General features: G+C 69.9%; 111 protein-coding genes, 3 tRNA genes, 2 pseudogenes and 1 riboswitch (1 of these 117 only partly in view). Of the genes and pseudogenes, 41 read left to right on the top strand and 75 right to left on the bottom strand.

Annotated elements, in window-relative coordinates; genetic code table 11:
- Positions 1–55: 55 nt before the first annotated feature.
- The 3 genes from AHOG_RS03505 to AHOG_RS03495 form a co-directional block, all read right to left on the bottom strand.
- A complete protein-coding gene (locus tag AHOG_RS03505) occupies positions 56–658 on the bottom strand; it encodes a Uma2 family endonuclease (protein ID WP_157736611.1) in 603 nt (200 codons plus the stop codon).
- An 86-nt stretch (positions 659–744) separates the two neighbouring features.
- Complete coding sequence (locus AHOG_RS03500) at positions 745–1,344, bottom strand: TetR/AcrR family transcriptional regulator (protein WP_093944110.1); 600 nt, start codon at positions 1,342–1,344, stop codon at positions 745–747.
- A 155-nt stretch (positions 1,345–1,499) separates the two neighbouring features.
- The gene (locus AHOG_RS03495) at positions 1,500–2,456 is read right to left on the bottom strand and encodes an acyl-CoA desaturase (RefSeq protein WP_093940075.1); all 957 of its coding nucleotides are present in this window, start codon (positions 2,454–2,456) and stop codon (positions 1,500–1,502) included.
- A 422-nt stretch (positions 2,457–2,878) separates the two neighbouring features.
- On the opposite strand from AHOG_RS03495, the gene AHOG_RS03490 reads away from it, so the two are divergent.
- From AHOG_RS03490 to AHOG_RS03475, 4 genes are all read left to right on the top strand, one after another.
- Positions 2,879–2,949, top strand: a tRNA-Gln gene (locus AHOG_RS03490).
- 74 nt (positions 2,950–3,023) lie between these two features.
- Positions 3,024–4,760 carry a GGDEF domain-containing protein gene (locus AHOG_RS03485; RefSeq protein WP_093940074.1) on the top strand — a complete coding sequence of 579 codons (1,737 nt, stop codon included), beginning with the start codon at positions 3,024–3,026 and terminating at the stop codon, positions 4,758–4,760.
- A gap of 268 nt (positions 4,761–5,028) precedes the next feature.
- Complete coding sequence (gene glmU, locus AHOG_RS03480; RefSeq protein WP_093940073.1) at positions 5,029–6,552, top strand: bifunctional UDP-N-acetylglucosamine diphosphorylase/glucosamine-1-phosphate N-acetyltransferase GlmU; 1,524 nt, start codon at positions 5,029–5,031, stop codon at positions 6,550–6,552.
- Positions 6,549–7,529 carry a ribose-phosphate diphosphokinase gene (locus AHOG_RS03475; protein ID WP_093940072.1) on the top strand — a complete coding sequence of 327 codons (981 nt, stop codon included), beginning with the start codon at positions 6,549–6,551 and terminating at the stop codon, positions 7,527–7,529. The genes glmU and AHOG_RS03475 overlap by 4 nt, the downstream gene beginning before the upstream one ends.
- An 82-nt stretch (positions 7,530–7,611) precedes the next feature.
- On the opposite strand, the gene AHOG_RS03470 is transcribed toward AHOG_RS03475, so the two are convergent.
- Positions 7,612–8,907 (bottom strand): Nramp family divalent metal transporter, encoded by a 1,296-nt coding sequence (locus tag AHOG_RS03470; protein WP_093940071.1) that lies wholly within the window; start codon positions 8,905–8,907, stop codon positions 7,612–7,614.
- A gap of 532 nt (positions 8,908–9,439) precedes the next feature.
- Here AHOG_RS03470 and AHOG_RS03465 point away from each other — a divergent pair.
- From AHOG_RS03465 to pth, 3 genes and pseudogenes are all read left to right on the top strand, one after another.
- Positions 9,440–10,060, top strand: a complete 621-nt coding sequence (locus AHOG_RS03465; protein WP_093940070.1) for a 50S ribosomal protein L25/general stress protein Ctc — start codon at positions 9,440–9,442, stop codon at positions 10,058–10,060.
- A 132-nt stretch (positions 10,061–10,192) separates the two neighbouring features.
- Positions 10,193–10,420: pseudogene (locus AHOG_RS30205) on the top strand (DivIVA domain-containing protein); the annotation flags it as partial.
- Complete coding sequence (pth, locus tag AHOG_RS03460) at positions 10,421–11,041, top strand: aminoacyl-tRNA hydrolase (RefSeq protein ID WP_376700071.1); 621 nt, start codon at positions 10,421–10,423, stop codon at positions 11,039–11,041.
- Positions 11,042–11,863: 822 nt separating this feature from the next.
- On the opposite strand, the gene AHOG_RS03450 is transcribed toward pth, so the two are convergent.
- On the bottom strand, positions 11,864–13,120 hold the full coding sequence (locus tag AHOG_RS03450; protein ID WP_093940067.1) for an FAD-dependent oxidoreductase: 1,257 nt from the start codon (positions 13,118–13,120) through the stop codon (positions 11,864–11,866).
- Positions 13,121–13,189: 69 nt separating this feature from the next.
- Between AHOG_RS03450 and AHOG_RS03445 the strand changes: the two genes are divergently transcribed.
- Positions 13,190–13,804 carry a PadR family transcriptional regulator gene (locus tag AHOG_RS03445; RefSeq protein ID WP_093940066.1) on the top strand — a complete coding sequence of 205 codons (615 nt, stop codon included), beginning with the start codon at positions 13,190–13,192 and terminating at the stop codon, positions 13,802–13,804.
- A 911-nt stretch (positions 13,805–14,715) separates the two neighbouring features.
- Here AHOG_RS03445 and AHOG_RS03440 read toward each other — a convergent pair.
- The gene (locus AHOG_RS03440; RefSeq protein ID WP_093940065.1) at positions 14,716–16,530 is read right to left on the bottom strand and encodes an ABC-F family ATP-binding cassette domain-containing protein; all 1,815 of its coding nucleotides are present in this window, start codon (positions 16,528–16,530) and stop codon (positions 14,716–14,718) included.
- Positions 16,531–16,619: 89 nt separating this feature from the next.
- A complete protein-coding gene (locus tag AHOG_RS03435) occupies positions 16,620–17,855 on the bottom strand; it encodes an MFS transporter (protein WP_093940064.1) in 1,236 nt (411 codons plus the stop codon).
- A 456-nt stretch (positions 17,856–18,311) separates the two neighbouring features.
- Here AHOG_RS03435 and AHOG_RS03425 point away from each other — a divergent pair, with 456 nt between their 5' ends.
- Positions 18,312–19,571, top strand: coding sequence for an MFS transporter (locus AHOG_RS03425; RefSeq protein ID WP_093940062.1), 1,260 nt, complete (start codon positions 18,312–18,314; stop codon positions 19,569–19,571).
- A gap of 20 nt (positions 19,572–19,591) precedes the next feature.
- Here AHOG_RS03425 and AHOG_RS03420 read toward each other — a convergent pair whose 3' ends face one another.
- The 4 genes from AHOG_RS03420 to AHOG_RS03405 form a co-directional block, all read right to left on the bottom strand.
- On the bottom strand, positions 19,592–20,557 hold the full coding sequence (locus tag AHOG_RS03420) for a 4-(cytidine 5'-diphospho)-2-C-methyl-D-erythritol kinase (RefSeq protein WP_093940061.1): 966 nt from the start codon (positions 20,555–20,557) through the stop codon (positions 19,592–19,594).
- 280 nt (positions 20,558–20,837) lie between these two features.
- The gene (locus AHOG_RS03415) at positions 20,838–21,677 is read right to left on the bottom strand and encodes a MetQ/NlpA family ABC transporter substrate-binding protein (RefSeq protein ID WP_093940060.1); all 840 of its coding nucleotides are present in this window, start codon (positions 21,675–21,677) and stop codon (positions 20,838–20,840) included.
- Between the two features lie 185 nt (positions 21,678–21,862).
- A complete protein-coding gene (locus tag AHOG_RS03410; protein ID WP_093940059.1) occupies positions 21,863–22,549 on the bottom strand; it encodes a methionine ABC transporter permease in 687 nt (228 codons plus the stop codon).
- Positions 22,546–23,565 (bottom strand): methionine ABC transporter ATP-binding protein, encoded by a 1,020-nt coding sequence (locus AHOG_RS03405; protein ID WP_093940058.1) that lies wholly within the window; start codon positions 23,563–23,565, stop codon positions 22,546–22,548. Before AHOG_RS03405 ends, AHOG_RS03410 begins: the two co-directional genes overlap by 4 nt.
- Positions 23,566–23,762: 197 nt before the next feature.
- A riboswitch (SAM riboswitch) is annotated at positions 23,763–23,854 on the bottom strand.
- A 729-nt stretch (positions 23,855–24,583) separates the two neighbouring features.
- On the opposite strand from AHOG_RS03405, the gene AHOG_RS03400 reads away from it, so the two are divergent.
- Together AHOG_RS03400 and AHOG_RS03395 are read left to right on the top strand one after the other, a co-directional pair.
- The gene (locus AHOG_RS03400) at positions 24,584–25,792 is read left to right on the top strand and encodes an NAD(P)/FAD-dependent oxidoreductase (RefSeq protein ID WP_093940057.1); all 1,209 of its coding nucleotides are present in this window, start codon (positions 24,584–24,586) and stop codon (positions 25,790–25,792) included.
- Positions 25,792–26,727, top strand: coding sequence for a sigma-70 family RNA polymerase sigma factor (locus tag AHOG_RS03395; protein WP_093940056.1), 936 nt, complete (start codon positions 25,792–25,794; stop codon positions 26,725–26,727). Before AHOG_RS03400 ends, AHOG_RS03395 begins: the two co-directional genes overlap by 1 nt.
- A gap of 182 nt (positions 26,728–26,909) precedes the next feature.
- Here the strand turns inward: AHOG_RS03395 and AHOG_RS03390 are convergent, their stop codons facing one another.
- The 9 genes from AHOG_RS03390 to AHOG_RS03350 all read right to left on the bottom strand — a co-directional run bounded on the left by AHOG_RS03390 (position 26,910) and on the right by AHOG_RS03350 (position 31,492).
- Positions 26,910–27,431, bottom strand: coding sequence for a hypothetical protein (locus AHOG_RS03390; protein WP_093940055.1), 522 nt, complete (start codon positions 27,429–27,431; stop codon positions 26,910–26,912).
- The gene (locus AHOG_RS03385; protein WP_157736610.1) at positions 27,424–27,993 is read right to left on the bottom strand and encodes a hypothetical protein; all 570 of its coding nucleotides are present in this window, start codon (positions 27,991–27,993) and stop codon (positions 27,424–27,426) included. The genes AHOG_RS03390 and AHOG_RS03385 overlap by 8 nt, the downstream gene beginning before the upstream one ends.
- 31 nt (positions 27,994–28,024) lie before the next feature.
- Positions 28,025–28,561: a hypothetical protein gene (locus AHOG_RS03380; RefSeq protein ID WP_093940053.1), complete on the bottom strand. Its 537-nt coding sequence runs from the start codon at positions 28,559–28,561 to the stop codon at positions 28,025–28,027.
- Positions 28,558–29,241: a polymorphic toxin type 50 domain-containing protein gene (locus AHOG_RS29240; protein ID WP_211290519.1), complete on the bottom strand. Its 684-nt coding sequence runs from the start codon at positions 29,239–29,241 to the stop codon at positions 28,558–28,560. Before AHOG_RS29240 ends, AHOG_RS03380 begins: the two co-directional genes overlap by 4 nt.
- Positions 29,241–29,492: a hypothetical protein gene (locus AHOG_RS03370; RefSeq protein ID WP_093940051.1), complete on the bottom strand. Its 252-nt coding sequence runs from the start codon at positions 29,490–29,492 to the stop codon at positions 29,241–29,243. The genes AHOG_RS29240 and AHOG_RS03370 overlap by 1 nt, the downstream gene beginning before the upstream one ends.
- A gap of 99 nt (positions 29,493–29,591) precedes the next feature.
- A complete protein-coding gene (locus tag AHOG_RS03365) occupies positions 29,592–30,221 on the bottom strand; it encodes a hypothetical protein (protein WP_093940050.1) in 630 nt (209 codons plus the stop codon).
- Positions 30,222–30,318: 97 nt separating this feature from the next.
- Positions 30,319–30,639, bottom strand: coding sequence for a hypothetical protein (locus AHOG_RS03360; protein ID WP_093940049.1), 321 nt, complete (start codon positions 30,637–30,639; stop codon positions 30,319–30,321).
- Positions 30,636–31,283, bottom strand: coding sequence for a hypothetical protein (locus tag AHOG_RS03355; RefSeq protein WP_093940048.1), 648 nt, complete (start codon positions 31,281–31,283; stop codon positions 30,636–30,638). Before AHOG_RS03355 ends, AHOG_RS03360 begins: the two co-directional genes overlap by 4 nt.
- Positions 31,280–31,492, bottom strand: coding sequence for a hypothetical protein (locus tag AHOG_RS03350; protein ID WP_093940047.1), 213 nt, complete (start codon positions 31,490–31,492; stop codon positions 31,280–31,282). The genes AHOG_RS03355 and AHOG_RS03350 overlap by 4 nt, the downstream gene beginning before the upstream one ends.
- Before the next feature lie 404 nt (positions 31,493–31,896).
- Here AHOG_RS03350 and AHOG_RS03345 point away from each other — a divergent pair, with 404 nt between their 5' ends.
- Together AHOG_RS03345 and AHOG_RS03340 are read left to right on the top strand one after the other, a co-directional pair.
- Entirely contained in the window at positions 31,897–32,742 is an 846-nt protein-coding gene (locus AHOG_RS03345) for a helix-turn-helix domain-containing protein (RefSeq protein WP_093940046.1), read from the top strand.
- Positions 32,739–32,939, top strand: a complete 201-nt coding sequence (locus tag AHOG_RS03340; RefSeq protein ID WP_093940045.1) for a DUF397 domain-containing protein — start codon at positions 32,739–32,741, stop codon at positions 32,937–32,939. The genes AHOG_RS03345 and AHOG_RS03340 overlap by 4 nt, the downstream gene beginning before the upstream one ends.
- Positions 32,940–33,218: 279 nt before the next feature.
- On the opposite strand, the gene AHOG_RS03335 is transcribed toward AHOG_RS03340, so the two are convergent.
- The 4 genes from AHOG_RS03335 to AHOG_RS28980 are packed head-to-tail and all read right to left on the bottom strand — an operon-like array spanning position 33,219 to position 35,483.
- Positions 33,219–34,367 (bottom strand): protein-L-isoaspartate O-methyltransferase family protein, encoded by a 1,149-nt coding sequence (locus AHOG_RS03335; RefSeq protein WP_093940044.1) that lies wholly within the window; start codon positions 34,365–34,367, stop codon positions 33,219–33,221.
- A 15-nt stretch (positions 34,368–34,382) separates the two neighbouring features.
- Positions 34,383–34,802: a lasso peptide biosynthesis B2 protein gene (locus AHOG_RS03330; protein ID WP_211290518.1), complete on the bottom strand. Its 420-nt coding sequence runs from the start codon at positions 34,800–34,802 to the stop codon at positions 34,383–34,385.
- Entirely contained in the window at positions 34,799–35,050 is a 252-nt protein-coding gene (locus AHOG_RS03325) for a PqqD family peptide modification chaperone (protein ID WP_245856535.1), read from the bottom strand. The genes AHOG_RS03330 and AHOG_RS03325 overlap by 4 nt, the downstream gene beginning before the upstream one ends.
- A complete protein-coding gene (locus tag AHOG_RS28980) occupies positions 34,989–35,483 on the bottom strand; it encodes a hypothetical protein (protein ID WP_169725780.1) in 495 nt (164 codons plus the stop codon). Before AHOG_RS28980 ends, AHOG_RS03325 begins: the two co-directional genes overlap by 62 nt.
- A gap of 198 nt (positions 35,484–35,681) precedes the next feature.
- Between AHOG_RS28980 and AHOG_RS03320 the strand changes: the two genes are divergently transcribed.
- The gene (locus AHOG_RS03320; protein ID WP_093940042.1) at positions 35,682–36,296 is read left to right on the top strand and encodes a peptide deformylase; all 615 of its coding nucleotides are present in this window, start codon (positions 35,682–35,684) and stop codon (positions 36,294–36,296) included.
- 70 nt (positions 36,297–36,366) lie between these two features.
- Here AHOG_RS03320 and rsmA read toward each other — a convergent pair whose 3' ends face one another.
- The 4 genes from rsmA to metG form a co-directional block, all read right to left on the bottom strand.
- Entirely contained in the window at positions 36,367–37,245 is an 879-nt protein-coding gene (gene rsmA / locus AHOG_RS03315) for a 16S rRNA (adenine(1518)-N(6)/adenine(1519)-N(6))-dimethyltransferase RsmA (protein ID WP_093940041.1), read from the bottom strand.
- Positions 37,246–37,301: 56 nt separating this feature from the next.
- The gene (locus tag AHOG_RS30200) at positions 37,302–38,417 is read right to left on the bottom strand and encodes a resuscitation-promoting factor (protein WP_093940040.1); all 1,116 of its coding nucleotides are present in this window, start codon (positions 38,415–38,417) and stop codon (positions 37,302–37,304) included.
- 262 nt (positions 38,418–38,679) lie between these two features.
- Positions 38,680–39,540, bottom strand: coding sequence for a TatD family hydrolase (locus tag AHOG_RS03305; RefSeq protein WP_093940039.1), 861 nt, complete (start codon positions 39,538–39,540; stop codon positions 38,680–38,682).
- A 52-nt stretch (positions 39,541–39,592) separates the two neighbouring features.
- Positions 39,593–41,386, bottom strand: a complete 1,794-nt coding sequence (gene metG, locus AHOG_RS03300) for a methionine--tRNA ligase (RefSeq protein WP_093940038.1) — start codon at positions 41,384–41,386, stop codon at positions 39,593–39,595.
- A 90-nt stretch (positions 41,387–41,476) separates the two neighbouring features.
- On the opposite strand from metG, the gene AHOG_RS03295 reads away from it, so the two are divergent.
- Entirely contained in the window at positions 41,477–41,695 is a 219-nt protein-coding gene (locus AHOG_RS03295) for a hypothetical protein (RefSeq protein WP_093940037.1), read from the top strand.
- Between the two features lie 184 nt (positions 41,696–41,879).
- Positions 41,880–43,187 carry an aminodeoxychorismate synthase component I gene (locus AHOG_RS03290; protein WP_093940036.1) on the top strand — a complete coding sequence of 436 codons (1,308 nt, stop codon included), beginning with the start codon at positions 41,880–41,882 and terminating at the stop codon, positions 43,185–43,187.
- 236 nt (positions 43,188–43,423) lie between these two features.
- Here AHOG_RS03290 and rsmI read toward each other — a convergent pair whose 3' ends face one another.
- A complete protein-coding gene (rsmI, locus tag AHOG_RS03285) occupies positions 43,424–44,278 on the bottom strand; it encodes a 16S rRNA (cytidine(1402)-2'-O)-methyltransferase (protein ID WP_093940035.1) in 855 nt (284 codons plus the stop codon).
- A 171-nt stretch (positions 44,279–44,449) separates the two neighbouring features.
- Between rsmI and AHOG_RS03280 the strand changes: the two genes are divergently transcribed.
- Positions 44,450–45,928, top strand: a complete 1,479-nt coding sequence (locus tag AHOG_RS03280; protein ID WP_093944108.1) for a dolichyl-phosphate-mannose--protein mannosyltransferase — start codon at positions 44,450–44,452, stop codon at positions 45,926–45,928.
- A 726-nt stretch (positions 45,929–46,654) separates the two neighbouring features.
- On the opposite strand, the gene AHOG_RS03270 is transcribed toward AHOG_RS03280, so the two are convergent.
- From AHOG_RS03270 to AHOG_RS03260, 3 genes are all read right to left on the bottom strand, one after another.
- Positions 46,655–47,314 carry a response regulator gene (locus AHOG_RS03270; protein ID WP_093940033.1) on the bottom strand — a complete coding sequence of 220 codons (660 nt, stop codon included), beginning with the start codon at positions 47,312–47,314 and terminating at the stop codon, positions 46,655–46,657.
- Positions 47,311–48,654, bottom strand: coding sequence for a sensor histidine kinase (locus AHOG_RS03265; RefSeq protein ID WP_157736609.1), 1,344 nt, complete (start codon positions 48,652–48,654; stop codon positions 47,311–47,313). The genes AHOG_RS03270 and AHOG_RS03265 overlap by 4 nt, the downstream gene beginning before the upstream one ends.
- 235 nt (positions 48,655–48,889) lie before the next feature.
- Positions 48,890–50,236: a DUF418 domain-containing protein gene (locus AHOG_RS03260; RefSeq protein WP_245856534.1), complete on the bottom strand. Its 1,347-nt coding sequence runs from the start codon at positions 50,234–50,236 to the stop codon at positions 48,890–48,892.
- 452 nt (positions 50,237–50,688) lie between these two features.
- Here AHOG_RS03260 and AHOG_RS03255 point away from each other — a divergent pair, with 452 nt between their 5' ends.
- Positions 50,689–51,972 (top strand): alpha/beta fold hydrolase, encoded by a 1,284-nt coding sequence (locus AHOG_RS03255; RefSeq protein WP_093940031.1) that lies wholly within the window; start codon positions 50,689–50,691, stop codon positions 51,970–51,972.
- Positions 51,973–52,054: 82 nt separating this feature from the next.
- Here AHOG_RS03255 and AHOG_RS03250 read toward each other — a convergent pair whose 3' ends face one another.
- The 4 genes from AHOG_RS03250 to AHOG_RS03235 all read right to left on the bottom strand — a co-directional run bounded on the left by AHOG_RS03250 (position 52,055) and on the right by AHOG_RS03235 (position 55,537).
- The gene (locus tag AHOG_RS03250; protein ID WP_093940030.1) at positions 52,055–52,996 is read right to left on the bottom strand and encodes an imine reductase family protein; all 942 of its coding nucleotides are present in this window, start codon (positions 52,994–52,996) and stop codon (positions 52,055–52,057) included.
- Between the two features lie 85 nt (positions 52,997–53,081).
- Positions 53,082–53,678: a TetR/AcrR family transcriptional regulator gene (locus AHOG_RS03245; protein ID WP_245856533.1), complete on the bottom strand. Its 597-nt coding sequence runs from the start codon at positions 53,676–53,678 to the stop codon at positions 53,082–53,084.
- Positions 53,679–53,912: 234 nt separating this feature from the next.
- Positions 53,913–54,929 (bottom strand): saccharopine dehydrogenase family protein, encoded by a 1,017-nt coding sequence (locus AHOG_RS03240; RefSeq protein WP_093940029.1) that lies wholly within the window; start codon positions 54,927–54,929, stop codon positions 53,913–53,915.
- The gene (locus AHOG_RS03235) at positions 54,926–55,537 is read right to left on the bottom strand and encodes a hypothetical protein (RefSeq protein WP_211290517.1); all 612 of its coding nucleotides are present in this window, start codon (positions 55,535–55,537) and stop codon (positions 54,926–54,928) included. Before AHOG_RS03235 ends, AHOG_RS03240 begins: the two co-directional genes overlap by 4 nt.
- A gap of 60 nt (positions 55,538–55,597) precedes the next feature.
- On the opposite strand from AHOG_RS03235, the gene AHOG_RS03230 reads away from it, so the two are divergent.
- Complete coding sequence (locus AHOG_RS03230; protein WP_211290516.1) at positions 55,598–56,227, top strand: TetR/AcrR family transcriptional regulator; 630 nt, start codon at positions 55,598–55,600, stop codon at positions 56,225–56,227.
- Positions 56,228–56,382: 155 nt separating this feature from the next.
- Positions 56,383–56,823 (top strand): carboxymuconolactone decarboxylase family protein, encoded by a 441-nt coding sequence (locus AHOG_RS03225; RefSeq protein WP_093940027.1) that lies wholly within the window; start codon positions 56,383–56,385, stop codon positions 56,821–56,823.
- 166 nt (positions 56,824–56,989) lie between these two features.
- Here the strand turns inward: AHOG_RS03225 and AHOG_RS03220 are convergent, their stop codons facing one another.
- Together AHOG_RS03220 and AHOG_RS03215 are read right to left on the bottom strand one after the other, a co-directional pair.
- Positions 56,990–57,427, bottom strand: a complete 438-nt coding sequence (locus AHOG_RS03220) for a VOC family protein (protein WP_093940026.1) — start codon at positions 57,425–57,427, stop codon at positions 56,990–56,992.
- A 1-nt stretch (position 57,428) separates the two neighbouring features.
- Positions 57,429–58,001, bottom strand: a complete 573-nt coding sequence (locus AHOG_RS03215; RefSeq protein WP_093940025.1) for a DinB family protein — start codon at positions 57,999–58,001, stop codon at positions 57,429–57,431.
- 62 nt (positions 58,002–58,063) lie between these two features.
- Here AHOG_RS03215 and AHOG_RS03210 point away from each other — a divergent pair, with 62 nt between their 5' ends.
- Positions 58,064–59,068 carry a helix-turn-helix transcriptional regulator gene (locus tag AHOG_RS03210; RefSeq protein WP_093940024.1) on the top strand — a complete coding sequence of 335 codons (1,005 nt, stop codon included), beginning with the start codon at positions 58,064–58,066 and terminating at the stop codon, positions 59,066–59,068.
- Here the strand turns inward: AHOG_RS03210 and AHOG_RS03205 are convergent.
- Both AHOG_RS03205 and AHOG_RS03200 read right to left on the bottom strand, forming a co-directional pair.
- Complete coding sequence (locus AHOG_RS03205; RefSeq protein WP_157736608.1) at positions 59,065–60,003, bottom strand: sigma-70 family RNA polymerase sigma factor; 939 nt, start codon at positions 60,001–60,003, stop codon at positions 59,065–59,067. The genes AHOG_RS03210 and AHOG_RS03205 overlap by 4 nt on opposite strands.
- Positions 60,004–60,250: 247 nt before the next feature.
- A complete protein-coding gene (locus AHOG_RS03200) occupies positions 60,251–61,255 on the bottom strand; it encodes a LysR family transcriptional regulator (protein ID WP_211290515.1) in 1,005 nt (334 codons plus the stop codon).
- 20 nt (positions 61,256–61,275) lie between these two features.
- Here AHOG_RS03200 and AHOG_RS03195 point away from each other — a divergent pair, with 20 nt between their 5' ends.
- Together AHOG_RS03195 and AHOG_RS03190 are read left to right on the top strand one after the other, a co-directional pair.
- The gene (locus AHOG_RS03195) at positions 61,276–62,139 is read left to right on the top strand and encodes an aldo/keto reductase (protein ID WP_093940021.1); all 864 of its coding nucleotides are present in this window, start codon (positions 61,276–61,278) and stop codon (positions 62,137–62,139) included.
- 64 nt (positions 62,140–62,203) lie between these two features.
- Entirely contained in the window at positions 62,204–63,139 is a 936-nt protein-coding gene (locus AHOG_RS03190; protein ID WP_093940020.1) for an aldo/keto reductase, read from the top strand.
- Between the two features lie 298 nt (positions 63,140–63,437).
- Here the strand turns inward: AHOG_RS03190 and AHOG_RS03185 are convergent.
- Positions 63,438–63,677 (bottom strand): annotated as a pseudogene (locus AHOG_RS03185) (TetR/AcrR family transcriptional regulator C-terminal domain-containing protein); the annotation flags it as partial.
- A gap of 768 nt (positions 63,678–64,445) precedes the next feature.
- Complete coding sequence (locus tag AHOG_RS03180; protein WP_093940018.1) at positions 64,446–65,285, bottom strand: SDR family oxidoreductase; 840 nt, start codon at positions 65,283–65,285, stop codon at positions 64,446–64,448.
- A 159-nt stretch (positions 65,286–65,444) separates the two neighbouring features.
- Here AHOG_RS03180 and AHOG_RS03175 point away from each other — a divergent pair, with 159 nt between their 5' ends.
- A complete protein-coding gene (locus AHOG_RS03175) occupies positions 65,445–66,338 on the top strand; it encodes a helix-turn-helix transcriptional regulator (RefSeq protein WP_093940017.1) in 894 nt (297 codons plus the stop codon).
- A gap of 261 nt (positions 66,339–66,599) precedes the next feature.
- On the opposite strand, the gene AHOG_RS03170 is transcribed toward AHOG_RS03175, so the two are convergent.
- Positions 66,600–67,532 carry an alpha/beta fold hydrolase gene (locus AHOG_RS03170; RefSeq protein WP_093940016.1) on the bottom strand — a complete coding sequence of 311 codons (933 nt, stop codon included), beginning with the start codon at positions 67,530–67,532 and terminating at the stop codon, positions 66,600–66,602.
- Positions 67,533–67,694: 162 nt separating this feature from the next.
- Between AHOG_RS03170 and AHOG_RS03165 the strand changes: the two genes are divergently transcribed.
- Positions 67,695–68,030, top strand: coding sequence for an ArsR/SmtB family transcription factor (locus AHOG_RS03165; protein ID WP_093940015.1), 336 nt, complete (start codon positions 67,695–67,697; stop codon positions 68,028–68,030).
- A gap of 73 nt (positions 68,031–68,103) precedes the next feature.
- On the opposite strand, the gene AHOG_RS03160 is transcribed toward AHOG_RS03165, so the two are convergent.
- From AHOG_RS03160 to AHOG_RS03125, 8 genes are all read right to left on the bottom strand, one after another.
- Positions 68,104–68,550, bottom strand: coding sequence for a hypothetical protein (locus tag AHOG_RS03160; protein ID WP_093944104.1), 447 nt, complete (start codon positions 68,548–68,550; stop codon positions 68,104–68,106).
- A gap of 5 nt (positions 68,551–68,555) precedes the next feature.
- Positions 68,556–69,329, bottom strand: coding sequence for an SDR family oxidoreductase (locus tag AHOG_RS03155; protein ID WP_093940014.1), 774 nt, complete (start codon positions 69,327–69,329; stop codon positions 68,556–68,558).
- 33 nt (positions 69,330–69,362) lie between these two features.
- Positions 69,363–70,403, bottom strand: coding sequence for a sigma-70 family RNA polymerase sigma factor (locus AHOG_RS03150; RefSeq protein ID WP_093940013.1), 1,041 nt, complete (start codon positions 70,401–70,403; stop codon positions 69,363–69,365).
- A gap of 539 nt (positions 70,404–70,942) precedes the next feature.
- Positions 70,943–71,015 (bottom strand) — tRNA-Ala (locus AHOG_RS03145).
- 81 nt (positions 71,016–71,096) lie between these two features.
- Positions 71,097–71,999, bottom strand: a complete 903-nt coding sequence (gene sepX / locus AHOG_RS03140) for a divisome protein SepX/GlpR (protein ID WP_093940012.1) — start codon at positions 71,997–71,999, stop codon at positions 71,097–71,099.
- A 377-nt stretch (positions 72,000–72,376) separates the two neighbouring features.
- The gene (locus tag AHOG_RS03135) at positions 72,377–73,018 is read right to left on the bottom strand and encodes a GNAT family N-acetyltransferase (RefSeq protein WP_093940011.1); all 642 of its coding nucleotides are present in this window, start codon (positions 73,016–73,018) and stop codon (positions 72,377–72,379) included.
- 175 nt (positions 73,019–73,193) lie between these two features.
- The gene (gene glp / locus AHOG_RS03130; RefSeq protein WP_093940010.1) at positions 73,194–74,417 is read right to left on the bottom strand and encodes a molybdotransferase-like divisome protein Glp; all 1,224 of its coding nucleotides are present in this window, start codon (positions 74,415–74,417) and stop codon (positions 73,194–73,196) included.
- A gap of 72 nt (positions 74,418–74,489) precedes the next feature.
- Positions 74,490–75,386 carry a UTP--glucose-1-phosphate uridylyltransferase gene (locus AHOG_RS03125; RefSeq protein ID WP_093940009.1) on the bottom strand — a complete coding sequence of 299 codons (897 nt, stop codon included), beginning with the start codon at positions 75,384–75,386 and terminating at the stop codon, positions 74,490–74,492.
- Positions 75,387–75,573: 187 nt separating this feature from the next.
- On the opposite strand from AHOG_RS03125, the gene AHOG_RS03120 reads away from it, so the two are divergent.
- The 4 genes from AHOG_RS03120 (at position 75,574) to mscL (ending at position 78,613) form a co-directional block, all read left to right on the top strand.
- A complete protein-coding gene (locus AHOG_RS03120) occupies positions 75,574–76,236 on the top strand; it encodes a 5-formyltetrahydrofolate cyclo-ligase (RefSeq protein ID WP_093940008.1) in 663 nt (220 codons plus the stop codon).
- A gap of 74 nt (positions 76,237–76,310) precedes the next feature.
- Complete coding sequence (locus tag AHOG_RS03115; protein WP_093940007.1) at positions 76,311–76,682, top strand: FmdB family zinc ribbon protein; 372 nt, start codon at positions 76,311–76,313, stop codon at positions 76,680–76,682.
- Positions 76,683–77,396: 714 nt separating this feature from the next.
- Positions 77,397–78,056: an SAF domain-containing protein gene (locus tag AHOG_RS03110; protein WP_245856532.1), complete on the top strand. Its 660-nt coding sequence runs from the start codon at positions 77,397–77,399 to the stop codon at positions 78,054–78,056.
- 131 nt (positions 78,057–78,187) lie between these two features.
- Complete coding sequence (mscL, locus tag AHOG_RS03105; protein ID WP_093940006.1) at positions 78,188–78,613, top strand: large-conductance mechanosensitive channel protein MscL; 426 nt, start codon at positions 78,188–78,190, stop codon at positions 78,611–78,613.
- 16 nt (positions 78,614–78,629) lie between these two features.
- Here mscL and AHOG_RS03100 read toward each other — a convergent pair whose 3' ends face one another.
- Positions 78,630–78,818: a hypothetical protein gene (locus AHOG_RS03100; protein ID WP_093940005.1), complete on the bottom strand. Its 189-nt coding sequence runs from the start codon at positions 78,816–78,818 to the stop codon at positions 78,630–78,632.
- 733 nt (positions 78,819–79,551) lie between these two features.
- Between AHOG_RS03100 and AHOG_RS03090 the strand changes: the two genes are divergently transcribed.
- On the top strand, positions 79,552–79,776 hold the full coding sequence (locus AHOG_RS03090) for an antitoxin (RefSeq protein ID WP_169725802.1): 225 nt from the start codon (positions 79,552–79,554) through the stop codon (positions 79,774–79,776).
- Positions 79,777–80,020: 244 nt separating this feature from the next.
- Here AHOG_RS03090 and AHOG_RS03085 read toward each other — a convergent pair whose 3' ends face one another.
- The 7 genes from AHOG_RS03085 to AHOG_RS03055 form a co-directional block, all read right to left on the bottom strand.
- Positions 80,021–80,521, bottom strand: coding sequence for a MogA/MoaB family molybdenum cofactor biosynthesis protein (locus AHOG_RS03085; RefSeq protein ID WP_093944101.1), 501 nt, complete (start codon positions 80,519–80,521; stop codon positions 80,021–80,023).
- 157 nt (positions 80,522–80,678) lie between these two features.
- Positions 80,679–82,406: a S1C family serine protease gene (locus AHOG_RS03080; protein WP_245856531.1), complete on the bottom strand. Its 1,728-nt coding sequence runs from the start codon at positions 82,404–82,406 to the stop codon at positions 80,679–80,681.
- A gap of 639 nt (positions 82,407–83,045) precedes the next feature.
- Complete coding sequence (galT, locus tag AHOG_RS03075; RefSeq protein WP_093940002.1) at positions 83,046–84,140, bottom strand: galactose-1-phosphate uridylyltransferase; 1,095 nt, start codon at positions 84,138–84,140, stop codon at positions 83,046–83,048.
- 67 nt (positions 84,141–84,207) lie between these two features.
- Positions 84,208–85,575: a sensor histidine kinase gene (locus AHOG_RS03070; RefSeq protein WP_211290606.1), complete on the bottom strand. Its 1,368-nt coding sequence runs from the start codon at positions 85,573–85,575 to the stop codon at positions 84,208–84,210.
- Positions 85,576–85,619: 44 nt separating this feature from the next.
- Positions 85,620–86,318, bottom strand: coding sequence for a response regulator transcription factor (locus tag AHOG_RS03065; RefSeq protein ID WP_093940000.1), 699 nt, complete (start codon positions 86,316–86,318; stop codon positions 85,620–85,622).
- A 106-nt stretch (positions 86,319–86,424) separates the two neighbouring features.
- Positions 86,425–87,033, bottom strand: a complete 609-nt coding sequence (locus AHOG_RS03060) for a trimeric intracellular cation channel family protein (protein ID WP_245856530.1) — start codon at positions 87,031–87,033, stop codon at positions 86,425–86,427.
- 234 nt (positions 87,034–87,267) lie between these two features.
- A complete protein-coding gene (locus AHOG_RS03055) occupies positions 87,268–87,615 on the bottom strand; it encodes an EthD family reductase (protein ID WP_093939998.1) in 348 nt (115 codons plus the stop codon).
- 540 nt (positions 87,616–88,155) lie between these two features.
- Here AHOG_RS03055 and AHOG_RS03050 point away from each other — a divergent pair.
- The 9 genes from AHOG_RS03050 (at position 88,156) to AHOG_RS03010 (ending at position 100,617) form a co-directional block, all read left to right on the top strand.
- Positions 88,156–89,682, top strand: coding sequence for a tetratricopeptide repeat-containing diguanylate cyclase (locus AHOG_RS03050; RefSeq protein WP_245856529.1), 1,527 nt, complete (start codon positions 88,156–88,158; stop codon positions 89,680–89,682).
- 349 nt (positions 89,683–90,031) lie between these two features.
- A tRNA-Arg gene (locus tag AHOG_RS03040) sits at positions 90,032–90,104 on the top strand.
- A 1,034-nt stretch (positions 90,105–91,138) separates the two neighbouring features.
- Positions 91,139–91,573, top strand: coding sequence for a nitroreductase family deazaflavin-dependent oxidoreductase (locus tag AHOG_RS28230; RefSeq protein WP_157736607.1), 435 nt, complete (start codon positions 91,139–91,141; stop codon positions 91,571–91,573).
- 450 nt (positions 91,574–92,023) lie between these two features.
- On the top strand, positions 92,024–92,452 hold the full coding sequence (locus tag AHOG_RS03030) for a hypothetical protein (RefSeq protein WP_157736606.1): 429 nt from the start codon (positions 92,024–92,026) through the stop codon (positions 92,450–92,452).
- Positions 92,453–93,378: 926 nt separating this feature from the next.
- Positions 93,379–93,735, top strand: a complete 357-nt coding sequence (locus AHOG_RS28225) for a hypothetical protein (RefSeq protein WP_157736605.1) — start codon at positions 93,379–93,381, stop codon at positions 93,733–93,735.
- Positions 93,736–93,775: 40 nt separating this feature from the next.
- Positions 93,776–96,655 carry a tetratricopeptide repeat protein gene (locus AHOG_RS03025; RefSeq protein ID WP_157736604.1) on the top strand — a complete coding sequence of 960 codons (2,880 nt, stop codon included), beginning with the start codon at positions 93,776–93,778 and terminating at the stop codon, positions 96,653–96,655.
- A 140-nt stretch (positions 96,656–96,795) separates the two neighbouring features.
- Positions 96,796–98,049: a sensor histidine kinase gene (locus tag AHOG_RS03020; RefSeq protein ID WP_211290514.1), complete on the top strand. Its 1,254-nt coding sequence runs from the start codon at positions 96,796–96,798 to the stop codon at positions 98,047–98,049.
- 81 nt (positions 98,050–98,130) lie between these two features.
- Positions 98,131–98,769, top strand: coding sequence for a LuxR C-terminal-related transcriptional regulator (locus AHOG_RS03015; RefSeq protein ID WP_093939993.1), 639 nt, complete (start codon positions 98,131–98,133; stop codon positions 98,767–98,769).
- A gap of 174 nt (positions 98,770–98,943) precedes the next feature.
- Entirely contained in the window at positions 98,944–100,617 is a 1,674-nt protein-coding gene (locus AHOG_RS03010; RefSeq protein ID WP_093939992.1) for a DUF885 domain-containing protein, read from the top strand.
- A 338-nt stretch (positions 100,618–100,955) separates the two neighbouring features.
- Here the strand turns inward: AHOG_RS03010 and truA are convergent, their stop codons facing one another.
- The 13 genes from truA to secY form a co-directional block, all read right to left on the bottom strand.
- Positions 100,956–101,780, bottom strand: coding sequence for a tRNA pseudouridine(38-40) synthase TruA (gene truA, locus AHOG_RS03005; protein ID WP_245856528.1), 825 nt, complete (start codon positions 101,778–101,780; stop codon positions 100,956–100,958).
- 36 nt (positions 101,781–101,816) lie between these two features.
- Positions 101,817–102,344, bottom strand: coding sequence for a 50S ribosomal protein L17 (gene rplQ, locus AHOG_RS03000; protein ID WP_093939990.1), 528 nt, complete (start codon positions 102,342–102,344; stop codon positions 101,817–101,819).
- A gap of 63 nt (positions 102,345–102,407) precedes the next feature.
- Positions 102,408–103,466 carry a DNA-directed RNA polymerase subunit alpha gene (locus tag AHOG_RS02995; protein WP_075738745.1) on the bottom strand — a complete coding sequence of 353 codons (1,059 nt, stop codon included), beginning with the start codon at positions 103,464–103,466 and terminating at the stop codon, positions 102,408–102,410.
- A 100-nt stretch (positions 103,467–103,566) separates the two neighbouring features.
- Entirely contained in the window at positions 103,567–104,172 is a 606-nt protein-coding gene (gene rpsD, locus AHOG_RS02990; RefSeq protein WP_093939989.1) for a 30S ribosomal protein S4, read from the bottom strand.
- A gap of 27 nt (positions 104,173–104,199) precedes the next feature.
- A complete protein-coding gene (rpsK, locus tag AHOG_RS02985; protein WP_075738741.1) occupies positions 104,200–104,607 on the bottom strand; it encodes a 30S ribosomal protein S11 in 408 nt (135 codons plus the stop codon).
- 36 nt (positions 104,608–104,643) lie between these two features.
- The gene (gene rpsM, locus AHOG_RS02980) at positions 104,644–105,024 is read right to left on the bottom strand and encodes a 30S ribosomal protein S13 (protein WP_075738739.1); all 381 of its coding nucleotides are present in this window, start codon (positions 105,022–105,024) and stop codon (positions 104,644–104,646) included.
- Positions 105,025–105,215: 191 nt separating this feature from the next.
- Positions 105,216–105,329 (bottom strand): 50S ribosomal protein L36, encoded by a 114-nt coding sequence (rpmJ, locus tag AHOG_RS02975; RefSeq protein ID WP_069846422.1) that lies wholly within the window; start codon positions 105,327–105,329, stop codon positions 105,216–105,218.
- 106 nt (positions 105,330–105,435) lie between these two features.
- Positions 105,436–105,657 carry a translation initiation factor IF-1 gene (gene infA / locus AHOG_RS02970; protein WP_005166804.1) on the bottom strand — a complete coding sequence of 74 codons (222 nt, stop codon included), beginning with the start codon at positions 105,655–105,657 and terminating at the stop codon, positions 105,436–105,438.
- Positions 105,658–106,016: 359 nt separating this feature from the next.
- Entirely contained in the window at positions 106,017–106,529 is a 513-nt protein-coding gene (locus tag AHOG_RS02965) for a DUF1707 domain-containing protein (RefSeq protein ID WP_157736603.1), read from the bottom strand.
- 119 nt (positions 106,530–106,648) lie between these two features.
- Positions 106,649–107,086 (bottom strand): DUF1707 SHOCT-like domain-containing protein, encoded by a 438-nt coding sequence (locus AHOG_RS02960; protein ID WP_093939987.1) that lies wholly within the window; start codon positions 107,084–107,086, stop codon positions 106,649–106,651.
- Positions 107,087–107,391: 305 nt separating this feature from the next.
- Positions 107,392–108,183 carry a type I methionyl aminopeptidase gene (gene map / locus AHOG_RS02955; RefSeq protein WP_093939986.1) on the bottom strand — a complete coding sequence of 264 codons (792 nt, stop codon included), beginning with the start codon at positions 108,181–108,183 and terminating at the stop codon, positions 107,392–107,394.
- A 5-nt stretch (positions 108,184–108,188) separates the two neighbouring features.
- On the bottom strand, positions 108,189–108,749 hold the full coding sequence (locus tag AHOG_RS02950) for an adenylate kinase (protein ID WP_093939985.1): 561 nt from the start codon (positions 108,747–108,749) through the stop codon (positions 108,189–108,191).
- Positions 108,749–110,056: a preprotein translocase subunit SecY gene (gene secY / locus AHOG_RS02945; RefSeq protein WP_093939984.1), complete on the bottom strand. Its 1,308-nt coding sequence runs from the start codon at positions 110,054–110,056 to the stop codon at positions 108,749–108,751. The genes AHOG_RS02950 and secY overlap by 1 nt, the downstream gene beginning before the upstream one ends.
- A gap of 1,322 nt (positions 110,057–111,378) precedes the next feature.
- Between secY and AHOG_RS28220 the strand changes: the two genes are divergently transcribed.
- Positions 111,379–111,582: a hypothetical protein gene (locus AHOG_RS28220; protein WP_157736602.1), complete on the top strand. Its 204-nt coding sequence runs from the start codon at positions 111,379–111,381 to the stop codon at positions 111,580–111,582.
- Between the two features lie 721 nt (positions 111,583–112,303).
- Positions 112,304–112,516 (top strand): hypothetical protein, encoded by a 213-nt coding sequence (locus AHOG_RS02935; RefSeq protein ID WP_093939982.1) that lies wholly within the window; start codon positions 112,304–112,306, stop codon positions 112,514–112,516.
- 140 nt (positions 112,517–112,656) lie between these two features.
- Here AHOG_RS02935 and rplO read toward each other — a convergent pair whose 3' ends face one another.
- The 3 genes in view from rplO to rpsE are tightly spaced (at most 4 nt apart) and all read right to left on the bottom strand, a layout consistent with a single transcriptional unit that may run on beyond the window.
- Complete coding sequence (gene rplO, locus AHOG_RS02930; protein WP_093939981.1) at positions 112,657–113,100, bottom strand: 50S ribosomal protein L15; 444 nt, start codon at positions 113,098–113,100, stop codon at positions 112,657–112,659.
- A gap of 4 nt (positions 113,101–113,104) precedes the next feature.
- Complete coding sequence (gene rpmD, locus AHOG_RS02925; protein ID WP_075738710.1) at positions 113,105–113,287, bottom strand: 50S ribosomal protein L30; 183 nt, start codon at positions 113,285–113,287, stop codon at positions 113,105–113,107.
- A gap of 4 nt (positions 113,288–113,291) precedes the next feature.
- Positions 113,292–113,891, bottom strand: the 3' portion of a protein-coding gene (gene rpsE, locus AHOG_RS02920; RefSeq protein ID WP_093939980.1) for a 30S ribosomal protein S5. It continues 6 nt past the right edge of the window; the window shows 600 of its 606 coding nt (coding positions 7–606); the start codon falls outside the window, past its right edge — the gene reads right to left on this strand; it ends in the stop codon at positions 113,292–113,294.

Here is a 113,891-nt window from a genome sequence, read left to right as displayed (position 1 = left end):
CGGCGTCCGGCGAGACGTCTCCCGCAGGGCCGATCGCCGTGGGCGGCGGCCGGGCTCAGCGGCCGGAGCCGCGGCGGAAGACTCGGGAGTAGAGGCGGTCGACGTCGAGCCGCACCGGCACCGGGGCGCAGGTCACCAGCGCCGGACTGCCCGCGTCGACGATCACGCGCGTCACGTACCCGCCGTCGACGAGTTCTCCGCAGACGACGGTCGGCGGTTCGCCCACCGTCGGCTCGACCCGCCAGTAGAAGGGCACGCCTGCCGCCGCGTAGGCGGCGGGCTTGGACATCCGATCCTGCCTGCGGGTGCGCGGCGAGACGATCTCCACGATGAGCGAGACGTCGGCGGCCACGACCTTCGTCGCGCCGTCCCGCGGAGCGCGGATGACGGCGAGGTCCGGGATGAAGCCCATGTCGGGGGCCAGTCGGACGCCGATCGCGCTGACCACCATGAGGTCGGCCCGGTCCTGATCCCAGAGCGCGTCGTCGACGAGACGTCTGATCTCGTCGCTGAACGCCTGATGGCCCAGCGCCGGAGCGGGTGTCACGTGCAGCCTGCCGCCGATCAACTCGATCCTCGGGCCGTCGGGATCATGGTCCAGGCCGGCCCAGTCGGCGAGATCGTACCGATCGTCGCGATGCGAGAGAGCGCTGCTCACGAGAGTCACCTCCTCACCCCGGAGACCGTCGGGCTCGGCCTCCAGTGTCCCACGGACCCGGCGGGCGACAAGTCCGCCCGGCGTGGTCAGTCCCGGCGAATGTGCAGGCCGGGGTGCAGTTCGAGATGGGAGAGGCCGTTCCAGGCGAGGTTCACCAGGTGCGCGGCGACCTCGTCCTTCGGCGGCGTCCGCACCTCCAGCCACCACTGGCCGGTCAACGCCACCATGCCGACGAGCGCCTGGCTGTAGAGGGCGGCGAGGGCGGTGTCGTAGCCCCTGGCGCCGAACTGCTGGCCGAAGATGTCCTCGACCTGACTGGCGATGTCGTTGAGCAGGCTGGAGAAGGTGCCGGTCGCGCTGGCGACCGGCGAGTCACGCACCAGGATGCGGAATCCGTCGCTGGAGTCCTGGATGTAGTCGAGCAGCGCGCATGCCGCCTGTTCGAGCAGTTCCTTCGGATGGCCCGCCGAGAGCGCCGAGACGATGCGGTCGAGCAGCAGTTCCATCTCGCGGTCGACCACGACCGCGTAGATGCCCTCCTTGCCGCCGAAGTGCTCGTAGACGACCGGTTTGCTGACGCCCGCCCGATGGGCGATCTCCTCGATGGAGGTCGCCTCGAAGCCCTTCTCCGCGAACAGCTCCCGACCGACGTCCAGGAGCTGCCGCCGCCGTTCCTTACCCGTCATCCGCACTCTGGCGGGGCGCGGGGATCGCTGTGCGCTCTCCACCGCTTCCGACCCGGTCTGCACCCGTGCTCGTCGCCCCGACATCTGCTTCAGCCTAAGGGGTGGCTCTTCGGCCTGGTGGGACGTCAGAACATCTGGTCTGCGGACCGACTCGATCATTCCTCGTTCGCCGAGATCCTGGCGAGCCGCTGCGTGGTGGGCCAGCGCACCTTGGTCGCCCAGCCGAACTTCTCGAAGATCCAGATGAGCCGGGCGGTGATGTCGATCTGGCCGCGCTGGACGCCGTGCCGCGCGCAGGTCGGGTCGGCGTGGTGCAGGTTGTGCCACGACTCGCCGAAGGACAGGATCGCCAGCGGCCAGAAGTTCGCCGACTTGTCCCTGGCCTGGAACGGACGCTCGCCGATCATGTGGCAGATCGAGTTGACCGACCAGGTCACGTGGTGCAGCAGCCCGACCCGGACGAGTCCGGCCCAGAAGAACGCGGTGAAGGCTCCCCAGAAGGACCAGGTGATCAGACCGCCGAGGACGCCGGGCAGCACGAGGCTCACGATGGTCCAGAGTCCGAACTGCCGCTGCACCCGGACGATGTCGGGGTCGGCGAGCAGGTCGGGCGTGAAGCGCTGGCTGTTGGTCATGTCGCGCTCGAAGAGCCAGCCCATGTGGGCATGCCAGAAGCCCTTGGCCAGCGCCACCGGGGACGTGCCGAACATCCACGGGGAATGCGGGTCGCCCTCCTTGTCGGAGAAGGCGTGGTGCCTGCGGTGGTCGGCGACCCAGGTGATCACCGGGCCCTGCAGCGCCATGCTGCCCGCGATGGCCAGGCCGATCCGAAGCGGCCGCTTGGCCTTGAACGAGCCGTGGGTGAAGTAGCGGTGGAATCCCGCGGTGATGCCGAGGCCCGAGAAGATGAAGAACGCCGCGCCGAGGCCGACGTCCACCCAGCTCAGCCCCCAGCCCCAGGCGAAGGGCACCGCGGCGAACAGGGCGATGAACGGCAGGATCACGAAGACGTAGATGCCGAACTGCGCGGAGTCGCGCCTGCGTCCGGAGATCACCGGCTTGGGTGATCGGTTGGGTTCGTTCGCCGTAGGGGCGTCGAGCGTGCTCGTCATAGGTGTCCCTCAGTGAGTGAGACGGGAGGTACGGCGGCGCCGAAGTTACGGCTACGGAACCGTAACCTACGCCAGCGTAGGTTACGGCGGAGACCTTGGCCAGTCTCATGCACTGATCGGGTTATCCGCTGGTCGAACGCCCGCAATACGCGAATCACCCTCGCGATCGACGCCGGTTCGCCCGGCGCGTCGAGCCCGTCCGCACGCGGCGCCGCTCGACGATCAGGCGGTCGCGGAGCCTCCGGCACCGGGCGGCCCGAGTCGTGTCGGACCCGAGACGGAGAACCGCCGACACCCGTGCGACCGCGCCCGCCGCAGCACGGCGGTTCGGGCATCCGCCATGACCGACGGACCCCGCTCATGTCACCATGTACGGGCGCGACTTCCCGTCGTGACGCCGTGCACGACGACTCGTCGTGCGGTCCGCCGTGGTGTAACGGCAGCACCTCGGATTTTGGTTCCGATAGTCCAGGTTCGAATCCTGGCGGCGGAGCGTCGCAGGTCGGTGGCCGGCCTGCATCAAGACGCCATGGAAGAACTCGGCACCGTCGGAGTACTCGGCAGGGGATGGCCGCCAGGGGGTGTAGAGCACTGCACAGGGAGTCGGTCGGACAGCGAGAGTCCTCGCCCGAGCCCAGCGAGCGATCCGATGCCTGGCTGATCGCGCGTGCCCACGAGCTGATCGTCGCCTCACAGGTCAACGATCAGCAGTTGCAGTTCTCCACGGCCGACGAGATCAACGAACTGCTCGATGAGGGTCGTCGACGCGGTGAGCCGAGCCTGGTCGCCCAGCTCCTGCGGGCCTCGGCCGTCATCCGCCTCGTCACCAGGGGACACGCCGAACTCGCCGACCCGCTGCTCGACGAGCTGATCTCCCATTCGCGGCGCCACGGACTGACCGTGATGGAGGCCGACGGCCGCGCCCTGCTGGCCCGCCGCATGATGCTGGTGAACAACCACGAGGTCACCCTCGACGAGACCGCCAAGGCGCTGGCGATGCTCAACGGCAAGCTCTCCCCCGACCCGCTGACGGGTCGACGCGCCTGGGAACGGCAGGTGGCGCTGGCCCTCCAGGACATCGCCCTGGTGCTCACCCAGCTCGGGGTCTACAAGATGGCCGACGAGGAGATGACGCGGGCCGAGGAGTTCATCCGCAGCAGTGGCGGGCCGCATCAGATCGCCGTGCACCTGATCAACCGGACCAGGATGCTGGTGGGCTGGGGCCTTCGGCTGGAACGCGCCGATCGGATGGACGAGGCGGCCGACCGGTTCGCGCTCGCCTCGGCGTTGGCCACCTCGGTGGAGGGCCCGTGGCCGGACTCGCTGCATCCCCGGAGCCACCGCGATCAGTCCGCCGCCGACCAGGTGCCCGTGGTGGGCTCCGCGCACGCCCTGGCCAAGCCCGGCGGCGAACACGTCCCCCGGCTCGACCGACTGCTGCAACGATCCCGCTATCCACGCGAGCTGCTCATCACCTCGCTGGCCCTGTCCCGCTGCCTCGAACACGACGGCGACCACGACGATGCGCTGGAGGTGCTTCGCCATGCCCGCCGCGAGATGGTCGGCGATCCCTCCGAACCGCCGTTGCAGCTGTCGCTGATCAGGGAGTTCGCCCGGCTCTGCGGTCCGGACGACGGGCAGGCGGCCACCGCGCTGAGCCAGTACAACGCCGCGCTGGAGAGCGAGCTGTGGATGCTGCGCGAGGTACGGATGGCCACGCTGATCTCCCGCCGTGATCACGAACGGCTGCGCAGACAGCATGGCGACATCACCCGGCAGGCGCTCCAGGACCCGCTCACCGGCCTGGCCAATCGGCGCGCGCTGGACGAGCGGATGGACCTGCTCGTCGTCGACCCCGACGCGCATCCGCTGTCGGTGGCGCTGTGCGACCTCGACGGGTTCAAGGGCGTCAACGATCGCTGTTCGCACGCCGAGGGCGACGACGTCCTGCGCGTCGTGGCCAGCACGCTGCGCGACACGCTGCGGGCGAACGACGTCGTCGCACGCTACGGCGGCGACGAGTTCGTGGTGCTCATGCCGACCACCACGCTCGGCGACGCCGAGGCGGCGCTGACACGAGCCGTGGACGCCGTGCGCGAGCTGCCCCAGGACCTCTCTCGGGGGGTGACCCTGTCGATCGGAGTCGTGGCCGTCACACACCAGGAGGGCAGCGGTCACGCCCTCACCCGGGCCGACGCCGCGATGTACCAGGCCAAGCGCGGCGGCGGCAGCCGGGTGTTCGCGCGGCGTTCGACCGTCCCGCTCGGCGCCGACGAGGTCGTGGAACCCGACACGCCCGCCTGACCAGCGCCGCCACCAGAACCGGGCGAATCCCCCGCTTCGCATCGGGGCCGCCGGGGGTGGTCCGCGAGAGCCCTTAGGATCGGCAGCATCCGTGCCGAGCACGAGCCTGCCTCTGTGCCTGGTCCGGCCGTCGCCGTCTGGAGGGAGTCCGGCCTCGCCGACACCGCTGCCCGCTCACGGGCACAGCGGGCGGCAAGGACGCGACGCCCGCCCGGGGGTGGCCGGAACCTCCCCACGGTGACCTATTCAGCGCGGAAGGGAAGCACTGATGCCCCAGGGCGGCCCAGCCCCCCGAGCCTCCTCCGGCGAGTCCACCGGTCCGATCAGCACCGTCATCCTCGCTGCGGGCGAAGGCACCCGCATGAGATCAGCGACGCCGAAGGTGCTGCATCGGATCGCCGGACGTGCCCTGGTGGAGCACGCGGTACACGCGGCATCCGGACTCGATCCCGATCATCTCGTCGTGGTCGTCGGACACGGCAGAGAGCAGGTGACCGACCATCTCGACGCGGTCGGTCACCGCATCGGCAGATCACTCACGACCGCGGTGCAGAACGAGCAGAAGGGCACCGGCCACGCCGTGAGCTGTGCGCTCGCCGAGCTGCCCGCCGGACTCACGGGCACCGTGCTCGTGAGCTACGGCGACGTACCGCTGCTGGACACCGACACCCTCGCCGCTCTGCTCGCCGAGCACGCCGCGGCGCGCAACGCGGTGACGGTGCTCACCGCCGAGCTCCCGGACGCGACCGGTTACGGCCGTATCCTGCGCGACGCCGACGGCGCGGTGACCGCCATCGTGGAACACAAGGACGCCAGCGAGGCCCAGCGGGCGATCACCGAGGTCAACTCGGGTGTCTACGCCTTCGACGCCGAGGTCCTGCGCGACGGGCTGAGCAGGCTGCGGACGGACAACGTCCAGGGCGAGCTGTACCTGACCGACGTCCTCGCCATCGCACGCGGCGACGGCGGCCGGGTAGGCGCGTCGACCTGCGTCGATCGCTGGCTGGTCGAGGGCGTGAACGACCGCGTGCAGCTCGCCGCGCTCGGCGCGGAACTGAACCGCAGGCTCGTGGAGTCCTGGATGCGCGCGGGCGTCACGGTCGTCGACCCCTCCTCGGTGTGGCTGGACGTCGACGTCGAGCTGGCCAGGGACGTGCTGCTGGAGCCCGGAGTGCGGCTGCGCGGCGCCACGTCGGTCGGCGAGGGCGCGACCGTGGGACCGGACACCGACCTCACCGACACGGTCATCGGAGCGGGCGCGTCGGTGGTGCGGACCCACGGCACGGGCGCCCGGATCGACGAGAACGCCTCGGTCGGTCCGTTCGCCTACCTTCGACCCGGCGCCCGGCTCGGCGCGGGCGGCAAGATCGGCACCTTCGTCGAGGTGAAGAACTCCGACATCGGCGCCGGGAGCAAGGTCCCGCACCTGAGCTACGTGGGCGACGCGACCATCGGCGAGCACAGCAACATCGGCGCGGCCAGCGTCTTCGTCAACTACGACGGGATCACCAAGCACCGCAGCGTGGTGGGATCGCACGTCCGCACCGGCTCGGACAACATGTTCGTCGCGCCGGTGACGGTCGGCGACGGCGCCTACACCGGCGCGGGAACGGTCCTACGACGTGACGTGCCGCCGGGCGCGCTCGCCGTGTCCGGCAGCCCGCAGCGCAACATCGAGGGCTGGGTGGGCAGGCGCAGACCGGGCACCGCCGCGGCCGAGGCCGCGGCACGGGCCAAGGCTGCCACGACGAGCCGTGATTCCGCGCAGGACGAGACCGGGGAGCAGTCATGAGCCCGAAACCAGGGACGCCGAAGAAGAACCTGATGCTGTTCAGCGGTCGGGCCTACCCGGAGCTGGCCGAGGAGGTCGCCAAGTACCTCAACGTGTCGGTGACGCCGCAGTCGGCCTACGACTTCGCGAGCGGCGAGATCTTCGTGCGCTTCGAGGAGTCGGTGCGCGGGTCCGACGCCTTCGTGCTCCAGAGCCACACCGCGCCCATCAACCAGTGGGTGATGGAGCAGCTCATCATGGTGGACGCCCTGAAGCGGGCGAGCGCCAAGCGCATCACCGTGATCATGCCCTTCTACCCCTACGCGCGGCAGGACAAGAAGCACCGGGGGCGCGAACCGATCTCCGCGCGGCTGATCGCCGACCTGTTCAAGACCGCGGGCGCGGACCGGATCATGACGATGGACCTGCACACCGCGCAGATCCAGGGATTCTTCGACGGCCCGGTGGATCACCTTCTCGCGCAGAACCTGCTGGCGGAGCACGTCGCGACGACCTACGCCGACGAGCCGGTCACGGTGGTCTCGCCGGACGCCGGACGTGTCCGGCTCGCCGAGAAGTGGGCGGATCAGCTCGGCGGCAAGCCGATCGCCTTCATCCACAAGACGCGGGACCCCTTCAAGCCCAATCAGGCCGTGGCCAACCGGATCGTCGGCGAGGTCAAGGGCAGGCTCTGCGTCGTCATCGACGACATGATCGACACCGGCGGGACGATCGTGAAGGCGGTGGACGCGCTGTTGGAGGCGGGGGCCTCCGGCGTGGTGATCGCCGCGACGCACGGCGTGCTCTCGTCGCCCGCCACCGAACGGCTCGCAGGCTGCGGCGCCCGTGAGGTGGTGTTCACCAACACGCTGCCGATCCCGGACGAGAAGCGGTTCGAGAACATGACCGTGCTCTCCATCGCCCCGCTGCTGGCACGGGCGATCCAGGCGGTCTTCGAGGACGACTCGGTGACCAGCCTGTTCGGCGGCAACGCCTGACGCCGCACGACGTGCGGGGCGGCCCTCCCGGCCGCCCCGCACGGGTGTCCCACCGCAGGCGCGATCGCCGACGAGCGAGACGTCAGCCCGTGACGAGGCCGACGACCTGGTTGACGGCGAGCGCCGCGAAGAGCAGCACGCACAGGCCGAGCATCAGGTTGGACAACCAGCGGGAGCGGTGCTCGGCGTCCAGCGTCTTCGAGTTCAGCAGGACCATCAGCGTCCCGGCCAGGAAGGGCATGAACAGCGCCCCGAGCACGCCGTAGACGATGACGAGCTGGAACGGCTGGTCCAGGAACAACAACGCCATCGGCGGGAAGGTCAGCCAGAGCAGGTAGCCCTTGTACATCGGGGTGCGGGCGCCCGCGAACCGGTCGTAGTGCCGCTCGTCGTCGACCTTCTCGCTCTCGTGCCTGCCGAGGCGCCAGACCCGCCACCAGTCGCTGACCAGCAGGCTGACGCCGTTCCAGACGCCGATGACGGAGCTGAAGGCCACCGCGAAGAAGCCGACCAGGAACGGGATGCGCGCCCACTGGCCGTAGTCCTCGGCGAGGACGTCGGCCAGGGTCAGCAGGCCGCCGTCGCCGGAACGAAGGTCCATGCCCGCCAGCAGTTCGGCGCCGACGATGAGCATCGAGGCCACGAACACGCCCGTGGTCACGTACCCGACGGTGTTGTCGAACCGCATCATCCCGAGCCACTTCGGCGACCGCCAGCCCTTGGCCATCGTCCAGTAGCCGTAGGAGGCCATCGTGATCGTGCCGCCGACGCCGCCGATCAGGCCGAGGACGTAGATGAGGGAGTCCTCGGGCAGCCGGGGCAGCAGGCCGCCCGCGATCGCGGTCATGTTCGGCACCACGAGGATCGCCGTGCCCACCACGGTGACGAACATGATCCCGACGAAGAAGGTCATGATCTTCTCGAGCACCGCGTAGCGCCCGAACCACACGATCACCAGGCCGAGGACGCCGCAGATCATCCCCCAGTACCGCACGTCGAGCACCGGGAACAGCGCGTTGAGCGGCAGCGCCGAGGCCGACATCGCCGTGGCGCCGTAGACGAAGCCCCAGATGGCGGCGTAGACGCCGAAGTAGCCGAGCGCCCACCGGCCGAGTTGACGCCAGCCGGACAGGATCGTGCGGCCGGACGTCACATGCCACCGGCCGGTCGCCTCCGCGAGCGCGATCTTGAAGATCGTGCCGACGATGACCGCCCAGAAGAGGACGTATCCGAACCGTGCCCCCGCGACGAGGGTCGCGACGAGGTCGCCCGCCCCCACACCCGTCGCCGCGGCCATGACGCCGGGTCCGACCTGGCGCAGCCGCGCCCGCCATCCCTGCGGCGGCACGGCCTGTGCTGGTTCGACGTCTGCTGCCATAGGGGAGAAATTAACCGCCGTCACACGGGGAGTCCATACTGATCACCGAGCGTGGCCACTCGGCGTGCGTCGTCGAGGGCGGACTCGACGGCGGAGAAGGGTGTGACCGCCGACGGACGATCGCTCCGGCCGAGGACACGCACGGCGCGTCCGCCGAGGTCCGGCCGTGTCGTCGGGCCGTCCCCACACCGTCCCGACGGGGCGAGTCCCGCCGCACCGTGTCGTTCGGTGCGGACCCCCGGCGAACCCTCGCGGCGACGATCTCGACATCGGCCCCATACCCACTAAGGTGTGAGCAGAACCGCGCGCACCGCGTCGCACCCCGGTGCCCGGCGCGGTCTTCGCCCACCCCGTGGATCGGTATACCGATGGTGGGCCTACACTGTTCGGGTTGCCTCGGCGAGGCCGGGTTTCCTCACCTGGCGTGATTGACGCGGCGGTTGAATCGGCCGCATTGTGTCTTGTTTCGCGCGCCTCACCGCCGCAGCCGCCCACCGGTCACATCACCCGATGTCGCAAGGAGTGCAATCCCGTGTCCCAGGTACGTCTTGCCGCCGAAACGCGCACCGAGTTCGGCAAGGGTGCCGCCCGCCGCACCCGTCGCGCGGGAAAGATCCCGGCCGTCCTCTACGGTCACGGCTCCGACCCCAAGCACCTGTCGCTGCCCGCGCTCGAGTTCGCCAGGGTGGTCCGTGAGCACGGCCGCAACGCGGTGCTCTCCCTGGACTTCGCAGGCGGAAGGCCGGAGCTGGCGCTGACCAAGACCGTCACGGTCCACCCGCTGAAGAACTACATCGAGCACGTCGACCTGCTGCTCGTCCAGCGCGGAGAGAAGGTCAACATCGAGGTTCCGATCGTCGTCAACGGCGACGCGGGCCCCGGCACCCTGGTCAACCAGGAGGTGACCGTCGTCGAGGTCGCCGCCGACGCTTTGAACATCCCGGAGCAGTTCGAGGTCTCGGTCCAGGGCGCCACCGAGGGCACCCAGGTGCTCGCCTCGGAGATCAGCCTGCCCGCGGGCGTCGAACTCGTCACCGAGCCCGACACCCTGATCGTCGCGGTCAACGCCGCCCCGACCGCCGCGCAGCTGGAGGGTGAGACTCCCGAGGCAGCCGAGGGCGGCGAGGAGAACGGCGAGGCATCGGAGAGCTGATCCGAGCCGACGCGGCGCCCACAGGACGCGCGGCGTCGAACCGGTGGGCGAGCCACCCGAGGAAGTTCGCGTCGACGAGGGCGGCACACTCCAGAGCGAGTGTGCCGCCCTCGTCCCATCGAGGGGACCGACATGGAACTCACCGCAGCGCAGGTGCGCCAGGCCGTCTTCGCCAGGGCGGACCTGCTCCGGCGCGGTTACCACGTCGGCGAGGTGGACACGTTCCTGGAGCGGGTGGCGCTGGCCCTGGAGGGCCGTGCGGAGCTGAGCTCGGCCGAGGTCGAGTCCGTCGCGTTCTCCCGATCTCCATGGGGCACCCGCGGCTACCATGAGGACGACGTCGACGTGTTCCTGGACCGCGTGCATCAGGCGCTCGCGGACCGAGCCGGAGAGAAGAAGTCAGTGGACGAACCACAGCTGTGCCTCGTCGTCGGGCTCGGCAACCCCGGACCGTCGTATGCGGGCAATCGTCACAACATCGGGTTCATGGTGCTCGACGAGCTGGCCTCGCGCGTCGGCGGGAAGTTCAAGAACCACAAGAGCTCGGCCGAAGTCGTCGAGGGCAGGCTGTCGGGTCGGCGAGCGGCCCTGGCCAAGCCGAAGTCCTACATGAACCTCTCCGGCGGCGCCGTCGCCGGCGCGGTGCGCTTCTTCAAGATCCCGCCCGCCGCCGTGATCGTGGTGCACGACGAGCTGGACCTGCCGTTCGGCACGGTGCGGATGAAGCTCGGCGGCGGCGACAACGGCCACAACGGCCTACGGTCGATCACCTCCTCGCTCGGCACCAAGGATTACCTGCGGGTGCGCTGCGGCATCGGCCGCCCGCCCGGCCGGATGGACCCGGCGGCCTTCGTGCTGCGCGACTTCTCCACGGTGGAGCGCAAGGAACTGCCCTTCTTCGTCGACCACTCCGCCGACGCGGTCGAGGCCCTGATGACCGAGGGGCTCGAAGCGGCGCAGAATCGGTTTCATACGAAGTGACGGCTGCGGCAGGCTGACCGAGCTACGGCCGATATCGCGGGGAGAGCTCCCACGGCAGGAGGTCTCATCGGAGAAGAGCGCACGAGAGATGCGAACATTCTCCGGTTCCATGCATATTCTCGGTTCCGTCCAGGCGGGCGTCATCGCCAGTGTCCGTTCGAGTGTCTCGCGCGGTAACGACGTGAGCCCGTCATCGGCGGAGAAGGCGATCAGCTGCCGTTCCGTCGAGTCGAGACCGCCACCAGTCGGGTGGAGCAGCCGCTCCCAGACTCGCCGGTCCGGACACAGAACCGCGAGGGGTCCGACCATCGACGACTCTTCTCCGCCGCGTGCGAGCACATAGCCCACAGACACACCATGTGGTTCGCATCGGTGTCCTCGGTCAGCTCGACATCGCCGAAAGCCGGCACGCGTCGATCAACCGGGAATACGGCCGGATCTCACTCCTTTCCTTCCGGAAGGCAGAGCGGGGGACGAGTCAGATCGCCACCGTATACCTCGGTGATCAGGCCGATGACGTCTGAGTCGGTCCCCTACCCCGCGATCCGCCGGCGGTAGTCATCGAAGACGACCTCCTCGCCCCGTCGCACCTCGTCTGCGGACGAGGACGCCAACCGGTCGATCTCCGCGACACACGGTCGGACCGAACCGTTGTCGGCTCTCACGAAGACCTCATCGCCGTCGGATATCGCCGCGGTCTGCCACCATCGTCGACGCGGCGCCTCGCTCACGCGGTCATACGCCGGAGCAGTCGCTCGACGACTTCGGCGCCGACGCGACAGACCACCGCGCATGATCGCGCCCCAGGATGCCGCCCGGGGCTCAGGGGCGGCTACCGGGTATCGACGAGGACGCTTCCGCGTCGTCGTGGGTGTCGGCGAGGTCGGTACGGTAATCGGTGATCCACCGCTGAGATCCGAACCGACGGATCATCGCGAAGGCCAGGCGCATCGAGGCATCACGTATCGCCAGGGCGATCGGGTGCGCAGAGCCCGCTTTCCGCGCCCCGCGTCGGCGGCCCTCGGCCGCGATCCGCTCGACTCGATCGCGACGAACCCGTTCATAGGCCGCCAGCGCTGCGGGCGCCCCGCCGTGGACGCGCACCTGACGAGCCAGTTCCACGGCGTCCTCGAAGGCCAATGATGCGCCTTGTCCGCTGGAGGGGGAGACGGCGTGGGCCGCGTCTCCGAGGAGCCCGACCCGACCTCGGTGCCAGCGAGGCAGGGAGAGGAGGTCGTAGGTACCCCTCGGCCGGAACTGGCCGGGATCGGCTGCCTCCATGATCCGAGTCAGTTCAGGCAGGTCACCATCGAACAGCTCGAGGGCGTGATCCCGCCAGGTCTCGTCCCCCTGCGCCGCGATCTCCTCGCGGCTGCGCTCACTATGCCCGAGGTTCGCGAACCAGAAGGTGCGCCCGTCGGGTGCGCGCTGATAGCCGAAGAACGCCCGGGCGCCGAAGACCATGCGGACCGTCTCGTGGGGCGTCGGAGGAATGTCCACAGCGGGGACATATCCGCCGATTCCCAGGAGGCCGGTGTAGGTGGGTCGCGGCGCATCGGGACTGAGCGTCCGACGCACCGCGGACTGGATGCCGTCGGCGCCGAGGAGCACATCGCCTGTGGCGCTGGTGCCGTCGGTGAATGTGGCGGTGACCTGGTTTCCCTCGTCGGTGTAGCTTCGCAGCCGTTTGGCGTACTCGAAGTCCACCCCCTGCTCGATCGCCGCGTCAGTGACCGCGCGCTGCAGGGCCGCACGGGTGATCGTCACGCTGCGCAGTTCCGGAGGTAACCGGGATTCATCCCCGAGCAGACCCAGGCGACGGCCATCGCCGTTGACGAACTCGGTACGGGTGGTGTCGAAACTGGCGGCGGCACGAACCCGATCCAACATCCCGACGGCCCGTAGGGCGGCCAGGCCGTTGGGTGCCACGGTGAGAAAGGCGCCGAGCTGATCCGCCGGCCCCGCATAGGCCTCATGCACGATCGGCGCCACCCCCACCCGAGCCAGGGCGGCTGCGGTGACCGGTCCCGCGATCCCTCCGCCGATGATCAGAGCCGTGGTCGCACTGGCGTTAGTCATACTATGACTATACATAGAATGACGGATCGTGCCACCACGTCGGTGCGCAGCAGACAAGGAGGGGTGCCGATGACCCCGAGGGCTCGACGCCGATCACCGCTGTCGGTGCAGGTGTTGCAGCTGCTCGACGAGGAGCCGATGCACGCCTACGGCATGCAACGTCTGATCGCCGAGCGACACAAGGAGCGGATCGTCAACATCGCTCAGCGCAACAGCATCTATCAGACGTTGGACGGGCTGCTGCGCGGGAACCTGATCGAGGTGCATCGGACCGAGCGGGACCCGGGCCGTCCCGAACGCACCGTCTACCGACTCACCGAGTCCGGGCGCGCCACTCTCGATGCGTGGCTACGCACGATGCTGAGCGCACCCGCCCAGGAGTTCCCCGAATTCCCGGTCGCGATCGCAGCGATACCCAGCCTCACACCGGAACTGACCATCGAGCTGCTGGCCAAACGCGTGTGTACGCTCCAGGAGAAGCTGGACCGGGCCGACGACGACACCGTCGAGGCGGAGAAGCTGGGTCTCCCTCGGCTGTTTTCTCTCGAACACGAATACCTCCGCGTCCTCACCGAGGCCGAGCTGCGATGGGTTCAGGAAGTGCTGGACGACCTGCGCGCCGGGCGTCTCACCTGGGACCGCCAGTGGCTGGCCGAGGTCAACCACCGGTTGAGTTCGGGATGATCTGGCGCTGTCGGTACGAAGCCGTTCAGCACTGACCGCTTCCGGAGTCGTCCCGTTCAGGAGATCCCTGATCTTTCTCGAACAAGCGGCACCATACGCACCGCTCCCACGTCAGTCGCGTGTATCCGAGTACGCTCGCCGTCACGTCCACGCCGTCCATGTCGATCACGACCGCGTTGATCCCGGTGCGAGATCCGATCGTGGCGATCGATCTTCGGTGATAACAAGCCGGATACCTCGTTCGGGCGCAGCGAACACCGAGCCCTCGAACAATCGATCTTCGCTGGAGCTGTGATCCGGCCGGCCGACGGGCCCACACCCGCCGACCAGACCAGCCGGCCGTTGCGCGGCCTGCTCATTCGCGCAATCGAAGCCGGATCGACGTGGACCCCGCACCCCGCAGTTCCACCATCCACGGGGCGTAGCGCTTCGCCGAAGCCTCATCCGCCGAGCCTGCCCGCGGCACCGTCGGGCCGCCGGAGGTCACCGAAATCCGCTTCACCATGGATGTCGTATCCGCTGGCCGGAGCAGGCCCCATACCCCGCTCTCCCGGCAGCAGGCGTCGACGACGGACGGCGGCCTCACCCAGCCTCGTCGGCGGTCGTGGCGGTCGGCCGATCGACCTCGGCCACGTGCGGCCGGACGGAAGCCCCGGTGATCCCGGCGAAGGCCTCATAACCCTCGGCGATCGCAGGTCGGCCACCGCCGCGGACCGCAGCGCCTCGGTGAGTCGTTCGTACGCCCGGCGAAGCCGGTCCACGGCCTCGGTCACCGACACGACGTCATCTCGTACGCTTCGTGATCACGCGTGGCCATCGTGCCACCGGGTCGGGCCGGATATGAAGAGTCGCCTCGGGGTGTGCCGGAAGGAGCCGCGCCGTCTCATCCGGCTACCGACGGCGGCCGCCCCTCACCCCTCCAACGCGTCGGCCGCCAGCAGCCACTCCTCCTCGATCTCCGCCTTCTCCGCCTTGACCTCGCGGAGTTCGGCGTCGAGGTCCATCAGGCGCCCGGTGTCGCTGCCCGCGTCGGCGAGTGCCTGATTGAGCGCGGTCTCCTTCTTGTCCAGGCTCGCCAGCTTCCGTTCCAGCTTCGCGAGCTGCTTGCGGGCCGCCCTGGTGTCCGCGGCCGACAGGCCCGCGGCGGAGGGCGCCGCGTCGGAGTCGGTCCAGGTCGCCGCCGTGGAACCCGACGCCACCGCACCCGCCGTCTTGGGCTGGGCGAGCGCCTGTTCCCGCCTGCGCAGGTACTCGTCGATCCCTCCCGGCAGGTCGGTGACGGCTCCGTCGCCGAACAGCGCCACCACCCGGTCGCAGACCCGCTCGATCAGATACCGGTCGTGGGAGACCACCACCATCGTGCCCGGCCAGGAGTCGAGCAGATCCTCCAGCTGTTGCAGGGTGTCGATGTCGAGATCGTTCGTCGGCTCGTCGAGCAGCAGCACGTTCGGCTCGGCCATCAGCAGGCGCACCAGCTGGAGTCGGCGTCTCTCGCCGCCGGAGAGGTCACCGACGGGCGTCCACTGCCTGCCCTTGGGGAAGCCGAGCCGTTCGGCGAGCTGCGCGGCGGAGAGGTCCTGTTTGCCGAGGGTGACTCGGGTGGCGACCTCCTCGACGGCCTCCAGCACCCGCAGCTGGGCGGGCAGATCGTGGAGTTCCTGCGTGAGGTGTGCCAGGCGCACCGTCTGTCCCTGGATTCGCCGCCCCGACGCCGGTTCGCGCTCCCCCGCGAGCATCCGCAGCAGGGTGGTCTTCCCGGAGCCGTTGACGCCGACGAGGCCGATCCGGTCGCCGGGTCCGATCCGCCAGGTGACGTCCTCGGCGATCGTCAGGTCCCCGGCACGCAGGTCGACGTTCTCCAGTTCGAGCACGGTGCGTCCGAGTCGCCGCTTGGCGAAGGTCAGCAGTTCGACGTTGTCGCGGGGCGGCGGCACGTCGGAGATCAGCGTCTCGGCGGCCTCGATGCGGTACCGCGGCTTGGAGGTGCGTGCCGGCGCCCCCCGACGCAGCCAGGCGAGTTCCTTACGGGCCAGGTTGCGGCGCCGGTCTTCGGCGGCGTCGGCCTGCCTGGCCCGTTCGGCTCTGGCGAAGATCCAGTCGGCGTAGCCGCCCTCGTACTGTTCGACACCTCCGCCGACGACCTCCCACGTCCTGGTGCACACCGTGTCGAGGAACCACCGGTCGTGGGTGACGACGATCAGCGCGCAGCGTCTGGCGATCAGGTGGTCGGCGAGCCAGCGGACGCCCTCGATGTCCAGGTGGTTCGTCGGCTCGTCCAGCACGATGAGGTCGAGTTCCTGCACGAGCGCGGCGGCCAGCGCGACCCGCCTGCGTTCGCCGCCGGAGAAGTTCGCGACCGGGGCGTCCAGGCCGCGTGCGGTGATGCCCAGGCCTTCGAGGATGCCGCGTACCCGGGCGTCCGACGCCCATTCGTGCTCGGCCGCGTACCCGAGCGGGTCGAGGATCGCCTGGCGGACGGTCGAGCCGGCAGGCAGTTCGGTGCGCTGGGTGACCACGGCCATCCGCAGGTCGGAGCTGTGCGCCACTCGGCCCGAGTCCGGCGGCTCGATGCCCGCCATCACCTCGAGCAGCGTCGTCTTTCCACCGCCGTTGAGTCCCACGACGCCGACCCGCTCGCCGCGACCGATGCCCAGCGACACGCTGTCGAGCAGGTTGCGCACGCCGTAGGACTTCGACACCTCGGACAGGTTCACCAGGTTGACCATCGGCCGGGACCACGCTCCGTTTCGTCCGCTCACGTCTCGGGCCTGCTCGGCCCGATTCACCGGCATTATCCGCCGGGACCGCCGGGCCGTCACACACCCGTCTCGGCTGGGCGCCGCCGCCCGCGTTTCCGCGGCGCTCGCATGACCAGAGCCGCGAGCACGGTGACGACGACGGACGTCAGGCCGCCGACGGCGATGACCGTCGGCGCCGAGGCGATGCCCAGTGCCGCGCCGATGAGCGCCAGCGAGAGCTGCCCGGACGCCCCGTCGGCGACGAGGTAGATGCCGAGCACCCGACCGTGCAGGTCGCGGGGCACGTCTCTGAGCAGCAGGGTGACCTCCAATCCGATGATGACGCCGCCCACGACGCCCATGACGAAGAGCACCGCCGACACCGGCAGCAGCAGCGCGCCCAGCGGGGCCACCGCCGCCCACGCGAATCCCTGGACGAGGTAGGAGGCGACGTTGGCTCGGCTCTGCATGCTCGGCGCCAGGCGGCCCGCGCCGAGGGTGCCCAGCAGCAGACCGGCGCCATAGACGGCGAGGAGGACGCCCACGCCGCGTCCGTCGCCGGTCAGGTCGGCGCCGAGGATGCCGAGGAGAACGGTGAGGCCGCCGCCGATGAGCCCCCACGCCGTGCACAGGACGACGATGGCGCAGGCGCTCGGGTGCCGTCGGAGGGCGGCGAGGCCGCCGCCGAGCCGTAGTCCGCCCCCGGCGGCGGCAGGTCGGGCGGTCTCTCCCGGCACGGTCCACACCAGCGCGGCGGCCAGCGCGGCCATGGCGGCGGCCGCGGCGAAGGTCGGGACGATGCCGAGCACGGTGACTCCGGCGCTGCCCAGCAGCGCGCCGAGGATCAGGGTCAGCGCCATGATGCGGGAGACGGCGGCGTTGGCGGTCGTCCACCGTGACTCGTCCAGCACGGCGTAACGGAGCCGTTGGAGCGCGATCGGCGGGAAGCGCCCCGCGATGGAGGCTGTCGCGTGACAGCACGCCACGGCCACGAGCGAGTGCTCGAGGAACAGCCCCATGCTCAGGGTCATGGCGGCCTGGACGGCGAGTCCGATGCTCGCCACCCGACGCGCGTCGCGGTGGTCGACGACGGCGCCCGCGAGCGGACCGACGAGCAGACCGGGCACGGTTCCCGCCAACAGCATCCAGGCCAGCGTCGAGCCGGAGCCGAACTCCAGTACCCCGACGGTCAACCCGATCTGCATCATCCACCGGTCGAGCGAGCTGAGGAGGCCGATCGTCCAGAGTCGACGGAAGGGTCGCGAGTTCCAGACACGGACTCGTCGGACGGCGGGGGCGGCGGGATCTGTCACGGCGAGAAGGCTGCGACCTCCAGTCGACTGGAGGTCAAGGGCGGCCGGGTCGCGGACGTCCGCGCTCGAAGAACACCGCAGGTGAATCGGCCTTGTTGGACCGAAGGGCGCACCGCGCTAGCCCGTCTCGGCCCTTGTCACCGGTGTGAGGTGCTCCGTAATGTCAGCAGCTTGGCGCCGGTGTCTCGGCACCCGAGGGCGACACCGGGGTCGTGGCACGGCGCCGAGCCCGCTCACCTCACGGACCCTCCCTCATTCCGACGTCCCTTGAATCGATCGGCCGACGACGGGACACCCGGCTCCCCTCGGCCGCCGCCCGGATCGCGCCGTGCCGGTCCCGCTCCATCCCCTGATTCGTCTCGGTCGCCGCCCCGGTCTCCGTGACACGGACGACGACGAAGCTCGCAGACGGGGCACCGCGGGGCACCGCCCCCTGTCTTCACGAAAGTCGAGTCAGTGACCAGCAGCGGTGCCGATTTCGCAGACCCTCCGCTCACGAGGAGCCGCAGTTTTCTGGCGTTGCTCGCGGCGACGGGCATCTCCGCGCTGGGCACCGGCCTCTACCTGCCCGCCATCGCGCTGCTCGCGGTCGCGCTGACCGCCGATGAGAAGGCCGTCGCCGCGCTGAAGGTCGCGACGGTGCTGCCCGCGGCACTGGTCATCCTGTGGTCCGGGGTCGCGGCGGACCGGATGCGACGTCGAGCGTTGATGGTCTCCAGCGACCTGGTGCGGGCGGCGGCGATCCTCGGGTTCGCCCTGCTGGTGGCCGACGACCTCGCCGCGTTATGGCCGCTGTACGTGGTGGCGATCGTGCTCGGCACGACCCAGACGGTGTTCGACAGCGCCTCGCAGGCCGTACTGCCGCAGGTGGTGCCCAGCTCGGCGTTGAACCGGGCCAACAGTCTGCTGATGTCCTCGTGGACGCTGGGTGTCGCCTTCGTCGGCCCGGCGCTGGGGGGCGTGCTGTTCGCGATCGATCACGCGCTGCCGTTCTTCGTCAACGCGGGCACCTTCGTGGTGTCGGCGGCGCTGCTGATCTGGGTCCGGGTGGTCGCGGCGCCCGCCGGCCACCACGCGGACGCCAGGGCCGAGATCCCGAACAGTGTGACCGCCGATCTGCGGATCGGTGTGCACCACGTGCTGCGTCATCGTCTGCTGCGGTCGATGACGATCATCGGCGCCATCATCAGCTTCTGCGTCGGGATGATCACCAGCGTGTTCGTGCTGTTCGCCACGCGATGGCTCGGGCTCGACGCCGTGGGCTACGGGCTGCTGCTCGTCGGCGAGGCGGTCGGCGCGTTCGTGGGCAGCTTCCTCGCCGTGCGGCTGGACGGTCGGGTGAGCCGTCGCCTCATCATTCGGGCCGCGCCCCTGCTCATCGGGGTCATGTACGTGCTACAGGCTGTGACGTCCTCGCTGGTGCCCGCCTTCGTGGTGGTGTCCGCGGGGAACGCCATGTTCATGGTCTGGACGATCGTGGCGACGTCGGTACGGCAGATCATCGGACCGAACGCGCTGCTCGGCAGGATCACGAGCGTCGATCGGCTGGGCGGCCTGGTGGCCACGGGGGCGGGCGCCCTGGTCGGGGGCGCGGTGGCGGGCGGACTCGGCGTTCAGGCGCCGTTCTTCCTCAGCGCCGCCCTGTTGGTCGTCCTGCCGCTGTGCGTCTCGCTCCGAGTGGACGAGCACGAGGTGCCTGCGGGGCTGCGCTGGTGACGGCGCGCGATGCCTCCCCGTCATGCGTGTACCGGGGGCGGAGCGGGCCGCGGCTGTTCCTCGCGTTGGACGGTCTTCGCTCCGGGGACCGGTCCCTGGGCCACGCGCACCGTGCGGCACACGCCCGCCCCGGACAGTTCGGCGGCGACCTGCACCGCCGAGGCCGCGCTCTCGCAGAGGAAGGCGCAGGTCGGACCGGAACCGGAGACGATGCCGGCCAGCGCACCCGCGTCGACGCCCGCACGCAGGGTGCGACGCAGTGTCGGCCGCAGCGAGACGGCGGCGGCCTGGAGATCGTTGCCGAGGAGCAGGGCGAGCTGGCGCGGGTCGCCGGAGGCCAGTGCCTCCAGCACGGGTTCGACGGTCCCGATGCGGGGCGGCCGACCCTCGCTGCGAATCCGGTCCATCTCCTGGAAGACCGTCGGCGTCGACAGGCCGCGCCTGGCCAACGCCAGCACCCAGTGGAAGGAGTGCCGGGACAGCACGGGCACGAGTCGTTCGCCTCGCCCGGTGCCCAGGGCGTTGCCGCCGTGCAGGCAGAAGGGGACGTCGCTGCCGATGGTCGCCGCCACGTCGCCGAGTTCGTCCCGGCCGATGTCGAGCCGCCAGAGCGAGGCGAGGCCGACGAGCGTGGCCGCGGCGTCGGCGCTGCCGCCCGCCATGCCGCCCGCCACCGGGATGCCCTTGTTGATCACCACGCGGACCTTCGGCTCGTCCGGGTCGCGTCCCACGTGGCGGGCGAGGGCCTGCACCGCACGCCATACCAGGTTCGACGGGCCGGTCGGAACCGCGTCGGCACCCTCGCCGTATACCTCCACGCCGGGCTCGTCGGCGACGGCGACGGTGACCTCGTCGGTCAGCGACAGAGCCTGGAACACGGTGACCAGGTCGTGGTAGCCGTCGTCACGCAGGTCGCCGACACCGAGGTGCAGATTGACCTTGGCCGGGGCGCGAACCGTAATCGGGGGTGGCACGACTGCGAGCACCCCTGCAGCCTACGGGCGGTTCCGGGTGATGTGTTCGGTCCACCGCCGATGATCACCCGACGTCATCGACCGGACACCGACCGTTGTACACGGCGGTGCGATCTCGCGGTCCGATCGTGTGAGACAGACACGGACCGACACGGACGACAGGTCAGGAGAGTCGCGGACGGAGCCGCCACGGCATGAGATCGGACACAGCCGCACCCGGCCCCGCCCCTCCGACGCGAGAGGGCGGGGCGGACCGATGTCCACCCCGCCCTCGCCTCGTCACGCGTGTGTTCTAGAACGACGGCAGCACGCCGCCGTCGTAGTTCTCCTCGATGAACTGGCGGACGTCGTCGGAGGTCAGCAGCTCGACGAGCGTCGCGATCCTGGGGTCGTCGGCCAGCGCGGGCGTGGTCACGACGCCGTTGGCGTTGGGGTTGCCCTCCGCCTCCTCCAACAGGATCGAGTCGTCGGCCGGGCTCAGGCCCGCGTCGATGGCGTAGTTGCCGTTGATCACGGAGGCGTCGGTGTCCTGGAGGCTCACCGCGAGCTGCGCGGCCTCCAGCGGGGCGAACTCGAAGTTCCTCGGGTTGTCCTCGACGTCGGCCTCGGTGGCCTGCCCCTCGGTCCCCTCGCGCAGGGTGATCAGCCCGTTGTCGGCGAGGAGCTGAAGGCCGCGGTTGAGGTTGGCCGGGTCGTTGGACACGCCGATCGTGGCGCCGTCCGGCAGGTCGTCGACGGACTCGACGCTCTCCGAGTACAGGCCCAGCGGTTCGAGGTGCACGGCCTCGATCCACTCGTACTCGCCGCCGTGCTCGATCTCGAAGTTCTCCAGGTACGGGATGGTCTGGAAGTAGTTGGCCTCCAGCGACCCGTCCTGCAACGCGGTGTTGGGCTGCACGTAGTCGTTGAAGGGGACGACCTCCAGCTCCAGCCCGGCGTCGGCGGCCAGCTCCTGGTCGATGAACTCGAGGATCTCGCCGTGCGGCACGGGGCTGACGCCGACCCGCAGCGGGCCGTCGGTCGAGGCGGCCTCGTCGGTCGTCGAGGCGTCCTCGCTTCCGCAGCCCGCCAGGACGGCAGCCGAGGCGGCGAGCAGGACGGTCACGTCTCTGAGTCGACGGGTGGTGCGCATGGCGATGTCTCCGTTCTGCGGAACTTCTTCGGTGTTTCGAGGTCTGTCGTCGTCGCACGCGGTCGGTCACGCGGTCGTCATGAGTCCACTGTGGACAGACCCGACGGCTCACTGACCGGCGTCGACGTCGGATGTCGATCGAGAGGGGCCGGGCCGCCCCGGTGAGCGTCAGCCCCGGTTCGGCGTCAGATCTTCAGCGCCGACCGCCGCCGGTCGATGGCCCGCGCGAGCCGGTCGAAGAGCAGCTGGGTGAACCAGGCGAGCGCGCCGAGCGCCACGACCGACGCCCACAGCATTCGGGTGTCGTTGCGCTGATAACCGAAGCGGATGGCCACGTCGCCGAGCCCGCCGCCGCCGATCACGCCCGCCATCGCCGAGTAGCCGATCAGCGTCACCGCCGTGACGCCGATCGCCGCCACCAGCGCCGGGCCGGCCTCCCGCAGCAGGACGCTGCGCACCATGCGGGTCCGACTCGCACCCGTGGTGATCGCCGCCTCCACGACCGAGGCGTTCACCTCCCGCAACGCCGCCTGGACGAGCCTGCCGACGAACGGGATCGCGCCGACCGTGAGGGGGACGATCACCGCCGTCGGCCCGATCGTCGTCCCGACCAGCGTCCGGGTGACCGACCCCAGCAGGACCAGCAGCACCACGAAGGGCAGCGAACGGCCGATGTCCACCACCACGCCCAGCACCCGGTGCAGCACCGGCCGCGGGCTCAGGCCCGTCGGCGAGGTGATGTGCAGCAGCACCCCGAGCGGGATGCCGCCGAGCGCGGCGAGGATCGTGGCGATGCCGACCATGTAGATCGTGTCTCCGGTGGCGGCTGACACCAGGTCGAAGACCCGATCCCACGGGGTCGGTTCTCTCACGCGGCTACTCCTGGAATCTCTTGTGGGGCGCGACGGATCGTCGCCTCGTGGTCGCCGAGCCAGGCCAGCGCGGCCTCGGCCCGGTCGCCGGTCAGACCGATGCGGAACCGCGCCACCGGGGTGTCGCCGAGCCGCGTCAACCCGCCGCCGAGAATGGCCAGCTCGACGTTGAAGCGATTCGCCGCCTCCGGCAGCAGCGCCCCGACGGCCGCGAAGCCGACGAGTACCACCTCGGCGACGACGTCGGCCCGCGCCGCGCTGCCGGCCAGGCCGGCGGCCTGGTCGATCTCGGGCAGCAGCGAGGCGGTGATCCTGCTGCCGGGCACGGTGAGCAGGTCAAGCACCTTGCCGTGTTCCACGATCTGCCCGTCGGCCAGCACCGCGACGTCGTCGCAGATCCGGCGGACGACGGCCATGTCGTGGGTGACCACGAGCACGGTGACGCCGAGTTCGGCTCGCACGCGGTCCAGCACGGTGAGCACCGATCCGGTGGTCTCCGGGTCGAGTGCGGAGGTCGGCTCGTCGGCGAGCAGCACGGACGGCCGGGCGGCCAGCGCCCTGGCCACCGCCACCCGCTGACGCTGTCCGCCGGAGAGCTGGTCCGGGTAGCTGCCCGCCTTGTCGGTGAGTCCGACCAGGTCCAACAGCTCCACGACCCGCGTCCGGCGGGCCGCCGGGCTGACGCCCGCGCTCTCTAACGGCAGGGCCACGTTGCCCGCCGCGGTGCGCTGCCGCAGCAGCGAGTCGCCCTGCGGCACCACACCGATGCGGCGGCGGGCGGCCCGCAGGTCACGGCCCCGCAGCGACACCAGGTCGGTGCCCTCCACGGTGATCGAACCGCTGTCGGGCTGCTCCAGCAGCGCGATGCAGCGGGCCAGCGTGGACTTGCCCGCGCCACTGGGCCCGACGACGCCGCAGACGGTGCTCTCCGGGACGGACAGGGTCACCCCGTCCAGGGCGTGCACGACGCCCTTCTTGCCGGGGAAGGTCTTGGTCAGCTTCTCGACAGTGATCATCTCTGCTCCACGACGCCGGGCCGCTCACGGGCGGCACGCTGAGACCGCCCCCGACGAGGGGGCGGTGAGAAAGGGGGGCGATGACTACCGGGGGTCAGTCTCGGGATGCAGCGAGGTGGACCCGACAGCCGGAAGCGGTTCGACGACACTGGTCGACCACACGTCGGCGCGTGAGCATGAACTGAACTAACACTACGACTCCATCGGTCCTGGCGTTAGCACCTGCCCAACGGGTGGGTGGTTGCTGCGGCGTCGTCGAGCCAGGTCTCTCAGCCGCTCAGGATGGTCGGTCTCACAGAGTAAAACCGACAAGCGAGTTCCCGCGCAAGTAGATTCAGGCCACACCTGGGCGACGACACCCGTTTCGCCCAACGGACGCGGCGGCACGACATGGGCTCCAGGCACGAGCCGACGCGCCGGGCGTGGCGAAGGACACGGGGCGGTCTTCGAGGGCGCCGAGTGGTCACGTCGACGCCGAACGCGCGGCCATGCCAGGCGCGCGACGGCCGCAGGCCGACGCTTCGGCGGCGGCGGGCTCGACGGAGTCCGCGCAGGCAGCAGCGCCGAGGACCGGCGGAGTCGCTTCGGGACGACCGAGCCGAGGACGGTCCCGCCGACGACGCGGACGGCGCACCTCCCACCGGCAAGGTTCCCGGCACGGCGGAGACGTGGCAGGCCGAGGATGCCTGCTCTTCTCGACCGGCCGGGGCGGCGTGGTCACGACGGCCGCCGGGCCCGCCTCACGCTGCCGACGTCGCGTCGCGATCTCCACCGGCGTCCCTCCCAGCCGCCTGCCTGCGGCCGATGACCGGCGGTTGGCGGCCGGCGGTTGGCGGCCGGCGGTTGGTGCCCGGCGGTTGGCTGCCGGCGGCCTGCGGCATCGCCTGGAACACGACATCCCCGGGCCCCAGGCCGGAGACACCGCCACCGGATAGTGAGCCAGATCACGTCACCGTTCTGTCAGGGATCCGGCTGCCGCCCCGTTCTAAGGGCGTCCAGACAGACGGGAGTACGAGCCATGCGACATCGCATCATCGTCCTGGGAGCCGGATACGCCGGAGTCTTCGCCGCCGGGGCCCTCGCCCGCCGGCTGCACCCCGACGACGTCGAGATCACCGCCGTCAACGCCGAACCCGACTTCGTCGAGCGGATGCGCCTGCATCAGCTCGCCGCAGGCCTGGATCCCCGTCGACACGAGCTGGCGGAGCTGTTCGCCGACACCGGCGTCCGGCTGCGCCTGGCACACGTCACCGCCATGGACGCCGAGCGGCGGACCGTCTCCGTGACCGACGACGAGGGCACCGACCAGCTCGGCTACGACACCCTCGTCTACTCGCTCGGCAGCACCGTCGCCGACCACGGCGTTCCCGGCGTCGACGAGCATGCCTTCCATGTCGCCGAGGGACACGCGGCGCGGCGACTGCGTCGGCGACTGGACGAACTGGGCGAGACCGGGGAGGTGCTGGTCGTGGGCGGCAACCTCACCGCGATCGAGGTCGCCACCGAGATCGCCGAGTCGCGGCCGGGGCTGGGCATCACCCTCGCGACCAGCGGCGAGCTGGGAGGCTGGCTGAGCGAGAAGGCGCGGCGTCACCTGCTGCGAGCCTTCGAACGCCTCCACATCACCGTTCACGAGCACACCACCGTCGACCAGGTCTCGGCGACGGGAGCGGTCGCCGCGAACGGCACCGTCCTGTCCTCCGACGCGACCGTGTGGGCCGCGGGCTTCAGCGTCCACCCCATCGCCGCCGCAGGCGGCCTCACCGTCGAGGACGACGGCCGGATCACCGTCGATCGCATGATGCGGTCGGTCTCGCACCCGGACGTCTACGCCGCGGGCGACAGTGTCCACGCCGTCGACAGGAACGGTCGCCCGCTGCCGATGTCCTGCGCGTCGGCGGGCTTCACCGCCAGGCAGGCGACCGCCGCGATCATCGGGGATCTGACCGGCCGCTCGATCACGAAGGTTCCGCTGGGGTACTTCGGCAACTGCCTCAGCCTCGGACAGAAGGACGGGATCTTCCAGGTCGTCGACGGCGACGCGCAGGCGAAGTCCTGGTCGGTGCGCGGCCGTGGGGCGGCCCGCTTCAAGAACGCCGTGCTCAAGGGCGTCATGGTGACGTCGAGCAACCCGACGAACGGGCTCCCGGCGCGCAGACACCGCCTGGCCGCCGATGCCGGGTCCGCCCGTGCCGCCGACCATCGTCGACACGTGGGGTCGCCCTGATGAAGGCCACCGGAGTGGAGTGTTTCGAGGCCAGCCGTTCCCGGCTGGCCTCGCTCGCGTACCGGCTGCTCGGCTCGGCCACCGACGCCGAGGACACCGTGCAGGACGCCTTCCTGCGCTGGCAGGCCGCCGACCAGACGCGCATCGAGATCCCCGAGGCGTGGCTGACCAAGGTGGTCACCAACCTGTCCCTCGATCGGCTGCGCTCGGCGAAGACACGGCGTGAGCGCGTGGTCGGCGACTGGATGCCCGAGCCGCTTCTCGACGGTGATCCGATGCTCGGCCCGGCCGAGACCGTCGAGCAGCGGGAATCGGTGACGCTGGCGGTGTTGACGCTGCTGGAGCGGCTGACACCGATCGAACGTGCCGTCTTCGTGCTGCGGGAGGCCTTCTCCTACAGCCATGCCGAGATCGCCGACCTCCTCGACATCACGGTGTCCGCAAGCCAGCAGCACGCCCACCGGGCCCGACGTCATGTCACCGCCCGACGGGACGTCGGCGCGGTCGACGCCGCCGCCGCGCGCCGAATCGTCGGGGCGTTCCTCGACGCCGCGTCCTCGGGTCGCACCGAACGGCTGGTGGAACTGCTGACCGACGACGCGACCGCGATCATCGACGGGGCGGGCTGGGGAACGGGGCTGAAGCGGTTCTCCGATCCCGAACAGATCGCCGCGGTCCTGCGCGCGGGACTGAAGCCGACCCCGGCGAAGCGGCGGATGGCAGGCGGCTCCCCGGCCGTCCACACCGCCGTGGTCAACGGTTCGCCGGCGATGATCGTCACGGTCGACGACCGGGTGCTGGCGGCGATGATCCTGGAGATCCGCGACGGCAGGGTGGCGACGGTGCACGGAATGGCCGCGCCGGAGCGCATCGCGCGCATTGCACGGGAGTGGAGCCGACGCGAGCATGCCGAGCCGCTCATCGAGTCGTGGTGATCGAAAGGACGTCGGCTTCTCGTCACTCGTTCCCGTGTTCTGGCGGATCGCGGACTACTTTCGCGATCCGCCAGGGTTCCGGCTGCGGGCGTGACCGGAACCCGCGATCCTTCGACGAGACGCCGAACACGGACCGGACGCCCCTTTGGTCACCGGGCGGGCCGCCGGTCCGGCGGCTTCGGTCACTCCGACCGCGAGAGTTCCGGATACAACGGGGAGAACTGCCACGGAAGGAAGTCCTCGTCGGAGAACAGCGCGTGATAGACGCGGACGTTCTCCGGGTCGGTGAAGGCCAGCGACATATCCAACGGTTGTTCGAGTTGCTCACGGGAAGGGAACTCTATGCCTTGCGCACCGAGGATATCGAAGACGGCTTCCTCGACGGAGGTGAGGCCTTCGCCGGACGGGTAGATCAACTGATGCCAGTAGCCGCCGCCTGCCCGCGCGAGAACGGCGAGGGGGGCGACCATGGAGATCTCCAGAACCCAGATCGAAGTTTCACCGACCATCTCATAACCGAAGCAGACCTCATAGTTCAGATCGATCGATTCAGCAACCTCCAGGGCGTCCAAGGCACGAATCCGCTCGATGGCGGAATCGTAGGGCCGCGCCGCCAGCTGCGCGCGAACGAAGGAGAAGTCGGGACAGGCCAGATCGCCGCCATAGGCGCTGGTGATGAATTCGACCATCTCGTCCTCACTCATTCTCCTGCCACCCGGATCGTTCGGAATCGGCACCATCGCCGATCCATCGCCGGGAGAGTTCCGGATACAGCGGCGAGAACTCCCACGGGACGAAGTCCTCGTCGGAGAAGAGGGCGTGATAGACGCGAGCGTTCTCGGGGTCGGTGTAGTCCAAGGTCATGTCGATCGGCAGCTCCAACGTCGCCCTACTGGGAAATTCGATCTGGTGTTCGGCGAAGACGGCGAACATCTCCTGCTCCACTACATGAAGGTCCTGGTCGTCGGGATACATCAAGCGCTGCCACTGATGATCCCCGGTACGTGCCAGGACGGCCAACCGTCCCAGCATCGACAGCTCCAAGACCCATTCCTGTTGCGGATGATCGACCTTGTAGGCGAAGGCCACGTAGTTGATGGTATCGGTGTGCTCAGACAGCTGGACGGAGTCGAGCGCGCCGAGCTGCTGAATCAGCGAGTCATAGGGACGCTGTTCCATCTGACTGGTGATGAAGGAGTAGTCGGGCGCGGTGAGATCGCCGCCGTACACGCGGGTGATGACGGAGAGCAGGTCCTCCACAGTCACACCCCATCCCACAGAGCCGACCACGACACCATCACTCCGACCAGCTGCGATCCCGCCCCGAAAGCTCCGGATACAACGGTGAGAACTCCCACGGCAGGAAGTCCTCATCAGAGAAGAGGGCATGATAGACGCGGACGTTACCCGGGTCGGTGTAGTCCAAGATCATATCAAGCGGGTGCTCCAGTATCGCACGGACAGGAAACGTGATCTTCTGTTCAACAAGGAGGCCGAATACTTCACATTCGAAGGGAAGCAAGTCGCCCTCCCCTGGCCGAAGAAGGCGATCCCAACCGTGTTCCCCGATTCGAGCGAAGACACCGATCGGACCGAGCATCGAAAGTTCCAACGCCCAGGACCGGCCACAATTCTCGATCACGTAGGCGAATGAGGCATAGGTGTTCGCATCGGAATACTCCGATATACGCACATCGCCGATGGACTCAATCCTATTGACGATCTCATGATATGGTCGACGCTCCAACGCCGGGTCGACGAAGTAGAAGTGAGGATTACTCAGATCACCACCATAGGACGCCGTGATCAAAGAAATTATCTCGTCTAGATTCATGAGAACTCCCGACAAGTACGTACACGTCCAGGACCGCAGGGATGCCCATGCAGGCGCCCCTTATTGTCGAGATGGACTCGAACGCGAGTTTGCAAGGAACCGCGACTACTGACGCCAATCGGATAGCCGAAGTCATATTCCCGAACGTGATTCTTGCCTGCGACAGGAAATCCTTCCTGCCAGGTTCTTCTGACAAGCACGCGAGCCGCCTCCTCATCGAAGAACGCTGACGCCCCGCCCGTCTTCTCGTCTTTCCGCTGCGCGTACTCCCGTGTCCCCAGCACGTGTCTGGCCTGCTTCTGGGTGCTGATCCCGCGTGGCTCGTCGGGCCAGCCGGGCGGGGTGCTGCGGTCGACGGGGGCGACGGGAACGACGTCGGCGGCCGAGGCGGCGAAGGTGGGCGGCGTCAGGACGGGGGCGATGCCAAGGACATCGGCGGCGTACTCGTCGAGGTGGCTGCCCGCCGCGCCCCAATGGCCTGCGGTGCGGCGCAGGATGTCGCGGGCGTGGGTCAGCTCGTCGCGGGCCTCGCGGAGCAGCGGGTTGCGCGACTCCCGCGCCAGGGCGGCCACCTGCTGAAGGATCTCGTCGATCCGGTCCGCCTCGGCCAGCGCCTCGGCGACCGGCAGGTCGGCCTGCACGGCGGCCAGTGCCGCCGCCACGTCTTCGATCTCCGACATCACAGGGCCGCCGCATAGGTGCGCAGCGCGCCCATGCCGCCGCGAAGGCGCGCCGCGCACTCGTCGACGCCGAGGCCCGCCAGGTCGAGCCGCCGGATGGCCGCGTCCGCCGAGGCCGCCTCGCTGGTGGAGAGCACCCGACGCAGCACGCCCGCCGCGCGGAGTCCCGCCTGGCTCAGCGTCCCGGCGGGAAAGGCCGCTAATCCCGCCACGAGCGCGTGCAGCTCGCCGCGCAACACGGGCACGGACATGGCTCTCCTCCGTAGTCGAACGATCTCTCAGCGTCACTGTATCGGCCTCGTCGAACCCCGACGAGCCTTTTTCCGGACGTCAGCAGAGCCCGGCTGCCGCTAGCGGCCTGCGCCGGGCGGGCAGCCGAGCCGCGGCGGGTCGCCGGGCACGCGGCCGAGCAGCCCACCGTCCGACGGCGCGGCGAGCAGACAGGCGGTGCAGGGCACGCCGTCGCCTGCGGCTAGGCGTTCGAGGGGTTCACCTAGTCGGAACGATCGGCCGCACTGCGCGACGAGCCGAGTCGCGGTGATGCCGTCGTCGGTGACGACGTGCACGACAGGCGTTCCGACGCGACGGACGAACCACCGGATCGGATCACCGGGCATCGGGAGGTCGGCCTCGCCGAGGTGAATCGCGCGGCAGTCGGGACAGTCTTCGACATGGGTGGCCGGCACGCCGGGCTCCACCTCGGCGGGCGACGCGCCGACCGTCACCCACGCCCCGCAGAGCGCCACCGCCCGTTCGCCGTCGACGAGCAGTGCCTCACCCTGATCGACGAAGACCTTGTGCCGTTGGAGGATCAGGCCGACGGCAGGCGCCGAGATCTGATCGACGAGCATCGGTTCCGAGGCGAGGCCTGTCCCGAACGTCGCACCGGCGATCCCGGCCCGGCCGCCGTCGCCGCAGGACGGATTCCGACGCGCCGCATCGGCGGCGCCCGGCCGGTCGTCGCCGCGCGGGGCGCTCATCGGGGCACCGCCGCCCGGACGTAGGGCCGCACCCGCGCGGCGCGCAGCTGCCGGACGGTGCCGATGAGAGTGAAGGTGGTGGTCGTCGACACGGTGATCACCGGACCACCGCCAGGACACGCCGGGGCGCGGGCATGGAGCGGGAGTCGGCGGGCTCGGCAGCCGTCGGGAAGGGAAGCGGCCGCACCAGCGCGCGGGTCGGCGGGCCGTGGTCGAGAGTGGCGAGACAGTCCGCGCACGGCTGGTCGTCGTAGTAGCACTCCTCGATCGGCCACCGATTGAGCGCCGTGAACCGCCGCCGCCCGCACACCGGCCACACCACCACCGAGCACGAGCGCGGCTCGATGCGGCCGAGGTGGGTGTCTCCCATGCGCACGGATCGGACGAACCACGAGTTCACGGCCCAGCTCTCGGTCATCGCGCGTCACCGCCCGTCCCGCGTGCCGAGGACACCGAGCCCGCCGAGGACACCGCGATCGACCGCGCCGTCGCGGGAACCCGACTCTGAACCTCGGCGCCGGCCTCACCCACCGCGCCGGTTTCGTCCGCCGCCACCCCGACCCGGCGTGGGACGAGGAGGGACTCCCCTGCTGCCTCGGTCGGCTCGACGCGCCGACGTCGCGGTGTCGCCCGCTCGGCGGCCCGGCCGGATGCCTGCGGCGTCGCGGCCCGGATCAGCGTGATCGACTCGGCCAGGGCGAACCCGACCTCGGGGAGCTGGTCCGCGTGGACGTGCCAGCGGCCGATCACCTCGATCGGTCCGTAGATCGCCAGCTCGACGTACCAGGTCGCCGGGGTCACCACCACGCGCCGCCATGCCAGGCCGTTGCCCACGGCGGGCAGGGCCGTCGACCGGCCCGACGGCCGCAGCGCCGTCAGCAGCCAACGGGCGTCGGGAACGGTGAGCGCGGCCAACACGGGCTTCGCGGGCTTCCTGGTGCCCTCGATCAGCACGTGCCGCCGAGCCCGATTGCAGCTCACCCGCAGGCTTTCCGCCCGGTTCTCACCGAACAACCGGGCCGGAACCGACACCGACCAGTCGGCCGGATCAGCGAACGTCATGACTCCACCCCCACCGTCAGCCGACCCGCGAGCACCGGACGGCCGACCGACTGCGCAGACGCCTCGACGGCGCAGCGGGCCAGGATCGACATCACCGACACCGAGCGCACCCGCGCAGGCTCGGCCCGCCTCGGCGCGCGATAGCCCCAGCACGCCAGGACCAGCCCCACGACGAACAGCGCCGAACCGCCGAGGACGAGCCCGGTCACGACGCACCGCCGCGCTGCGGGGACGTGGCGAGACCGACACGGGGAGCCGGGCCGGCCACGCCTGCCGTCGCCCCGTCGGCAGGGGCAGGGGCGAGGGCCGATCGCGAGGGCGCCACACAGGCCGCACTGCGGCGCCCGTCCCGCGACCCCGCCGACGCGCTCCGCACCCGTCGGCGTCGCACGGCCGCCCAGGTCGTCGCGGCGAACGCGACGAGACCGGGCAGTGCAGTGATCAACAAAAGCAAGGACATCCGCAACCTCCGTGTCCGCTACAGCTGACGAGTACAAATCCGGTTGAATCCGAATGACTCCAAACTGGAATCAGTATCGACAGCTGGAAGCACTTGGATCAACTGCCCGATCGGGGGAACTTCCGCCTGGACTGTCGTCGCTACGCTGCGCGCATGGTTGGTACGCCGAAGGCTGTCGCGATCGGCCGAGAACTCCGCCGGGCACGCGAGAACACGGGGCTTAGTGCCAGAGCGCTGTCGTTGAAGATGGGCCTCGCAGCTGCGACCGTCGGCCGATGGGAGTCGGGAACGCGGACGCCACGGCCCGTGGACGTCTCCGCTGTTCTGGCGGTCCTCGGCGTTGATGAGTCAGAACGCGAAGAACTTGTAGAGATGGCTCGGGACGCTGGCGGCCGACGATGGGTTGCCACAGGTCTGCCTGAGCAGGCTCGTGCCCTGACCGCTCTCCTCGAGTCGGAGCGCGATGCCGTCGAGATCGTGTCCATGTCGCCGCTGCTGATCCCCGGCCTATTGCAAACCAGCGACTATGCGCGGTCCATCATCGGGGCCGGGGGTGTGCCGGACAACGAGGTGGAGATGCGAGTTCGAGTCCGTCTTGGACGACGCGAGATCCTCACACGGCAAGATCGTCCCACTGAACTGCTGGCTATCATCGGTGAAGGCGCACTACGCAGGCTGGTCGGAGGCCCGACGGTCCTCAGCGAACAGCTACACGCGCTTCGTCGGGATGCAGCGCTGCCCAACGTGCACATCCACGTCGTTCCCTTCACGGCGGGCTGGAGTCCCGACCTGGAGGGCCTGTTCGACGTGCTGATCTTCAACGATGCCCGCGACCCCATCGTGCACACCGAGAACCGTCGAAGCTCGCTCTTCTTCCACGAGCCGGAAGATGTTGAGGCGTACAGAACAGCGGTCGATATCGTCATGGATGCCGCGCTGAGCCCGGAACAGTCGACCGGACTCATCACCAAGATCATCAACGGGATGGAGTCACCATGACGCTGCGATCTCTCCGAACCGGCGCTTGGCGGACGTCCAGCCGGTCGCAGAACACGGGAACCTGCGTCGAGATCGGCCGCGCACCCGGCCTCGTCGGCATCCGCGACACCAAGAACCGCGACGGCGGCACCCTCCACGTCGACACCAACACCTTCAACGCGTTCGTCACCGCCGTCAAAGCCGACCGACTCCACTGAGGGTTCCCGCAGCTGAGGCGGCGCCGGGCCGCAGTCCGCTCACCGGCGCCGGCCCAGTACCGGCGAGTGTGAAGTCGTGGGTGGAGCGAATCGGCTCCTGTCTTCCCGATGCCCACGATGTCTTCCCGATGCCCACCATCGGCATGTGCCGCCGAGTCCGATCGCATCCGCCGTTCGAGCATCGATCGTGGATCGGTCCTGGTGAGGGCAGGCTCACAGCATCTCCGCAGAGCCGATCAGCCGCTGAGCGTCCGTTCTCGAAAGCCTGTCGTTCTGCGGTCAGGTTGTGCAAGCAGCGGAGTCGGCGGCGTTCGTCTCCACGTTCCATCGGGTTGTCGTCCACAGAGGTTCGGCTGTCTCGGTTCGGTCGAGTACGGCGCTGAACCGGGTGAGTGCCGGCCGGCCGGCGCTGCTCCATTCCCGGATGAGAGCGCGGAGGTCCTCGGCCACGCTGGACCGCCCGGTAGCGGTGATGCTGCCGTCGATGTGTACCCATGCTGTGCCGTGAGGTGAGCGCAGTGCGCAGGCGCCGGTGGTGGTGTCGACGGAGTCGTCTGCCATGTAGGCACGAGTGATGCCGGGGTCGCGGGTGGCGAGGAAGAACCACAGGTCGTTGTAGGCGTCCTGGGTGCGCGCCGGACTGGCGTCGAGTATCCGGGTGACCGGTGCGGGAGGGACGTAGTCGGCGGGGTCGCCTCCGGCGAGTTCGGCCGGGCGCAGCGGGCCGGCGGCGGGCATGAAGTCCGCCCACAACGCGGCGGTCGCGACCACCGTGTCGGCGTGTCGGGTGGCGGCCAGGACGGGGTGCACACCGCCGTGCGCGACCGGCGCGAGGACGAGGCCGCCGGGAGCGAGTTGATCGAACCAGTGCGGCGAGAATCCGGCGACCCCACAGGTGACGACGACGCGGTCGTACGGGCCGCCGCTGAGCTCACCGCGGTAGCCGTCGCCGTCGACGACGGTGACCCGGTCGCCGAGTCCGAGGCGATGGATCGACTCGGCTGCGCCTTGTGCGGTGGCTGCCCCGGCGTCGACGGTGACGACGGGCGCCCCGGTGATGGTGGTGATCAGCGCCGCGTTGTAGCCGGTGCCTGCGCCGATCTCCAGTACCCGCATGCCGGAGCGCAGGTCGAGTGCTTCGAGCATCCGGGCCATCAGCGTGGGTGCCGAGGACGACGACGGGAGGCGGCCGTCCTGTCCGATGCTGGTCAGCAGCGACCGGTGGGAGTAGACGATGTCCAGAAGCTGGTCGCCGGGCAGTTCGTCCTGCGGCACGGTGATGGTCTCGGGGCCGTACCGGAACCGGGGCACGCAGCGGTGCCGGGCCACGGCGGCGAAGGCGTGCTCGACGGCATGGGATCGGATGGCGCCGACCGCGCGCAGCGACGCGGCGAACTCGGCGAGCCGGGCTTGGAGGGTCTCGGGCACGGGCGGAGTGTCCTCTCACAGCGTGATCATCGGGTGGTAGCTGATGCGGGGATCGACGACCTCGCAGACGGGTCGGCCATCGGCTTCGACCCACGCGTGGGATTGTGGCGGTGGCGAGCGGAACCCGACCCGCCAGGTCGCCCGCATGCCCCAAACGCGGCACAGGATGACGATCGCCAGGGAACGGCGCAGGCAGCCATGTCCGCTGGCGCAGCGCAGACTGACCGTGGTGACCACGTCGAAAGCCCGTTCGGTCCGGTGGAGGTCGGCGTCCCGGCTACTGCGGTGCAGTGCGCGCAGAACACGGCGGATCAGCTGAGGGCGGGCTCGCGTGAGCACCAGTAGCACGCTGGTGGCGACCACGGCCAGCAAACCGGCGCACCGCTCACCGATGAACAGCGTCTGCGGCGGGGTCAGGGCGATCGGGGCGCTCACGCGCGGATCACCAGCCGGCGGGCTTCCAAGGTAGCGAGGAGGTGTACGACGTCGTCGCGAGCGTCCTGGGCGGTGGTGGCGTAGCGGGCACACAGCGCGGCCGTGGCGGCCTCGGTGCCTCCGTCGAGCAATGCCGTCAACGCGAGGAAGCCGGTGTGGTTGAGGTGGTAGATCATGCCGCTGCGTTCATCCAGCAGTGTCAGGCCGTCGACCACCGGCGTGCTCGACACGCCCTTGGCCAGTGCCACGCTCGTGCTGGGTGCGGGCGTTTCCGGCGCGGACATCGGTGGCCTCCCGGTGGTGGGTGAACGGCGGGGCCAGGTTGCGCAGCCAGGCCTCGCCGGCAACGGTGTCGGTGAGAAATGCGGGTGTGATGCCGGATGGCCCGAAGGAACGCAGGCTGCGGCGCAGCCTTCCGGGGTCGACCAGGCCGAGTTCGGCAAGCCGCGAGTCATCGAGCTCGGCGTTGCACGGAGTCGGGATCTGGATCTCGTTCGGGTAGGTTGCGATCGCGGTTTGCGCACTCGTGACCTGTTCGGCATGCCGCCGGCGCAACTGCCGGTCGAGGGCCTTCGGATCCCGGAGTCGGGCGTCCGACGGCTCAACCTCCGATCTGGGAGTCTGACCGGAGGCGACCAACTTCTTGGCGATCGCCGTTGATCCGAGGAGCACGTTGAACATCAGGGAACGGCGAGCATCGAGCTACGCGGTGAACCAGGCATCCTGCGTCGAGATCGGCCACGCACCGGCCTCGTCGGCATCCTCGACACCAAGAACCCCCGCGCTCACTCGGCGCCGCCCGGCACCGGCCTGATCTGGCCCGGCCCGGCCCGGTCGGATACTGCCCCGAACCACCCAAGGAAGACAGGCAGTCTCGCGATGAACGACGTCTCAGTGCCCGGTCACGACGAAGCGCCGTGTGAAACCCGGACCCGCCCCAGCGACACCATGGCCGCCCTGGGCGTGGTCCAAGACGGTGATCCGTTGCTGCGGCGTACCGCTCGAACCTTCGCGCTGCCTGCCGAGGACGCGGACGCGCGCCGGGTCGTCGCCGCGCTGCATGCCGCTGCCGAACGCATCGGTCGAGCGCAGGTCTTCGGCAAGGGAATGGGGGTGGCCGCGCCCCAGATCGGCATCGATCGGGCCGCCGCCCTCGTCCGTACCTCTGGCACCGACGAGCCCGTCATCCTGCTGAACCCACGGGTGATCGAGGCGAGCGAGGAGGTCGACGAGCAGTACGAAGGCTGCCTGAGCTTCTTCGACGTTCGCTGCCGGGTGCCCAGGGCGTTGACGATCCACGTCGAGCACACCGACATCACGGGCGAGAAGAGGATCACGACCTTCCACCGTGGCATGGCCCGCTTGGTCGCCCACGAGGTCGATCATCTCCATGGCGTCCTCTGCCGTGATCACCTGCCCGAGGGCACCGCGCCCATCCCCGTCGAGCAGTACCGGGGAACGGGCCGCAGCTGGAACTACGACGATCACACCTGACACGCGCGCCTTCCCGCGCGCGAGCAAGTCGACGCGACGACCCGCGTCGGCCCGCCGCTCTACCCGCCGCTCAGCCCTGCGCCCGCCGGGCCGCCGCGATCGCCGCGAACTCGGCGACGGTGAGCTGCTCGCCTCGGATCGACGGGTCGACGTCCGCCGCCCGCAGCAGCCGCTCGGCCTCGGCGGGCGAGCCCGCCCAGCCTGCCAACGCCGAACGCATCGTCTTGCGGCGCTGGGAGAACGCGGCGTCGATCACGGCGAACACCTCCGCCCGAGGCGCGTCCGAGGGCGGCGTCTCCCTGCGTCGCAGCGACACCAGGCCGGAGTCCACATTGGGCACGGGCCAGAACACGCCGCGCGGCACGTTGGCGGCGCGGCGGACGTCGGCGTACCAGGCGGCCTTCACACTCGGCACCCCGTACACCCGGCTGCCCGGCTCGGCCGCGAGCCGGTCGGCCACCTCGGCCTGCACCATCACCAGGCCGGAACGCAGCGACGGCAGTCGTTCCAGCAGGTGCAGCACCACGGGCACGGCGACGTTGTAAGGCAGGTTCGCCACCAGCGCGGTCGGCTCGCCGATCTCCTCGGCGCCGACCCGCATCGCGTCGGCGGTCACCACGCGCAGCTTCGCGGCCAGCGTGGGGGCGCGCTCGGCGACGGTCGTCGGCAGTCGCTCGGCGAGCACCGGGTCGATCTCCACCGCCACGACCTCGCGGGCATGCGGCAGCAGCGCCAGGGTGAGCGAGCCCAGGCCGGGGCCGACCTCCAACACGACGTCGTCGGGGCCGACACCTGCCACCCAGACGATGCGTCGCACGGTGTTCGGGTCGTGCACGAAGTTCTGTCCGAGCTTCTTGGTGGGCCGGACGTCCAGTTCCTCGGCCAGCCGACGAACATCGGCCGGACCGAGCAGGGCGCTCGGTCCGGCCGACTTCTGCGTTTCGCTCACGCGCGGAGGTTACGGCATCAGCCGCGCCGCACCCCCGACGTCACCGACCTGGGCCGTCACCTCGGCAGGCCCAGCTGGCTCGCGCAGTGCGGCCAGGAGTTGTAGCGGCCGCCGTTGGCGTCGCGGAGCTTGATCGCCACCGCGATCTGCTGCTCCTTGGACGCCTCGTTCGGATAGGTGGCGTACTCGCCGCCGCCGTAGGCGTTCCAGGTCGGCAGGCTGAACTGGAGGCCGCCGTAGTACAGGCCGTTGGCGCTGACGATCTGCCAGTTGCCGGTCGACTCGCACTGCGCCAGCCGCTCCCACACCTCGGTGTCGCCGACGTCGGGAACCTCCGGTTCCTTCGTGCCGTTGCGCACCTTCCGCGGTTCGGGCTCGGTGATGGTCTCCGCGGAGATCTCGGTGCGTTCGGTCTGCTCGCCGTTGACCGTGACCACCCGGTAGGTGACCAGTTCGATGCCGGGAACGCCCTCCTCGTCGATCTCCGTCTCGCCCACGGGGAGTTCCGGGTCGTCCTCCTCCTGGATCTCGAAGGGGATCTCGCGTTCCTCGGTCTCCTCCTCGGTGCGAGTCCGGGTGATCTCGATGAGCAGGCCGTTCTCCAACTCGGTGTCCAGCGACGGCGTCACCGAGTCCTCGTCTTCCAAGGCCAGTCCCTCGGCCGCCAGCAGGTCGCCGACGGTGTGTTCGTTCGTCGCCAGTTGCATCATCTCGCCGCCGCCGTCGACGATCTGCACCAGCTTGGAGATGTCCAGCTCGACGGACAGGCCCTCCAACGGGATGGGCGTGTCCCTCGGCAGGGACATCTCGTCGTCGTCGACCCGCATGCCCAGTTCCTCCAGCGCCTCCCCGAGAGTGAGGGCCTGTGTCCAGGCCTCCTCGGTCTCCCGGTTGATCTGGAGGGTCAGCAGCCTGCCGCGCTTGAGGACGATGGAGCTGCCGTCGGCGACGGCGGTGTCGACGGAGGGGGCCACCGCGTCATGGGCACCCGCCTCGAATCCCGCGCTGGCCAGTGCGCCTGCCACGGTCGTGGCGAACGTGCGGATCGACTGTCGTTCGCCGTCGACGGTGATCGCGACCGCCTTGTCCATCGCGATGGCGGTGCCGGAGCCGCTGATCAGGATGGCCAGCACGGCGATCACCATGGCACGCAACAACGTGCGTCTCTTCACCTGTAGTCCAGCCGTCGTCGGTCCGGGCAGGGGAAACCTTTCACCGTGAGCGCGACCGATTCGCGCCGAATGCGCGCCTGCGTCGAATCAGTCAGTCACGGGGATGTTCACCGCAGGAGTGCACGACCCTGCTTCACACGCACTGTGTGCGGGTCCACCAGAATTCCCCATCCCGGCTGTTTGCGATCACGGCACCATAACGGCATTTCCCGGTCCACGCCAAGACCCCGACCGGGGGCTGTGTCGCCGATCACAGCTCGACTCACTCGTCGGTGACCACCGGTGATGTCGAGTTCACCGATCGCAGGCGGAACGCGCGTTCGGCGTTCGCCGTGAGCATCCCGGCCAGCTCGCCCTCGTCGAGTCCGCGCACCCTGGCCAGCTCACGCACCGTGTACGCGGCGCAATACGGCTCGTTGGGCCTGCCCCGGAACGGATGCGGCGTCAAGAATGGCGCGTCAGTCTCCACCAACAACTGTTCCACCGGAACGGCGGCCGCGGCTTCCCGCAGGTAGGCGGCATTGCGAAACGTCACCGTGCCCGCGAAGGAAAGAAGGTATCCGGCCTCGGCGCAGCGCCGGGCGAAGTCGGCGTCGCCGGAGAAACAATGGAAGACGACCGTCTCCGGGGCGCCTTCCTCCGCCAGAATCCGCAGGATGTCCTCGTGCGCGTCCCGATCGTGGATCATCAACGCCTTGCCGACGTCCTTGGCCAGCGCGATGTGCCAGCGGAACGCCTCGTGCTGCGCGGCGGGCGGCGCGTGGTCCCAGTAGTAGTCCAGGCCCGTCTCCCCCACCGCCACCACCCTGGGCGCCTTCGCCAGCGTCGCCAACTCCTGCCGCTGATCGTCGGTGAAGTCGGCCGTCCTGGTCGGGTGCAGGGCGACGGCGCCGAACACCCGCTCGTCCCACTCGGACGCCGCCACGACCCAGCGTGCCGACTCGAGGTCGTCGGCGACGGTGATCACCCGGCCGATGCCGACCGCCTCGGCGCGGTCGAGGATGGCGGCGACGTCCTCCCGCGTGCGGGCGCCGCAGGCGTCCAGGTGGGTGTGCGCGTCCACCGTCGGCACCGGAAGCGGCTCCGGCACCGACGGCGGCGTGGTGTCCCGCTTCCTGCTCATCGAGTCGCCCCCATGAGCAGGGAGGGGACGAGCGGGTCGTCGTCGCGGCGGCTCATCGCTGGATCGGCGCCCACTCCGGCCCCGTCTCGCCCAGCTCCGGATCGAGCTTCGCGAACAGCGGCGTCGGCTTGGCCAACGGGCGGCCGACCTCGATGGGCGTCGACTCCCACCGGGCCGCCTCCCGACCGTAGTCTCCGGTGAGGATCGGGTACTCCCGCGTCGGGTCGTCCAGGTCCGTGACCTCCCGCAGCTCCGGCTGCGCGGCCCAGACGCCGGTGCCGCCGAGCAGCTCGTGCACCTTCTGCGAGGAGTGCGGCAGGAACGGGGTCAGCAGGGTGTTCGCGTCCTGCACGACTTGGAGCGCGGTGTGCAGGATCGTGTCCCGCCGCTCCGGGTCGTCCTTGCGCTTCCACGGCTCCTGGTCGGAGATGTACTTGTTGGCCGCGCCGACCACCCGCATCGCCTCGGCGGCGCCCGCGCGGAAGCGCGACCGGCTCAGGTGGCCGCCGACGACGTCGAACGCCGCCCGTGCCTGCGCCTTCAACTCCTCGTCGGCCTGCTGCATGTCTCGGGGCTCGGGGACGGCGCCCACGTTCTTCGCCGCCATCGACACGGCCCGATTGACCAGGTTGCCCCACTCGTTGGCCAGCTCGAAGTTGGTGCGCCGGACGAACTCCTCCCAGGTGAAGTCGACGTCCTGCGTCTCCGGCCCCGCCGCGGCGATGAAGTACCGCAGCGCGTCGGGCCCGAAGTCGCGCACGAAGTCTCGGAGGTAGATGACCGTGCCGCGCGAGCTGGAGAACTTCGATCCGCTCATGGTGAGGAACTCGCTGGAGGCGATCTCGGTCGGCAGGTTCAGCGCGCCGTAGGCGCCGGGCTCGCCGCCCTTGTCGCCCGCCCCGTTCTGGCCGAGCAGCAGCGCGGGCCAGATCTGGGCGTGGAAGGTGATGTTGTCCTTGCCCATGAAGTGCACGATCTGCGCGGCGGGGTCCTGCCACCACTGCTTCCAGGCGTCCTCGTCGCCGGACCGGCGGGCCCATTCGACGCTGGAGGAGAAGTAGCCGATCACGGCGTCGAACCACACGTAGAACCGCTTGAGCGGCTGGTCACGCCACCCGTCGAGCGGGATCGGCACGCCCCAGTCCAGATCGCGGCTGATCGGCCGGGGACGCATGTCGTCCACCAGGTTGCGGGTGAAGTTGAGAACGTTGGGACGCCAGTCGGTCTTGGTGGCCAGCCAGTCGCCCAGCGTGTGACCGAACGCGGGCAGGTCGAGGAAGAGGTGCTCGGTCTCGACGAACTTCGGGGTCTCGCCGTTGATCCGGGAGACCGGCCTGATCAGGTCGGCGGCGTCGAGCTGGTTGCCGCAGTTGTCACACTGATCGCCGCGGGCCCCGTCGTAGCCGCAGAGGGGGCAGGTGCCCTCGACGTAGCGGTCCGGCAGGGTGCGGCCGGTCGACGGGCTCACCGCGCCGGTGGTCGTCCTCGGCAGGATGTAGCCGTTGCGGTACATCGAGAGGAAGAACTCCTGCACCACGTGGTAGTGGTTGCGGGTCGTCGTCCGGGTGTACATGTCGTAGGTGACGCCCAGGTCCCGCAGGTCCTCGCTGATGACCCGGTGGTACTTGTCGGCGGTCTGCTGCGGGGTGAGGCCCTCCTTGTCGGCCTGCACCAGGATCGGCGTGCCGTGTTCGTCGGTCCCGGAGACCATCAGCACCCGGTTGCCCGCCATTCGCTGGTAACGCGAGAAGACGTCGGAGGGGACACCGATACCGGAGACGTGACCGATGTGGCGGGGACCGTTGGCATACGGCCACGCCACCGCGGTCAACACGGGGGCACTCATGCGTCAAAGACTACGAACAGTCCCGATCGCGCCGCCATCGGGTTGCGCGCCTGCCCGCGGGCTTCCCACCGAGACCGGCATGATGACGCCGTGTCCGCCACCCGGTCGTCGATGCTCGGACTGGTGCGGTCGTTCGGCCGCACCAACGGCTACCAGGTTCGCAGGCAGCTGCTGGGCTGGAACCCCGACCAGTGGGGCAACGTCAATCCCGGCTCGCCCTGTCACGCGCTCAAGCAGCTGAGGAGTCAAGGGCTGTTGCGCGGGGTCGACGATCCCGCGCGGCAGGCGAGTCGCCGCCGCGCGAGTTGAGACACGTCGCCGTGACCCGACGAGTCCGAGGCCTGCGGGCGCACGGCCGGTTCGGGAGGCGCGGTCCGGCGGCGTCGGGGCCGGGTCGGCCTGGATCGGGCGACGACGTCGACGGCGTGGCGGCTCGGACGTCCTCCGATCGGGGCCCGAGGGTGATCCACCGCGCATCAGGTTGGATCGGCCCATGCGGACGCACCGCACCCGACTGGGTGCCGCCGAGGTGTCACCCGAACGGATGTTGCGACGGCTGGCCGCGCGGGCCAGGACACGCGGGCTGCCCGACCCCGCCGCCCTGATCGGCGACTGGTTCGGCTCGGCGGCGGTGCTGGTGCCCTCCGTGCGGCCCGTCCCGCTCGGCTCCGACGCACCGGACACGCTGGTGCCCGCCTTGCCCGCTCCCGACGGGCTCGAGCCCGCGGGCGACGGCGCGATCGGCGGCTTCGTCGGCGGCGGCTTCGTCGGCCGGATCGACCACCCGGCCCGGCCGGGCCTGCCGCCGCGCGCCTCCTGGGGTCGGACGTCCGAGGCGCTGCGGCACGACGGCCACGAAGGCTGGTGGTACGAGGCCCTGCTCGGGGACGCGCCCACCGGGATCGCCGAGGCCGCGGCGCGGGCGGCGGCACAGGAGTTCGAGGCCTTACTACGGTCCGACGATCCGCCACAGGCCCGTCACCGGGTGGGCGAGCTCCGGACGCCGGACGCAGGCAGGCATCGCAAGGCCGTGGCCGCGTGCATCGAGGCCATCGCGGCGGGGGAGATCTTCCAGGCCAACATCTGCAGCCGGTTCGCCGTCGACTTCCTCGGTGACCCGATCGACCTGTTCGCCCAGGGCAGCGCCACCCTGCACCCCGCCAGGGCCGCCTTCCTACCCGACGACGCCACCGGGTCGGTGATCTCCTTCTCCCCGGAGCTGTTCCTCGCCAGACACGGCGACCTCGTCCGATCCGCCCCGATCAAGGGCACCCTGCCCCGACGCGGCCCCGACGACGACGGCAACGCGGCGCGGCTCCGGGCGTCGACCAAGGACGTCGCCGAGAACGTGATGATCGTCGACCTGGTCCGCAACGACCTCGGTCGCGTCGCGCACCCGGGCGGTGTTCGAGTGCCGGAACTGCTCGCCGTCCAACCGCACCCGGGGGTGTGGCATCTGGTCTCCACCGTCTCCGCGACGCTGCGGCCGGGCACGAGCCATGCCGAGCTGCTGGCCGCGACCTTCCCGCCGGGTTCGGTGACGGGCACGCCGAAGATCCGCGCCCTGGAGATCATCGACGAGTTGGAGGCCGAGCCGCGCGGCCTGCACTGCGGGGCGGTCGGCATGATCTCGCCGATCGCGGGCCTGGAGCTGAACGTCGCCATCCGCACCTTCGAGCAGCGCGGCGGGGAACTCGTCCTCGGCGTCGGCGGCGGCATCACCGCCGACTCCGACCCGGACGCCGAGTGGGCCGAATGCCTGACCAAGGCCGCACCGCTGCTGGCCCTGCTGGGGCGCTGAGCGGCCGACGGCCGCGGACCCGGGCACGGGACGGGCACCGGCCGAGCCGGGCGACGCACCGCCGAGCTGAACGGGAAGGCGCCGCGACCGTTCGTACCACCACGATCGCGCGCCCGGGCCCAGAGGCGAGCGGCCACGACGCTCACCGGGCATGTCTCTCCGGCCCGATCAGCGAGCCCACCCGGCTGTCGTCGTCCGGGCCGCTCCGCCTCGTCGAACGGCAGCAGCTCCCGCGATCAGCCCCCGGTCGACCGGCTCCGCAACACCGTGTCGTACAGCTCCTTGCGCCCGACGCCCCCGGCCGCCGCCACCACCGAGACGGCGTCCTTGAGCCGTTCCCCCTCGGCCACCCGGCTCTCCACCTCGGCGACCAGGGCCGCCGGGTCCGCCGCGACCGCCTCGGCCCCCGCCAGCACGACGGTGATCTCGCCCCGCACCCCGTCGGCGGCCCAGGCGCTCAACTCGGCGAGGCCGCCGCGCCGGACCTCCTCATAGGTCTTGGTCAGCTCCCGGCACACCGCGGCCTGCCGGTCGCCGCCCAGCACCTCGGCGGCGGCGGCGAGCGTGGCCGCCAGGCGATGCGGCGCCTCGAAGAACACCACGGTCCGCCGCTCGGCGGCCAGCTCGCCGAACCACCGGCGCCGCTCACCGGGCTTCCGCGGCGGGAAGCCCTCGAACGTGAACCGGTCCGACGGCAGACCGGAGACCGCCAGCGCGGTGATGACCGCCGAGGGCCCCGGCAGGCAGGTGACCGGCAGATCGGCGGCCACGCACGCCGCGACCAGCCGGAAGCCGGGGTCCGACACGCTGGGCATCCCGGCGTCGGTCACCAGCAGCACCGTCTGGCCCTCCCGGATCGCCGTGAGCAGCGCGGGCACCCGCGAGGCCTCCACCGCGTCGTAACAGCTCACCACTCGTCCGCCGACCGTGACGCCGAGCGAGGCGGCGAGCTGCCGCAGTCTGCGTGTGTCCTCGGCGGCCACCACCTCCGCCTCGGCCAACGCGGTCCGCAGCCGAGGTGAGGCGTCGTCGAGGTTCCCCAGGGGGGTGGCGGCGAGCATCAGCCGGCCCGATCCAGATGTCTCACCCATTCCGACAAGCCTACGATCAGCGCCGTGAGCGTCTCGATGCCGGACACCGACACCGACCGCCCGGTCGCGACCGACGGTGTCGACGACGGGAGTACGGATGCCCTGAAAGGAGGACCGGGCGAGCAGGAGGGGGCTGACGAGCGGCGATCGGCCGATCCGCTGCGGCGGCTGATGAGCCCACTGCCGACGGACCGACTACGCGGCTGGGTCGTCACGCTCACCCTGGCCCTGATCGGCGGGATCGTCCGGTTCTGGAACCTCGGACACCCGACCGACCGCGGCACCCCGGTCTTCGACGAGAAGCACTACGTGCCCCATGCCTGGCAGATGCTGCGCAACGGCGGCTACGAGGACAACCCCGGCTACCGGCTGATCGTCCATCCACCACTGGGCAAGCAGTTCATCGCCGTCGGCGAATGGCTGTTCGGCTACAACGGCTGGGGCTGGCGGTTCGCCGCCGCCGTCGCCGGGACGATCGCCGTCCTGCTGATCGTGCGCATCGCCCGAAGGCTGACCCGCTCGACCCTGCTGGGCGCCGTGGCGGGCATCCTGCTGATCTGCGACGGCGTCATGCACGTCCAGTCCCGGATGGGGATGCTCGACATCTTCCAGGCCGTTCTCGTGCTCGCCGCCTTCGGCGCGCTGCTGGTCGACCGGGATCAGATGCGGGAACGACTGCTGCGGGTCGTCCGCGAAGGCCGCGTCGAGGACAGCCGCTTCGGCCCGAGGCTCGGCTTCCGCTGGTGGCGGGTGGGCGCGGCGGTGCTCCTCGGCCTCGCCTGCGGCGTCAAATGGTCGGGCGCCTACTACCTGGTCGCCTTCGCCGTCGTCTCGGTGCTCTGGGACTACGCGGCCCGCCGCGCGGCAGGCATCCCACGGCCGTTCACGGCGACGGCGGTGCGGGACCTCCCGGCCGCGCTCTGGACGTTCATCGCGCTGCCCATCGGCTCCTATCTCGCCACCTGGTGGGCCTGGTTCACCAGCGAGACCGGCCTGGACCGCCACGCCGTCGGACAAGACGTGGGCACCGAGTCCGCCTTCTGGTTCGTCCCCGACGCACTGCGAGCCCTGTGGTTCTACAGCGCCAGCGTCCTGGACTTCCACAACGAGCTGGTCACCGACAGCTCCGATCCGCATCCCTGGGAGTCCAAGCCCTGGACCTGGCCGATGGGCCTGCGGCCGATGCTCTACTACTACGAGTCCGGCGAGGGCGCCCCCGGCTGCGGCCAGTCCGACTGCGTCGGCGCCGTCATGCTCATCGGCACCCCGGCCGTCTACTGGCTGGCGCTGCCCATCCTCGGTTGGGCGTTGTGGCGGGCGCTGGGCCGCTTCGACTGGCGGTACACCGCCGTCCTGGTCGGCTACGCGGCGGGCTGGCTTCCCTGGTTCCTCAACCTCGATCGCCAGATGTACTTCTTCTACGTGACGCCGATGGCGCCGTTCCTGGTGCTGGGGCTGACTCTGGTGCTCGGCGAGATACTCGGCCGCGCCAGGGCAGGCGCCGAGCGGCGCGGCACCGGTCTGCTGGTGGTCGGCCTGTATCTGGGGCTCGTGGTGGCGAACTTCCTGTGGTTGTGGCCGATCCTCAACGGCGACTCGATCACCCCGTGGCGATGGAACGCCGAGCTGTGGCTGCCGTCCTGGCGTTGACGGCCCCGAGCCCGACGACGCGGTCGTCGGCCCGGCCCGTCGGGCTTCGGTCGGTCCTCGGTCCGGCCCGTCGGCCGGTCGTTGATCGACACGGCGTCGGTGCCCGTCGGTGATCGACCCGCCAGGCGGTGCCTGCTGGTCGTCGGCCCCTGGCCCGGTGTCGGCCGTCGTTGATCGACACGGCGTCGGCGGGTCGGTGCTCGACCAGCAGGTCGGCGCCTGGTGGTCGTCGACCGTCGGCCCGGCGTCGGTCGGTCGTCGACCGTGCGGTGTCGGATTCGGTCGGGAGTCGGGCCCGGGCGGGAGTCGGGTGGTGAAGACCGTGGCGGCCGGCGGCCGCGGCGCGCGGATCAGAACCCGCGCGTCCGCTCCGCGGATCGAGACGGGCCGACCTCGGTGTCGTGACGCGCCGGGACTCGGGCGGCAGGTCGTTCCAGTCCGCCGGTATGGAGACGGCGGCCGTGTCGGAGCCGGCCCGGCCGTGTCCGCCCGGCCATGTCGGCCCGGCCGTGTCCGCCCGGCTTGAGCAGGTCGGCACGAACCAGTCCGCACCCGAGCCGGTCCGGATCGAGCCGGTTCGCCCCGGAGCCGGTCCATGCCGCACGCGCCTGAGTCGGTCTGTGCCGAAGTTCAGTCCGTGCCCGAGCCGGCCCGTGCCCCAGCCGATCCACGCCGAAGTCAGTCCGCACACAGGCCGGCCCGCACCCGAGCCGGCCCGCGCTCGAGTCAATCCCCGCCCGCCTCGTCGGCCAGCCAGCCGCGTCGGTAGGCGGCGGCGACCGCCGCGGCTCGGTCGGCCACGCCCAGCTTGGCGTAGAGCCGGGTGAGGTGAGTCTTGACCGTGGCCTCGGAGATCCGCAGCGCGCGGCTGATCTGCTGGTTGCCCCGCCCGTCGGCCACCAGCGTCAGGATCTCCCGCTCCCGGGGGCTCGGTGCGCCCTCGTCACCGGTCCTGCCCTGCCGGAACGCGCTCACCAGCAACGCGGCCACCGGGGGTGCCAGCACGGACTCCCCTCGGCTGGTCGCGCGGACGGCGGCGAAGAGGTCCTGTCGAGTCGCGTCCTTGAGCAGATAACTCGTGGCACCGCGCGCCATCGCCGTGGTGACGTCGGCGGCGGAGCCGAAGGTGCTCAGCACCAGGATCGGCAGCGTCGGATCGTGCTCGTGCAGCGCGCCGATCAGATCGATGCCGTCGCCGCCGGGCATCCGCAGGTCGGTGATCACCAGATCGGGCCGTGCCGCGGCCACGGCGGCGAGCGCCTCCCGGCCGCCGGAGGCCTCCGCCGCGATCGTGAGATCCGGCTGGGTGTCGATCAGGCCGCTGATGCCGTCGCGGACGATCGGGTGATCGTCGACGAGCAGGATGCGGATCGTCCGGCCGGTCACTCCGCCGCCCCGCTCGTCGCGATGCCCGGCCGCAGCGGGATCGTCGCGTTGATCATCGTGCCCTCCCCTGGTCTGGACTCGACGGCGAGTCTGCCCTGGACGGCGGCGACCCGGTCTCGCATGGCGCTCAGGCCGTGACCGCCCGTCTCGCCGGGGGAGCCGAGATGGTCCGCGTCGAAGCCCACCCCGTCGTCGACGATGTCCACCGCGACGAGGTCACCGAGGTAGGACAGGGTGACGGTGACCTCGGTGGCCGCCGCATGCTTCTCGATGTTGGCCAGCGACTCCTGCGTCGCCCGCAGCAGCGCGCGATCCACGGCGGGGTCGGCGGGTTCGGGGTCGCCGGTGATCCGCAGTCGCGCCACGCCCCCGGTCCGGGTTCGCCACTCGTCGACGACCGTGTGCAGGGCGTCGCCGAGCCCCGCCGTCAGCAAGGGACCCGGCCGCAGATCGTGCACCGATCGCCGTGCCTCCACGAGGCTGGAACGGGCCAGCGTCAACGCGGAGCCGATGCGTCGCCGCGCCGGATGCTCCTCGGCCACCAGTTCCTCCGCGATCTCCAGCTGGGTCGTGATCCCGGCCAGGCCTTGAGCCAGCGTGTCGTGCAGCTCACCCGCCATCCGGGCCCGCTCCGCCGTCACGGCCGCCTCCCGTTCCCGAGCGAGCATCCGGCTGCGCAGTCGGTCCTGCTCCCGCGCCGCCGTCCGCAGGGCGAGGAGGGCGCGTTCCAGCTCCTCACTGGTCTGTCTCCGCAGTTCCGCCTCGGATTCGAGCTGCCGGATCGCCCAGCCGACCGCTCCGACGACCAGGGTGCTGCCCGCCAGCTGGCCCACCGTCGCCACATCGGGCGGCAGCCCGCCGAGCAGAACGGTCAACGACGCCCCGGGGATCAGGATCCCCGCGTACGCCCATCGGCCGGGCAGGACGACGAACGCCATCGGATAGGCGCCTGCCGCCAGCAGGAGGAAGGCCGGGTGCAGCGTGCTCAGCAGGCCGCCGAACCCGACCAGGCCGACGAAGTAGACGGCCATCGGCCCGAGCCTGTTCTCCGGCCACTCCGGATGCAGGCTGACGAACCAGAGGTGCCAGCCGAGCGAGCCGGCGACCAGTGCGAGCAGGAGCATCGGCTCGCCTGCCAGCTGATCGGGATCGAGCAGCGCCAGGACCGCCGCCGCCGCGATGATCACGTAGAGGGCGAGTTCCCAGCCGAGGTTCCATCGGCGCTGGAACCGCGACGCGGCCGCCGTGATCGGCGGATCGTCCGCGCGGGCGGCGGGCGGTCGCCCCGGCGGGTGGGATGCACGTTCGGGCTGAGGACGACCTCCGGCGAGCCGCGCCACGGACCACACTCCACTCGATCGATATCTTACTCGAATAGAACAAGTGTTCGATAGTCATGTCATGGACATTCACTCGCCGGCCGCCGTCACCGTGTCCGTCCCGCTCGTGGGCCTCGCCGCGGTCGTCGGCCTGATCCTGCTGGCCGTGGCGGTCGTGCTCGAGCGTGGCGGCCGGGCCGACCGAGCAGCGGAGGCCGCCCCGGCCGGCACCCGGCCTCGCCCGACGGCGAGTCTCTCACCCGGCCTTGTAGGAGATCCGCCGCAGCAGCGCGTCCGCCGGACCGGGGCGGCGTGCCTTGTCGAGCCGCCACGCGACCACCACCGACACGAGCCAGGTCGCCACCGCCAGCGCGAACGCCCCCGCCGAGCCGAACACCGCGCCGAGCCCGAACGTCGAGGGCGCGAGCACCACCATGAAGACCACCGAGGAGAACAGATATCCACTCAGCGAGCGCCGCCCGAGCGCCGTGAGCGCCCCCGCGATTCCCGAGGGGCTCGCCGCCAGGCGGGAGCTGACCAGGGCGAACAGAGCCAGATAGCCGACCGCGCCCGCCACTCCGCTGAGCGAGTGCAGCAACGAGAAGGCGACCACCAGCCCGGCCGAGTCCACCTGGATGAACTGTCCGACGATCAGCGCGCTGGGCAGCCCGCCGAGCAGGCCCACCGGCACGAGCACGGCGGCGGTCCGCCGCAGCAGCCTGCGGTGCCTGGCCGGCTCCTCCAGGATGCGGTGACGCGCGGCCACGACTCCCAGGATCGCGGCGGTGAGCACCGGCAGCAGGCCGGCCGGCGTCATCAGCCATTCCACGAAACGCAAGGGCAGTGCCTCGGCCAGGGACTCGCGTTCGAACGACCAGAAGTAGCCACGGCCCTCGCCGTCATGGGGAAGCGCGTAGACGAGCCCCTGCACGGCGCAGGCGGCGACCAGCCACCATGCGGCGAAGCGAAGCAACGCCCGATCGGTCCAGCCGGTGAACACGAGCAGCATGAATCCGACCACCCCGTAGATGCCGAGGATGTCGCCGGGAAAGAACAACACGGCATGGACGAGGCCGAAGCCGATCAGGGCAGTGCTGCGACGCCGCAGAACCGACCGGGTCCGGGCCTCGGGGACGCCGCGGGCGGCGCTCCTACTGATCATCTGCACGATGCCGTAGCCGAAGAGGAGGGCGAACAACGGGTAGGCCCTGGCATCGACGGCCGACACCGTCACGGTGGCGACCAGCCGATCGAGCAGGCCGTCCTCGACGATGTGCTGGCGATGACCGTAGGGCCGGTCGTAGAGGAAGATCGCCGAGTTCGCGATGCCGATGAGCACGAGCATCAGTCCTCGGGCGAGATCCGGGGCGAGGACGCGCTGTGCGGAACGGACCGGGCTGTCACGGACGGCGGAATCGGAGGCGGCGGTAGCTGACGTGGCACTGTCGGCGGGTCGGGTGTGTGCGGGCCTGCTGTCGGCTGGCCGAGTACCTGTGGTGACCTGCGGTTCGGGCATGATCACCACGCTAGGAATCCGCGACGCCACCGCCCAGTCGTCCGATGCGCCCAGCAGATCATGGGCCACCCGGCGAGGCGCTGTCATCCGTTCGGATGACAGCCGGGGTGGTCGCGCCGGGTGAGACGCGAGTAGGAGAGGCGAGGGGACTCAGGAGTTCGCAGCGCGACGCACGTCGAACCACGACGTCACGACAAGGTCGGAGTGTCGGGATCGACGGGTCCGGTTGGGCGGGGCGGCTTGGCAGGGCGGCTGGGCAGGATGACCCGCCGAGGCGGGCCGGCTAGGCGGCTCGGCTAGGCCGCTCGGCAAGGCTTCGCCGGGGCAGCCGTCGTCGGCAACAGTTGCCGTCGGCAGCCGTCGTCGGGAACAGCCGAGGGCGGAGGTCGCGGGCCGTCCGCCGCTACGTGCTCTGGTGGACCGCCTGCCCCGCCGTCAGCGCCGAGACGCCGTAGCGTGCGAGTTCGTGGAGATCGATTCGCCGCCTCGTCGCGTCGTGACCACGTCGCACTGAAGACCGCTCACGATTCGGGAGAGCAATGACGACCAGCTATCGAAGCCCCGGCATCGCCTGTGTCGATCACGTCATCGAGGTACCGCTCGACCACGGTGATCCGACGAGCGAACGGATCTCGGTGTTCGGCCGCGAGGTCGTCGCCTCGGGAAACGAGACCGCCGACCTGCCGTGGCTGCTGTTCCTCCAGGGCGGCCCCGGTGGCAAGGCGACCCGGCCGGTTCCCGCGACCGGCTGGCTGCGCCGGGCGCTCCGCGAGTATCGGGTACTGCTGCTCGACCAGCGCGGCACCGGCCGTAGCACGCCCGCGAACCGGCAGACTCTCGCCCGCTTCGGCTCCGGCGAGCAGACCGCCGACTACCTGCGTCACTTTCGGGCTGACTCGATCGTGCGAGATGCTGAGGTGTTCCGCCGCCGGCTGACCGGCGATCGTCCGTGGAGCGTGCTCGGCCAGAGCTTCGGCGGCTTCTGCGCCCTGACGTATCTGTCCATCGCCCCGGAGGGCCTCGCCGCCGTCCTCGTCACCGGCGGTCTCGCAGGACTGGACGCCGGGCCGGACGAGGTCTATCGGGCGTTGTATCCGAGAGTGCTGCGGAAGAACACGGAGTACTTCAGCCGGTATCCGCAGGACGAGCCGATCGTCCGATCGGTGTTCGACCATCTCGCCGAGCACGAGGTGCTGCTGCCGACCGGCGAACGCCTCACACCGCACCGTTTTCAGACACTCGGAATCGAGTTCGGCAAGGCAGGCACCTTCGACCGCCTGCACTATCTGCTGGAGGAGGCGTTCGTCGACGCACCCGGCGGTCCCGATCTCTCCGACACCTTCCTGCACGGCGTGAGCGGCAGTGTCACCTTCGCGACGGACCCGCTCTACGCGCTGTTGCACGAGTCGATCTACTGCCAGGGCGGCGCGTCGCTCTGGTCGGCCCACCGTCTCCGTCGGGAGTTCACGGAGTTCGACGTCGACGAGGGCGCCTCGGTGCGCTTCACCGGCGAGATGATCTACCCCTGGATGTTCGAGGAGGACCCGGCGCTGGTGCCGCTCCGCGACGCCGCCGAGGCGCTGGCCGCCAAGACGGACTGGCCCAACCTGTATGACCACGACGTGCTGAGTCACAACAGGGTTCCGGTGGCCGCCGTCGTCTACCACGACGACATGTATGTGGACCGAGAGCTGTCGTTGCGCACGGCGGAGCAGGTCAAGGGCCTGCGCACCTGGGTCACCAGCCAGTACGAGCACGACGGTCTTCGGATGGACTCCGGCGTGCTCGACCGGCTGATCGCGATGACACGCGGGGAGGCCTGATCCGGCGGATTCCGCAGGGGCACGGCAGGCAGAGACCCCTTGGCGGGGTGATGAGCGGGAGCCGCCTGCCGTGCGGGTCGAGTCAGGCGTGCTGGTTCTGGCCGGTACCCGCGCCGGTGACGCCGACCCCGGCCGACTGCCTGCGCAGTATCTCGACCAGGCCGGCGAAGCTCTCCCTGCCGCGCCCGTCGGCGATGCCGTCGGAGGTCAACGCCTCGATCAGTCTCGGCAGACGTGTGTCCAGTCCGCGTTCCCGGCTCGTCCGCACGAGATGTCCCATCAGCGGAAAGTCCAGTTCGAGCCACTCCTCGTCGCCGGGATAGCGCCGGGCGTCGACCTGTCCGGCGTAATCCTCGATGACATCGACGACCGTCGTGGTGAGCCAGCCGGTCAGCAGCGGCGTCAAGGTCGTGGCCGGGACACCCGAGGTGCCGAGCAGGACGGCGGTGTACAGGTATCCGAGCAGCGTGGACCAGGCGAAGCCGAGCATCGCCACGTCGTACAGCGCGGCGGTGCCCGCAGCGGGGCCCAGGTACGAAGCGCTCCCGAAACAGGCGAGCACCGCCGACCGGCGCTCGAACACCTCGGCGGAGCCGCTGAAGACCAGGATCGTGGCGCTGTCACCGACGTGCTCGGGATGGGCCATCAGCGCACCGTCGAGATACCGGCCGCCGAGCGCCGCCACTCGGTCGGCGGCTCGGTCCGCCTCCTCGCTCGTTCCGGAAGTGAGGTTGACGACGTCATGTGCCGTGAGTGCGTGTCCGCCCGCCTCGTCCAGGATGAGCCGGAGCTCGTCGTAGTCGTCGACGCAGAGCACGACCAGAGGAGCGGCGCCGAGCGCCGAAGTCCAGGAGTCGGCACTACGGACCCCGTCGATTCGCAGCGCCGGAGCGGCGTCCGCATCCGGGGTCGGACTCCAGACCGTGATCGCGTGTCCGGTGTGGAGCAGCGCCCGCGCCAGCCCTGCCGCCCTGGCGTTCGCACCGATCACCGCGATCGACTCGGACTGTCGCGCGATCTCCATGACGCCCTCCTTCTTGACGGCACCATGCCGCCACCCACCAACCTACATAATGTAACTTACATTGTGTAGGTTACGGTCTTCGGGCTCACGGGGCCAGGCCCTCGTCGTACTGCCTCAATGCTCCGACCACGATGGTCGTCGACGCCGAGACGGCCTCCGCTCGCGAGACTCGTCCGTCGACGGCGGCGCGGGAGAGCCCCTCGATGACGCCGAGAACCCCGGTGATCAGCGCTCGGCCGCGCGGCCCGGACAACGACACGAACGGTTCGAGCGCCTGGCGGAACTCAGCGAGGTAGAAGTCCTGCGACCGCTGATGGAAATCCCGGGTCTCGGTACTGCCCGCGAGCGCCGCGCTCACCGCCGCGCACTCCGGCCCGGCCGAGAGCACCCCGTCCACATAGGCGGCGCTCAACACCGAGACCACGTCGGTCACGGAGCCCGCGTCCTCCGGCAGCGCCGCCCTGATCGTGCGTCCGATCTGCTCGTCGTACTGCCGATACAGGGCCATGAGCAGCCCCTCACGCGTCGTGAAGTGGTCGTAGGCGATCGGCCGGGAGACACCCGCGCGCTCGGCGAGCCGGACCAGGCTCAGGGCATTGGTCCCCTCCGTACGGATGATCTCCGCCGCTGTCGCGAGCAGCTGAAGCCGTCGTTCGTCCCTGCTCAGTCTCGTGACACTCATGCGGCGCATTCCTCGTCTCGGGTCGCCATCCTCACGCCGGTACCGCCTGCGACTGTCGGGCAGGAGAGACCGCTGCCAGGCTAGACCGACGCAGGCGACGCCCTGCGGTACCGAACGGGGCACCGGCTCGCGAGGTGATCACCCGGGGCGACGATGAGCAGGCGGCTGGCCGCCGTCCGGCTGTATCGACATACGGACCCGGCGACTCGCCGCCTGCACCGGGAGCCCGGCTGCTCAGCCGAGGTGCTTCGCCACGAGCCCGTCCCGCATCTCAGCGAGCACGCCGTCCAGCGTCGTGAGCGCGAACGGCGCACCGGCTCCAGTGACCTCCCCACGCGCGGCGAGCACGCCGAGAGCGACTGCCACACCTGCCGTGGCACCGTAGTCGGACGTGGCGGAGAGTGCGACCACCTGCTCCGTCGGTCGGCCCGCGAGCGTGCCGCGTCCCCGGACCCACAGCTCCACGTTCTCCGGCGTCATCGGGTCGTGTCTGGTCAGCCGCGCCAGCCGCGGCGCGTATCGGGGTAACGCCCTGATCGCGACCAGCGTCGCCACGGCCGAGTCGAACGCCCGACTGTTCCAGCCCGTCCAGTATTCGACGCGATCAAGCCCGAGACCGGACGTCACGATGTCGCGCTCGGGGTGTTCGATCCGCCGCAACCCCTGCTCCGCGCGTGAACCGCGCCGGAAGCCGCGTACCACGGACGTTCCTCGCCGCACCGGGGCCGAGACGATCTTCAACATGTCGATGGTCCCCGAGCGGCCGACACACGCGTTGGTGTTCTGGCGGAAGAAGACGTCGACGCTCTCGATCGTGTCGAGCCCGCGGATCGCCTCCCCGATCTGTAGGCCGGAGAGCCCCGGAAAGAGCCCTGCCATGGCGATGGAGGCGAGTCCGGCATCAGCTGCTCGTCGATCCATGGAGCGCACCTGCGCCGCGAGATCGACCCCGATCCCCACGTCCACGCTGTGGACACCGAGCTCGAGGCAGGCCTGCTGAACGAGCGGCTCGTCCTGGTTCAAGGCGATGATCACCAGCTGCGCCCCGGCGATCGCCCGCCGAACGGACACCGGGTCGCGCGCGTCGAGCGGCACCCGGCGGGCGTGCGGGCCGAGTCCCCTCGGAAGGCAGGCCGCACCCTCGACACAGCGGGTGCCGATGAGCAGCTCGGCACCGGGCAGCACGGCCCTGACCTCGGAACAGATCGCCCGGCCGAGCACTCCGGTACCGCCCGCCACGAGGATCCTCATCGGGCTCCCTCCCCCGCCGCCTGCGAGCATCGAGCACCCGGTCCCCATGGCACGAGGTGACCGAGAAGCAGTTTGGTCACCAGCAGCGGAGCGATCCAGGCCAGCTCGACGGGCACGACGGTGGCCGTCACGAACGGGAGGAGCGAGAAGAGCACCGAGCCGACGGCGAAGGCGACGGGCCGTCGCAGCGGCTCGTCAACGAGAAGGATCACGCAGGCAGCCAGCAGGATCGTCGAATACTGCACCACCGCCGTCGCCCACGGATAGCCGGGAAACACCAGGGCCACGCCGAGGAGGTGGACGTGTGCCGCGACGAACCCCCACTGCCGACGCCGGGAGGCCCGCGCACCGTGAAACCGTCTCGTCGCCGCGGCCGTGGCGTTGACGACGGCACCGCCGAACAGGTCGAAGCCAAGGAGCGCGAGCACAGTGACCTGCAACGGGGTCGCCCCCGACACCGCTCCGACGATCAGGCCGAAGGCGGCACCGATGACTGCGGCGCCGTAGCCCAGCCATGACTCTCCCCCGGAGGCTCCCGGCGCTACCAGAAGCGCGTTGACTCTCTCGAGAAGGGACTCGCGCCCCGCTCTTGCCGACACGGCAGACACCACCTGACTCTTCAGCTCGCCGCCGTCGCCAGCGGTGAACGATAAGTTACCATGGTGAATATGTATTCACCAGAGGACAGGACAGCAAAGGCGATCATTCGAGACGTCGCCGTCGCGTTGTTCGGGGAGCGCGGTCCGGACGCCGTTCCTCTTCGTCTCGTCGCCGAGCGGAGCGGCGTGTCACAACCGCTGATCATCAAGCACTACGGCTCCCGAGACGGCCTGGTCGCCGCCGTGGACGAGCACGTCATCGGGCTGGTACGCAATGCCGTGCACGCCACCGCACTCGAAGAGTCCGCTCAGGTCCGATCGATCGTGGAGATGCTGGGCGACTCGGCCGTCACGAGGTACCTGTCACGCCTGCTGACCGGCGACGGCCCCCGTTCCCGCGAGGCGTACGCGGAACTGAGCGACTTCAGCAGGCAGTTGGTCATGCGGCTCGACGAGGCGGGAGCGATCGCCGCGGGCGTCGATCATGAGCAGTTGGCCGCCGTCCTGCTCGCCCACGACCTGTCCCTCGTCCTGTTGCGCAGCCGGATCGGCGAGACGCTGGGCGCGGATCCGCTCAGCGGCACGGGCCTGCGGAACTGGGCGGGCACGGTCGATCTGCTCTACCGCGGAATCGCCCTCCACGTCGACCACGGCAGGCAGGACCACCCGACGGACGGCGTCAGCTCGGAGGCACCCTGACCGCAGGCCAGGCCAAGGGCACCGGCCGAACTCGCCAACGAGCAACGCCCGGCGATTCCCTGTCACATCGCGGCGATCGGCGTCGACGAAGGCAGCAGCGGTTCACCAGGACCCGCAGCACACCGCCCGATCGACGTACGCGGAAAGAGAGAGTCATGCCCAGACTCGTAGTGCCAGAACACGCTCCGGCCGGCTACCGGGCCGTCGGACGGCTCGACCAGTACCTGCGCGACAGCATCGACGCCGGCCTGCTCGACGTCGTCAAGCTGCGCGCGTCCCAGCTCAACGGCTGCGCCTACTGCGTCGACATGCACGCGGCAAGCTTGAGCGAACTCGGTGTCCCGGCCCGGAAGATCCACGCGCTCCCGGTGTGGCGGGAGACCGACTTCTTCTCGGATCGGGAGCGCGCCGCACTCGCGCTGACCGAGGCGATCACGGTGCTGACCAACGGTGTCGACGACGACGTCTGGGCGCAGGCGGCAGCACAGTTCGACGAACGTGAACTGGCCGACCTCGTCCTGGCGATCGGCACGATCAACCTGCTGAACCGGATCGGCGTCAGCACCCGACTCGCCCCGCCGCCGTTGGCACGGTAACCGCCGAGGACCGACGCCGCGCAGCCCAGGGCGGACCATCCGCGCCACTGCCGCTGCCCCGGGGTCGGCGAGCGCCGCAGCCCCGGTCGACACCACGCCGAGACGATCCGCATCAGGCGGGTTCAGGCATCGCAGGCGGGTCGGCCGGGGCTGCGGCATAGGCCGGTCAATCGAGACAGAACTCGTTGCCCTCCGGGTCGGCCATCACGATGTGACCGCCGTCGAGTGGCAGAGCGGGCTCATGCCGGTGCAGGCGGGTGGCCCCGTGGGCGACAAGCCGTTCGGCCGCCGCCTCCAGGGCCGCCATCCGCGCGTCCCCCTCCAGACCCGGCGCGGCTCGCACATCGAGATGCGCGCGGTTCTTAGCCTGCTTGCCCTCCGGCACTCGCTGGAAGAACAGCCGAGGCCCGGTGCCCTCGGGGTCGATCGACGCCGCGGCATCGTTGCGGCGCTCGGGCGGCACGCCCATCGCGTCCAGCGCCTGGTCCCACGACTCGAAGCCCGCGGGCGGGCCCTGCAGCCGGTAGTCGAGGGCTTCGGCCCAGAAGGCCGCCAGTGCGGCCGGGTCGGCACAGTCGAAGGTGATCTGAACGTCGCGAGCCATCTCAGCGCGTCTCCCGTCGGGTATGAAGGTAGAGGTCACGGAGCAGACACACCTCGGCCAGATGGTGGATCAGCTCCCGGTTGATGCGCAGGACCAGACGGGCCAGTGAATCCTCGGGATACAGTGGCTCCGCGTCTCCGCAGGGCCGTGCGAGGCCGCTCTCCCCGAGCGACTCGACTCCGGCCAGCCAGGCGGTGTACTCCGCATCGAGCTGGGCCAGCGCCCCGGCTGCGGTCGGCGCGTACTCGAACGATTGGTAATCGGTGTGCGCACGGCCGAAGTGCGCGGCATTACGCATCGCGAGCACGCCGACGATCACATGCCCGAGTCGCCAGGCGATCGTCGCGAACGGCGGCGGGTCCGGCTCCGGACTCGCGAAGTCGATGACCATCGCACCGGAACCGGCCTGCGACGATGCCGATCCGGTTCCGCGCGGACGCACGTTCCAGCAGTCGGGCACGGGCTCCCAGAAGTACTCCTCATCGGTGAGCCCCGCGAGGCGCTCGCGCAGCTGATTCGTCCAATGCCAGGCAATCTGGTCCCGGAGCAGAAGGTTGACGGGCTCATCGATCACGGCGCCACCTTCCCTGATATCGCGGACAGGTTCCTTCCGCGATCCATGGCAGGATTCGTGTCGTGACCGTTGAGGCGACGACCGAACGGGTGTTACGACTGCTGGCGCTACTCCAGCGGCGGCAGTCCTGGACGGCCGTCGAACTCGCCGCCGAACTGGGAGTCACCGACCGTTCGGTGCGCCGCGACGTGGAGCGACTGCGCGCGGTCGGCTACCCGGTGCACGCGATGGCAGGCGTCGGCGGCGGCTACCGACTCGGCGCGGGAACCCGGTTGCCGCCACTGCTCCTCGATGACGAGGAGGCGATCGCGACAGCGGTCTCACTCCGCCTGGCCGCAGGAGGCACGGTCGCCGGTGCGGGCGAAGCCGCCCTGCGGGTGCTGACGAAACTCGACCAGGTGATGCCGCCTCGGCTGCGTGCCGAGATCCGAGCAGTGCACGACGCCACCGAGACTCTCCTCGGAACCGGCACCGAGATCGACGCCGACGTGCTCGTGACACTCGCACGGGCCTGCCGTGACGCCCTGCGCGTGAGGTTTCGGTACGCGGGCCGCGACGGCGGGGATGCGGAACGCACGGTGGAACCGGTGCGGATGGTCGCCACCGGCCGTCGCTGGTATCTGATGGCCTGGGACGTCGAGCGCGACGACTGGCGCACCTTCCGACTGGATCGGATGCGCGACGCGGCATCGACGACCTGGCGCTTTCGCCCAAGAGAGCATCCCGACCCGGTCGCCTACGTGCAGCGGTCGGTGACCGCCGCGCCGTACCGGTATGTCGCCCGGGTGCGGGTGCACGCCGAGCCCGATCGGGTACGGGAGCTGGTGCCGCCGCAGGTGGGCCGGATCGAGGACGACCGTGCGGGGTGGTGTCTGCTCGTCGTCGGCGGCGATGATCTGGACTGGCTGATCATGCATGTCGCCCGGCTCGGCTTCCCGGCGGAGGTGCTGGAGCCCCCCGAACTCCGGGAGGCAGCCGCACTGCTCGCCCGACGCATCGAGGCGCTGGCAGGCGTCGATGCGGTCGTCGCCGACGCCGTCGCGAACCCCGTACCTCGCGACGGCTAGACGACCGGCTGCGGTCTCCCCGTTTCCCGCACCCTCCCGAGCTTGTCCGGGTTGCAGACGTCGAACACACGATGAATCACGCCGTCACGCACGTCCAACGACACCACGTGCTCCGCTCCGGACAACGTGACGATCGCGCCAGGACCGCCGTTCACGGTGACCAGCCGAACGGCCCGCCGCGCCCGGTGCAGGTCTGCGACGCCGACGACGAACCTGGCCACGTTCGCCCGGCCGAACAACGGCCTGAGAGCCGCGCGCATTCGACCGCCGCCGTCGTTGTAGGCGACGACCTCGTCGGCCAGCAGGGCACTCAGGGCCTCGACGTCGCCGTCCCGTGCAGCGGTGAGGAAGGCGGTCAGCAGTGCGCGTTCCTCCTGGGACCGATGCGACGGACCACGGTGAGCGCAGCGCCCGCTCTGCCGGTTCGCCACGGCCTCCTCGGCACGCCGGAGCGCGACCGTGCCACGCCGCTGGTGCTGCCGAGACGCCGCACTCGTGATCTGGAGCATCCGCGCGACCTCGTCGTGCGAGTAGTCCAGCGCGCGCAGCACGATCACGGCACGCTGTGGCGGAGTCAGTCGCTCGGCGAGCGTCAGGAACACCATGGTCAGCGTCTCGTCCCGCTCCACGCTCTCCTCCGGCGCGGAGCCCGACGGCCCCGACACCGGCTCGGACACGAACGGCTCCGGCAGCCAGGGGCCGACGTAGGTCTCGGCACGTCTGCGCCTGCGCAGCGCGTCGATGGAGCGTCGCACGGTGATCGTGGTCAACCATCCCGCCGGGTTCTCGATCGCATCGGCGGCGATGATCCATTCGACCGCGACGTCCTGCACGACATCCTCGGCATCGCGCCACGAGCCGAGCATCCGATAGCTCAGCCAGGTCAGCCTGTCCCGCTCGGCCTCGAAGGGGGAACGGGCCGGAGACGCCGTCACCACGTGCTCCGTCGCATCGACAGGGCAGGCACGAGCACCGTCATGAACACGACTCTAACCGGCTGGTCGGCGGTCTCCGCGAGGCCGAACGCGGCCGGCGGGAACGCGCAGGCGGCTCGGCAGCTGCCGGCTCGTAGAACCGACCGAGGTGTGCCGCAGGATCGGCGGCCGGCCTGACAGGACGGCCGTCATCCGCGCGGTCTGTCGTCGTCTCGGCCTCGGGTGCCCGTCGATGCTGACGAGGGGACTACGAATCGGTCACCGTGCCCGGGCGCTCGGCCTCATTCGTCGAGGAGGGGTTCGCGTCGACGAGCTCGAGCAGCCGCGCGGCCGAGGGCTCCGCCTGATTCGCCGTGATCGCCGAGACGATCCATTCCGGGGCGGAGGACGGGGGCAGCCGGATGGTCGCCAGAGCCGAGGCCTCGGGCTTCGCCGCGACATGCCTCGGTACGAGGGCGATGCCGAGGCCACGACGGATGAGATCGAGCAGGGTGTGGATGTCGTCGACGGTGCATCGCACTCGCCGGCCCACGCCGTGCGTCGAGCAGGCCGCCTCGTTGAGGGACCGCACGCCCCACGATTCCCGGAAGTCGATGAACTCGCGGTCGCGCAACTCGGCCCACTCCACGTGGGTGCGAACCGCGAGGGGATGCTCGGGCGGAGCCAGCAGCACGACCTCGCGCCTGCCGAGCTCGACGGGGTTGACCGTCGCCAGATGCTCGGTCGTCGCGACGAAGGCGACGTCGAGCTCACCGGCACGGACCTGCATGACGAGGTCATGGGAGCCGGCCTGGGTGAAGTGGATGTCGACGAGCGGGTAGCGGCGATGGAACCGTTCGAGCAACGGCGGAACGTCGACGACGCCGAGGCACTGTTCGGCTCCCACACGAAGCCTGCCCGAGAGCGCGCGTGTAGCACGGACGACCGCGTCACGCCCGGCCGCGACCTGGGCGAGCATCGTGCGCGCGAAGGGAAGCAGCGCGAGCCCGGCCTCCGTCGGCTCGACCCGACGCGTGGTGCGGAGGAACAACGGCGTTCCGAGTTCGTCTTCGAGGTTCCGGATGCCCGCCGAAAGCCCGGACTGTGAGACTCCGCAGACCGCCGCCGCTCGGGTGAAGTGCTGCTCGTCGGCGAGCGCGATGAGGTATTCCATCTGACGCAGGTCCATTGATCGATAATACTTCTCAATCGCATCGGAATAAGTTGTTGGACTTCTTTCCGAGGGACGCTTACCGTCGAATCCGATGATCATTCGAGCGGAAGGGCTCATCAGTGCAGCAACGCACCCTGGGACACCGCACCGTCGGCGCGATCGGACTCGGCGCGATGCCGATGTCCATCGAGAACAGGCCCGAGACGGCTCGCTCCGTCGCGGCCGTCCACGCCGCACTCGACGCGGGCGTCACCCTCATCGACACGGCCGACGCCTATCACCTGCATGCGGGTGAGACCGGCCATAACGAGGAGCTCATCGCACGTGCCCTGCGGTCCTACGGCGGCGACGTCGACGACGTGCTGGTGGCCACGAAGGGCGGGGCACTGCGTCCCGGCGACGGCTCGTGGATCCTCGACGGCCGCCCGGAGTACGTGCAGCGGGCGGCCAGGGCGTCGGCCCGGCGGCTCGGCGTGGAGGCGATCGGCCTCTACCAGTTCCATCGGCCGGACCCCGAGGTGCCCTACGCCGACTCGATCGGCGCGCTACGAGATCTGCTGGACGCGGGCGTGATCCGGATGGCGGGCATCTCGAACGTGTCCGTCGCACAGATCGACGAGGCCAACGAGATACTCGACGGGCGGCTCGTCTCCGTGCAGAACCAGTTCTCCCCAGCCTTCCGCGCCGGCCTGGACGAACTCAGGCACTGCGCGACCCTGGGCATCGCCTTCCTCCCGTGGTCTCCGCTGGGCGGCATCCGCGCCGCGGGCGACGTCGGCGCGCTGCATGCGCCCTTCCAGCGGGTCGCCGACGACCACGGGGTGAGCCCGCAGCAGGTCGCGCTGGCCTGGCAGCTGGCGTTGGACCCCGTCGTCATCCCCATCCCCGGTTCGTCGCGGCCGGCGAGCATCCAGGATTCGGCCCGCGCCGCCGAGCTGGAACTCACCGCCGACGAGATCGCCGCGCTGTCGAACGCGAACTGACTTCGTCCCTTTCAACGCCTGCCCGGAATCGGGCGGCGACGGGGCGCCGGAGAGGACCATTGTCGTGAAGACCTTCACCCTGCCCGGAACCGACATCGTCGCGCCGAACATCGTGCTCGGCCTGATGCGGATCGCCGACAAGACCGACGACGAGGTGCGCACGCTGGTGCGCACGGCGCGCGACGCGGGCATCGACTTCGTCGACCACGCCGCGGGCTACGGCCACGAGATGCACGGCTGCGAACGCCGGTTCGCCGAGGCGCTGGCCCTGACACCGTCGGAGCGCGACGCCGTGACCATCCAGACCAAGGCGGGGATCGTTCGGGAGGGCCCGTACTACGACTTCTCCTACGATCACCTCGTCGGCTCGGTCGAGGGCTCGCTCGCCGCGCTGGGCACCGACCGCATCGACGTCTTACTGCTGCATCGGCCCGATGCGCTCGTCGAGCCGGAGGAGGTGGCCCGTGCCTTCGACGACCTGGAGTCGGCAGGCAAGGTTCGAGCCTTCGGCGTCTCCAACCACACGCCCGGCCAGCTCGACCTGCTGCGCAAGCACGTGCGCCAGCCGATCGTCGCCAACCAGCTCCAGCTGTCCATCACCCACGCCCCGCTCGTCGCGCAGGGCGTCACCGCGAACATGCTCGGTGAGCAGCAGGCCGTGGTGATCGACGGCGGCGGCATCGTCGAGTACTGCAGGCTGCACGACATCACCATCCAGGCGTGGTCCCCGTTCCAGGCCGGCTTCTTCACCGGGGTGTTCCTCGGCTCGCCGGACCATCCGGAGCTGAACGCCGTCATCGATCGCCTCGCCACCCGGTACGACGTGCCGCCGATCGCGATCGCGACCGCCTGGATCACCCGGCATCCGGCACAGATGCAGGTGGTCCTCGGTACGACCGATCCGGAGCGGGTCGCGGGCGCCGCGCAGGGCTCGGACGTCCCGCTCACCCGCGCCGAGTGGTATGAGCTCTTCCGCGCGGCCGGACACCGCATTCCGTAGCGGTATGGCGAACCCACTGCGGTGACCGAATGACCACGCGCCGCCCGGCCCCATGCCGCCCGAGGACCGGACGTCCCCTGGATCGAGCGAGCCGGGGGTGTCCGATCACCGGCGCAGCCTGCCGGAGGACAGCAGGTCCGTGACTCGATCGCGGACCTGCGGCCGGACCTGACTCCGAAGCCAGGTCCGGCCGCCGTCGTTCTCGCCCGTCTGCTGACATGAGCCGTGCAGGCATCACTCGTCATTCGGGCGCGTTGGAGAGCCGTCGACTCTCCTGGATGCCGCCGCCGAGGGCCCGTCAGGCGTCCTCTCGCTGACAGGAGCGCAGGAACGCACCGCTGCCTGCCACGACGAGACGATCGAGTTCGTCTTCGTCGACGGGCAGCGCCGCGACCGCGAACATCGTCTGGTTACGGGGAGTCCACAACAGCAGGCCCGCGAAGTGATGCGCCGCGGGCCTGGCGTCGGGCACGGTGAGCAGCCCCCGTTCGCGGAGGATCTCCACGCAACGACCGACCGCGTCCAGGACGCGCAGGAAACCGCACTCCCAGTCGAGGGAGGCGAGCCGCTTCGGCGATCACGAGACGTCGCGGCTCTTGCACCTGCGGCGTCATGATCGACCGAGTGAACCGTGCCGCCATCAGCTCCGTCGCCTCGCGAGCAGAGGAGACGTCCCACATCTGCTCGAGCAGCGGTGCGAACGGGTCGTCCACGCCTTCGCAGGCGAAGGCGATCTGCCCGTCGACGCCGATTCCATCGTCCTTGTCTGCTCGCCGACGGCGATGAGCAGGCGGCATCGACGTCCCTGCGGCGGGCGGCGCCGACCGCGAAGGACTCCGCCGGGTCGCCGACACGGCCCTGAGGAGCTGCCAGCCCGCATGATCAAGCGTTGCCGACCCGGGGTGTCGCTGTCCCACAGGCACCTTGCCTGCCCGAGATCGCCTTCCCTCGAAGCCGCCGGACCCACGGCGTCATCGGTGAGAACACGCGTTCACCCGCTGTCGACGCGAACCGCGGGCGGCTGGGCGAGGCGGCCGGAGAACGCCTGTCATCGGCGGGATCGCGAACATCCCTCGTGCACGGCGGCAACGGTGCAGCCGTGCACGTCCGTCAGAAGCGACAGGAGCCCGTGCCGCCGGGGATGCGCGCTGCCCGCCCGGTCGGCGGTTGCACAAGATCGCCGAAGCCCACCATGTCCGCCTGCCGCCCTGCACGGTGGCTCACGACGTCGGCGACGCACCGGTCGATCGGTGTACTCGAACGAGATCGGACACGGATCGAATCTCGAGGCGGTCAGGCATCCCGGTCACTCGACGTCGGGATAGGCAGTCGCGGCCGAGGCCGCCCGCAGCGGAGCGATCCCCTCATTGATGAGTTCGGTGATCACCGCGCGGCGGTCGAGTGCGTCCTGTCCGACGGGCAGATGCAACGGAAGCCGCTCTCCGGAGGCGACTTGGTAGATGAACGCGGCGCCCTTGACCGGGTCGCCGAGCTGAGTGTGATTGGCCTCCGCGGCCCAGTCCAGCGTCACGTGCGCCGGAGTCCCGTCGTAGTCCGGCATGCGCACGGCAGGCAACTGGACAGAAGAGGCGTCGAGGAAGTCGGTACGGAAGACACCGGGCTCGACCACCATGCTCTGGATGCCGAAGGGCGCCAGCTCCGCGGCCAACGCCTCGCTGATGCCCGCGACGGCGAACTTGGAGGCGGCGTACATGCTCACTCCCGGTTCGCCCTCGAACCCGGCGCGCGACCCGATGTGCACCAGCCTGCCCGACCCAGCCCTACGCATGATCGGCAGGACGGCACGGGTGGTGTTGACGAGTCCGAAGACGTTCACGTCGAACAGCGAACGCGCCTCGGCATCCGTGATCTCCTCCAAGGCACCGAGCAGGCCCCGACCGGCGTTGTTGACGAGCACGTCGATCGTGCCGAACCGGGCGACCACCTCGGCCACCGCCGCATCGATCCGCGACGGGTCGGTGACATCGAGCTTCACCGCGAGCACGCTCGGATGCTCACGGACGTCCTCGGGAAGACGCTGTGGTGTGCGTGCGGCCACGGCGACCTGCTCACCACCAGCCAGCGCGGCACGAGCGATCTCGAGCCCGAGACCCCTGGCCGCGCCGGTGATCAGCCAGACAGACATGAGGCGTTCCCTCCTACGATTTCGACGAACCATGCCGTATCGACACGGCCTGCTCATCGTCGAAGCAGACGTACACCCGGTGAAGGCCCAGAGTTTCCGGGGACAGACTGGGCCGGCCTCCGGCCTTCACCGATCCGCGCGCCGCAGGAGAATGGGTCCATGTCCGATCCACGGTTGGCGGGCTTTCTCCGTGCCGCCCGCGCACGGCTCACCCCAGAGCAGGCAGGCATCTCCGACGCAGGACGGAGACGGGTCGAAGGGCTGCGCCGTGAGGAGATCGCGATGCTCGCCGGGGTGAGCGTCGACTACTACACCCGCCTCGAACAGGGCCGGTCCACGAGTGCCTCGCCCGTGGTCCTCGATGCTCTCGCCGACGCCCTTCAGCTCGACGAGGTCGAACGCACGCACCTGCACACCATCGCGAGGCCCACACCGGCGCGCCGTCGACGCCCCTACCGCCCGCAACCGCTCCATCCGGCGACGAGATCGCTGCTGGACACCTTCGACGACGTGCTCCGCCCCGCGTTCGTCCTCGGCCGCCGCCTCGACGTCGTCGGCCAGAACGAGACAGCGGCGCTGCTCATCACGGATTTCGACGCCCGGCCTGTCGATGAGCGGAACCAGGTCCGATTCGTGTTTCTCGATCCACACGCCCGGGAGCTGTACGCGGACTGGAGTCAGGTGGCCGCCGACACCGCCGCCATGCTCCGCGTCGACGCGGGCAGGCACCCCGACGACCCGGCACTCGGTCGCCTCGTCGGCGAACTGTCGATCCACAGCCCCGAGTTCCGCCGCCTGTGGGCCCGCAACCGCGTTCACCAGCGCACCCACGGCACCAAGCGCTACCGACATCCGCTGGTCGGCGACCTCACCATCACGTACCAGGCGCTGGTCGTCGCCGCCGATCCCGACCAGGTCCTCATGGTCTACGACACCGCACCTGACTCTCCCTCCGCCCACGCCCTCCGGCTCCTCGTCGACCGAGCCCACGACCACCGGGCTGTCGCCAGGGGCGGCGGCCGGGCCGGCCGCCGACTCGGGCGCCCTCGGTGATGCGGTCGGCACCGATCGTCGAGAGGCGTCGTCCCGCGGCCGCCTGATGGAAGTCGCTCGCGTAGCGTCCGTCCGCCGCGCGACGGGCGACCCGGCCGGGCCGTCGACCGGCCCGGCCGACGCCGATCAGAGCGCATCGACGGCGGATGTCCATGGCACCGCCGCACCGAGCCCGCGGAGTGTCTGACGTGCGGTCAGGCCCGCGACGGGCAGAGCTCGGGCCGCGCCCGGATCGACGGATCGGTCACCGCGACCGGGGGTTCAGCGGAGGAACGCGCCGAGTGCGTCGATCACCGCCTGCGGCTGCTCCTCCGCGATGTAGTGGCCGCAGTCGGCGACCTCGATCACGCGCACGTCGGTCCCCTTGCCGGGCAGGACGTCACGCAGGAAGGCGTAGTTGCCCTGGACACCGGCCAAGGCGAGGATCGGCACCGACAACGTCCCGTACGCCCGCTCGTCGACGATGTCGGCGGGGAACGTCTGATACCAGCCGTTGCCCGCCCGGATGGCATCCGCCGAGGAGTAGGCATGGGCATAGACCTGGCGAGCGTGCTCGTCGACTGAATCGGGGTCCGCCGCCAGACGTTCGCAGAGCCAGTCGACCAGTGACCGAGTCCGGCCCTCCAGCAGCCGTTCCGGCAGATCACGGACCTGGTTGAGCGCGAACCACCACAGGTAGGGCGGCCTGCCGTCCGCCGCTCCGACCGGGTCGACGCGCTGATCCTGCTCCGGTATCAGCCGGAACTCCGACCAGTGCTCGTCGGGGTGCGAGACGTCGAGCAGCGCGATCTTCGTCGTCGCCTCGGGGAACAGGGCCGCGTGGGCGTAGGCGACCATCGCGCCGATGTCATGGCCCACGATGCTGTACGTCTCCAGCCCCAGATGCCTGCCGAGCTCGCGGATGTCCCGTGCCATGGTCCTCTTGTCGTAGCCGTCCTCGGGCTTGGCCGAGCCGCCCATGCCTCGCAGATCCACGGCGATCACCCGATGACGGCGGGCCAGCGCGGGCATGACCTTGTTCCACTGCCACCAGGTCTGCGGCCAACCGCCCAGCAGGAGCAGCGGGGCGCCCGCGCCGCCTTCGACGTAGTGCAGGCGGACGCCGTCGACCTCGGCGTGACGACTGGAGAAGTCACCGTCGAGCGAGCGGGCCAGCGCGGCATCGGCGAGCGGGTTCCCGGAGGGCAGGGTCATGTGAGTCCTTCGTGTCGCGGATGAACGACGAGGGGCGGATCAGCCCCGGGATCGTTAGTACGGTGATCTCGTACATTGAACATACGAGATCATCGTACTAACGAACAACGCGTGTCAACCCGAGCACGAGGCCTTCATCCGCGATCCCCGTACAGTGACGTCATGGTCAAGCCGCACCATCCCGACGCAGTGCAGATCGAACTCGTCGACGTCCTCGCCGCGCTGGGCCACCCGGTCCGGCTGGGGATCGCACGGGCGCTGGCCGACGGTGAGGAGCGGTTCTGCGGCGAGATCCTTCCCGACCTGCCCAAATCCAGCATGACCCACCATTGGCGGGCCCTCCGCGAGAGCGGCGTCATCCGCCAGCGTCCAGAAGGCCGCCGGCTCTACCTGACCCTGCGTCGTCGTGAACTCGACGCCCGATTCCCCGGTCTGCTCGACCTCGTCCTCGCCGATCACCCGGCACCCGAGCCGTCGACGCCCGCTCGCCCCGACTGACGCCACCCGCCCCGGCGAACCTGCGCCGATGCCACTCGACCCGCCAGGTGGCTCGCATCGGGCCTCGCCGTGATCAAGGCCCGCCGCCGGCTGTCGCGGTGTCTCCGGCGGCAGCGCAGCGACACCGGTCCTTCAGCCGCGTGGTCAGCACCAGGAGCACACTCGGGATCACCACCGCCAATGACAGCGCGACCAGCAGCCACACTGCCTCCGCCGGCGTGAGGTGATGCAGGAAGCGGGTGTGAATGACCAGATGCGAGACCGCGAAGACGAGATAGGTGATCAAGGCGATGCGGATCAGCCCGCATGAAGCGACGACGACGGCAGTCACCAGGACGACCGACGTGGCCAGGTTCATCGCGCCGTAGTCGAGCATGAGATGCTCGTTGTACGGCATCCGCATGCCGACCCACGGGATGGCGAAGAACCAACGCGGGAGCAGCAGGCCGACGAAGCCGACAGCGAGTTGGGTGACGGTGAGGAAGGCAAGCCCGCCGCGCAGCACTGATCGCACCGACATCCCGATCACCTCGACCCGGCCGGCGCCTGCGCGAGGAACTCGCCGAACGTCCGCTGTCCGACGGCGTTGCCGGGCACGAGATTGCCCCCTCGACGCAGCCCCCGCAGCACCCTCCCCGGCAGCGAGATCGGCAGCACGGCCCGCCGCCCGCCCACGGCCCCCCGATACGTTCGCGCCAGCTCCGCGGCCGTGCTGATCTCCGGACCGCCGATGTCGGGCTCCCGGCCGACGGACACCCGGCCGATGATCTCGGCAAGCCGGTCGGCCACATCGCGCACATCGATCGGCTGGAAGCTGACGCCCGAGGGCACCAGGACCGCGGGCAGCCGCCGCTGCGCCGTGAAGAAGGCGGCGATCAGATCGTGGAACTGGGTGACCCGCACGATCGTCCAGGGCAGCCCGGACGATTCGATCAGCCGCTCGCACTCCTGCTTCGCCCGGTAGTAGCGCAGTGGTATCCGGTCGCATCCGACGATGGACACGTACACGAGGCGTGGACGTCCACCGTCGGCTGCCGCGGCGATCAGTCGTCTGGTCGCAGCCACGTCCGCCCGCCCGCCTGTGGTCGCACAGTGCAGGATCACGTCGGCGTGGGCGAGGGCCTCGTCGAGCCCTGCTCCGGTGCGCAGGTCACCTCGAAACCACCCGCGCGCCGCGGGGCCGGTCGGCGCCGTACTCCGGCTCAGCACCCGCACGTCGTGCATCGTGGCCGACAGCCGCGTGACGACGGCGCGGCCGAGCGTGCCGGTGCCGCCGGTCACCAGGATCGAACGACTCATGGGTCACCTTCCGATTCTTCTCGGGGTCACCCGTTACGAACCGGACAGCCCTGCCGGATGTGACAGGCCGACGGCCTGGGCCGCGGCGAACCTCAGCTTGGCCGGGTTCGCGATGATGCGGATCGCCGTGATCGCACCGTCGGCCGCGGCAGGCACGAGCACCCCCAACAGGTGAGGCCCGCGCCAGGCGAGCACGGCGGGCACGCCGTTGACCTCGGCGACCAGCAGTCTTCCGTCAGTCCCGAAGCCGGTCAGGCCGCCGAGGAGGTACCGCGCCACCCTTGAGGCACCCACGATGGGACGGCGGGCCGCGCCGACCTCGCCACCACCGTCGGCCCACGACACCACGTCCTCGGCCAAGAGCCGTTCCAAGGCAGGCAGGTCGCCGGTCCGCGCTGCGACGAGGAAGCGATCGAGCAGGTCTCGATGTCGCGTCCGATCCTCGGCCGCGGCGTGTCGGCCGGTACCAGCCCTCTCGGCTGCTGCCCTGTCGGTTGCGACCCTGTCATCGGCTGTCCCGTCATCGGCTGTCCCGTCGGCTGCAGCCCTGCTGTCGGCTGTTGCCACGGTGCCGGTCGCCGCGTCGGATGCCGCCAGGCTCCGCCGAGCACGCCGATACAGCTGACGGGAGTTGGCCTCCGACAGCTCGAGCACCTGAGCGATGTCGCGATGGCTGTAGCCGAATGCCTCGCGCAACACGAACACCGCACGCTCGGTCGGGGTGAGCCGCTCCAGCAGTACGAGGAAGGCCAACGAGACCATGTCCCGCTGCTCCACGGCGGCCAGGGGCCCGAGGGCTCCGTCCGCCGTCAGAACGGGCTCGGGCAGCCACGGCCCCACATAGTGCTCGCGCCGAGCCCGCGCCGAGGTGAGGCGATTCAGGCAGAGATTGGTGGCCACCTTGACCAGCCATGCCGAGGGCGTACCGATCGTCGACCTCTGCGCACCGTGCCATCGGAGGAACGTGTCCTGGACGACGTCCTCGGCCTCCTCGGCCGACCCCAGCATCCGATAGGCGACCCCGAACACCCGCAGCCGATGACGTTCGAACTCCTCGACCGCAGGATCACTCATCGCAGGCTGATCATGCCACGGGGACGATCTCGGCCACGGCGAGGCGATCCACCCCAGGGCGCGAGTCATCGAGCCGCACGAATCCCCTCACCCGAGGGAGGCCATCCACCCGACACGACCACACCAGGGGGGATCGGGGGCACACCCCCGAGCGGGGTGTGGGGGTCGCACCCCCACACCAACACGCGAAAACAAGAACGGCCCGCGCCCTCCACCGGCACGAACCACCCACCTGTGGAGCTGCGGGCACGAACCGCCCACCCGACACGACCACACCAGGGGGGATCGGGGGCACACCCCCGAGCGGGGCGTGGGGGTCGCACCCCCACACCAACACGCGAAAACAAGAACGGCCCGCGCCCTCCACCGGCACGAACCACCCACCTGTGGAGCTGCGGGCACGAACCGCCCACCCGACACGACCACACCAGGGGGGATCGGGGGCACACCCCCGAGCGGGGCGTGGGGGTCGCACCCCCACACCAACACGCGAAAACAAGAACGGCCCGCGCCCTCCACGGGCACGAGCCGTCTACTTGTGGAGCTGCGGGGAATCGAACCCCGGACCTTCTCGATGCGAACGAGACGCGCTACCAACTGCGCTACAGCCCCTTGTTCGTGGTGCTCAGGAAGCATAGCAGGCATGGAACGGCCCCTTGCGCACCCCCCTGAACCCCACGGGTCACCACGTGATCATTCCCCCGCGGCACGGCGGAACGTCATCGGCAGCGGCGAGTCCAGGTCGTCGAACGCCGGGTCGTCGTCGTCCAGTTCGAGGGCGTAGGTGCCCTCGAGGGAGGGACGCCGGGAGAGCTCGGAAGCTCCCTGGGCGATCATCCCGCTCGCCCTGGTCGGCAGGCCGTCCTCGCCGACCGCGCCGACGTCGCCGACCGACCGAACCTGGCCGTGCAGCAGCTGCTCCCGCCGCTGGGCCTCGGCGACCCGCGCGGTCCGACGCCTGCGCACCTCCTCTTCGATGCGCACCTGCCTGCGCAGGTAGCTGAGGTAACCGACGAAGGTCACGTCGACGGCGGCATGTGCCCACCAGATCCAGGGGGACAGGAAGCCCGCGAGCACCGCTGTGGTGATCGCGGCGAGCAGCAGGAGCAGCACGATTCGCTGGCGGAGCGCGTACTTCGCCCTGGCCAGTCGCGCCGCGGCCTCGGGATCGAAGCCGCCCCGGCCCGGTCGGTAGCGTCTGCCTGCTCGCACGTCGTCGCCGTGCAGCGCACGCCATTCCTCGTCGGTGTGCTCCTCGGCGTACTCCTCGAACTCGTCGTCGAGATCCTCGCCGTTCTCCCCCTCGAACTCCCGGCCGGAGTTCGCGTCGGGTCGGGCCATGTCAGGGTCCTCCTCCGGATCGTCGACGACCTGCGACCGCCCCGCTGCGCCTCGGCGGTCCGCCGCAAGACCATCCTGACGGTCGACGGTCTCCTGACGACCGGCCGCCGACGGGTTCTTCCCTCGACGGAGGACTCTCGCCTGCAGCGCGGAGTCGGCGGTCCGGACCACCTCCTGACGCCGCCGAGCGATCATCGGCACGAGCACGACGAGCCAGGCCAGCGCCAGAGCTGCGAAGATCAGCGAACTCGGCATGATCCGTCACCTCCCCCCACCCACGAACGACACACGTATTCCCTCGTCACGCTAGCCACAGGCGTAACACCCGTGTCGGAGGCGCGCCGAGTCGCAGCCCGTCATGAACTGTGGCGATGATCGCCCATTCGAGTTACGGGCACGCCATTCAACATCCACTCTCCGTGCTGCTCCGACGGCGCACGGAAGGGCGCGGCACGCGGACCCGACTCCGCCTGCGGCCTCGACTCGCCACGCACCGCCGACCCGGACGAAGGAGATCAACGACACACCGTTCGGATCGGCGAGCGTGTGCGGCTCTCCCCGACGCGATCTTCCGGTCCGCGGCACCGAGAATCCGATCGACGGACGTCCCGGCGGCGTGAGGAGTCGACGATTCACTCCCAGTCCGCCCGCCCGTCGCGCACCAGGGCGGTCGCCGCGCCTGCGGTGACGTCCTCCGCCGTGATCGCCAGACAGACATGATCACGCCACATCTCGGCGACGTAGAGATAGCGTCTGAACAGACCTTCCCGACGGAAGCCGGTCTTCTCCAACACCCGCAGGCTCGCCTCGTTGTCCGGCCGGACGGTCGCCTCGAGTCGATGCAGGCCCGCGACGCCGAAGCAGTGGTCGACGACGAGTGCCACGGCGGCACTGGCGACACCGCCGCAGGTCAGACGCCTGCTCACCCAGTATCCGATCCACCCGGAGCGGAGCGCGCCCCGGACGATGTTGCCCACCGTGACCTGACCCGCGAAGACGCCGTCGACCAGGATGACGAAGGGCAGTGCGGTGCCGTGGCGGGCCAGCCGACGCATCCCCGCCCACTGCCCGGGCCAGGAGAACAGGGCGTTGCGCTGTTCCCAGCCCTCCGGAGTGGACGGTTCCCAGAGCTGAAGATGGTCTCGTTCCGCCAACCGGATGCGGCTCCAGTCCGGCCCGTCCCACAGCCGGGGACTCCGTAACGTCACCGTCCCCGCCGGGACTTTCAGGCCGCCCAGCCGGGCAGGCCAGCCAGGATGTCCGTCGCCCTGCACCGCACCAGTATGTCGATCGCGAGCCGACGCGAGCCGTTCGCCGTCGCCGTACGCCGCGCTTTCACCCGAACGCCGGTATCGCTCCGTACCGCGACGGAGTGTCCGCCCGCGGGGCGATCGAACGGACTCGTCGCCCGGGTGCAGGTCGAACGGACCCGACCAGGGGGCGCACCGGTCAGGCCCGCTGGGCCAGGAAACTGACCTGGACCTCTTCCCCCGCGGTGAGGTCCGTCACGTCCTCGTCGACGACGATGAGACAGTTGGCCTCCGCCAACGAGGCCAGCAGATGCGATCCGCCCGCACCGACCGGCTGCACCAGATACTGCTCGCTGCCCCGGTCCCGCAGCAGCTGGCCGCGCAGGTAGCCGCGGCGGCCCTTGGTCGAGGAGACCGGCGACAGCAGCTCCGCGTTGATCACCCGTCGATACGGGTTGCTCTTGCCCAGTGCGGCCCGGATCAGCGGCCTGACCAGTACCTCGAAGACGACCAGCGCGCTCACGGGATTGCCGGGCAGAAGGAAGGTCGGTACCCGGTCAGGCCCGAGTCTGCCGAAGCCCTGGGTGGAGCCGGGGTGAATGGCGACCCGGGTCATGTCGATGTCGCCCAGTTCCGCGAGAGTGGCCCGCACGTCCTTGCCGACCGTGCCGCCGACGCCGCCCACGATGACCACGACCTCGGAGAGCAGCAGCCTGCCCTCCACGACCTCGTGCAGGCGTCTGGTCTCGGCGCTGACGATGCCGACCCTGGTCACCTCTGCGCCCGCGTCTCTGGCGGCGGCGGCGAGCGCATAGGTGTTGACGTCGTAGACCTGCCCGCCGCCGGGGGTCCGATCGATGTCGACCAGCTCCTCACCCACCGAGATGATCGACACGCGGGGGCGCGGGTGCACCAGGACCTTGTTGCGCCCGACCGCGGCGAGAAGCCCGACCTGCGCCGCCCCGATCACGGCGCCCCGGCGCACCGCGACGTCGCCCGTCTGCACGTCCTCGCCCTCCCGCCGCACGAAGGCGGCCGAGGGCACCGAACGGTTCACGGTGACCTTCGCGGGATGCTCGTCGGTGTAGTCCAGGGGCACCACCGCGTCGGCCAGGGTCGGCAGCGGAGCACCGGTGTTCACTCGCACCAGCTGGCCGGGCTGCAGCCTCCTCGGCTGTCGTGAGCCCGCGACGATCTCGCCGACCACCGGCATGGTGATCGGCTCCTCCGCGGCCTGCTGCACGTCCACGCTGCGCGCGGCATACCCGTCCACGGCCGCCTGGTCGAACCCTGGCAGGGCGCGTTCGGCCACCACGTCCTCGGCGCAGAGCAGACCCTGCGCCTCGGAGATGGCCACCCTGACCGGGGAGGGCCGCACGGCAGCGGCGAGCACCCTGGCCAACTGCTCGTCTACCGACCTCATCGTTATCGGACCTCACCGTTGTGCGCGAGGGCACCGCCCTCGGTGTCTAGGAGTCCCGTCGCTCCCACGCGATCAACGCGCGGCGTCGGACAACCTCTGACTCAACCATTCCCGCAGCTCGGGGCCATACTCGGGGTTCTCGAGGGCGAAGTCCACTGCGGCGCGCAGAAAGCCCCCCGGGTTCCCCAGGTCGTGACGGCCGCCGCGATGGACGACGACGTGCACCGGATGGCCTTCCTCGATCAGCAGCGCGACGGCGTCCGTGAGCTGTAGTTCACCGCCCGCACCTGGGGTGATGCGGTCCAGCGCGTCGAACACGGCCCGGTCCAGCAGGTACCGTCCCGCGGCGGCGAAGGTCGACGGAGCGGCCTCCGGAGCGGGCTTCTCGACCATGCCCTTGACTCGCAGCACGTCATCGGTGTCGGTGGGATCGACGTCGAACACCCCGTAGGCCGAGATCTGTTCGCGCGGGATGTCGAACGCGCACAGCACGCTGCCGCCGAACCGTTCCCGCACCCGCGCCATCGCGGTCAGCGCCCCGGTGGGCAGCACCAGGTCGTCCGGCAGCAGCACGGCGACCGCGTCATCCGCCTCGGTCAGGTTGGGGCGGGCACACGCCACCGCGTGACCGAGGCCCAATGCCTGCTCCTGGATCGCGACCTCGGCTTGCAGCAGGCCCGGTGCTCGCCGCACCTTCTCCAGCAGCGCCGTCTTACCGCGATCGGCGAGGGTCTGCTCCAGGTCGGGGCGGGACTGGAAGTGTCCGGCGACCGAGGACTTCTCCGGCGAGGTCACGATGACCAACCGCTCGGCGCCCGCCTCGGCGGCCTCGGCCGCGACGAGCTCGATGGCGGGCGTGTCGACCACGGGCAGCAGTTCCTTCGGCACCGACTTGGTCGTGGGCAGGAACCGGGTTCCCAGACCTGCGGCGGGCACGATCGCTGTGCGGAAGGCAGTCGTCGGGCTCATGGAGCGAGCCTAGCGGCACCCCTGGTCGCCGATGACGGAATCATGATCGCCGATACACAGGATGCGACGGACCGTCGTCGGCGTACCTCGCCGCGCGACGCCCGCCGCCTCGCCGTCCCGACCGCCGTTCCCGCCGAATACGCAGGTCAGGCCGTCGAAGCACCCCGCACCGTCTAGGGTCGAGGACATGAACGCCGATCCGAGGTCGGAACACCCGTTCGGGGGCTACGGCGAGGCGCGCGCGTTCCGCACCAAGGACGCCTGGCGTGACACGCTGAGCGCGGCGCGGCGGGCGGTCCCGGCGGCGACACGGGCCGCCGAGGCCGAGGCACTCACCCTCATCCTGCGCGAGCTGGCCGGGGAGCTGGCCGGTGCGACCGTCTGCGCCTATCTTCCGGTGCGGACCGAGCCGGGCTCGATCGCCTGCCTGGAGTCGCTGCGGGAGGCGGGCGTCCGAGTACTGCTGCCTGTCGTCGTGAGCGTCGGGCCGCTGGACTGGGCGGAGTTCACCGGGCCGCAGGGCCTGCGGAGGGGCCCGTTCGGCCTGCGAGAGCCCGCGAGCCCCCGGCTCGGCGTCGAGGCGATCGGGCGGGCGTCGCTGCTGCTGGTGCCCGCGCTGGCGGTCGATCGCGCGGGTGTGCGGCTGGGGCGCGGCGGGGGCTACTACGACCGGTCGCTGCCCGGGGCGCACCGGGCGGCGACGGTGGCGGCGGTGGTGCGTGACGAGGAACATGTCGACGTGCCGCTGCCCGCCGAACCGCATGACATGCTGATGACGTCGGTGCTGACCCCCCACGGCGGGCTGCGCCGGCTTCCGCAGGCAGGCGATTCGGCGTCGACGTTTGCATAGTTCCCGCGCAAGGGCGCATTATTAATCTGGCACTCTCACTCCACGAGTGCCGGCAGATGTCCGGAGGAGACGCTGTGCCCACTTATCAGTATGCGTGCACCGCCTGCGATCACCGCTTCGAGGCGGTGCAGCGCTTCAGCGAGTCATCGCTGACCGACTGCCCGGAGTGCCAGGGCCGCCTGCGCAAGCTCTTCTCCTCGGTGGGCATCGTCTTCAAGGGCAGCGGCTTCTACCGCACCGACAGCCGCAGCGGCACCGGCGAGGGCTCGGCCTCGACCGTCAAGGCGGAGTCCGGCGGCTCGGAGAAGAAGTCGGAGGCGGGCACGGCGAAGAGCGGCGAGTCGTCCTCCTCGGGCTCCTCCTCCAGCGGCGGGAACGGGCCCGGCTCCTCCACGGCGAGCACGTCCACGTCGAGCGGCACGGCCAAGGCCGCCGCGACCAGCTGACCCGTCGGGCTTCTCACGGCCGTCTCGCGTCGGATGTCTGCGGGTCGGGCCTCTCGTGGCGGAAGTCCTGACGTCGGGCTCCGCACGGCGGCCCTCGTCGCCTACGGCGTCGTCGCCCGCCTAGCAGCGGTCGGATGCCGCGGCGCAGCCGCCCGCCTCGGCGCCGAACCGACCTCGACCGCTGCCGTGGGCCGGCTTCCCCGGCGGGTCGATCCGCCCAGGAGACGCCGCCGGATCGATGCGGCATCCGTCGAGCCCCGTGCCGCGTCGGGCACGCCGAGGCCGCGTCGGTGCCGGTCTTCGACGGCCGTGCCCTCCGCGGCGGCCGATCAGACCTTGCCGTACCGAACGATCTTGCGGTATGGGCTGCCAGAACGGCCACCGCCGACTTGAGGTCCGCCGGGCCCCCTCACGCCCGTCTCTCGGCGGCGACCTGCGCGGCACATCACGGTGTCCTCCCTAGTCCACGCGTCAGCAGCGGACTGGTCGATCAGTTCTCCCGGCCGGCTCGCCGCCTGATGGGCGGGCGTTCCGATCGGTCTGCAGGCAGCGGCGTCCCGGCTGCCACTGCGGAATCTCGCCAGCGGTGGTGGCGAGTTGTCCACAGCGACCGAGTCATCCACAGGCGCGGTCTACTCGCTCGCGCCCGATGGTCCGAGCCGCCTAACGTCGCGCCCAGATCGAAACGGTGCGGACTGGGTGGGGAGGCAGATCATGGGATCGAGGGAACGGCTGGGGCCGGGGCTCCGGGACAGGCTGGCGCGCCGCCTTCCCGGCGCACGATGGGCACGGATGCTGCTGCTGCGGCGAGTCCTCGCCGCCGCCCTGACCTTGCTGGCCGTCGCGCTGACCATCCGCTCGGCGAACTCGGCCGAGGAGGACACCGTCCCCGCGCTGTTCGCGGTGCGGGATCTGGCTCCCGGCACGGCCCTCCGGATCGAGGATGTCGTGACGGGCAGACTGCCGAGCGACTCGGCGCCGGACGGACTGCTCTCCGACAACGGCGACGTCGTCGGTCAGGTGCTCGCGGGGGGCGCGCGGCGTGGTGAGGCCCTCACCGACGTCCGATTGGTCGGCAGGCCGGTGACCGCCCTCGCGGCGGGCGAGGAGACCGCCTCCGCCGTGGGCGTCCGGCTGGCGGACGGCGGGTTGGCCGACCTGCTGCATCCGGGGCGTCGCGTGGACGTGGTGGGTGTCGATCCGGATCTCGGCACCGGAGCCGTGCTGGCGGAGAACGCCGTGGTCATCGCGGTCCGACCACCGGATGAGTCACGGGATGACGGCCGGTTGGTCATCGTCGCCTTACCCGGTGACGTCGCCACCGCCGTGGCCGCCGCCTCCGTGGTTCAAGACTTGACGATCACGCTGCGTTGACCGTTCATAGCTAGGCGGAGTTAAGCCTCCTGGGTCGGTTGGCTACCGTTCTCGGCGGCACCGCTGTGGCAGCGCCTCGTCACAGGCGGCCGCGGCGGCGCCGAGCCAGTCCCTGCCAGAGGAGAGACCAGATGTTCAAGGGTTTCAAAGACTTCCTGATGCGCGGCAATGTGATCGACCTCGCGGTCGCCGTCGTCATCGGCGCCGCGTTCACCTCGATCGTCACCGCGTTCACGACGAACCTGATCCAACCGATCGTCGACATGATCGGCCCGGCCGACACCGGAAACCTCGGAATCAGGATCGGCACGCGACCGGACGGCTCGGCCCTCAGCATCGACTTCGGCGCCGTGCTCACGGCCACGCTCAACTTCCTGATCGTGGCGGCGGTGGTCTACTTCATCTTCGTGCTGCCGATGAACAAGCTTCAGCAGCGCCGCAAGCGTGGAGAGGAGCCCGCCGCCGCCGAGCCGACCGATGTCGAACTGCTCACCGAGATCAGGGACCTGCTGCGGGAACAGCAGCGGCGGGAGCAGCCGGAGCGAGTGGAGAGCTGATCAGCGGCGCCGCTGATCAGCCATGATGCGGCGGCCGGTTGTCCCGGTACCAGTCTTCGCCTCGGCCCGCGAAGCCGTCCCGGTCGTCCCGCTCGTCCGCCGTCGTAGTGGGCAGGACATCGCCGAACACCTCGTGGAGCCGTCGAGCCGAGAGCGTCGTGCGGTCCGGTGCGGGGGTGTCCTTCCCGTCCTGCGGAGTGCCCATGCCTCCAGTATGACCGCCGCGGGATCCGGGCCTGAGGTACGGATTGGGCCGCGCCTGCGGGCGAGCCCGGCGGGTCACGGGCGGACCGGTCCCTCACGGGCCTTCCTGATCTGTCGTCAGGTGGAAGATCCTGGGCGATCCGGAGCTACGCCGGAGGCCACGGCGGAGTCGGCCGAGCAGGTTCGGGCCGGGTGGTGCGTGGTCGTGGCGTAGACGGCGGGATCAGACGAAAGTCGCTTCCGGTCCGGTCGCACCATCCCGCCGCGGCGGTCGGATGTCGGCGACCCTCGGAAGGCGGCCGTCGGGTGCCGCGCGGCAACCGGGGCGGGAGCCGGTGCCGGGGCAGGGCCGAGACCGAAGGCGAGACCGGGCGGGGCGGGGGGCGGGGGCTGATCAGGAGAGCACCGGCTGTCGAACACGCTGCGCGGGCGTCTCGCGGCAGGTCGGGTCGGGCGACACCGTCTCGGCATCGAGGCCCGGGACGGCCTCGACTTCGCTGTTCACGGCTCCGCCTGGATCGTTCCGGGTACTGATCTGGTCTCCGTCGTCGCGTTCGGACGGGTGCGCCGCGACGTCGGTCGGCCACCCCCGCCGCGCCGCGCCGGCCACCCCCGCCGCGCGGGTCGTCGATCCGGCTCCCCGACCGCTCTCGTCGACAACCGGAGCGGATCGACGACGGCCCCGATAATGGTGACGAGATCAGGTAGCACCGGAGAGAGGGAAGGGGAACGCTGTGAGCAGCTTCCTGGACAAGGCCAAGGAACTCGCCGCGCAGGCCCGGGAGAAGGCAGGCAGCGTCGCGGAGAAGGCGGGCGACGCCGCGGCAAAGGGTGTGAGCGTGGTGGCGGACAAGGCCGACGAGGTCACCGGCGGCAAGTACACCGAGAAGATCGAGTCCGTCAGCGAGAAGGTCGAGAAGGTGCTCGACCCGGACGGCAGCACGAAGAAGGACGACTGAGCGGCCTTGCCCGCGACGTCGACGATCGGCTCGTCACCCGTCCCTCGGTAACGAAGGTCGAGCTTCCGGTACGCGGTCCGGTGCGGCGGCGCGCCGACTCGGCAGGCACCAAACGGTCTGCGCCGATCCCCTTTCGCGTGTCCATCGGCGCGCGGCGAGCGTGACCGACCGGCCTGGAAGCGCTCCGGGCTCCGTACCCGCCGACGTGGTGGTACGGAGCCCGGCATTCATCGGCTGCTGCTGATCAGGGCGTCTCCAGGCTGGACAGCTCCTCGATGACGTGCGTCACCAGCGGGCTGAGCGTGGCCATCCCATCGCGTACCGCGGAGCGCGATCCCGCGATGTTCACCACGAGCGTGCTGCCCGAGACGCCGACGAGTCCTCGCGAGATGCCCGCGTCCACCGCTCCCGCCGCCAGGCCGGAGGCACGCAGTGCCTCCGCGATGCCGGGGACCGGCCGATCGAGGACGCCTGCCGTGGCGTCGGGCGTGACGTCTCGCGGGGACACCCCCGTGCCGCCGACGGTGATCACCAGGTCGACTCCGCCGATCACCGCCGTGTTCAGCGCGTTGCGGATGTCCACCATCTCACCGGGCACGACGACGCTGCCGTCGACGATGAAGCCGGTCTCCTCCAGGAGTTCGGTGACCAACGGGCCGGTGACGTCCTCGTATTCCCCCTGGGTGACCCGATCGTCCACGACCACGACGAGGGCACGGCCGAGACGCTGCGCGCTGCGTTCCATACCGATCACCGTAGTGGGCACGTTCGCCAGCAGATCGGACATCTGGGCGAGGCCGCCGTTGATGTCACCCGCGGCGACTAAGGACTGGCCGCTGACCGTCACCGTCATGCCCGTCGACGCGGTGTCGCCGGTTTCCACATCACTCGTCTTCATTCGTTCATTCACCCACCGTCTGACTGCCCAATGTGACTTCCACGCTGCGTTCATCGCCCCTGGAGTCGAGCACCGTCAGCGTGACCTGCTGTCCCGGTTCCTGGGAGCGCACGGCCGCCACGAGTGCGTCACGGCCCTGAATGAGTCGATCGTCGACCTTGGTGATGACCTCGCCTGAGGCGAGGCCGCTTTCGGCCGCGGCACCGTCCGGCGACACCTCCGCGATCTCGGCGCCGGAGCCCTGCTGCCGGTCGGTGACCGTCACGCCGAGGACCGCCTGCGTCGCCTGCCCGGTCTCGATGATCTCCTCGGCGATGCGTCGGGCCTGGTCGATGGGGATGGCGAAGCCGAGGCCCACCGAGCCCGCCTGCTGTTGTCCCCCGCCCCTCGGGCTGTAGATCACCGAGTTGACCCCGATGACGCGGCCCTGCATGTCGACCAACGGGCCGCCGGAGTTGCCGGGGTTGATCGCCGCGTCGGTCTGCACGGCGTCGAGTACCGTCGCCACGTCCGTGGGCGACTCGCCGCCCGCGGCCACGGGGCGGTCGAGCGCCGAGATGATGCCCGAGGTCACGGTGCCGACGAGACCGAAGGGCGAACCGATCGCCACGGCCTGTTCCCCGACCGCCAGATCGTCGGAGCGACCCAGTTCCGCGGGTGTGAGGCCGGAGACGCCCTCGGCGCGCACGACTGCGAGGTCCGAGGTCGGATCGCGCCCTTCGACCTGCGCGGGGGCGGTGGTGCCGTCCTCGAACGCGATGACGATCTCGCCACCGCCCACCGCCGGAGCGATGACGTGGTTGTTGGTCATGATGAGGCCGTCATCGCTGATGATGATCCCCGAGCCCTCGCTGGCACCCTGTCTGCCCTGGACCTGAAGCTGTACGACGCTGGGCAGGACCTTGTCCGCCACCTGCTGCACCGATCCCTCCGGTGCGTCCGAGACGTTCCTGGCGGGCGGCGGCTCCTGATCCAAGGAGTTGATCGAGGTGCCGCCGTCCGCGAGCTGGTATCCGACCAGCCCGCCGACGCCACCCGCGACGCCGCCGACCAGCAGGGACAGGGCGACCATCCCGGCCACCACGCCGCTCCGCCCCTTTCCGTTCCGACCAGAGTGCTGATCGCGGTAGGAGGACGACGAGTAGTGCTGTCCGTAGCCGGGGTAGCCGCCGGGCACGCCCGCTTGTCCGCCATCGCCTGCGGGACCGCCTACACCCGCCTGTTCCGCCGTGCCGGGGAACCGGCCGTCGCCGGGGCCGGCCGGATGACCGGGGCCGCTGGGCTGGGGCCGTCCCACAGCGCCGCCCGTGACCTGCGCGCCCCGCGGCGCCGAGCCGAGCCCGTGGGTGGCCTCGAAGCCGCGGCCGGGGTTCCCGAAACTGCCCGGGGCGAAGCCGCCCGTGCCGCCGTTCGCGGGGTCAGGCCTGCCCTGCTGAGGAGCCGCGGCCTCCGCGCGATGAGCCGCCGTCTCGGCCGTGGGCGGCCGGCCCTGGTCGCGGACCGCATCCGGCCGGTTCGGGTGTTCGGAGCCTGGTGAGCCCGCCGAGCCGCCTGCTCCAGTGGTCCCGCTGTCGAACGCGGCACCGGATGTGCGTCCACCGCCCGCGGTGGTGCTCCCACCGCCGTGTTCCGCGCCTGCCGTAGAGCCGGTCTCCCCGTTCTGGCCGGGCTCACGATGCTCGGCGGCCGGCTGCTTGGCAGCCCCGTACTCCGGAGCCCGATACCGCGGCACTCCGTACCCGGCGGTCTCGTGCTCGGTGTCGCCGTGTCCAGCGGGGTCATCTCCAGTGTTGTCTTGTCCAGGCGTGCTGTGTCCAGGCGTGCTGGCTTCACGGGCGCCGGCGGCATTCGACCCGAGGTGGTCCTGGCCTCCGGCGGTCGGTTCCGGCTCTCGGCCCGGACCATTCGAGGTGTGCTCGCTCATGAGCCCACTGTGCACCGAAAGACTGAGAACGGCCTGAGATCACGCTGGGGTTTTCCTGCTGTTCGCACACTCATGAAAATCTGCCTGCCGCACACCCCGAAGCAGGTGACACCCACACGTAGGGCTGGCCCTGCGAATGTGACCTGCGGTGAACGCTCGATCGTCGGCGGAGACGACACGGCGATCAGCGGAACCAGGCGCGCCGCCACGCCTGAATCGTCGACTCCGACCCGCTCCGACGTCTGTCGAGGCGTTCTGACGAGTGTCCCCCGCGGCCGTCAGACCGCGCCGCGGTCCGCACCGACTCCGCGACGCCGGTGCCACCGAGCGCCCTGCCTACCGCCTCACGACCCACCTCACCGTGTGGCGGTTCCGCCACGTCGCGGAACCGCCACGTCGCGACCCATCGTGTCGCCACGCACCGCCTTGCGATCCTCGGCGGCGGGCTCAGCCCAGCGCGCGCAGCCGCTCCGCGGTCTGCTCGGGCGTGGCGTCGCCGATCCAGACGCCCATGCCGGATTCCGAACCCGCCAGATACTTCAGCCGGTCCGGCCCCCGCAGCACCGAGAACAACTCCATTCGCAGCCAGGCGAACTCCCGATCGGTGCGCACGGGAGCCTGATGCCAACCCGCGATGTAGGGCAGCGGGCGGTCGTAAAGCCGATCCAGCCTGCCCAGCACGTCGAGATAGATCTCGGCGAACTCGTCGCGTTCGTCGTTCGAGAGGGCGGGCAGGTCCGGCACCGGTCGGTGCGGGACGAGCTGCACCTCCACCGGCCAGCGAGCCGCAGGCGGAACGAACGCGGTCCAGTGCTCCCCGGAGCGGATGACGCGCGTCTGCGCGGCCCGCTCCGCGGCCAGGATGTCGCCGACCAGATGCCTGCCGTTCTCGATGAGGTAGGGCGCGGCCGTCTCCAGGTGACGCGCCGTCCTCGGCGTGACGAACGGATATCCGTAGATCTGGCCGTGGGGGTGATGCAGCGTGACGCCGATCTCCTCGCCCCTGTTCTCGAAGCAGTAGACCTGCTCGACACCGGGCATCTCGCTCAGGGCCGCGGTGCGGTCCGCCCAGGCGTCGACGACGGTGCGGACGCGACGAACGGGCAACTGCCCGAAGGAGGTCGTGTGATCGGAGGTGAAGCACACCACCTCGCAGTGGCCTGCGGCGGGAAAGGAGGTGACCAGTGGTTCGCCGTCACGTTCGAGCACGACCGACGGCGTCGTGGGCAGGTCTTGAGCGAAGGACGGGAACCGGTTCTCGAACACGACCACGTCGTAATCGGACTCCGGGATCTCCGAGGGCCTACCGGGTCTGCTCGGGCACAGCGGGCAGGCGTCCGCGGGTGGCTTGTACGTCCTGGACTGGCGGTGCGCGGCGATCCCCACCCACTCGCCGGTGAACGGGTCGCACCGCATCTCGGGCCGCGGATCTCGCGGAGGCAGGTCACGCAAGTCGACGGCGGTCCGCGTCGGTGCGGTGTCATCCTCGTCGAAGTAGATGATCTCCCGACCGTCCGCCATGCGGGCACTGGTGCGGCGCACCTGGTCACCTCCGTGAAAGCACTTGCCGACCCCTGGACGGATCGTAGGAGGCGGCGATCCCATCCGGTCAACCGGCGCGTCCGGGCAGCCGCAGCGTGAACAGGGCACCGCCCTGCGGCGCCGTCGACACCGCGGCACTACCGCCGTGTCGTTCGGCGGCCTGCTTGACGATCGCCAGCCCGAGCCCGGAACCGGGCAGGGTCCTGGCCTCGGACGAGCGATAGAACCTCTCGAACACGTGGGGCAGGTCGGCCGCCGCGATGCCGGGGCCCTCGTCCGCGACCGCCAACGCGACCCCGCCTGCCATCTCCTCGGCCAGTGTCACCCGCACCACACCGTCGGTCGGACTCCACTTCGCCGCGTTGTCCAACAGGTTCAACACCGCTCTCTCCAGGGCGTTCGCGTCGCCCAGCAGTCGCCACGGAGTCAGCGACACCTCGAACTCGATGTCCGGGGCCCGACGTCGGGCGCGGTCGACGGCCCGTTCGATCACCTCGACCAGGTCGACCGGTTCGTGCACGATCTGTGGGGCGTCCTCCCTCGCCAGCTCGACGAGATCGCCCACCAACGTCGACAGCTCGTTGATCTGGGCCCGCACGTCGGCGTAGATCTCCTCGCGGTCCTGGTCGGCGAGTTTCGGTGCGTCGGGTCTGCTCGAGGCCAGCAGCAGCTCGATATTGGTGCGCAGCGACGTCAGCGGCGTCCGCAATTCGTGGCCCGCATCGGCCACGAGCCTGCGCTGCCGTTCCTGCGACTCGGCCAGCACGCCGAGCATCAGGTTGAAGCTGGTGGTGAGCCGGGCCAGTTCGTCGTCCCCGGAGACGGCGATCGGCCGGAGGTCGCCCGTGCGGGCGATCCGCTCGGTCGCGGCGGTGAGCCTGCCGACGGGTCGCAGGGCGGTCCTGGCCACCGCCGTGCCCGCCGCCGCGGCCACTCCGACGCCGAGGCCGCCTGCCACCGCCAGCACGAGGGTCAGTCTGCTGAGCGTGGCCTTGATGTCGTCCAGCGGTTGGGCCACCACCAGACTCGCGCCCGGCTGGATGGGCAGGGTGATGACCCGGCAGTCGGAGGCGACGTCGGTACGCAGCGAATGCGACAGCTCGCCCCGGGCGACCGCCAGTTCGTTCGGGCCCACCGGCGGCTCCTTGTCGCCGCCGAAGACCACGTCGCCGCTCTCATACACCTGGGCGATGCGGACGTCGGCCGCGGCGAACAACGCGGCGGGCGCCGAGTCGAGCCGCGCATTGGAGACGCGCGGACCCTCCACCGCCTGGGCGGCCCGCTTGAACAGGCTCGCGTCGAGCTGGTCGTAGAGGCTGTTGTAGACCGTCACGTAGGCGCCGAGCGAGGTCAGCGCCACCGCACCGCCGACACAGATCGCGGCGAGCAGGGTGACCCTGGTCCGCAGTGCCACTCGCTGGCGCCAGCTCTCCAGTCTGCTGGGCGATCGTCGGGGCTCCTCGTCGGCGAACCCGACCGTCACGGAGCCGTCTCCCGCAGCACGTAGCCGACGCCGCGCACGGTGTGGATCAGTCGGGCCTCTCCGGCGCCCTCGGTCTTACGACGCAGATAACCGATGTACACCTCCAGCGCGTTCCCCGAGGTCGGGAAGTCATACCCCCACACCTCCTCCAGGATCCGGCTGCGCGTCAGCACCTGTCTCGGATGTGACAGCAGCAGCTCCAGAAGCGAGAACTCCGTCCGCGTCAGGCTGATCAGCCGGTCTCCTCGCCGTACCTCCCGCGTTCCGGTGTCCAGTGACAGGTCCGCGAAGCTCAGCGGGGGCGGCAGGTCGTCCAGCCCGTCGCCGGGGTCGGGCGAGGCCCGCCGCAGCAGCGCACGCAGCCGGGCCAGCAGTTCCTCCAAGGCGAAGGGCTTGGGCAGGTAGTCGTCGGCGCCCGCGTCGAGGCCCGCCACCCGATCGGACACCGCATCCCGGGCCGTCAACACCAGGATCGGCAGGTCGTCGCCGGTACCGCGCAATCGGCGACACACCTCGAGCCCGTCCAGACGCGGCATCATCACGTCGAGGACCATCGCGTCCGGCCGCTGTCCGATCACCGCGTCCAACGCCTGTCGACCATCCGAGGCGAGATCGACCTGGTAACCGTTGAACTGCAGAGACCGCCGCAACGACTCGCGAACGGCACGGTCGTCGTCGACCACGAGGATGCGCATGCGCTCAGTGTCACCTCTCGCCCTGAGAGCGACCTGAGAAGTCGTCGACCACGGCTTCGACGGGTTCGCGGCGGCCGTTCCGGAAAGATCACGAGTCCGCCCCTGGTCAGCCGGCGGGGTCCTTCGGCACCGGGGCGTTCCACCGCCGCCAGAGAGCGAGGACTCGGAGTCCGACGACCAGCGTCGAGCCGATCAGGGCGATCGGCCCGGCCGGCAGGCCGATCACATGGCCCGCCCCCACCACGATCGTGCCGACCAGCGCGGCCACCGCGTAGATCTCCCGGCGCAGCACGAGCGGAACCTCACGAAGCAGCAGGTCACGCAGGATGCCTCCGCCGATGCCGGTGATGAGGCCGACCAGACAGGAGGTGTAGACGGGGGCGCCCAGGCCGAGGGCCGTCGCGGTGCCCGAGGTGACGAACAGCCCGAGGCCCACCGCATCGGCCAGCAGCACCGCACGACGCAGCCGCGCGAGCTGCGGGTGGAACTGGAAGGCCAGTAACCCGGCCGTGCCGGAGACGAGGAGGTACCGCCAGTCCTGCAGCGTCGTCGGCGGGTGCACGCCGAGCATCAGATCTCGGGTGACACCGCCGCCGAGCGCGGTCACCATGCCCAGCACCACGACGCCGAACAGATCGAGACGAGCCCGTACCGCCGCCAGTGCCCCGGAGATGGCGAACGCCGCGACGCCGAGGAACTCCAACACGAGCAGCACGGAATCGCAGCGTACGGATCGGCACGGCGGCCGGCAGCACAGGCGGCCGGTAACGCCGCGCGGCCCGCGCCTGGGGACCGATCGGTCTCGCCGAAGGCCCGGCCGGACGACCGCGGCCGATACGCGGGCGTTCGGCACCGGGAGACCCGACGTGCCGGGCCTGTCGTCCGGAGCCGGGCGGAGCCGTCCTCGGACCATGCCGCCGTCGCCGCGACGCGCGGTCGAGCACGGACGTCAGGATTCGGCGGTGTCGACGTGGTCGACGGGCCGGGTGAGGACCTCGGCGGAGAACATCGTCACCAGCTCGATGCCGCCGATCTCGGCGAGGTTCTCGCCGCAACGGCGCCACTCCGGCGATCGTAAGGCGGTACGCATCGCCTCGGCGGACGCGAAGTACATCTCCGCGATCAGGTAGGGCTCCACGTCGCCGAGGAAGCCCGCCAGATGGACTCGTCCGACCTTGGCGACCTCGGTCCGCAGCAGTCCCGGGGTCCTGGCCACCAACGGGAGATGCTCGGCGAAGTAACGATCGTCGAAGTCGCGGTCGCTCGGTCTCCGGTACAGCGCGATGTACTTGATCAAGGCCTACTCCCGTGCTCGACTCGGGCGAGCGAATGTAACAGTCGCCACAGGCGGGCGGGTGCGGCGCGAACTCCCCCGATCTCGGGATGCACTCTCGACTCGAATTGATCAACCTGAAAGTTTCCTACAGCGCGATGTAATCAAAGCGCGCTCAAATCTACACCTTTGGACTAATGATTCACCCCATCAGCGGTATGCACAGATGGCTCTGAGCGACTGTGCGCCGCGGCAAAACCGGGCCGAACACGAGCGTCCCCACCGCGCGTCGCCGACCGTCCGCCACCGATACCGTCCGGGGAGAACGACAGATCCAGAACCCGCAGACATGAACTGTGCTGGTAGCGACCTCAGCATCTCAGACGACGCGAAGGGAGTTCGTCATTACGACACAAAGCACAGGCGGGTTGGAACCGCAAGACGGGCGAGGCAGTCGAATAGGACGCACCGCATACGGCGGGTCGCCCATCCGGGTAGCCTGTCTCAAACCGCTGCAAGCATGGCCCATGCCGATCAGGCAGGCTGGCAGGAGATGTCAAGTCCGTGGTTGATCGCAACGATTCGCCCCTGGCGGAACACCTTCCGCAGCAGGACCGCGAGGTGCGACTGCTGCTGGAGTCCGGACGTGTACTGGAGGCGAACGCCCTCTTCGACGAGGTCGTCTCGGGAATGCCGCCAGGCGAGGACGATCGCTGGCGGCGCGCCACCGTGTTGGTGCACCGCGCCGTGGTCGCCTTCCGACTCAGCCGGATCCCGCTGGCGCTCGAACTCGCGGCCGAGGCCTGGGTGGAGTTGGACGCGGAGCGCCCGGAGGGCACCGCCGCCGCCCAGACCATCGGAATGCTCGGCTACCTGGTGGAGAGCATCGGGCATCGCAGGGCAGCGCTGGACATGATGCGAGTCTCGGTCGAACTCGCCCGGCGCGCCGGCCATCCCGAGACGCTGGCGCACTGCATGCAACGGCTCGGCGGCACCTTGAACATGCGCGCCGCCGAGGCATCGCCCGACGATGCGAAACGGATCTTCTCCGAGGCGCAGGGCATGCTGGAGGAGGCGCTGTCCCTGGTGCACACCGGCTTCCTGCACCGAGCGCTGCTCGCGGCGTACAGCAGGTCGTTGGCCGGACTCGGGGAGCTGGCCGAGGCCGAGGAGCTGGCGCAGCGGGCCCTGCGTCTCAACGAGATCGCGGAGGACAGGTGGGGCCTGGCCGTCGCCAACTGGGTCCTCTCAGGTGTCCGACGGACCCAGGGTGCGCTGCCCGCGGCCAGAACCCTGGCCAGCCGCGCGGTCGCCGAGGCCGACCGGGTCGGCGACACGATCATGCTGCGCCGGTTCTCGCACGACCTGGCCGACATCTGCGCCGACCTCGGCGACCACGTCGGTGAGGCGGAGGCGCTACGTCGGGGCATGGCGGCGGGCGGCAAGATCCTGGACACGCTCCAAGAGGCGTTAGGGCAGGCGTTGGAGCAGCGCAGGCTGGCGGTCCAGGCTCAACGGGTCGCGGTGGCGGCGCAGGAGGCGGCGGCCCGCGATCCCCTCACGGGCCTGGTGAACAGGCTCGGGCTGGAACGCACCGCGCCGCACCTGATCAAGCGCACCGCCTCGCGAGGGCGGGTGCCCTGGCTGGTGCTCGTCGACGTCGACTGGTTCAAGGACGTCAATGACGACGCGGGCCATGCCGCGGGCGACGCCGCCCTTCGCGAGATCGCCCAGCTTCTCCGTCGGGAGTGCCGCGCCGACGACCTGGTCGCCCGCTGGGCGGGCGACGAGTTCGTGATCCTGCTCGTCGACGTGAGCGACGAACGCACCGAGGCAGGCCCCACCGTGGCCGAACGCATCCGTGCCGCCGTCCACGGCCACGACTGGCGCCTCGTGCTGGGCAAGACGACGAGGCCCCCCACCGTCAGCATCGGCGTCGCCGCCGGGCCCGCCCAGCTCGATCAGCTCTTCACGGCCGCGGACAACGCCCTGTACCGCGCGAAGCGGCAGGGCCGCAACCGCGTGGAGGTCCAGCCGCCTGCCGAGGACGAGCTGAACGCCAGGGCCGCGAGCACCCTCACCACGCGCTGACCCGTCGCCCCACCCGACGAGACGCGAACCGGGTCGATCCGCCGCGTGTGCGGCCTGCGACCGCAGTGGCCGCACCGTCGGGCCGCGATCGGCTTCGGCCGTGCCCGGCCCGTCAGCCGTGCCGCACCCCGTCAGCCGCCGAGCACGGTCGCGGCACGTCTCCAGGCCGCCGGGACCCGGCGCCCGGCCTGTCGTCGCCGTGCCCCACCGGCCCGCAGCGACGCGGCGCGTCGCGACCCGACCGGGCGGAGGCGACGGCGACCGGGTTCCCGGCCTCGATCGCGGACCGCTACGATGAGGACGAACCTGACGCGGTCTCGAGAATCGCCGTCGGTTCATCGCACGACACGGCCTCGTAGCTCAGGGGATAGAGCACCGCTCTCCTAAAGCGGGTGTCGCTGGTTCGATTCCAGCCGGGGCCACACCGAGCAGCGCCTCCTCACACGGGGGGCGCTGTTCTCGTCTCAGGACCGCCACGATGGTTCGGGCGGACGAGCATCGACGTCGTCCTTCGCACCGCGGCCGCCGCAGGCAGCTCGGACATACCCGAGGATCGGTCACGTGCGGGCGGTCACATGGCCGTGACGTCCGGCGGCGCACGGGGCACCCGAGCGTCCCTGTCAGCGGAATTCCCGCAGGGGCGCCTATGAACGGCTGGTGGCCCCCTTTCGCGCGAGGCAGACGCTGTTGCACTGAGCCAGGTGCCCACGGGTCGCCCTCACAGCAGTGTGAAAACGGATCCGACTTTCCAGCATGCCGGACAGTGCAGGCGCGCGACCGAAGAATATCGCCTAGACGATCTCGCGCTCTGGCCACCACACCACCAGGACTGCTTCCACCCTGGTCAAGAGGCCGATCAGCACATCGACGGGCCGGTTGCGCAACCGAGACGGAGACTGCGGACAGCTCAGCCCCACAGGCTCATCACGCCTTTCCGTCGATTGCATGTCAGCAATACCTTCCCTGTGGGGCACCTGTTCAGGCATCAAAGGTGATCGAGATAATCCAATATGATTCAGCTTCCTATGGGCTTGGCACGGCCCCCGCCGGCTCGTCCCGATTCTCCCGCTCGTGTCTTCTCAGCGATGCCGGCACGACGGCCGCCATGCCGTTCCCCCGTCGCAGGCCAGCGGTCCCTTCGCGCGATTCTCGCCGTCGCTTCCCGAGACCCAGTGCGGCCGATCAGGGACTCGGCGTTCGTGAACCCGCTGCCACCCGCCGTCCGGCTCGTCGACCCTGTCCGCTGCCCGCCGCAGGCGTAAACCGACATCCCGGTGCGAACCGTGCACCACACGGGACGGAACCCGAAGCGCCGCACCGCGAGCCGGCACATCGGGGAGAACCCGGGGCGGCGAACACCGGCTCCACACGAGATCGGTCACGACACTCCGAGCGTCGTCGGGCGACCGGTTTCCGGAATACGCAAGGCGACGGACCCGTTGGCAGTGACATGCCTTTGAGCGGAGAGTATGCGCCCAGCACGTCGGACTGGGCTCGCAAGCAGGCGGAACTCTACGAATCTTCCGGTGGTACCGAGGCGGCCACCCTTCACGGCCTGCCCATCATCGTGTTGACGACGCTCGGCGCCAAGACCGGCAGACTCCGGAAGACGGCGTTGATGCGAGTCGAGCATGACGGGTCCTATGCGGCGGTGGCCTCGCTCGGCGGTTCACCCAGGCACCCGGTCTGGTACCACAACCTCGTCGCGGAACCGAGGGCCGAGTTGCAGGACGGAGCGGTCAAGAAGGACTACATCGCCAGGGAGGTCACCGGCGAGGAGAAGGCGCGGTGGTGGAAGCGTGCCGTCGAGGCATATCCGCCGTATGCGGAATACCAGCAGAAGACCACGCGGGAGATCCCGGTCTTCGTCTTGACTCCCGTAACGGATTGATCACTTCGCCGGGCCTGCCTGCGGCGCGCCCGGCGCGAATGATTACCCGCAGGCAGCCCGGCTCGTTCCGGGCCGCCCCGTCCTCGAAGGCTCACAGGTCTGATCCGCTCCGGTGCGGCGCCGATCGGACCGAAGACGAGGTCCGACGGTGCCTCGCCTCGCCGCAGTCGTGTTCGTCCGAACCGCCGCCGTCCGAGGACGCGCCGTTCCGGCGGCCCCCGTCCTCCGGTCGCCTCGGCATCGACTGACGGCGACGACCTGTTCCGTGTTGCTCATCGTCTCCCGGGTTCGGCCGCCCGAGTCTTTCCCGAACCGCCCGAGATTCTCACCCGATTGCCGCGCCCGCCATGCTCTGCTGGCTCGATCCGTCTCCGTAGCATCGAAGGAGAGCCGTCTCCCGTGAGCGACCGGGCGACGACGTGCCTCGACCGCACGGCGAAGGGATGCGAGATGAATCAGGTCACGGTCGCCGCCGCCGCGGGCGACGCCATCGTCGACGCGGTGGCCGCCGACTCCTGGCGACAGGCGGTGAACGAGGTCACGGGCTGGTGGCGACGCTTTCGCCCCGACGACGTGGCGACCATCGAGGCGGAGCTGGTGGAGATCCGGGAGGAGATCCTGGCCGCGCCGCGGAGCGGCCCCGCCGGCACGACGATCATGGCGGAGCTGGCCGTCGAGTGGAAACGCAAGCTGACCCGGCTGATCAGAGACGACCCGACCGCCGAGGCCGAGCTGCGACGGCTTCTCGACGAACGCCTGCAGCCGTTGGCCCCCGCAGGCAGACGGCAGCGGATCGGCCAGGTCACGATGACCGCCACCTCGCACGACCACAGCCGCGTCTATCAGTCGGCGGGCGACATGACCATCAACGAGCGCTGATCCACGGCTGCGACGTCGCCTGGTCATCACGCCGGAGAAGGCGGCGGCCGGTCGGAGGCGGCTTGCCGTGCGGCCGCGGCGGGCGGCCGAGGTCCGCCCGAGCCCGGTCGGCCGACCTCGTCTGCTCGCCGCCGGTCGGCACGGCAGGAGCCGAGATGAGGTGCCATGCCCGGGGCCGCGGCTCGCGACCAGGCACCCGGCGGCGCGACGTCGACGGCTCCTGGCTTCAACGTCACAGTGAGCGCACGTCCGCGTCGACGCCTCCTCCGCCCCACGGACCGAGAAGCGACCGAAGCAGGTCGGAAGTCACCCGCCTTCAATCGAACGTTCGGACTGATTTCACCGGAGGAACGGGAATTGGCGGAGTTCGTCAGGCCCATTCATCGCCGCTGACTTCTTCAACGGAACGACGAGACGACGAACGCTCTGGATCCACTCCCACCCGGATGGTCGTGCCCGCCCACGCGCTTGTGGCGATGTGCGCCGACCGACTGCCGATGAGCACCCAATCAGGCGATTCAGTGCCACCGGCGCGCCACCCGCATCACCTTCCGCACCCGCGCGACCTTGTCCGACCCCCGGAGGGATGATGAACACGGTCGGCGACACAGGTGATCCGTCGAGTTCACCCGATCGTGGATCACGACTTCCCGCACACTCGCTCCACGACCACGACGATATCCACACTCCAGGTCGTAGACCGTTCATCCACTTGCGCAGACCTGCGATAATGCGGCCGCAGCCGATCCTTCGGACGCCGACCGCTCCGATACCGATACGAGATCGTGTCAGCGAACGGACGACTGCTTCTGGTTAAGCGGCCACGAACTTGGAACAATCTACGTTGCCGGGTCGTTCGAATATTGACAAGCCCGACAGACGGTTACTCCATCAGGGTAAGCAGGCGACACGTCAGGAGACCGGAGGTGGCTGCACTGAAAGCATACGCACCGAAGACGTTTGCCGCGCACACCGCTGATCTGTTGTCCGATCAACCGAATCTGCGGCTTTCCCCCCACCTCGCCCGCCGCACGACCGCCTTCTCTCCAACGCAGGCGGCGCCCGCATTAGCCACGCCGAGATTAGCCGAATCCGCCACGACGCCCGGAGGTCTTGGAATGAACACCACCACGCCTGCCGCCGCCGGAAGCACGCCGGCATCGGCAGTCCACGCAGCGACGGGCCGCCGAGTCGACAGCCTCGTCCGCGAGTCCGCCGCCGAACTCCGTCTCGGACGCTCGGTTCCTCAAGTCGTCGGTGACCTGACCGTCACCGACGGTTGAGCCCGGCCGTACGAGCATCGGACCCGGTGAAGGGCCGCCCGTGACATCGAACCGCCCGCCGGATCACCCGGATCACGGCGGGACGTACTCCGCAGAAGCTCATGACGCCTCCCGCGTCTACCAGGCACAGCGGGACATCGTGATCGGCGAGACCTCCGTCGAGTCTCCGCCGATCGCCGTGGTGCACCGGTTACACGGCCTGTCCGAAGGCAGGCCGGACCTCTTCGTCGGCCGCGAGGCCGAGGTCGAACTGCTGCACTCGTCGCTGAGCCCCGACCCTCGGCTGCAGGTCGGCACCACGGTCGTCTCCGCCGTGGCAGGCATGGGCGGCATCGGCAAGACCGCGCTCGTGCGGCACGTCGCCAGAATCGCCGTGGACGAGCAGTGGTTCCCGGCGGGAGCCCTCCTCGCCGACCTGCACGGCTACGACTCCTACGCCTCGCGTCGCGTCCTGGCCCACCACCTCGTCGGCCCGCTGCTCCGCGCCATCGGCGTGGCGACCCTGGATCCGACCCCGTCCGGTCAGTTCGCCCAGTATCACCGCCAGCTCGGCAGGCTCGCCGCCCGCAATCGGGCGCTGCTGCTGATCCTCGACAACGTCGCCGACCAGGAGCAGATCGAGGCGCTGCTGCCCGCGGAACGGCTGCATCGGGTGCTCATCACGACACGTGAGCCCCTGAACGCCCTGTCCGCCGATCAGAACCTCCGGCTGGGCCTGCTCGACGAGGAGACCGCCGTGGAACTCGTCTCGGCGACGATGGTCAAGGCGTGGCCCGCCGATCCGAGAGTCGCCGCCGCGCCCGCGGCGATGCGCGAGCTGGTCGGGCTGTGCGACATGCTGCCGCTCGCCCTCGGCATCGTCGCGGGCATCCTCGTCGCCGAGCGTGATCTCACCGTCGCGGACATGGTGGAGGAGCTCCGGGACGGCGCCACCCGGCTGGACGTCCTCACCGACGGCATCCGTGCCGTACGCACCGCCTTCGATCTCTCCTGGGACCGGCTGCCCGCCGAACAGGCGCGGCTGCTGAGCCTCGTAGCGCTGAATCCCGGCCCGGACTTCGCCCTGGACACCGCCGTCGCGCTCGCCGATCGCCCTCGTCAGCAGACCCACACGGCCCTGCGTGCCCTGGTCGGGGCGCACCTGCTGGAGCGGACCAGCAGCAGGCGGTGGCGGGTCCATGATCTGATCCGCCTGCACTCCGCCGAGAAGCTGCGCGATCACGAGGACGGGACCGGCGACGAGCGGCAGCGGGCACTGGCGATCACGCGGATGCTCCAGCACTACCTCACCTCGGCCGACGCCGCCGCCGCGCACTTCGACGGCGCGCCCGCCATCTCACCGCGCTTCCCGACCGGCGAGGCCGCGCGGCGCTGGCTCGACGAGGAACGCGGCAACCTCTTGGCGGCCGTGGTCCTCGCCCTTCCGTCGCATCCCGAGGTGGCCTTGCATCTGCCGTTGCGACTGGCCAGGTATCTGCACCGCCATCGGCACTTCGACGACATGATCACCGCGCATCAGACGGCCGTGCGTGCCGCCCGTCGCCTCGGCGATCGACGATCCGAGGGCACCGCACTGAACAATCTCGGCACCGGCCTCCAGGAGGCGCGGCGTTTCGAGGAGGCCGTGGCAGCGCATCAGCAGGATCTCGCGATCTGCCGCCGCATCGGCGACCGGCATGCCGAGGGCACCGCGCTGAACAACCTGGGCATCGCGCTCCAGGAGATCCGCCGCTTCGCCGAGGCGGTGGCGGCGCATCGTGAGGATCTCGCGATCTGTCGGGAGACCGGCGACCGCGACGCGGAGGGCGTGGCCCTGAGCAATCTGGGCATCGCCCTGCAGGAGACGGGGCACCTTCACGAGGCGATGACCGCCCATCAGACGGCCGTCGAGCTCTATCGAGACCTCGACGATCCCGGCGGGCAGGCAGCGGCGCTGAACAACCTGGGCATCGCGCTCCAGGAGTCGCAGCGTTTCGAGGACGCCGTCGAGGCGCACCGCGCCGCCGCCAGCCTCTACCGACAGGTGGGCGACCGCCCGGCGGAGAGCCTCGCGCTGAGCAATCTCGGGCTGTGTCTGCGCAGGCTCTCCCGGATCGAGGAGGCGGTGGCCGCGCATCGGCTCGACCTGGTCATCTGCCGGGAGACCGGCGACCGCCACGCCGAGGGCATCGCACTGAGCAACCTCGGCATCGCCCTTCAGGAGATCGGGCAGCTTCGTGAGGCGGTGAGCGCCCACCAGGCCGCCGTCGACCTCTACCGACGAGTCGGCGATCGGCACGGGCAGGCCGTGGCGCAGAACAACCTCGGCGTCGCCCTGCGCCAGCTTCGTCACCGTGAACAGGACGGCACGACGGGAGCCGACGCGCCCGACCTCGGTTCGTCCGCCCCTCGTCCGTCCGTCCCTCGTTCGTCCGGCACCGGTCCACCGGACACCACCTCGCCGGAGCAGACGGCGGGCACGGTCGGACCTCGGGGCGGCCGAGCCGACGAGACGACGCCGGGCCGTTCGCGGACGCTGAGCAATCTCGGCCTGTCCATCGTGCGGCTGCTTCGGTCCGAGGACGTCATCGAGGCGCATCGACGCGCGGCCACCCTGTTCCACGAGACCGACGACCGCCACGGCGAGGGCATCGCCTGGAACAACCTCGGCCTGGCTCTCCAGGAGGCCGCGCAGTTCGCCGAGGCCGCTCCGGCCCACCGCCGGGCCGCCGAGCTGTTCCAGCAGACCGAGGACCGCAGCGGCCAGGGCATGGCGCTCCAGCACCTCGGATTCGCCCTGGAGTCGGCGAACCGCGGAGCGGAGGCCCGGTCGGCATGGCGATCGGCGTTGCAGGTCTACGTCGAGTGTGACGACCGGCAGCGCACGCTCACGCTGCGCCGGATGCTCATCGACGCGGGCGATCACGATCCACTCGCGTGACGGCCGCCCGCACCCGCTCGGCGGCGGCCCGCACCGAGCACAAGAGGGTGGCTAGGCACCCTGATTCGGCTGCCCCGCTGTACGAGAATGATGCGCACGCGGACGGGTCCGACGCCTGTCCGTGCCGACCGAGAGGACCCATGATGACCACCGCTGCCACACGGAGAGTCGGGCGGCTTCCGCTGTTGGGCTGGTCGTTCATCTTCACCGTCTATTCGCTGCTGGGCATCGCGCTCATCATCTTGATGACGGTCAGCAGCCTGCTGCTGGTCCTCACCGTCGGTCTGCCCCTGGTCGTGGGCTTCGCCTACTCCATCCGCGGCTACAACGACGTCTACCGGCTGTGGGCCGGGCACATCCTGGACCGGACGGTCATCCGTCCGTATCGGCCGACGCCGAAGGGCAACCTGGTCAGCAGGCTCCGGGCCATCGGCGCCGATCCCGCCACCTATCGCGACTACGCCTGGCTGTGGGTCAACGTCGTCCTCGGGTTCGCGATCTCCATCGTGTCGCTCGCCCTCTTCGCGGGCGCGATCTTCTACTTCATCAAGCCTGGCCTGGTCCAGTTCGTTCCCGACGGCGTCTTCGACATGTACATCGGTCCCGTCACGATCAGCCGTACCGAGAACACCATGCTCTACTGGGTGCCCGCGCTGATCAGCTTCGGTCTCTGGTGGTGGCTGTCCCCCAAGATGATGGTGGGCTACGCCCGGCTGGCGGCGGTCATGCTCGGCATCAGCGAGCGGGCCCGTCTGTCCCAACGCGTCGACGCGCTGGCCAGTTCTCGCGCCGAGACCGTGGGCACTCAGGCGGCGGAGCTGCGGCGCATCGAGCGTGATCTGCACGACGGAGCCCAGGCCCGACTGGTCGCGCTGGGCATGAGCCTGGGCATGGCCGAGGAGATGCTGTCCAACAACCCGGCCGTCGCCCAAGAGCTGCTCACCGAGGCCCGGCAGTCGACCAGTCTCGCGCTGTCCGAGCTGCGCGACCTGGTGCGCGGCATCCACCCGCCGGTGCTCTCCGATCGCGGTCTGACCGGCGGCATCCAGGCGCTCGCCATCGGAAGCCCGCTTCAGGTGCAGGTCGACGTCTCGCTACCCGAACGGCTGCCCGCCCCGGTCGAGTCGGCCGCCTACTTCGCCGTCGCCGAGGTGCTCACCAACGCCGCGAAGCACAGCGGGGCGACCGAGGCCTGGGTACGCGCCAGACACGTCCGGGGCTCGCTGAGCGTGCTCGTCGGCGACGACGGCCGCGGCGGGGTCGTGCAGGACACCGCGGGCGGCCTGCACGGAATCGAACGCAGGCTCAGCGCCTTCGACGGGACGATGCACATCAGCAGCCCCGCAGGCGGGCCGACGATCATCTCCATCGAGCTGCCGTGCGTGCCGGAGTGACCGCGACCCTGACATGCTGAGCACTCTCGGCGCCACCGTGTGCCGCACCGATACGAGTTCCCCCGGCATCCTGGAGTCAGTGTGCGTGTCGTCCTCGGCGAAGACCTGGTCCTGCTCAGGGAAGGGCTGATCCGGCTGCTCACGGCCTACGACTTCGAGGTCGTCGAAGCCGTCGACAACGGCCCGTCGCTGCTGCGTGCCCTGGTCACCCATCGGCCCGACGTCGCCGTGGTCGATGTGCGCATGCCGCCGACCTTCACCGACGAGGGCCTGCGGGCGGCCATCGAGGCCCGCCGCCAGCTGCCGGGCCTGCCGGTGCTGGTGCTGTCGCAGTACGTCGAACAGCTCTACGCCCGCGAGCTCATGTCGGACCGCAACGGCGGCGTGGGTTATCTGCTCAAGGACCGGGTCTCCCAGGTCGGTCAGTTCGTCGAGGCCATCCGACGGGTGGCAGGCGGCGGCACGGCGATGGATCCCGAGGTCATCTCGCAGCTCCTGGCGACGAAGCCGGAACCGCTGGGGCGTCTGACGCCCCGCGAACGCGAGGTGCTCGGTCTGATGGCCGAGGGACGCTCGAACGTCGCGATCGCAAGCAGGCTGTTCATCAGCGAGAACGCGGTCGGCAAGCACACGAACAACATCTTCAGCAAGCTCGGTCTGCCGCCCTCCGAGGACGACAATCGCCGGGTCCGCGCGGTGATCGCCTACCTGGACGCCTGATCGGCTCGCGATGTCCCGGCCGCGCCGATCTCATCGCGAGCGGCACGAGCCGAGGTCGTCTCGCCCCGGCGCCGACCCCGTGACGCCTCGGCCGGGAGACCGCCCTCGCCGTCCGTCGCCGTCGACGGTCCTGGTTAACCTTGCCGTAACGCTCGACGGAAGGCTGGGGAGAAGATGACCGAGGCACGCACACTCGCCGATGAACTCACCGACGTCCTGTTCGACGTCGAACCGCTCAGCCCGACGCTGTTCGGCATTCCCGGATACGACAACACCAGGCTGGCCGACCTCGGCGACAGCGCGTGGGAGTCCCTGCGGGCGCGGCTCTCCGACGTGGCCCGCCGTGCCGGAGAGATCGACCTGACGTCGCTCGACGCCGAAGACCGCGTCACCGTGGCGGTCGTACAGCAGCAGGCGGAGTCCGTCATCGAGACGGGCGATCTGCGCCGGGCGGAGTTCACCATCACGGACTCCTTCTTCTCGCCGGTGGGCGAGCTGCTGAGCCTGCTGCCGATGATCACCCTGCCGGGCGGTGACCAGGCCCGGGACTATCTGGCAAGGCTCGAGGCGGTGCCCGCCTTCCTCACGACGTTGGCGGAACGGCATCGCGCGGGGATCGCCTGCGGCCGGGTGCCGGTGCAGCACCTGGTGGCCAAGACGATCGCCATGCTCGACCGCTACCTCGCCGACCCGGACGCCGACCCCTTGGCTCAGCAGTCGCCCCCGGAGGCCGACGTCGACTTCGAGACCCGCAGGCAGGAGATCCTGCGGGACAGGGTCCGGCCCGCGGTCGCGGAGTACCGCCGGGTCCTCGCCGAGGAGGTCCTCGCACACGGCAGGCCGGTCGACCGCGTCGGCCTGTGCTGGCTGCCCGAGGGCGAGCAGGCCTACCGGGTGCTCGCCAGGTCGCACACCACCACCGAACGCACCCCGGCCGAGCTGCACCAGACCGGCAAGGACCTCATCGCCGCGCTGGCCGAGGAGTACCGGGCGCTGGGCGCGAAGGTGTTCGGCACCGACGACCTCGCCGAGATCTTCCACCGGCTGCGCACCGACCCGGCCCTGCGCTGGAAGGACGGCGACGAGCTGATCACCGCCGCCCGCGAGGCGATCAGCCGGGCCGAGAAGGTCGCGCCGCAGTGGTTCGGCAGGCTGCCCAGCCAGAACTGCCTGGTCGAGCCGGTGCCGGAGGCGGAGGCGCCCGGCGCGGCGCTGGCCTACTACATGTCCCCCGCGCTCGACGGCAGCCGGGCAGGCACCTACTTCGCCAACACCTACCAGGCCGAGGAGCGGTACCGCTACACGGCCGAGGCGACGGCGTTCCACGAGGCGGTGCCCGGCCATCACTTCCAGATCACCATCTCGCAGGAGCTGGCCGATCTGCCGCTGGCCCGCAGGCTCGCCCCGCTCAACGCCTACCTGGAGGGCTGGGGGCTCTACACCGAGCGGCTCGCCGACGAGATGGGGCTCTACTCCGACGATCTCGCGAAGTTCGGCATGCTGGCGCTCGACTCGATGCGGGCCGCTCGGCTGGTGGTCGACACCGGCATCCACGCCCTGGGCTGGAGCAGGCAGCAGGCGATCGACTACATCATGGACAACTCCGCCATGGCACAGCTGGAGGTGGAGAGCGAGGTCGACCGCTACATCGCCGCGCCGGGCCAGGCCCTGTCCTACATGGTGGGCAGGTTGGAGATCAACCGGCTCCGCGCCCGCGCCGAGGAGGAGCTGGGCACCGACTTCGACATTCGCGAGTTCCATGACGTGGTGCTGGGCAGCGGCCCGCTGCCGATGAACGTCCTGGAGACCGTCGTCGTCGACTGGATCGACGCCCGGCGTTCTCGCTGATCCCGCCGCGACACGTCCCGGCGTCCACCGACATCGGACGCCGGGATGTCCGCGGCACGGGAGGCTCTTCGAGGGGTTCGGCGGGGCGGCCACGTCCTCGTGACGGCCGCGCTCAGCCGTCGACCGGTGCCGGGCGGTGTGGTCGCATCCGCACGATCGAGCCGTGGCGACCCACCGGGCCGCACCCGCGGCGCGGCACCGACCGAACCGCACCCGCCGAGCCACGCCGTCCCCGCCGAGGATGACGCGAGGCATCGGCCGGGCCGCAGGTCTGCCACAGCGAGTCACCAGGCCGCCTCGCCTCAGCCCCGACTCGACGAGACGGACGTACCCGATCCTCAGACCCGAAGACGGCGGGTGAGCACCGTACGGGCGGCGAGATCGTCGTCGGCCGGGTAGTCGACCCCGGCGAGGGTGAGCCCGTGGGCCGGAGCCACGCTCACCTCGTCCGCGCGCCGCCGCAGCGTCAACAGGCTGCCGGGCCACTCCACCGGCCTGCGCCCGTCGCCCACGGCGAGCAGCGCGCCGACCAGGCTGCGCACCATCGAATGGCAGAAGGCGTCAGCCGAGACCTCCGCATGCACGCGATGCTCCGTCACCCGCGTCCAGTGCAGCCGTTGTAAGGCACGCACCGTCGTCGCCCCCTCGCGGCGGCGACAGAAGGCGGCGAAGTCGTGCTCGCCGAGCAGCCGGGCGGACGCGGCGTTCAGGACGTCGACGTCCAGCCCGCCGTGCCAGGCGAGAGTGTCATGCCGTTCCATCGGATCGACGCCCCACGGGGCGTCCGACAGCCGATAGACGTAATGCCTGCGCAGCGCGGCGAAGCGGGCGTCGAACTCGGCGGGCACCACCCTGGCGGCGAACACCCGCACATCGCCGGGCAGCATCCGGTTGAGCCGCCGCACCAGCTCACCCGGCTGATCGGCCAGCCGATGCGACGCGGGCAGGTCCAGATGCGTGACCTGTCCGGCGGCATGAACTCCGGCGTCGGTGCGACCGGCGACCGTCACCCGGACGTCGAGCCGTGTGAGCAGCGACAATGCGTCTTCCAGCACCCCGCACACGGTCCGCCGAGTGGGCTGACGCGCCCAGCCGGAGAACTCCGTGCCGTCGTAGGCGAGGTCGAGCCGGACACGAACGAGCCCGTCGTCCCCGGTGGGCACGGCGGGCTCGTCGTCACGCTGAGCAGTCGTGATGGCTCAGTCCTTCTTGTCCTCGGCGGGCGCGTCCTCCGCGCCCTTGTCCTCGGCGACGGCCGGAGCCTCGGTCGCCTCAGCCTTGTCCGAGTCCGGCGCCGCCGGGGTCTCGGCGGTCTTGGCGTCGGACGCGAAGGTCGTGCCCCGCGCGGCCTCGGCCTCGCTGGTCACGGTCTTCTCGTTCACCAGCTCGATGACCGCCATCTGGGCGTTGTCGCCCTTGCGCGGCATGGCCTTGATGATCCGCGTGTAGCCGCCGTCGCGGTCCACGAAGAACGGACCGATCTCGGCGACGAGCTTGTGCACGATGTCCTTGTCGCGGATCACCTTCATGATCTCGCGGCGGTTGTGCAGGTCGCCGCGGCGTGCCTTGCTGATCAGCCGCTCAGCGAAGGGACGAAGTCGTTTCGCCTTGGCCTGAGTGGTGGTGATCCGCCCGTGGGTGAACAGCGAGGTGGCCAGGTTGGCCAGCATCAGCCGCTCGTGGGCGGGCGAACCGCCGAGACGGCGGCCCTTCGTGGGGGTGGGCATCCTTGCTCCTCTATCAAGATCCTCGACTGTCCGCGGCTGTCCTCTGCGGGACAGTCAGCGGATCTACAGCTGCTCGGTCTCGGCGTAATCCTGGCCGTCATCCCCGTTGCCGTCGGTGCCGTCTCCGTTGCTCGACCATCCCTCGGCGGGGTAGTCGGCGGCGGCGGCGGACGGGTCGAATCCGGGGGGGCTGTCCTTGAGCGCGAGCCCGAGCCCCGCCAGCTTCATCTTGACCTCGTCGATGGACTTCGCACCGAAGTTGCGGATGTCCAGCAGGTCCGCCTCGCTGCGACCGACCAGCTCGCCGACCGTGTGGATGCCCTCGCGCTTGAGACAGTTGTACGAGCGCACCGTCAGGTCGAGGTCCTCGATCGGCATCGCGAACGCGGCGATGGTGTCCGCCTCGGCGGGCGACGGGCCGATCTCGATGCCCTCGGCATCGGAGTTCAGCTCGCGGGCCAGCCCGAAGAGCTCCACCAGCGTCTTGCCCGCCGAAGCCACGGCGTCCCTCGGCGTGATGGAGGGCTTGCTCTCCACGTCCAGGATCAGTCGGTCGAAGTCCGTCCGCTGCTCGACACGCGTCGCCTCGACCTTGTAGGTCACCTTCAGCACCGGCGAGTAGATCGAGTCGACCGGAATCCGGCCGATCTCGGCGCCGGCCTGCTTGTTCTGCACGGCAGGCACGTAGCCCCGGCCACGCTCGACGACCAGCTCGATCTCCAGCTTGCCCTTCGCGTTCAGCGTGGCGATGTGGAGATCCGGGTTGTGCACGGTGACACCGGCAGGCGGGACGATGTCACCGGCGGTGACCGCACCAGGGCCCTGCTTGCGCAGGTACATGGTGACGGGCTCGTCCTCCTCGGAGCTGACGACCAGCTCCTTGAGGTTCAGGATGACGTCGGTGACGTCCTCCTTCACACCCGGGATGGTGGTGAACTCGTGCAGCACCCCGTCGATGCGGATGCTCGTGACCGCGGCACCCGGGATCGAGGACAGCAGAGTCCGCCGCAGGGAGTTGCCCAGCGTGTAGCCGAAGCCCGGCTCGAGAGGCTCGATGACGAACCGGGAGCGAGTCTCGTTGACCGACTCTTCGGCGAGGGTGGGCCGCTGAGAGATCAGCACTGTGTTTGTTTCCTCTCCTCACGACGCCCGCTATTTGACGTCGATGGAACCGGGGGTGCGGCGGCGCACCGATCGCGCCGCCGCCAGACGTGCCGAACGATCACTTCGAGTAGAACTCGACGATCAGCTGTTCCTGAACCGGCGTGTCGATCTGCGCCCGCTCGGGCAGCTGGTGCACGAGCACCCGGAGGGTGCTCGGGACGACCTGCAGCCACGCGGGCGTGATCCGCTCGCCCAGGGTCTCCTTGGCGATGATGAACGGCGTGGTGCCGAGCGACTTCTGCTTCACGTCGATGATGTCGAACTTCGACACCTGGAAGCTGGGGATGTCGACCTTCTTGCCGTTCACCACGAAGTGGCCGTGGCTCACGAGCTGCCGCGCCTGCCGCCGAGTCCGGGCGAGGCCCGAGCGGTAGATGACGTTGTCGAGGCGGGCCTCGAGCAGCTGGAGCAGGTTCTCGCCGGTCTTACCAGGACGCCGCGAGGCCTCCTCGTAGTACTTGCGGAACTGCCGCTCCAGGACGCCGTAGGTGAACCGAGCCTTCTGCTTCTCCTGAAGCTGAAGCAGGTACTCGCTCTCCTTGATCCGCGCCCGGCCGTGCTGTCCCGGCGGGTACGGACGACGCTCGAAGGCCTGGTCGCCGCCGATCAGGTCGACCTTCAGTCGACGAGACTTGCGAGTCGCGGGTCCGGTGTAACGAGCCATGAGTGTCTTGTCTCCTTTCCCGCGCTCTTAGACCCGACGCCGCTTGGGCGGCCTGCAGCCGTTGTGCGGCTGGGGGGTCACGTCCTGGATGGTGCCGACCTCGAGACCGGCGGCCTGCAACGACCGGATCGCGGTCTCACGGCCGGAGCCGGGGCCCTTGACGAACACGTCGACCTTGCGCATGCCGTGCTCGGCGGCCTTGCGGGCCGCGTTCTCGGCGGCCATCTGGGCGGCGAACGGCGTCGACTTCCTGGAGCCCTTGAAGCCGACGTGGCCCGCGGACGCCCAGCTGATCACTGCGCCGGTCGGGTCCGTGATCGACACGATCGTGTTGTTGAACGTGCTCTTGATGTGCGCATGCCCATGCGCGATGTTCTTCTTCTCCTTGCGCCGGACCTTCTTGACCCCGGCACCGGAACGAGACTTGGGTGGCATGTCTGGTGTGCTCTCCTAGCTGCGCGCGAGGTGCTGCTACTTCCGGGTGGCCTTCTTCTTGCCCGCCACGGTCTTCTTCGGCCCCTTCATCGTGCGGGCATTGGTCTTGGTCCGCTGGCCACGAACGGGCAGCCTGCGGCGGTGCCGCAGCCCCTCGTAGCAGCCGATCTCGACCTTGCGCCTGATGTCGGCAGCCACCTCGCGGCGGAGGTCACCCTCCACCTTGTAGTTGTTCTCGATGTGATCCCGGAGCTTGACGACGTCCTCGTCGGTCAAGTCCCTGGCCCGCAGATCGGGGCTGATCCCCGTCGCGGCCAGGAGCTCCCGGGAACGGGTCCGGCCAATGCCGAAGATGTAGGTCAACGCGACCTCCATCCGCTTGTCGCGGGGGAGGTCGACGCCAGAAACCCGTGCCATACGGCGCGTTCTCCTTCATGTCACTCCAGGTCTGCTCCCCTACCGTCCCGCTCCTGGTGAAAGGAGCGGGCCCCGGCCTGGAGTCCGGGGGCGAGTCGATCGGATCGGTGAGATCCGACGACAGGTGTGGGGAGGCCTCTTCACTGTCGGTCGTCTGCAGACGACCTGTGATGGTGCTGGTCGGGGCTGACTCAGCCCTGGCGCTGCTTGTGACGCTTGTTGTCGCAGATCACCAAGACCCGGCCATGCCGCCGGATCACCTGGCACTTGTCACAGATCTTCTTGACGCTCGGCTGGACCTTCACGGTCGTGCTCTCCTGCTGCGCTCGATGCGCCCTCGGCGGATGGATCGTCGAGGGCGATGCCGCTTAGCCCGGATGGTCATCCGGGCACCTGTGAGTGGCACAGAGGTCACTTGTAGCGGTAGACGATGCGCCCACGGGACAGGTCGTAGGGCGACAGCTCCACAACCACCCTGTCCTCGGGCAGGATGCGGATGTAGTGCTGCCGCATCTTGCCGCTGATGTGAGCCAGAACCTTGTGTCCGTTCTCCAGCTCCACACGGAACATCGCGTTGGGGAGCGGCTCGACCACGCGACCTTCGACCTCGATGGCCCCGTCTTTCTTGCCCATGTCCTCCGCGTTTCGTGACGGTGTCAGTTGTCTGTCCCCTCGGAGTCCCAGCCGAAGGAGCGGGCGTGAGACCTCACCGAGGGCGGGCACCCGTCGTGAGGACCCCGAGTCGTCTCATGCCGGGTGCCCGGAGTCGACCGGGACGCACCACGACATGTCACAGGGGGCGACCGCCACCACGCGACATTCTAGAGACACGATGGACCAGCGCGACGAATGCGCCGTTGAAGCAGTGTAGTCGCCGCGTGAAGCGGCTCCACAACGGCCCCTAACACACGTGGGCAGGCGCCCGGAATCGGGCAGGCGTTTCTTGATCAATCCGGCAGCCGGCCCAGCCGCCCGACGCCGTGCCTCGCGCCCTACCTCGCCTGCCCTGACCTGCGAGAGGAGCCAGAGGCGAACGCCGGACCGTTGATCCACTTGAGCGCGACTCCGATACCCCAGGGGCCCGCGATCCAGAGCCACCAGGGGAAGAACCAGTCGACGGTCACACCGATGACCATCCAGACAGCCAGCCCGACGCCCGAGACCGCCGCCCAGGCCGCCGTCTCCCTGCGGCGGGCGGCCGCGAACGAGGCGTCGACCTCACAGGAGACCGACTCCGGTGAGGCGACCGACGCCGACGACGTCACCGCAGGCGGAGATGACGTCACGGGCGCCATCGGAGTCACGGATTGAGACGGCACGGGCAGGTCCGCGGTGACGCCTGCGAGATCGTCGTAAGTACGGGCCTGCCACACCTGACGACTGCGGTCCTCGAACTCCAGCAACGTCAGCCTGCCCTCGGCATGAGCGGCGCTCAGGCGCTCCACCACCTGCTGCCGGTCGGCGTCCGACGCACGCAGCCCACCCTGGGAGTGCGATTCGCCCACAACCCCGATTCTGCCAGACGCGCCCACCCTGACCACCCCGTTCGACCCGTTGACGCCATCACGTCACCCCTGTGACATCACAAAGCATACCGAATGACGTCACACTGGCACCAGGGGCGTCACTCGGAGCGCGGCCTGCCGATCCCGGTCGCGTAGAGCACGCCGAGCACGCCGCCGGGCGGCAGCGCCACCCAGAGCCACCACGGATAGAGCTCGAAGGAGCCGAGGTCGATCAGGCCCCACACCATCAGGTTGACCACGGTGGCGCTCAACCAGATGATCGTCAGCACTCGTAACGCGACGCCCCCCGCGTCGTCGCTGAACACCCGCCTACGCGGCCTGGCCTGCTCCCTGCCCTGCACGCGGGCGGGCGGCAGGTCACGGGTGACCTTCGCCAGCTCGCCGCCGGTCTTGGCATCCCAGGCGGCCCGCACGCGGGAGTCGAACTCGCCGAGGTCGATCAGGCCCTCGGCATGGGCCCAGTGCAGATGCTCCTGGGTCAGCTTCCGGTCACGGTCGGACGCACGCATCTCATCGCGGCTGGCTGGCTCGGTCACGAGACCATTTTCCCTCGTCCTCGACGGCCGCCGGGCCGGAACCCGGGTAAAGGCCGAACAAATGATCCGCCCACGGTATCCATCGGACGCAGGCCTCGACAATGTCGTCGCCGCCGCGAGCGGCGCGGAGACGGCCCGCGGAAGATCTACCTCGACCGAGGCGACGGCGCCCCGACCATCGGCGCGGGTTTCCCGCCACGTCGGTCGCCTCGCTTACCCCGGCGTCCTCGACGCTCGTGAGCGGCCGTGAGAAGGCCACCCGGCCCGCGGACCCGCCGCAGGCCGCACAGCGGCGAAGAAGGGGGTCAGTCCTCGGGCGCGGTGAGAACCCAGGGACCGTCCTCGGTGACGGCGACGGTGTGCTCCCAGTGCGCCGCGCGGGAGCCGTCGGCGGTGACCACGGTCCACTCGTCGTCGAGTTCCCTGGTCTCGGCGGTGCCCAACGTCAGCATCGGCTCGATGGCCAGCGCCATGCCGACCTTGAGCCGAGGTCCGCGCCGCGGCTTGCCGTGGTTGGGGACGAACGGCTCCATGTGCATCTCGGAGCCGATCCCGTGCCCGCCGTATCCCTCGACGATCCCGTACTCGCGGTCGTCCCGCTCGCAGGCCTGGACGGTCGCGACCTCGATGGCCCAGGAGACGTCGCCGAGCCGGTTGCCCGCCCGCACCGCGTCGATGCCCGCGAGCATCGACAGCCGGGTCGCCTCGGACAGCAGCGCGTCGGCGGCGGACTCGGTGCCGACCGGCAGGGTCATCGCGGAGTCGCCGTGCCAGCCCTCGAGGATCGCGCCGCAGTCCACCGAGATCAGGTCGCCGTCGGCCAGGACCAGCTCCCGCGACGGGATGCCGTGCACGATCTGTTCGTTGACCGAGGTGCAGATGGAACCGGGGAAGCCGTGGTAGCCCTTGAACGACGGCACGGCGCCCGCGTCCCGGATGAACTGCTCGGCCACCTCGTCCAGCTCGCCGGTGCTCACGCCCGGGCGAACCTGTTCCCGGACCGCCCGCAGCGCACCCGCGACCACGAGACCGGCGGCCCGCATGGCCTCGATCTCGCCCCTGGTCTTGAGCTCGATCCCGTTACCCCGTCTGAGCATCGACGTCAGCCGCTCTGCCTGGCCCGCAACGCGCTCAGGGCGCGGTCGGAGATCTCCTCCACCGTACCGAGCGCGTCGATGACCACCAGCTTGTCCCGGTAGTAGTCCAGCAGCGGCTCGGTGCTGTCGTGGTAGACGTCCAGCCGCTTGCGGATGACCGCCTCCGTGTCATCGGCTCGCCCCCGGGCGAGCATCCGGGAGACGACCTCCTCCTCGGGGATCTGGAACTCGAGCACGGCATCCAGCTCGTGACCGTCCTCGTCCTTGAGGATGCCTGCGAGCACGTCGGCCTGGCCGATGGTGCGGGGGAACCCGTCGAGCAGGAACCCCCCCGCCGCGTCGGACTCGCGGAGCCGCTGACGCACCATCTCGTTGGTGACCTCGTCCGGGACCAGCGAACCCTCGTCCAGATAACGCTTGGCCTCGGTCCCCAGCGGCGTCCGCTCGTCGATGTTGGCACGGAACAGCTCGCCGGTGGACACGTGGGGAATCCCCAGCGCCGCACTCAGCACAGCCGCCTGCGTGCCCTTGCCCGCGCCAGGCGGGCCAACAAGAACCAGTCGCACTACTTGAGGAACCCTTCGTAATTGCGCTGCATGAGCTGGCTCTCGATCTGCTTCACAGTGTCGAGGCCCACGCCGACCATGATCAGTACCGCCGTACCGCCGAACGGGAAGTTCTGATTGTTCCCGTCGCCGGTGATGCTCAGGAAGAAGTTCGGCAGCACTGCCACGATGCCCAGGTACAGCGAGCCGGGCAACGTGATCCTGGACAAGACGAAGCTCAGGTACTCGGCCGTCGGCCTGCCGGGACGGATGCCCGGCACGAACCCGCCGAACTTCTTCATGTCGTCGGCGCGCTCGTCCGGGTTGAACGTGATCGACACGTAGAAGTACGTGAAGAAGATGATCAACAGGAAGAACAGGCTGATGTGCACCCAGCTGGACTGCGGGACCAGGTACTCGTCGACGAACCGTCGCCACCAGTTGTCCTCGCCGGAGAGCTGCGACAGCAACTGCGGCAGGTAGAGCAGCGAGGAACCGAAGATGACCGGGATGACGCCCGCCTGGTTCACCTTCAACGGCAGGTAGGTCGAGGTCCCGCCGTACATCCGGCGGCCGACCATGCGCTTGGCGTACTGCACCGGGATGCGGCGCTGCGCCTGCTCGACGAAACAGACCGCGACGATGATCGCGAGGGCGAACACGCAGACCACGGCGAAGACGACGCCGCCCGCGGTCTGGAGGATGTTGCCGCCCTCTGCCGGGATCCGGGCCGCGATCGACGCGAAGATCAGCAGCGACATGCCGTTGCCGACGCCGCGCTCGGTGACCAGCTCGCCCATCCACATCAGCAGCGTGGCGCCCGCGGTCATGACGATGACCACGACGACGAGGCTGAAGATCGAGTCGTCGGGGATGACCCGCTCGTTACAACCCTGGAACAGGGCTCCGGAGCGGGCGAGCGCGACGACGGTGGTGGCCTGCAGGACCGCGAAGGCGATGGTCAGGTAGCGGGTGTACTGCTGAAGCTTGGCCTGACCCGACTGGCCTTCCTTGCGGAGCTGTTCGAAGCGCGGGATCACGACGCCGAGCAGCTGCACGATGATGCTCGCGGTGATGAACGGCATGATGCCGAGCGCGAAGACCGACAGCTGGAGGAGCGCGCCGCCGCTGAACAGGTTGAGCAAGGAGTACAGGTTCTGGTTCTCGCCCTGTTCAGCCAGCCTGAGGCACTCCTGGATGTTCGTGGAGGAGACCCCAGGCGACGGAACGTTCGCCCCCAACCGGTAGATCACCACGATTCCGAGAGTGAACAGAATCTTGCGGCGCAAGTCCGGCGTAGTGAGAGCCGAGCGGAAGGCGCTGAGCACGCGTGACCTCCTCGGCGTCGTCGGGTTCTCATTCCGACGATCGGCATAGGCCGGCACGGTGCCGGCAGTACACGGTCCTGGCGCGCACGCCAGGAGCACTGCGTGCCTCCAGGCACGAAGCGTGTGCCGACTCTAACAGCAGGGTGGTCATGGCCCACAAGGTGCGCGGACGTATTGCGGGTGATCAGTCGCGTGAGACGCCCCTCCACGCGTGTCAACCGCCGAACGCGGCAGCGCGCGACGACCTGAACGGCGCAGAGCGTGTCCACGGGGTCGCGCAGGCACGACCTCGACGACGAGCGGCCGAGTCTCGGGCGTGCCCCGTGCGGCCGCCACGGCGTCGACACCACCGCGCGAGCCGAGTCCACGTGGCCTCGCCACCCGCGCCGCTCCGTCCACCCGAGGAGATCCTGCGACGCCGATCACGCCGAATCTCATCCGATCGGGTGATCAGTACGGCGGCTTCCTTTCGAGTCGGGGCCGGAGCGTCGATCTCAGGAGCCTGCGGCGGCATCGAGCACGCGCATCGACGACGCGGCCGACGTCCGCGACACCGTCGGTCCGACAAGGCGCCGCTGCCCCCGGCCGTGGGCCGTGGTCGTCTCCTCGGCCGAGAACGGCGTCTACGGCGTCCGACCCCGTCGGCGGCCCTCGGCAGGACCGGCCGACATCGAGCCCAAGCGGTCCCTCCACGTACGCGCACGGGGGGACCCACGCGATCACGGCGGCTCTTCCTCGGACACCACGACCGCGCGATCACCACCGTAGTGCGGCCGGCATCGTCTGTCCCCGACATCGTGGCGACGCTGCGCCCGGCTCACGCGCTCGTCACCGTGCCGCCGCGAAGCGGCCCGCGCCGCCGACGCGATCATCGGCGGCTCCGCCATCGTCGGCAAGGCGACGGCGGGGTCGGCACACCCCCGACCAGACCAGATCGCTCACCACGCTCGGGCCGGGCCGCAGGCGACGACGTTCACGCGGCCGACGCGATGCTCCGCCAGGCCGAAGACGCCGTCGACGCCTACCACCGTCCCATCGCGGGGCGCGGCGTCGCGCAGGCGGGTGGCGCGACAGACGGAAAGACGGGCGAACCGCCGATCGCCTTGTCCTCCCGGGCCGGACCGTCGGCCGGACCACAGCGACCGCCGCGGTCTCCCGATCAGTCGGCCGACCCTGCGGTGAGGTACGCCGACTGGATCGCCGAGGTGTGTCGCAACGGCACGGAGATCAGCACGGGCGAGATCGTCCCCATGCCCCGTGTCCGTCCCGGCCGCCTCGTCCGGCCCGAGACCGGGGCCGGGAACTCCGGGCTCGGACACGTCATGAGCGACGGCAGGCCCGAGCGGTCCGGGGTCCTCGGGACACCACGAGAAGGGCCACCGGCGCTGATCATCGCCGCGGTGGAGCGAGGACGTGTCGTCGGCTATAGCGGGAGGGACCGGCCGGTATACGAGGTAGACATCGGCGTCGGCCCATTCGGCGAGGGCGTGGACGAGTTCAGGGCTGAGGCCGAGAAGTTCGTCTGATTCGGCGATCTCCTGGTCGTACTGGAGTGATCTGCCGACCCAGAACCAGAATGGCGTGTCCTCCAGATCAATGAGGAGGACGGCGTCATAGCCTGCCATGTTCGCATCGAACAGGAATCGTCCGTCACGAACCGTATCGTCTATTCGAGGTGACGGTACTCTCCCGAGCGGTTCCTGCGTGTTCTGACGCCGACGGCGCCGGCCGCCGCCCCGTCGTGGCCGTCCGCCGAAGGCGATCGGAGGGACGGTCGCACTTCTCACTCTTCGATCCGTCACGGAAAGGACCATCCACCGATGACGGGTGACACAGCGGGCTATGACGTCACCCTTCACGCAGGCTGGAGCGAGAACCGCATCTGGTTCCGAACCAGCCGTTCGTCCTCCGATGCTCCGACACTCCGTCGAGGAAGCCGCCGAGCTGCCGTCCCCGAGCGATGACCTCGCCACGGAACCGACCGACTGGGACGGCGAATGCCGGCGTCCTCGACATCGACGTCCCGTAGGACTCCGAATGACCCGGAGGCCGAACAAGCCTGGCTGGACAAGGGCAGGGCACTCGCCGCCCGAATCAAACGCGAATCCCCGGGCGGACCCAGGGTCGAATATCTCGGTAACGGCACCATCGCCGACGGGGTGTGCACCTACAGAGAAGACAGGAAGACCGCTGACGGGCTACGCCGTCATCATGAGCGGGGGCCGGGAGGAAGCGCCGTTCTGATTCTTGGTCGGACACGATTACGACCACGAGATCCGCGAGCCTGCGCGGCTCCTCGCACTGAGCGCCGAGCTGGCACGCGAGGTCACCGAATGGGATGACGAATCCCAGGCCGTCTTCAATCGCGCCGCCCCGCAGGAATCGGTGTGGCCCAGCCCCGAAAGCGGAGGCTGCATGGCTGGAGAAGTGCAGAACCCCGGCAGCACGCATCGAGCGTGAATCTCGGGTGGAGATACGCATCGATGACCGAGGACGCGGTGACATCACCGACGGCACTCGCGTGTTCTGACCCGCCCCCACCGACGACGAGACGGCCCGCAGGAGAACCTGCGGGCCGTTTCGTCGTACTCGGTGAGAACTCAGGCGGTGGTGGTGGTCCCGCCGGCCGCCGTGATCTTCTCGATCGCGCTGCCGGAGAAGGCGTTCGCGGTGACGCTCAGCTTGACGTCGCCGAGGTCGCCGTTGCCCAGCACCTTGACCAGCTCGTTCTTCCGGACGGCCCCCGCGGCCACCAGCTCGGCGATGCCGACGGTGCCGCCCTCGGGGAACAGCCGCGCCAGGTCGCCGATGTTCACGACCTGGTACTCCACTCGGAAGCGGTTCTTGAAGCCCTTGAGCTTCGGCAGCCGCATCTGGAGCGGAAGCTGACCGCCCTCGAACCCGGCCTTCACGTTGCGCCGGGCCTTCGTGCCCTTGGTACCACGACCAGCGGTCTTGCCCTTGGAACCCTCACCACGACCGACGCGAGTCTTCGCGGTCTTGGAACCAGGAGCAGGCCGCAGGTGGTGAATCTTGATGGCCATTGCTTCAGTTCACCTCTTCGACCTTCACCAGGTGGCGCACGGTGTGGATCAGACCGCGGACCTGAGGAGTGTCATCGCGCACCACTTCCTGCCGGATCTTGCGCAGCCCGAGGGTGCGCAGCGAGTCCCGCTGGTTCTGCTTGGTGCCGATGGTGCTGCGAAGCTGCGTCACCTTGAGCTGCGACATCGCCTCACACCCCCTGTCCGGCGCGAGCCCGCAGCATTCCTGCCGGGGCGACGTCCTCGAGCGGCAGGCCGCGGCGAGCAGCCACCTCCTCCGGACGCTGCAGGCCCTTGAGCGCGGCCACCGTGGCGTGCACGACGTTGATCGCGTTGTCACTGCCCAGCGACTTGCTCAGGACGTCGTGGACGCCCGCGCACTCCAGCACGGCACGCACCGGGCCGCCCGCGATGACACCGGTACCGGGGCTCGCCGGGCGCAGCAGCACCACGCCTGCGGCCTTCTCGCCCTGGACGGGGTGCGTGATGGTGCCCGCGATCCGGGGGACGCGGAAGAAGTTCTTCTTCGCCTCTTCCACACCCTTGGCGATCGCGGCAGGCACCTCCTTGGCCTTGCCGTAGCCGACACCGACCATGCCGTCGCCGTCGCCGACGATCACCAGCGCGGTGAAGCTGAACCGACGACCACCCTTGACGACCTTCGCAACCCGGTTGATCGCGACGACGCGCTCGAGATGCGGGGTCTTCTCCTGAGCCGCCCCGCCGCGGCCACCGTCCCGACGGTCGCGGCGCTCTCCGCGCTCGCCACCGCCCTCACGACGTGTGCGTCC

This window comes from Actinoalloteichus hoggarensis (genome assembly GCF_002234535.1).
GTDB classification, from domain to species: Bacteria; Actinomycetota; Actinomycetes; order Mycobacteriales; family Pseudonocardiaceae; genus Actinoalloteichus_A; species Actinoalloteichus_A hoggarensis.
This window is presented reverse-complemented; position numbering and strand designations above follow the sequence as displayed.

Excerpts from the sequence above, each read along its gene's own strand:
- AHOG_RS03500 (WP_093944110.1), bottom strand. The coding sequence starts at position 1,344 with ATGACGGGTAAGGAACGGCGGCGGCAGCTCCTGGACGTCGGTCGGGAG.
- AHOG_RS03495 (WP_093940075.1), bottom strand. The coding sequence starts at position 2,456 with ATGACGAGCACGCTCGACGCCCCTACGGCGAACGAACCCAACCGATCA.
- AHOG_RS03485 (WP_093940074.1), top strand. The coding sequence starts at position 3,024 with ATGGCCGCCAGGGGGTGTAGAGCACTGCACAGGGAGTCGGTCGGACAG.
- glmU (WP_093940073.1), top strand. The coding sequence starts at position 5,029 with ATGCCCCAGGGCGGCCCAGCCCCCCGAGCCTCCTCCGGCGAGTCCACC.
- AHOG_RS03475 (WP_093940072.1), top strand. The coding sequence starts at position 6,549 with ATGAGCCCGAAACCAGGGACGCCGAAGAAGAACCTGATGCTGTTCAGC.
- AHOG_RS03470 (WP_093940071.1), bottom strand. The coding sequence starts at position 8,907 with ATGGCAGCAGACGTCGAACCAGCACAGGCCGTGCCGCCGCAGGGATGG.
- AHOG_RS03450 (WP_093940067.1), bottom strand. The coding sequence starts at position 13,120 with ATGACTAACGCCAGTGCGACCACGGCTCTGATCATCGGCGGAGGGATC.
- AHOG_RS03445 (WP_093940066.1), top strand. The coding sequence starts at position 13,190 with ATGACCCCGAGGGCTCGACGCCGATCACCGCTGTCGGTGCAGGTGTTG.
- AHOG_RS03440 (WP_093940065.1), bottom strand. The coding sequence starts at position 16,530 with ATGGTCAACCTGGTGAACCTGTCCGAGGTGTCGAAGTCCTACGGCGTG.
- AHOG_RS03415 (WP_093940060.1), bottom strand. The coding sequence starts at position 21,677 with ATGCGCACCACCCGTCGACTCAGAGACGTGACCGTCCTGCTCGCCGCC.
- AHOG_RS03405 (WP_093940058.1), bottom strand. The coding sequence starts at position 23,565 with ATGATCACTGTCGAGAAGCTGACCAAGACCTTCCCCGGCAAGAAGGGC.
- AHOG_RS03400 (WP_093940057.1), top strand. The coding sequence starts at position 24,584 with ATGCGACATCGCATCATCGTCCTGGGAGCCGGATACGCCGGAGTCTTC.
- AHOG_RS03395 (WP_093940056.1), top strand. The coding sequence starts at position 25,792 with ATGAAGGCCACCGGAGTGGAGTGTTTCGAGGCCAGCCGTTCCCGGCTG.
- AHOG_RS03390 (WP_093940055.1), bottom strand. The coding sequence starts at position 27,431 with ATGAGTGAGGACGAGATGGTCGAATTCATCACCAGCGCCTATGGCGGC.
- AHOG_RS03380 (WP_093940053.1), bottom strand. The coding sequence starts at position 28,561 with ATGAATCTAGACGAGATAATTTCTTTGATCACGGCGTCCTATGGTGGT.
- AHOG_RS29240 (WP_211290519.1), bottom strand. The coding sequence starts at position 29,241 with ATGTCGGAGATCGAAGACGTGGCGGCGGCACTGGCCGCCGTGCAGGCC.
- AHOG_RS03370 (WP_093940051.1), bottom strand. The coding sequence starts at position 29,492 with ATGTCCGTGCCCGTGTTGCGCGGCGAGCTGCACGCGCTCGTGGCGGGA.
- AHOG_RS03365 (WP_093940050.1), bottom strand. The coding sequence starts at position 30,221 with ATGAGCGCCCCGCGCGGCGACGACCGGCCGGGCGCCGCCGATGCGGCG.
- AHOG_RS03360 (WP_093940049.1), bottom strand. The coding sequence starts at position 30,639 with ATGACCGAGAGCTGGGCCGTGAACTCGTGGTTCGTCCGATCCGTGCGC.
- AHOG_RS03355 (WP_093940048.1), bottom strand. The coding sequence starts at position 31,283 with ATGACGTTCGCTGATCCGGCCGACTGGTCGGTGTCGGTTCCGGCCCGG.
- AHOG_RS03345 (WP_093940046.1), top strand. The coding sequence starts at position 31,897 with ATGGTTGGTACGCCGAAGGCTGTCGCGATCGGCCGAGAACTCCGCCGG.
- AHOG_RS03340 (WP_093940045.1), top strand. The coding sequence starts at position 32,739 with ATGACGCTGCGATCTCTCCGAACCGGCGCTTGGCGGACGTCCAGCCGG.
- AHOG_RS28980 (WP_169725780.1), bottom strand. The coding sequence starts at position 35,483 with ATGTTCAACGTGCTCCTCGGATCAACGGCGATCGCCAAGAAGTTGGTC.
- AHOG_RS03320 (WP_093940042.1), top strand. The coding sequence starts at position 35,682 with ATGAACGACGTCTCAGTGCCCGGTCACGACGAAGCGCCGTGTGAAACC.
- AHOG_RS03305 (WP_093940039.1), bottom strand. The coding sequence starts at position 39,540 with ATGAGCAGGAAGCGGGACACCACGCCGCCGTCGGTGCCGGAGCCGCTT.
- metG (WP_093940038.1), bottom strand. The coding sequence starts at position 41,386 with ATGAGTGCCCCCGTGTTGACCGCGGTGGCGTGGCCGTATGCCAACGGT.
- AHOG_RS03290 (WP_093940036.1), top strand. The coding sequence starts at position 41,880 with ATGCGGACGCACCGCACCCGACTGGGTGCCGCCGAGGTGTCACCCGAA.
- rsmI (WP_093940035.1), bottom strand. The coding sequence starts at position 44,278 with ATGGGTGAGACATCTGGATCGGGCCGGCTGATGCTCGCCGCCACCCCC.
- AHOG_RS03280 (WP_093944108.1), top strand. The coding sequence starts at position 44,450 with ATGAGCCCACTGCCGACGGACCGACTACGCGGCTGGGTCGTCACGCTC.
- AHOG_RS03260 (WP_245856534.1), bottom strand. The coding sequence starts at position 50,236 with ATGACAGCGCCTCGCCGGGTGGCCCATGATCTGCTGGGCGCATCGGAC.
- AHOG_RS03255 (WP_093940031.1), top strand. The coding sequence starts at position 50,689 with ATGACGACCAGCTATCGAAGCCCCGGCATCGCCTGTGTCGATCACGTC.
- AHOG_RS03250 (WP_093940030.1), bottom strand. The coding sequence starts at position 52,996 with ATGGAGATCGCGCGACAGTCCGAGTCGATCGCGGTGATCGGTGCGAAC.
- AHOG_RS03245 (WP_245856533.1), bottom strand. The coding sequence starts at position 53,678 with ATGAGTGTCACGAGACTGAGCAGGGACGAACGACGGCTTCAGCTGCTC.
- AHOG_RS03240 (WP_093940029.1), bottom strand. The coding sequence starts at position 54,929 with ATGAGGATCCTCGTGGCGGGCGGTACCGGAGTGCTCGGCCGGGCGATC.
- AHOG_RS03230 (WP_211290516.1), top strand. The coding sequence starts at position 55,598 with ATGTATTCACCAGAGGACAGGACAGCAAAGGCGATCATTCGAGACGTC.
- AHOG_RS03225 (WP_093940027.1), top strand. The coding sequence starts at position 56,383 with ATGCCCAGACTCGTAGTGCCAGAACACGCTCCGGCCGGCTACCGGGCC.
- AHOG_RS03220 (WP_093940026.1), bottom strand. The coding sequence starts at position 57,427 with ATGGCTCGCGACGTTCAGATCACCTTCGACTGTGCCGACCCGGCCGCA.
- AHOG_RS03200 (WP_211290515.1), bottom strand. The coding sequence starts at position 61,255 with ATGATCATCGGATTCGACGGTAAGCGTCCCTCGGAAAGAAGTCCAACA.
- AHOG_RS03180 (WP_093940018.1), bottom strand. The coding sequence starts at position 65,285 with ATGTCTGTCTGGCTGATCACCGGCGCGGCCAGGGGTCTCGGGCTCGAG.
- AHOG_RS03175 (WP_093940017.1), top strand. The coding sequence starts at position 65,445 with ATGTCCGATCCACGGTTGGCGGGCTTTCTCCGTGCCGCCCGCGCACGG.
- AHOG_RS03170 (WP_093940016.1), bottom strand. The coding sequence starts at position 67,532 with ATGACCCTGCCCTCCGGGAACCCGCTCGCCGATGCCGCGCTGGCCCGC.
- AHOG_RS03165 (WP_093940015.1), top strand. The coding sequence starts at position 67,695 with ATGGTCAAGCCGCACCATCCCGACGCAGTGCAGATCGAACTCGTCGAC.
- AHOG_RS03160 (WP_093944104.1), bottom strand. The coding sequence starts at position 68,550 with ATGTCGGTGCGATCAGTGCTGCGCGGCGGGCTTGCCTTCCTCACCGTC.
- AHOG_RS03155 (WP_093940014.1), bottom strand. The coding sequence starts at position 69,329 with ATGAGTCGTTCGATCCTGGTGACCGGCGGCACCGGCACGCTCGGCCGC.
- AHOG_RS03150 (WP_093940013.1), bottom strand. The coding sequence starts at position 70,403 with ATGAGTGATCCTGCGGTCGAGGAGTTCGAACGTCATCGGCTGCGGGTG.
- sepX (WP_093940012.1), bottom strand. The coding sequence starts at position 71,999 with ATGCCGAGTTCGCTGATCTTCGCAGCTCTGGCGCTGGCCTGGCTCGTC.
- glp (WP_093940010.1), bottom strand. The coding sequence starts at position 74,417 with ATGAGGTCGGTAGACGAGCAGTTGGCCAGGGTGCTCGCCGCTGCCGTG.
- AHOG_RS03125 (WP_093940009.1), bottom strand. The coding sequence starts at position 75,386 with ATGAGCCCGACGACTGCCTTCCGCACAGCGATCGTGCCCGCCGCAGGT.
- AHOG_RS03120 (WP_093940008.1), top strand. The coding sequence starts at position 75,574 with ATGAACGCCGATCCGAGGTCGGAACACCCGTTCGGGGGCTACGGCGAG.
- AHOG_RS03110 (WP_245856532.1), top strand. The coding sequence starts at position 77,397 with ATGGGATCGAGGGAACGGCTGGGGCCGGGGCTCCGGGACAGGCTGGCG.
- mscL (WP_093940006.1), top strand. The coding sequence starts at position 78,188 with ATGTTCAAGGGTTTCAAAGACTTCCTGATGCGCGGCAATGTGATCGAC.
- AHOG_RS03100 (WP_093940005.1), bottom strand. The coding sequence starts at position 78,818 with ATGGGCACTCCGCAGGACGGGAAGGACACCCCCGCACCGGACCGCACG.
- AHOG_RS03085 (WP_093944101.1), bottom strand. The coding sequence starts at position 80,521 with ATGGAACGCAGCGCGCAGCGTCTCGGCCGTGCCCTCGTCGTGGTCGTG.
- AHOG_RS03065 (WP_093940000.1), bottom strand. The coding sequence starts at position 86,318 with ATGCGCATCCTCGTGGTCGACGACGACCGTGCCGTTCGCGAGTCGTTG.
- AHOG_RS03030 (WP_157736606.1), top strand. The coding sequence starts at position 92,024 with ATGAATCAGGTCACGGTCGCCGCCGCCGCGGGCGACGCCATCGTCGAC.
- AHOG_RS03020 (WP_211290514.1), top strand. The coding sequence starts at position 96,796 with ATGATGACCACCGCTGCCACACGGAGAGTCGGGCGGCTTCCGCTGTTG.
- AHOG_RS03010 (WP_093939992.1), top strand. The coding sequence starts at position 98,944 with ATGACCGAGGCACGCACACTCGCCGATGAACTCACCGACGTCCTGTTC.
- rplQ (WP_093939990.1), bottom strand. The coding sequence starts at position 102,344 with ATGCCCACCCCCACGAAGGGCCGCCGTCTCGGCGGTTCGCCCGCCCAC.
- rpsD (WP_093939989.1), bottom strand. The coding sequence starts at position 104,172 with ATGGCTCGTTACACCGGACCCGCGACTCGCAAGTCTCGTCGACTGAAG.
- rpsK (WP_075738741.1), bottom strand. The coding sequence starts at position 104,607 with ATGCCACCCAAGTCTCGTTCCGGTGCCGGGGTCAAGAAGGTCCGGCGC.
- rpsM (WP_075738739.1), bottom strand. The coding sequence starts at position 105,024 with ATGGCACGGGTTTCTGGCGTCGACCTCCCCCGCGACAAGCGGATGGAG.
- infA (WP_005166804.1), bottom strand. The coding sequence starts at position 105,657 with ATGGGCAAGAAAGACGGGGCCATCGAGGTCGAAGGTCGCGTGGTCGAG.
- map (WP_093939986.1), bottom strand. The coding sequence starts at position 108,183 with ATGCTCAGACGGGGTAACGGGATCGAGCTCAAGACCAGGGGCGAGATC.
- AHOG_RS28220 (WP_157736602.1), top strand. The coding sequence starts at position 111,379 with ATGAGCGACGGCAGGCCCGAGCGGTCCGGGGTCCTCGGGACACCACGA.
- rplO (WP_093939981.1), bottom strand. The coding sequence starts at position 113,100 with ATGGCCATCAAGATTCACCACCTGCGGCCTGCTCCTGGTTCCAAGACC.
- rpmD (WP_075738710.1), bottom strand. The coding sequence starts at position 113,287 with ATGTCGCAGCTCAAGGTGACGCAGCTTCGCAGCACCATCGGCACCAAG.